General features: G+C 46.9%; 92 protein-coding genes and 1 tRNA gene (2 of these 93 only partly in view). 57 read left to right on the forward strand and 36 right to left on the reverse strand.

Features of this window, described 5'->3' with window-relative positions; genetic code table 11:
* The 3 genes from glgC to pckA form a co-directional block, all read left to right on the forward strand.
* Window positions 1-527: the 3' end of a glucose-1-phosphate adenylyltransferase gene (gene glgC, locus SDE_RS05210; protein ID WP_011467472.1), read on the forward strand. The gene continues 751 nt to the left of window position 1, outside the view; only the last 527 of its 1,278 coding nucleotides appear in the window; its start codon lies off the left edge, out of view; the stop codon is at window positions 525-527.
* Window position 528: 1 nt separating this feature from the next.
* The gene (locus SDE_RS05215) at window positions 529-2,079 is read left to right on the forward strand and encodes a glycogen synthase (protein ID WP_011467473.1); all 1,551 of its coding nucleotides are present in this window, start codon (window positions 529-531) and stop codon (window positions 2,077-2,079) included.
* Between the two features lie 217 nt (window positions 2,080-2,296).
* Window positions 2,297-3,952 carry a phosphoenolpyruvate carboxykinase (ATP) gene (gene pckA / locus SDE_RS05220; RefSeq protein ID WP_011467474.1) on the forward strand — a complete coding sequence of 552 codons (1,656 nt, stop codon included), beginning with the start codon at window positions 2,297-2,299 and terminating at the stop codon, window positions 3,950-3,952.
* Window positions 3,953-4,027: 75 nt separating this feature from the next.
* Here the strand turns inward: pckA and uvrA are convergent, their stop codons facing one another.
* Window positions 4,028-6,868: an excinuclease ABC subunit UvrA gene (gene uvrA / locus SDE_RS05225; RefSeq protein ID WP_011467475.1), complete on the reverse strand. Its 2,841-nt coding sequence runs from the start codon at window positions 6,866-6,868 to the stop codon at window positions 4,028-4,030.
* A gap of 181 nt (window positions 6,869-7,049) precedes the next feature.
* Window positions 7,050-7,715: a LuxR C-terminal-related transcriptional regulator gene (locus SDE_RS05230; protein ID WP_011467476.1), complete on the reverse strand. Its 666-nt coding sequence runs from the start codon at window positions 7,713-7,715 to the stop codon at window positions 7,050-7,052.
* A gap of 440 nt (window positions 7,716-8,155) precedes the next feature.
* Between SDE_RS05230 and SDE_RS05240 the strand changes: the two genes are divergently transcribed.
* The 3 genes from SDE_RS05240 (at window position 8,156) to SDE_RS05250 (ending at window position 11,141) form a co-directional block, all read left to right on the forward strand.
* Window positions 8,156-9,502, forward strand: a complete 1,347-nt coding sequence (locus SDE_RS05240) for an MFS transporter (RefSeq protein WP_041324278.1) — start codon at window positions 8,156-8,158, stop codon at window positions 9,500-9,502.
* A gap of 138 nt (window positions 9,503-9,640) precedes the next feature.
* The gene (ssb, locus tag SDE_RS05245; RefSeq protein WP_011467478.1) at window positions 9,641-10,168 is read left to right on the forward strand and encodes a single-stranded DNA-binding protein; all 528 of its coding nucleotides are present in this window, start codon (window positions 9,641-9,643) and stop codon (window positions 10,166-10,168) included.
* A 73-nt stretch (window positions 10,169-10,241) separates the two neighbouring features.
* Entirely contained in the window at window positions 10,242-11,141 is a 900-nt protein-coding gene (locus SDE_RS05250) for a sugar nucleotide-binding protein (protein WP_011467479.1), read from the forward strand.
* Between the two features lie 95 nt (window positions 11,142-11,236).
* Here SDE_RS05250 and fabB read toward each other — a convergent pair whose 3' ends face one another.
* On the reverse strand, window positions 11,237-12,454 hold the full coding sequence (gene fabB / locus SDE_RS05255; RefSeq protein ID WP_011467480.1) for a beta-ketoacyl-ACP synthase I: 1,218 nt from the start codon (window positions 12,452-12,454) through the stop codon (window positions 11,237-11,239).
* A 116-nt stretch (window positions 12,455-12,570) separates the two neighbouring features.
* Window positions 12,571-13,095 (reverse strand): 3-hydroxyacyl-[acyl-carrier-protein] dehydratase FabA, encoded by a 525-nt coding sequence (gene fabA / locus SDE_RS05260; RefSeq protein ID WP_011467481.1) that lies wholly within the window; start codon window positions 13,093-13,095, stop codon window positions 12,571-12,573.
* Window positions 13,096-13,493: 398 nt separating this feature from the next.
* Between fabA and galU the strand changes: the two genes are divergently transcribed.
* Window positions 13,494-14,318, forward strand: coding sequence for a UTP--glucose-1-phosphate uridylyltransferase GalU (gene galU, locus SDE_RS05265; RefSeq protein WP_011467482.1), 825 nt, complete (start codon window positions 13,494-13,496; stop codon window positions 14,316-14,318).
* 60 nt (window positions 14,319-14,378) lie between these two features.
* A complete protein-coding gene (locus tag SDE_RS05270) occupies window positions 14,379-15,740 on the forward strand; it encodes a phosphomannomutase/phosphoglucomutase (protein ID WP_011467483.1) in 1,362 nt (453 codons plus the stop codon).
* A 48-nt stretch (window positions 15,741-15,788) separates the two neighbouring features.
* Here the strand turns inward: SDE_RS05270 and SDE_RS05275 are convergent, their stop codons facing one another.
* The 6 genes from SDE_RS05275 to SDE_RS05300 form a co-directional block, all read right to left on the reverse strand.
* Window positions 15,789-16,253, reverse strand: a complete 465-nt coding sequence (locus SDE_RS05275; protein WP_011467484.1) for a DoxX family protein — start codon at window positions 16,251-16,253, stop codon at window positions 15,789-15,791.
* A gap of 22 nt (window positions 16,254-16,275) precedes the next feature.
* Window positions 16,276-17,058, reverse strand: a complete 783-nt coding sequence (locus SDE_RS05280) for an HvfC/BufC N-terminal domain-containing protein (RefSeq protein ID WP_011467485.1) — start codon at window positions 17,056-17,058, stop codon at window positions 16,276-16,278.
* Window positions 17,045-17,917 carry an MNIO family bufferin maturase gene (locus SDE_RS05285; RefSeq protein ID WP_011467486.1) on the reverse strand — a complete coding sequence of 291 codons (873 nt, stop codon included), beginning with the start codon at window positions 17,915-17,917 and terminating at the stop codon, window positions 17,045-17,047. The genes SDE_RS05280 and SDE_RS05285 overlap by 14 nt, the downstream gene beginning before the upstream one ends.
* 59 nt (window positions 17,918-17,976) lie before the next feature.
* Window positions 17,977-18,264, reverse strand: a complete 288-nt coding sequence (locus SDE_RS05290) for a BufA1 family periplasmic bufferin-type metallophore (protein ID WP_011467487.1) — start codon at window positions 18,262-18,264, stop codon at window positions 17,977-17,979.
* A 244-nt stretch (window positions 18,265-18,508) separates the two neighbouring features.
* Complete coding sequence (gene pgi, locus SDE_RS05295) at window positions 18,509-20,152, reverse strand: glucose-6-phosphate isomerase (RefSeq protein WP_011467488.1); 1,644 nt, start codon at window positions 20,150-20,152, stop codon at window positions 18,509-18,511.
* Window positions 20,153-20,298: 146 nt separating this feature from the next.
* Window positions 20,299-21,261: a polyprenyl synthetase family protein gene (locus SDE_RS05300; protein ID WP_011467489.1), complete on the reverse strand. Its 963-nt coding sequence runs from the start codon at window positions 21,259-21,261 to the stop codon at window positions 20,299-20,301.
* A 408-nt stretch (window positions 21,262-21,669) separates the two neighbouring features.
* On the opposite strand from SDE_RS05300, the gene rplU reads away from it, so the two are divergent.
* The 5 genes from rplU (at window position 21,670) to SDE_RS05325 (ending at window position 25,892) form a co-directional block, all read left to right on the forward strand.
* Window positions 21,670-21,981, forward strand: a complete 312-nt coding sequence (rplU, locus tag SDE_RS05305) for a 50S ribosomal protein L21 (RefSeq protein WP_011467490.1) — start codon at window positions 21,670-21,672, stop codon at window positions 21,979-21,981.
* Window positions 21,982-22,003: 22 nt separating this feature from the next.
* Window positions 22,004-22,261 (forward strand): 50S ribosomal protein L27, encoded by a 258-nt coding sequence (rpmA, locus tag SDE_RS05310; RefSeq protein WP_011467491.1) that lies wholly within the window; start codon window positions 22,004-22,006, stop codon window positions 22,259-22,261.
* Window positions 22,262-22,457: 196 nt separating this feature from the next.
* Window positions 22,458-23,666 carry an Obg family GTPase CgtA gene (cgtA, locus tag SDE_RS05315; protein ID WP_011467492.1) on the forward strand — a complete coding sequence of 403 codons (1,209 nt, stop codon included), beginning with the start codon at window positions 22,458-22,460 and terminating at the stop codon, window positions 23,664-23,666.
* A 12-nt stretch (window positions 23,667-23,678) separates the two neighbouring features.
* Window positions 23,679-24,800: a glutamate 5-kinase gene (proB, locus tag SDE_RS05320; RefSeq protein WP_011467493.1), complete on the forward strand. Its 1,122-nt coding sequence runs from the start codon at window positions 23,679-23,681 to the stop codon at window positions 24,798-24,800.
* A gap of 21 nt (window positions 24,801-24,821) precedes the next feature.
* Window positions 24,822-25,892 carry a pyridoxal phosphate-dependent aminotransferase gene (locus tag SDE_RS05325; RefSeq protein ID WP_011467494.1) on the forward strand — a complete coding sequence of 357 codons (1,071 nt, stop codon included), beginning with the start codon at window positions 24,822-24,824 and terminating at the stop codon, window positions 25,890-25,892.
* 148 nt (window positions 25,893-26,040) lie between these two features.
* Here SDE_RS05325 and rpsT read toward each other — a convergent pair whose 3' ends face one another.
* Window positions 26,041-26,307, reverse strand: a complete 267-nt coding sequence (gene rpsT / locus SDE_RS05330) for a 30S ribosomal protein S20 (protein WP_011467495.1) — start codon at window positions 26,305-26,307, stop codon at window positions 26,041-26,043.
* A 474-nt stretch (window positions 26,308-26,781) separates the two neighbouring features.
* Between rpsT and SDE_RS05335 the strand changes: the two genes are divergently transcribed.
* Window positions 26,782-28,200: a family 43 glycosylhydrolase gene (locus SDE_RS05335; protein ID WP_011467496.1), complete on the forward strand. Its 1,419-nt coding sequence runs from the start codon at window positions 26,782-26,784 to the stop codon at window positions 28,198-28,200.
* A gap of 72 nt (window positions 28,201-28,272) precedes the next feature.
* Here SDE_RS05335 and pdsS read toward each other — a convergent pair whose 3' ends face one another.
* The 3 genes from pdsS to SDE_RS05350 are packed head-to-tail and all read right to left on the reverse strand — an operon-like array spanning window position 28,273 to window position 32,404.
* Complete coding sequence (gene pdsS / locus SDE_RS05340) at window positions 28,273-30,345, reverse strand: proteobacterial dedicated sortase system histidine kinase (RefSeq protein ID WP_011467497.1); 2,073 nt, start codon at window positions 30,343-30,345, stop codon at window positions 28,273-28,275.
* A gap of 25 nt (window positions 30,346-30,370) precedes the next feature.
* Complete coding sequence (pdsR, locus tag SDE_RS05345) at window positions 30,371-31,063, reverse strand: proteobacterial dedicated sortase system response regulator (RefSeq protein WP_011467498.1); 693 nt, start codon at window positions 31,061-31,063, stop codon at window positions 30,371-30,373.
* 54 nt (window positions 31,064-31,117) lie between these two features.
* Window positions 31,118-32,404, reverse strand: a complete 1,287-nt coding sequence (locus tag SDE_RS05350; protein WP_011467499.1) for a sugar MFS transporter — start codon at window positions 32,402-32,404, stop codon at window positions 31,118-31,120.
* Window positions 32,405-32,714: 310 nt separating this feature from the next.
* Here SDE_RS05350 and glk point away from each other — a divergent pair, with 310 nt between their 5' ends.
* Window positions 32,715-33,674, forward strand: a complete 960-nt coding sequence (glk, locus tag SDE_RS05355; protein ID WP_041324284.1) for a glucokinase — start codon at window positions 32,715-32,717, stop codon at window positions 33,672-33,674.
* A 142-nt stretch (window positions 33,675-33,816) separates the two neighbouring features.
* Here the strand turns inward: glk and SDE_RS05360 are convergent, their stop codons facing one another.
* The 4 genes from SDE_RS05360 to SDE_RS05375 are packed head-to-tail and all read right to left on the reverse strand — an operon-like array spanning window position 33,817 to window position 37,299.
* Window positions 33,817-34,686, reverse strand: a complete 870-nt coding sequence (locus SDE_RS05360) for a 23S rRNA (adenine(2030)-N(6))-methyltransferase RlmJ (protein WP_011467501.1) — start codon at window positions 34,684-34,686, stop codon at window positions 33,817-33,819.
* Window positions 34,687-34,724: 38 nt separating this feature from the next.
* Window positions 34,725-36,494: a monovalent cation:proton antiporter-2 (CPA2) family protein gene (locus SDE_RS05365; RefSeq protein ID WP_011467502.1), complete on the reverse strand. Its 1,770-nt coding sequence runs from the start codon at window positions 36,492-36,494 to the stop codon at window positions 34,725-34,727.
* Window positions 36,495-36,497: 3 nt separating this feature from the next.
* Window positions 36,498-36,935 (reverse strand): hypothetical protein, encoded by a 438-nt coding sequence (locus SDE_RS05370; protein ID WP_011467503.1) that lies wholly within the window; start codon window positions 36,933-36,935, stop codon window positions 36,498-36,500.
* Between the two features lie 31 nt (window positions 36,936-36,966).
* Window positions 36,967-37,299: a TfoX/Sxy family protein gene (locus SDE_RS05375; protein ID WP_011467504.1), complete on the reverse strand. Its 333-nt coding sequence runs from the start codon at window positions 37,297-37,299 to the stop codon at window positions 36,967-36,969.
* 147 nt (window positions 37,300-37,446) lie between these two features.
* Between SDE_RS05375 and SDE_RS05380 the strand changes: the two genes are divergently transcribed.
* Window positions 37,447-38,352: a hypothetical protein gene (locus SDE_RS05380; protein ID WP_011467505.1), complete on the forward strand. Its 906-nt coding sequence runs from the start codon at window positions 37,447-37,449 to the stop codon at window positions 38,350-38,352.
* Here the strand turns inward: SDE_RS05380 and SDE_RS05385 are convergent.
* Window positions 38,328-39,209 (reverse strand): DMT family transporter, encoded by an 882-nt coding sequence (locus tag SDE_RS05385; protein WP_011467506.1) that lies wholly within the window; start codon window positions 39,207-39,209, stop codon window positions 38,328-38,330. The two genes, SDE_RS05380 and SDE_RS05385, sit on opposite strands and share 25 nt — an antisense overlap.
* Window positions 39,210-39,399: 190 nt before the next feature.
* Here SDE_RS05385 and SDE_RS05390 point away from each other — a divergent pair, with 190 nt between their 5' ends.
* The 3 genes from SDE_RS05390 to SDE_RS05400 all read left to right on the forward strand — a co-directional run bounded on the left by SDE_RS05390 (window position 39,400) and on the right by SDE_RS05400 (window position 44,187).
* Complete coding sequence (locus SDE_RS05390; protein ID WP_011467507.1) at window positions 39,400-41,664, forward strand: alpha-glucuronidase family glycosyl hydrolase; 2,265 nt, start codon at window positions 39,400-39,402, stop codon at window positions 41,662-41,664.
* Window positions 41,665-41,964: 300 nt separating this feature from the next.
* Window positions 41,965-43,533 carry an MFS transporter gene (locus SDE_RS05395; protein ID WP_011467508.1) on the forward strand — a complete coding sequence of 523 codons (1,569 nt, stop codon included), beginning with the start codon at window positions 41,965-41,967 and terminating at the stop codon, window positions 43,531-43,533.
* Window positions 43,534-43,803: 270 nt separating this feature from the next.
* On the forward strand, window positions 43,804-44,187 hold the full coding sequence (locus SDE_RS05400) for a hypothetical protein (RefSeq protein ID WP_011467509.1): 384 nt from the start codon (window positions 43,804-43,806) through the stop codon (window positions 44,185-44,187).
* Between the two features lie 74 nt (window positions 44,188-44,261).
* Here the strand turns inward: SDE_RS05400 and SDE_RS05405 are convergent, their stop codons facing one another.
* From SDE_RS05405 to SDE_RS05435, 8 genes are all read right to left on the reverse strand, one after another.
* Window positions 44,262-47,351, reverse strand: a complete 3,090-nt coding sequence (locus tag SDE_RS05405) for an error-prone DNA polymerase (RefSeq protein ID WP_011467510.1) — start codon at window positions 47,349-47,351, stop codon at window positions 44,262-44,264.
* 626 nt (window positions 47,352-47,977) lie between these two features.
* A complete protein-coding gene (locus SDE_RS05410; protein ID WP_011467511.1) occupies window positions 47,978-49,603 on the reverse strand; it encodes a Y-family DNA polymerase in 1,626 nt (541 codons plus the stop codon).
* 3 nt (window positions 49,604-49,606) lie between these two features.
* Window positions 49,607-50,461 carry a diguanylate cyclase gene (locus SDE_RS05415; RefSeq protein WP_143710848.1) on the reverse strand — a complete coding sequence of 285 codons (855 nt, stop codon included), beginning with the start codon at window positions 50,459-50,461 and terminating at the stop codon, window positions 49,607-49,609.
* A 249-nt stretch (window positions 50,462-50,710) separates the two neighbouring features.
* Window positions 50,711-51,514, reverse strand: coding sequence for an MFS transporter (locus SDE_RS23165; protein WP_338056764.1), 804 nt, complete (start codon window positions 51,512-51,514; stop codon window positions 50,711-50,713).
* A 68-nt stretch (window positions 51,515-51,582) separates the two neighbouring features.
* On the reverse strand, window positions 51,583-52,260 hold the full coding sequence (locus tag SDE_RS05420) for an MFS transporter (RefSeq protein WP_011467514.1): 678 nt from the start codon (window positions 52,258-52,260) through the stop codon (window positions 51,583-51,585).
* A 278-nt stretch (window positions 52,261-52,538) separates the two neighbouring features.
* On the reverse strand, window positions 52,539-54,263 hold the full coding sequence (locus tag SDE_RS05425) for a GMC oxidoreductase (RefSeq protein ID WP_011467515.1): 1,725 nt from the start codon (window positions 54,261-54,263) through the stop codon (window positions 52,539-52,541).
* 54 nt (window positions 54,264-54,317) lie between these two features.
* On the reverse strand, window positions 54,318-54,956 hold the full coding sequence (locus tag SDE_RS05430; RefSeq protein WP_011467516.1) for a gluconate 2-dehydrogenase subunit 3 family protein: 639 nt from the start codon (window positions 54,954-54,956) through the stop codon (window positions 54,318-54,320).
* Between the two features lie 200 nt (window positions 54,957-55,156).
* Window positions 55,157-55,753: an outer membrane beta-barrel protein gene (locus tag SDE_RS05435; RefSeq protein ID WP_011467517.1), complete on the reverse strand. Its 597-nt coding sequence runs from the start codon at window positions 55,751-55,753 to the stop codon at window positions 55,157-55,159.
* A 533-nt stretch (window positions 55,754-56,286) separates the two neighbouring features.
* Here SDE_RS05435 and SDE_RS05440 point away from each other — a divergent pair.
* The 17 genes from SDE_RS05440 to pelA all read left to right on the forward strand — a co-directional run bounded on the left by SDE_RS05440 (window position 56,287) and on the right by pelA (window position 81,943).
* Complete coding sequence (locus tag SDE_RS05440) at window positions 56,287-56,856, forward strand: DUF4255 domain-containing protein (protein WP_011467518.1); 570 nt, start codon at window positions 56,287-56,289, stop codon at window positions 56,854-56,856.
* Between the two features lie 87 nt (window positions 56,857-56,943).
* Complete coding sequence (locus SDE_RS05445) at window positions 56,944-57,954, forward strand: hypothetical protein (RefSeq protein WP_011467519.1); 1,011 nt, start codon at window positions 56,944-56,946, stop codon at window positions 57,952-57,954.
* A gap of 12 nt (window positions 57,955-57,966) precedes the next feature.
* Window positions 57,967-59,379, forward strand: a complete 1,413-nt coding sequence (locus SDE_RS05450; RefSeq protein WP_011467520.1) for a phage tail sheath family protein — start codon at window positions 57,967-57,969, stop codon at window positions 59,377-59,379.
* Between the two features lie 47 nt (window positions 59,380-59,426).
* Window positions 59,427-59,861 carry a phage tail protein gene (locus tag SDE_RS05455; RefSeq protein ID WP_011467521.1) on the forward strand — a complete coding sequence of 145 codons (435 nt, stop codon included), beginning with the start codon at window positions 59,427-59,429 and terminating at the stop codon, window positions 59,859-59,861.
* A 67-nt stretch (window positions 59,862-59,928) separates the two neighbouring features.
* Window positions 59,929-60,375, forward strand: a complete 447-nt coding sequence (locus SDE_RS05460) for a phage tail protein (RefSeq protein WP_011467522.1) — start codon at window positions 59,929-59,931, stop codon at window positions 60,373-60,375.
* A 3-nt stretch (window positions 60,376-60,378) separates the two neighbouring features.
* Window positions 60,379-60,540 carry a DUF5908 family protein gene (locus SDE_RS22940; protein ID WP_193339779.1) on the forward strand — a complete coding sequence of 54 codons (162 nt, stop codon included), beginning with the start codon at window positions 60,379-60,381 and terminating at the stop codon, window positions 60,538-60,540.
* 4 nt (window positions 60,541-60,544) lie between these two features.
* Window positions 60,545-61,210, forward strand: a complete 666-nt coding sequence (locus SDE_RS05465) for a CIS tube protein (protein ID WP_011467523.1) — start codon at window positions 60,545-60,547, stop codon at window positions 61,208-61,210.
* Between the two features lie 59 nt (window positions 61,211-61,269).
* Window positions 61,270-62,982: a type VI secretion system tip protein VgrG gene (gene vgrG, locus SDE_RS05470; RefSeq protein WP_226986469.1), complete on the forward strand. Its 1,713-nt coding sequence runs from the start codon at window positions 61,270-61,272 to the stop codon at window positions 62,980-62,982.
* A 31-nt stretch (window positions 62,983-63,013) separates the two neighbouring features.
* Window positions 63,014-63,292 (forward strand): PAAR domain-containing protein, encoded by a 279-nt coding sequence (locus SDE_RS05475; protein WP_011467525.1) that lies wholly within the window; start codon window positions 63,014-63,016, stop codon window positions 63,290-63,292.
* A gap of 4 nt (window positions 63,293-63,296) precedes the next feature.
* The gene (locus SDE_RS05480) at window positions 63,297-63,734 is read left to right on the forward strand and encodes a GPW/gp25 family protein (protein ID WP_011467526.1); all 438 of its coding nucleotides are present in this window, start codon (window positions 63,297-63,299) and stop codon (window positions 63,732-63,734) included.
* A gap of 14 nt (window positions 63,735-63,748) precedes the next feature.
* Window positions 63,749-66,817, forward strand: coding sequence for a baseplate J/gp47 family protein (locus tag SDE_RS05485; protein ID WP_011467527.1), 3,069 nt, complete (start codon window positions 63,749-63,751; stop codon window positions 66,815-66,817).
* Between the two features lie 11 nt (window positions 66,818-66,828).
* Complete coding sequence (locus tag SDE_RS22945) at window positions 66,829-69,516, forward strand: diguanylate cyclase (RefSeq protein WP_011467528.1); 2,688 nt, start codon at window positions 66,829-66,831, stop codon at window positions 69,514-69,516.
* A gap of 77 nt (window positions 69,517-69,593) precedes the next feature.
* Window positions 69,594-72,371, forward strand: coding sequence for a hypothetical protein (locus SDE_RS05495; RefSeq protein ID WP_011467529.1), 2,778 nt, complete (start codon window positions 69,594-69,596; stop codon window positions 72,369-72,371).
* Between the two features lie 2 nt (window positions 72,372-72,373).
* On the forward strand, window positions 72,374-73,912 hold the full coding sequence (locus SDE_RS21170; RefSeq protein ID WP_011467530.1) for a contractile injection system tape measure protein: 1,539 nt from the start codon (window positions 72,374-72,376) through the stop codon (window positions 73,910-73,912).
* Entirely contained in the window at window positions 73,879-75,261 is a 1,383-nt protein-coding gene (locus SDE_RS05505; protein ID WP_226986470.1) for an ATP-binding protein, read from the forward strand. Before SDE_RS21170 ends, SDE_RS05505 begins: the two co-directional genes overlap by 34 nt.
* Window positions 75,262-75,266: 5 nt before the next feature.
* Complete coding sequence (locus SDE_RS21175) at window positions 75,267-79,061, forward strand: eCIS core domain-containing protein (RefSeq protein WP_226986493.1); 3,795 nt, start codon at window positions 75,267-75,269, stop codon at window positions 79,059-79,061.
* 779 nt (window positions 79,062-79,840) lie between these two features.
* On the forward strand, window positions 79,841-81,943 hold the full coding sequence (gene pelA / locus SDE_RS05515; RefSeq protein WP_011467533.1) for a pectate lyase: 2,103 nt from the start codon (window positions 79,841-79,843) through the stop codon (window positions 81,941-81,943).
* 271 nt (window positions 81,944-82,214) lie between these two features.
* Here the strand turns inward: pelA and SDE_RS05520 are convergent, their stop codons facing one another.
* The gene (locus SDE_RS05520) at window positions 82,215-83,216 is read right to left on the reverse strand and encodes a hypothetical protein (protein WP_011467534.1); all 1,002 of its coding nucleotides are present in this window, start codon (window positions 83,214-83,216) and stop codon (window positions 82,215-82,217) included.
* Window positions 83,217-83,942: 726 nt separating this feature from the next.
* A tRNA-Leu gene (locus tag SDE_RS05525) sits at window positions 83,943-84,029 on the reverse strand.
* A 258-nt stretch (window positions 84,030-84,287) separates the two neighbouring features.
* Between SDE_RS05525 and rnr the strand changes: the two genes are divergently transcribed.
* From rnr to panD, 9 genes are all read left to right on the forward strand, one after another.
* Window positions 84,288-87,101, forward strand: a complete 2,814-nt coding sequence (gene rnr / locus SDE_RS05530; protein ID WP_011467536.1) for a ribonuclease R — start codon at window positions 84,288-84,290, stop codon at window positions 87,099-87,101.
* 12 nt (window positions 87,102-87,113) lie between these two features.
* Window positions 87,114-87,860 carry a 23S rRNA (guanosine(2251)-2'-O)-methyltransferase RlmB gene (gene rlmB / locus SDE_RS05535; protein ID WP_011467537.1) on the forward strand — a complete coding sequence of 249 codons (747 nt, stop codon included), beginning with the start codon at window positions 87,114-87,116 and terminating at the stop codon, window positions 87,858-87,860.
* A 116-nt stretch (window positions 87,861-87,976) separates the two neighbouring features.
* The gene (locus tag SDE_RS05540; RefSeq protein ID WP_011467538.1) at window positions 87,977-88,795 is read left to right on the forward strand and encodes a CPBP family intramembrane glutamic endopeptidase; all 819 of its coding nucleotides are present in this window, start codon (window positions 87,977-87,979) and stop codon (window positions 88,793-88,795) included.
* Window positions 88,796-88,936: 141 nt separating this feature from the next.
* Window positions 88,937-89,395, forward strand: a complete 459-nt coding sequence (rpsF, locus tag SDE_RS05545; protein ID WP_011467539.1) for a 30S ribosomal protein S6 — start codon at window positions 88,937-88,939, stop codon at window positions 89,393-89,395.
* 2 nt (window positions 89,396-89,397) lie between these two features.
* Window positions 89,398-89,625 carry a 30S ribosomal protein S18 gene (rpsR, locus tag SDE_RS05550; RefSeq protein WP_011467540.1) on the forward strand — a complete coding sequence of 76 codons (228 nt, stop codon included), beginning with the start codon at window positions 89,398-89,400 and terminating at the stop codon, window positions 89,623-89,625.
* 109 nt (window positions 89,626-89,734) lie between these two features.
* A complete protein-coding gene (gene rplI / locus SDE_RS05555) occupies window positions 89,735-90,193 on the forward strand; it encodes a 50S ribosomal protein L9 (RefSeq protein WP_011467541.1) in 459 nt (152 codons plus the stop codon).
* A 195-nt stretch (window positions 90,194-90,388) separates the two neighbouring features.
* The gene (gene dnaB / locus SDE_RS05560) at window positions 90,389-91,855 is read left to right on the forward strand and encodes a replicative DNA helicase (protein ID WP_011467542.1); all 1,467 of its coding nucleotides are present in this window, start codon (window positions 90,389-90,391) and stop codon (window positions 91,853-91,855) included.
* 38 nt (window positions 91,856-91,893) lie between these two features.
* Window positions 91,894-92,748: a pantoate--beta-alanine ligase gene (gene panC, locus SDE_RS05565; RefSeq protein WP_011467543.1), complete on the forward strand. Its 855-nt coding sequence runs from the start codon at window positions 91,894-91,896 to the stop codon at window positions 92,746-92,748.
* A gap of 93 nt (window positions 92,749-92,841) precedes the next feature.
* Complete coding sequence (panD, locus tag SDE_RS05570) at window positions 92,842-93,222, forward strand: aspartate 1-decarboxylase (protein WP_011467544.1); 381 nt, start codon at window positions 92,842-92,844, stop codon at window positions 93,220-93,222.
* A gap of 39 nt (window positions 93,223-93,261) precedes the next feature.
* Here the strand turns inward: panD and SDE_RS05575 are convergent, their stop codons facing one another.
* Window positions 93,262-94,617 carry a GGDEF domain-containing protein gene (locus SDE_RS05575; protein ID WP_011467545.1) on the reverse strand — a complete coding sequence of 452 codons (1,356 nt, stop codon included), beginning with the start codon at window positions 94,615-94,617 and terminating at the stop codon, window positions 93,262-93,264.
* A 269-nt stretch (window positions 94,618-94,886) separates the two neighbouring features.
* Between SDE_RS05575 and manD the strand changes: the two genes are divergently transcribed.
* Entirely contained in the window at window positions 94,887-96,095 is a 1,209-nt protein-coding gene (gene manD / locus SDE_RS05580) for a D-mannonate dehydratase ManD (protein WP_011467546.1), read from the forward strand.
* Window positions 96,096-96,126: 31 nt separating this feature from the next.
* Here manD and SDE_RS05585 read toward each other — a convergent pair whose 3' ends face one another.
* Window positions 96,127-97,026, reverse strand: a complete 900-nt coding sequence (locus SDE_RS05585; protein WP_011467547.1) for a lipase family protein — start codon at window positions 97,024-97,026, stop codon at window positions 96,127-96,129.
* Window positions 97,027-97,315: 289 nt separating this feature from the next.
* On the opposite strand from SDE_RS05585, the gene SDE_RS05590 reads away from it, so the two are divergent.
* The 7 genes from SDE_RS05590 (at window position 97,316) to SDE_RS21180 (ending at window position 104,173) form a co-directional block, all read left to right on the forward strand.
* The gene (locus tag SDE_RS05590) at window positions 97,316-98,131 is read left to right on the forward strand and encodes a universal stress protein (RefSeq protein ID WP_011467548.1); all 816 of its coding nucleotides are present in this window, start codon (window positions 97,316-97,318) and stop codon (window positions 98,129-98,131) included.
* Window positions 98,132-98,336: 205 nt separating this feature from the next.
* A complete protein-coding gene (gene acs, locus SDE_RS05595) occupies window positions 98,337-100,274 on the forward strand; it encodes an acetate--CoA ligase (RefSeq protein ID WP_011467549.1) in 1,938 nt (645 codons plus the stop codon).
* 154 nt (window positions 100,275-100,428) lie between these two features.
* Window positions 100,429-100,893 carry an FKBP-type peptidyl-prolyl cis-trans isomerase gene (locus SDE_RS05600; protein ID WP_041324300.1) on the forward strand — a complete coding sequence of 155 codons (465 nt, stop codon included), beginning with the start codon at window positions 100,429-100,431 and terminating at the stop codon, window positions 100,891-100,893.
* Between the two features lie 277 nt (window positions 100,894-101,170).
* Window positions 101,171-102,535, forward strand: a complete 1,365-nt coding sequence (ppnN, locus tag SDE_RS05605) for a nucleotide 5'-monophosphate nucleosidase PpnN (protein WP_011467551.1) — start codon at window positions 101,171-101,173, stop codon at window positions 102,533-102,535.
* Between the two features lie 35 nt (window positions 102,536-102,570).
* Window positions 102,571-103,143 carry a DNA endonuclease SmrA gene (smrA, locus tag SDE_RS05610; protein WP_011467552.1) on the forward strand — a complete coding sequence of 191 codons (573 nt, stop codon included), beginning with the start codon at window positions 102,571-102,573 and terminating at the stop codon, window positions 103,141-103,143.
* An 8-nt stretch (window positions 103,144-103,151) separates the two neighbouring features.
* The gene (locus SDE_RS05615; protein WP_041325316.1) at window positions 103,152-103,565 is read left to right on the forward strand and encodes an MAPEG family protein; all 414 of its coding nucleotides are present in this window, start codon (window positions 103,152-103,154) and stop codon (window positions 103,563-103,565) included.
* Window positions 103,562-104,173: a DUF2799 domain-containing protein gene (locus SDE_RS21180; protein WP_011467554.1), complete on the forward strand. Its 612-nt coding sequence runs from the start codon at window positions 103,562-103,564 to the stop codon at window positions 104,171-104,173. Before SDE_RS05615 ends, SDE_RS21180 begins: the two co-directional genes overlap by 4 nt.
* Before the next feature lie 129 nt (window positions 104,174-104,302).
* On the opposite strand, the gene SDE_RS05625 is transcribed toward SDE_RS21180, so the two are convergent.
* Complete coding sequence (locus SDE_RS05625; RefSeq protein WP_011467555.1) at window positions 104,303-106,018, reverse strand: GNAT family N-acyltransferase; 1,716 nt, start codon at window positions 106,016-106,018, stop codon at window positions 104,303-104,305.
* A 237-nt stretch (window positions 106,019-106,255) separates the two neighbouring features.
* Window positions 106,256-107,395, reverse strand: a complete 1,140-nt coding sequence (locus SDE_RS05630) for an acetyl-CoA carboxylase subunit alpha (protein WP_011467556.1) — start codon at window positions 107,393-107,395, stop codon at window positions 106,256-106,258.
* Window positions 107,396-107,558: 163 nt separating this feature from the next.
* Here SDE_RS05630 and serB point away from each other — a divergent pair, with 163 nt between their 5' ends.
* From serB to SDE_RS05650, 4 genes are read left to right on the forward strand one after another with little or no spacing between them, the layout of a single operon-like run.
* Window positions 107,559-108,776: a phosphoserine phosphatase SerB gene (gene serB / locus SDE_RS05635; protein ID WP_011467557.1), complete on the forward strand. Its 1,218-nt coding sequence runs from the start codon at window positions 107,559-107,561 to the stop codon at window positions 108,774-108,776.
* 30 nt (window positions 108,777-108,806) lie between these two features.
* Window positions 108,807-109,214, forward strand: coding sequence for a hypothetical protein (locus tag SDE_RS05640; protein ID WP_011467558.1), 408 nt, complete (start codon window positions 108,807-108,809; stop codon window positions 109,212-109,214).
* Between the two features lie 23 nt (window positions 109,215-109,237).
* Window positions 109,238-110,215 carry a hypothetical protein gene (locus SDE_RS05645; RefSeq protein ID WP_011467559.1) on the forward strand — a complete coding sequence of 326 codons (978 nt, stop codon included), beginning with the start codon at window positions 109,238-109,240 and terminating at the stop codon, window positions 110,213-110,215.
* A complete protein-coding gene (locus SDE_RS05650; protein ID WP_011467560.1) occupies window positions 110,215-110,703 on the forward strand; it encodes a pilin in 489 nt (162 codons plus the stop codon). The genes SDE_RS05645 and SDE_RS05650 overlap by 1 nt, the downstream gene beginning before the upstream one ends.
* Before the next feature lie 89 nt (window positions 110,704-110,792).
* Here SDE_RS05650 and SDE_RS05655 read toward each other — a convergent pair whose 3' ends face one another.
* The 3 genes from SDE_RS05655 to epmB form a co-directional block, all read right to left on the reverse strand.
* Window positions 110,793-112,877: an EAL domain-containing response regulator gene (locus SDE_RS05655; RefSeq protein WP_011467561.1), complete on the reverse strand. Its 2,085-nt coding sequence runs from the start codon at window positions 112,875-112,877 to the stop codon at window positions 110,793-110,795.
* Window positions 112,878-113,097: 220 nt separating this feature from the next.
* The gene (locus tag SDE_RS05660) at window positions 113,098-114,825 is read right to left on the reverse strand and encodes a hypothetical protein (RefSeq protein WP_041325320.1); all 1,728 of its coding nucleotides are present in this window, start codon (window positions 114,823-114,825) and stop codon (window positions 113,098-113,100) included.
* Between the two features lie 106 nt (window positions 114,826-114,931).
* Window positions 114,932-115,343: the 3' end of an EF-P beta-lysylation protein EpmB gene (gene epmB / locus SDE_RS05665; protein ID WP_011467563.1), read on the reverse strand. Its footprint extends 629 nt past the window's final position; 412 of the gene's 1,041 nt are visible here — the last part of the coding sequence; its start codon lies off the right edge, out of view; its stop codon occupies window positions 114,932-114,934.

The raw sequence follows: 115,343 nt of genomic DNA on the forward strand, positions 1-115,343 counted from the left end.
CTGCTTACCGTTTTCGCGATCACGATACCAACGAAACGGCCTACTGGCGCGATGTAGGTACCTTGGATTCCTTCTGGGAAGCCAATATGGAATTGGTTTCGCCTAACCCTTCGCTAAACCTCTACAATCACGACTGGCCAATTTGGACTTATCAAACTCAGTTGCCGCCAGCAAAATTTGTATTCGATGACGATTCGAGAAGAGGCTACGCCGTCGACTCTATGGTGTCGGGTGGCTGTATTGTTTCTGGGGGCAAAGTTAAGAGTTCACTTTTATTTTCTGATGTGCATATTCATTCCTATGCAGAAATAGAAGAATCTGTTTTGTTACCCGAAGTAGAAGTACATCGCAGTGCTAAAATTAAAAAAGCCATTATTGATAGTGCGTGTGTGATTCCCGAGGGCATGATTATTGGGCACGATCACGAGCACGATAAGGCGCGCGGCTTTCGTGTAACGAAAAAAGGCGTTACGTTGGTAACACGAGAAATGCTTGGTCAGCAACCTGCGGGTACGTCAGCGAAATAATATGGTTAGACACAAAGTATTAATGCTCGCGGCAGAAAACGGGCGTTTTGCCGGGGCGAAAGTTGGTGGTGTGGGTGATGTAATTCGAGATCTACCGCCAGTGCTAAACGAGGCTGGGTGCGACGTTATGGTTGCAATGCCTTCCTATGGCTTTTTAGCGCGACTGCCTCAGTTGGAAGCCGTTGCTACGCTCAAGGTTATGTTTGGTGGTATTGTGAAGAGTGTAGAGCTGTTGCGTTTAGTTGACAGCGCTCACCCAGAGCAAGTGTACATTTTTCATCACCCCGATTTTGCGCCACAGGGTGAGCGCGTATATTGCGACGATAGTAACGATCGCCCCTTTGCAACGGATGCTAATAAATTTGCTTTGTTTTGCGCGTCGGTAGCTACGGCATTACTAACAGACGTATTGGCAATGCCAAGTGTTATTCATTGTCACGATTGGCATACTGGCTTTTTGCCAATGCTAACTCGACGTTGTGCGGACTATGCGCGTTTAGCTCCAATCAAAATTGTTTACACCATTCATAATTTAGCCATGCAGGGCGTACGACCGCTTACGAGTGACCCCTCATCGTTACACGCATGGTTTCCTAATTTATCTGGCGAGCTTTCAGATATTTATGACCCCGACTATCGCAATTGTGTGAACCCCATGCGTGCGGCCATTCGTTTAGCTGATGTGGTGCACACTGTGTCGCCTACTTATGCGAGCGAAATTTTACAGCCTAGCGATACCGAGCAAGGCGTGTTTGGCGGCGAGCGTTTACAGGCAGATTTACAAGAAAAAGCCGATAGGAACGCGCTGTTTGGCATTCTTAATGGTTGTAATTACCCTGCTAAAAGCCCGCGAAAACCTTCCAAAAAAACTGTGGTGGCAACAGCGTTAGCTGCCGTAGAAAAGTGGATGGGGGCAAGCGTACAGTTAAGTAGCACACACTACTTGGCAGACAGGCGTTTACTTACTTGGGCCGAAAAAGCGAAGGGTATTACGGTCACCTCTGTTGGGCGAATAACCGAGCAAAAAGTAAGGTTGCTTTTTTCGCCCGCTCCAAACGGCAAAATAGCATTGGCCAATATGTTGGATTCGCTAGGCAAAGACGGCGTATTCATAATGCTTGGCTCTGGGGCTGCGCACTACGAAGCGGCACTCACTAAGCTCGCAGGGCAGTACGCCAACTTTATATTTTTAAATGGTTACGAAGAGACCTTATCTGAATTGCTGTATCACTATGGTGATTTATTCTTAATGCCAAGCTCATTCGAGCCATGCGGAATTAGCCAGTTGTTAGCGATGCGCGCGGGGCAGCCCTGTTTAGTAAGCAGTGTGGGAGGCTTAAAAGATACCGTTACTCATCACGCGAATGGTTTTGTATTCGACGGCGCTAACGATGCCGAGCGAGTGGTGAATATGCAGCGCTGTTTTGATGATGCACTCGCGCTATACCATAAGCAGCCTGAAGCTTATAAAAAAATAAGTGTGCAAGCGAAAAGCACGCGCTTTACTTGGGCCGAGAGCGCAAAAGAATATATAGCTAAACTCTATGGCTAGTTAACGCCTATTTTGTTGTAAATATAACACTTTTGTAAAACGCCCAATTCAGGGCGTTTTTTTATTTTCTAGATTTGGTCAACTACCTGACACCTTGCAGCGCTAAGCTATACTTAAAGTGTAGCTGCAATAACGGTTGCGTTATTGGCGGCTTTTGGAAATATATTGAAAGCTTATTGGAAGGTGACTTGAAGCGATAAAACGCGGGAGAAGGTATATGGCACTAAACGAGCAGCAAACGAATTTTAAAATAGGTGCGCCTTTCGCTTCTGATGTGTCTGTGTTTTTAGCTAATCTGGGTATAAGCGCAAGCGAAATTGTGCGCAACCCTAGTTACGACATGTTGTACAGGAATGAGTTAGATGAAAATTTACAAGGCTGCGAGCGCGGTATTTTAACCAAAACCGGTGCAGTGAATGTAGATACTGGCGTTTTTACTGGTCGGTCGCCGAAGGATAAATATATTGTTAAAGATGAAAAAGCATCGGCGAATGTTTGGTGGCCCAGCGATGCCGCGTCTAACGATAACCATCCTATGGATCAAAGTACGTGGACCAGACTAAAAGCAGTGTGTACCAATCAACTTAATAATAAGCCGCTGTATGTTGTGGATGCATTTTGCGGTGCCAGCGACGATGTGCGCGTAAGTGTACGATTTGTTACAGAGGTGGCGTGGCAGGCGCACTTTGTTACTAATATGTTTATTCGTCCGACCCAGGCGCAGCTTGATGCGTTTACTCCAGACTTTGTTGTGTTGAATGCTTCCAAGGCTGTAAATACGCAATGGCAGCAGCAGGGGTTAAACTCTGAAAATTTTGTAGCCTTTAATTTAACTGAAAACATGCAGCTTATTGGCGGCACCTGGTATGGTGGCGAAATGAAAAAAGGCATGTTCTCGGTAATGAATTATTACTTGCCACTACATGGCCGAGCCTCCATGCACGCCTCTGCCAATGTTGGTAGCGATGGCGATGTGGCCGTTTTCTTTGGCTTGTCTGGCACGGGCAAAACAACACTCTCAGCAGACCCTCAGCGCGCTCTCATTGGCGACGATGAGTTGGGGTGGGATGACGAAGGCGTATTTAATTTAGAGGGCGGCTGCTACGCTAAAACCATTGATTTAAGTGAGCAAAACGAACCCGATATCTTTCGCGCAATTCGGCGAGATGCACTGCTTGAAAATGTTGCAGTGGATGCGAATGGCGAGGTGGATTATAGCGATGTAAGTAAAACGCAAAATACGCGAGTGTCTTACCCTATTTATCACATTCCAAATTGCGTTAAGCCTGTGTCACGTGGTGGTCACGCGCGTAAAATTATCTTTCTTACCGCCGATGCCTTTGGTGTGTTTCCGCCAGTAAGTAAGCTTACCGACGAGCAGGCGCAGTACCACTTTTTATCGGGTTTTACCTCAAAGGTAGCGGGCACCGAGCTGGGGGTAACCGAGCCTAGTCCTACTTTCTCTGCCTGCTTTGGCGAGGCGTTTTTATCTTTACACCCTACGGTTTATGCGCGGGAATTGATCAAGCGTATGCATGCGAATGGCACGCAGGCTTATTTGGTGAATACTGGCTGGAACGGCAAGGGGAAGCGCATTTCATTGCCAGATACTCGTGCCATAATCAACGCCATTATGGATGGCTCTATCGACAGTGCCCCCTGCGCGACATTGCCTTATTTTAATTTGGCATTCCCTACGCAGTTGTCAGGGGTAGATAGCGCTATCTTGGACCCGCAGGTTTCTCATAATGCTGGAGGTTGGGATGTGCAGGCGAAAGCATTGGCAAAACTATTTGCCACTAATTTTAAAAAATATACCAGCGAAGCCTTGGGGCAGCACTTACAAGCGGTAGGGCCGGCGGGGTTTGAATAATGGAGGGAATAAAGTGCAGCAGTTAGACACTGCTGCACATAGCCTATTTTTAATTTACGCCGTTAAGGCGGAATACTATTTAGTTACGCTTTTTGCGTTAAGCATAGGTTTTAAGAAGCGGCCGGTGTGAGAGGCTTTTACTTTAACTATTTGCTCGGGTGTACCTTCTGCCACTATTTGGCCACCGCCGCTGCCGCCTTCTGGGCCTAAATCAATAATCCAGTCCGCTGTTTTTACAACGTCTAGGTTGTGCTCAATCACCACTATGGTATTGCCGTGATCGCGCAGGCGATGCAATACCACCAATAGCTGCTGTATATCGTGGAAGTGTAGGCCTGTAGTGGGTTCATCAAGAATATAAAGGGTTTTGCCTGTGTCGCGTTTAGATAGCTCTTTAGCCAGTTTCACTCGCTGTGCTTCACCGCCAGATAATGTGGTAGCTGCTTGGCCTAGGCGTATATAGCTTAAGCCCACATCCATAAGCGTTTGCAGCTTTTTGGATACCGCAGGAATGGCTTCGAAGAACTCGTTCGCATCTTCAATGGTCATTTCCAGCACTTCGTGAATGCTTTTGCCTTTGTATTTTATTTCGAGGGTCTCGCGGTTGTAGCGTTTGCCTTTACACACATCGCAGGGAACATACACATCGGGTAGAAAGTGCATTTCTACTTTCACAACACCGTCGCCCTGACAGGCTTCGCAGCGACCGCCCTTTACGTTAAAGCTGAATCGGCCTGCTTTATAGCCGCGCGAGCGCGCTTCTTGAGTGCCGGCGAAGAGCTCGCGCACTGGGGTGAAAATGCCGGTATAGGTTGCGGGGTTGGAGCGCGGTGTGCGGCCAATGGGGCTTTGGTCTATATCGACGCACTTATCCATTAACTCTAGGCCATCAATTCCGTCGTGCTCTTGCGCAGTAAGGGTGCTGGCTTTGTTTAATACGGTCGCGGCTACGGGGTAAAGCGTGCCGTTAATTAGAGTAGATTTACCACTGCCCGAAACACCCGTTACACAGGTCATAACACCGATAGGTATGGATACATCGACGCCGCTTAGGTTGTTGCCCTTTGCGCCGCGAATGGTGAGGTAAGTGTCGTCTTTCGCGGGGTGGCGAACCTTGGGTATCGCAATGCTTTTACGGCCGGTAAGATAGTCGGCGGTAAGGGAATTCTTTGCCTTCTTGATTTTATCGTAGGTGCCCTGAGCGATTACTTGGCCGCCGTGCACTCCCGCGCCAGGGCCAATATCAACAATGTAGTCGGCCATACGGATAGCATCTTCATCGTGCTCTACCACAATTACCGTGTTGCCTAAATCGCGCAGGTGGGTAAGGGTTTTTAGCAGCCTGTCGTTGTCGCGCTGATGCAACCCAATGGAGGGTTCGTCGAGAATGTACATCACGCCTACAAGGCCAGCACCTATTTGGCTGGCCAGTCGAATGCGCTGAGCCTCACCGCCGGATAGGGTGTCGGCGCTGCGGTTTAGAGTGAGGTAGTTAAGGCCAACATCCACCAAAAAGCTAAAGCGATCGCGCAGCTCTTTCAGAATTTTGTCGGCAATCTCATGTTTGGCGCCTTTAAATTTTAGCTTGTTGAAATAGTTGAAGGCGTCGCCAACTGGTAGCTCGGTGATAGCGGGCAAGGTGCGATCGTCGATAAAAACATGGCGGGCGTCTTTGCGCAAGCGTGCGCCGTCGCACTCTGGGCATTTGGATGTGGCGAGGTATTTGGCTAGCTCTTCGCGCACAGATGCAGAATCGGTATCGCGGTAGCGGCGATCCATATTGGGGATAACCCCCTCAAAGGTGTGGCTGCGTTTGTAAACGTCGCCGCGGTCATTCACATAGCTAAAGTCGATGACCTCATCTTTTGAGCCGTACAGAATGCATTCGCGGTGTTTCTTGGCGAGCTTGTTCCACGGTTTTTCTACATCAAAGCCGTAGTGCTCTGCGAGTGACGAAAGCATGTGGAAATAGTACAGGTTGCGTCTATCCCAGCTGCGAATGGCACCTTCTGCGAGAGAGGCTTCGGGAAATTGTACTATTCGGTCTTCGGCGAAATACTGTTTTACCCCAAGGCCGTCACAGCTGGGGCAGGCGCCTGCGGGGTTGTTGAATGAGAATAAGCGCGGCTCTAGCTCTGTAAGTGAGTAGTCACATACTGGGCAGGCGTGCTTGGCAGAGAATACTTGGTCGGGGCGATCGCCATCCATATCGGCAATAATGGCAATGCCCTCGGCGAGGTTTACAGCTGTTTCAAAGGATTCCGCCAATCGAATTTGCAGGTCATCGCGCACCTTAAAGCGATCCACAATTACTTCAATTGTGTGCTTTTTCTTTTTGTCTAATTCTGGCGCGTCGTCTAGGTCTACCACTATGCCGTCTATACGGGCGCGAATAAAACCGTCTCGTCGCAAGCCATCTAGTGTATGTAAGTGCTCACCTTTGCGATCTTTTACTACCGGCGCAAGCAGCATAACCTTACTGCCTTCGGGCAGTTTTAGTACGGTATCTACCATTTGCGAAATGGTTTGAGCAGCCAGTGGCTCGCCGTGCTCGGGGCAGCGAGGCTCGCCTACGCGGGCAAACAGTAAGCGCAGGTAGTCGTATATTTCGGTGATGGTACCCACGGTAGAGCGGGGGTTGTGAGAGGTAGATTTTTGCTCAATAGAAATGGCAGGGCTTAAGCCTTCTATGTGATCGACATCGGGCTTTTCCATCATCGATAGAAATTGGCGCGCATAGGTAGAGAGCGATTCTACATAGCGTCTTTGCCCCTCTGCATACAGTGTGTCGAATGCCAGAGACGATTTCCCCGAGCCAGATAGGCCGGTGATAACAATAAGCTTATCGCGGGGGAGGTCGATATCAACATTTTTGAGGTTATGGGTGCGCGCGCCACGTACTACGATTTTATCCACGTCGTGAAATCCCGATTTTGTGTTTGTGTATTTCTGAGTGCTTTGTACTGCTGTTTAGCAAAGCCCAACAGTATAAGCGCTTTTGGCGAGGGTTTCGCCAGTCACTTATACGCAAGATGGAAAAAGACGGACTTCTTTAGGGAATGGTTTGAGTTGGGAGAGCCCTTCTAAAAAGAAAGGGCTAGATAAGATCTGCTTCGCTTAGGTCGCGAACCCAGTTACTGGCCTCTAGACGATTGCGCACGCCTATTTTTTTATACACGTTGTAAAGGTGACTTTTTACTGTGTGTTCACTCACTTTTAATGCGGTGGAGATATCCGCATTGGTGGCGCCGTCTTTAATTAGTTTTAAAATTTGGCGTTCACGGCGAGTGAGTTTTACATCCGGGTGGGCCACTTTACTTGGCGCGCGTCGGTTCTTGTCCAAAAAGTGATGCAGCAATCTGCGTGGTACCCAGTAATCGCCATCTAGCAGGCATTGTAGGCCACGAATAAGCTGTTGTTGGTCTGAGTCGACGTAAAATATGCCCGACATACAGGGCCAGTCTAAGATGCTCTCATGCTCGCTGGCATATTCGGCATTTAAAAGTGCTGCAGTGCCTTCACTGTGTTGTTCGTGATAGGCGTGCGCTATATCGCGCAGCGCGGCGATGTCTTGACCTTGGCAGTCAATGAGCAATACGCGGGGTGCGCTAGGTATATCTTTTAAAGCTTTGTACACGGTGCAGTCTAGCTTCAGCTCGTCAGCAATTAGCTTTGCGAGTAGGCCAGTTTGCAAGCTGCTTTTGGGGGAGCACAGGGCAATGCCATTGTTGTCTAACGCTGCTTGGTTTGCTTCTGTCAACACGAATTTACCTAGGTTGTTTCACACTGCAATAGGGCTGAGGTGTCTCAGCTGCAGATTTTTATTTTAGTACATTTACTTTGGACTGCCAGACCACTACAGATAGACCTGATAATGCTCAATCAGGGTTGACGTCCAATATCAACAGGCACACTTAAAGTGTGTGGGTGCAGCGAAGTGAATGATAATTATATGGTTAAAAAAGGCAAAAAAGCGCCAATATTTCGGCATTGTACCGCATTTCTGTAGGTTGCAATACAAAAAAGACCAACCGATGAACGCTATGATGACCTTAGTGGCGGTATTGTTGGCGTACGTCTCATTTGTTGGGCGCAATAGTTTAATAGAAGTTTTATTTTGAATATGACAACTTGGTGGGTATTCGCAGCAGCCTATTGTCCTCCGGTCTGTTAAAATGCACGCCTTTTTTGGGGGATGATCGTTTGGCAAGTGAAGTTCGGGCTGTAAGCTCGCTAGCATTGTTGTATGCGTTTAGGATGTTGGGCCTATTTATGGTGCTGCCTATTCTCGTGCTTTATGCCGGCGACTACCCAGGTGCAACGCCTTTTACTTTGGGGTTGGCACTTGGTATTTATGGTTTAACTCAAGCTGTCTTTCAAATTCCCCTTGGTTTGCTCTCAGACTTTATTGGCCGCAAACCCGTTATTATTGCAGGCTTGTTGGTGTTTTGTGCCGGCAGTGTGCTTGCAGGTACGGCCGAATCGGTAGAGTGGTTAATTATTGGTAGAGCCCTACAAGGCAGTGGCGCCATTGCAAGTACCATTATGGCCATGGTGGCCGACCTTACCTCTGAGCAAAACCGCACCAAAGCCATGGCCGCTATTGGCGCTTCTATTGGGTTGTCGTTTTCGCTGGCGATGATTTTAGGGCCTACGGTGGGCGCGTTTGGTGGCTTATCGGTGGTGTTTTATTTTTCTGCGGTACTGGCGCTTATTGGTGTGTGCATTGTGATCTTTTTAGTGCCTCGCCCGCCGCAAGTAGGGCACTCTCACCGCGACAGTGGCGCGGTGCCAGAGCTTATTATGCAAACCCTTAAAAACACCGAGCTGCTGCGTTTAAATTTCGGTATTTTTACTTTGCACGCGTTGCTAATGGCCTGTTTCTTGGCAATTCCTGTTGTAGTGGAAAGTAGTTTAGGTATTCCTCGGGGTAAGCATTGGCAGGTTTACTTGCCAATGTTGGCTATCGCGTTGGGCGTAGTGCTGCCGCTCATTATGGTTGCTGAGCGCAATCGCAAGTTAAAGCCCGTTTTCTTGTTTGCCATTGCTGTGCTTGTTGTTTCGCAAGCTAGCTTAGCGGTTGTTCCGTTGGCGGGCTGGCCGTTTTTATTGCTAATGCTGCTGTTTTTCGTGGCGTTTAACCTGCTGGAGGCTTGTTTGCCTTCGTTGGTCAGTAAGCTTGCACCTGTAGGTGCCAAAGGCACGGCGATGGGGGTGTATTCCACTAGCCAGTTTTTAGGGGCGTTTATTGGCGGGTCTGTTGGAGGTTACATTTTTACCCTGTGGGGTATGGATGGCCTGTTCGCTGCTGGCGCGCTTTGCGCTGCCGCTTGGTTCGCAGTAGCTGCATCTATGCGCACTCCGCGCCACTTAAGCAGCATGTGTATGGGCGTTCAGCGTGAAAGCGGCGCACAGTGTGCGATTGATGTACTCACATTGCCGGGCGTAGTAGAGGCTCTGTGGGTCGAGCAGGAAGGTTTGTTGTATTTAAAAGTAGATAATCGAGAGCTGGATAGGTCCCAGTTGGATGATTTGATTGCGGCGCAATAAAGCGCCATCATAGACGGGCTTTTCAGCAATGATCTAGAATAGCCGTTTGACATTCGCATAGCGATATTAAAGATTGGGTGCCTGCCGTCATACGGGGCCTATATCTATCGCGATGGCACTACATAATTTGGAGGAATCATGGCGCAACGAGGTGTAAATAAAGTCATTATTGTTGGTAATCTAGGGCAAGACCCAGAAACCAAATACACTGCCAGTGGCGCAGCAATTACTAACGTAAGTATTGCAACGTCAGAAACATGGAAGGATAAGCAAACCGGTCAAGCGCAAGAGCGCACTGAATGGCACCGAGTAGTGTTTTTTAATCGCTTAGCGGAAATTGCCGGCGAATATTTACGCAAGGGCAGCAAAGTTTATATCGAAGGCGCTCTGCGTACACGCAAGTGGCAAGATCAAGGTGGCCAAGATCGTTACACTACTGAAATTGTCGCGAACGAGATGCAAATGCTCGACTCTCGCGGTGGCAGCGATGACAGTATGGGCGGCGGTTATCAAAATGCCCCTAGTCGCCCAGCGCCTGCTCAAGCCCCTGCCCAGCAAGGTGGTGGTGCGCCAGCATACGGCGGCGGTCGTCCACAGCCTGCTCCAGCCCCAGCTGCGCCTCCTGCGCCAGACATGGACAGCTTTGACGACGATATTCCATTCTAAAAACATAACGTTTTGCAGGTAAGCCCTAAGTTCTTTAGGGCTTTTCTTTTTGCTCGCTTAATGGAGCTACCTTTTGGCTTTTAAAATACTATCTTGGTGTCCTAATCGTGAGCTCGAGGCTGTGCTGTCGGCAACACTCGAAGATTTACCGTACGAAATTGTTGTGCAGGATGATGCCCAAGCTTCTAACCCCGCGGCTAGGGAGCAGTGGCTGGAGTCTGTGCGCCCCAACGCGATAATCAGTTTACTGCCTTCTACTCTTGCAGATATCGATGACGCTTATCTCGAGCAAGTGAGCCAAGTGGTGGCTTACTGTGCAGTGAATAATGTTCCTATTATTCAAGTCTCCTCATACCGTGTTTTTGGTGAAGGCTATTCTGTTACTGCTCTGCAGGAAGATGCAGAGCCCGGTGCGCAGGATGAGCTGGGGGTGAGGCTTAATAAGCTAGAAGCACTGTACGCTAACCTTTCTCAAAAAATTATCGTGCGCACTGGGTGGTTGTTAAATAGCGCCGTCGATAGTGTCTTTGCGCAATTAATTCCGCCGCTGCTTGAGCGCGATAGCAAGTTGGTTGTATCGGATCATCACTTTGGCTGCCCTTTACCGAAAGAGTTTTTGGCCAAGGCCTTGGTTGCCATGTCGCAGCAAATACTTTGTGGGGCTGAAAACTGGGGTGTGTTCCACCTACACAGTGCAGATAGTTGCTCTGAAGCCGAGCTGGGTGACCAGTTGGTGCGTGTATTTAATGCCGATTATCAGCAAGACTTGCAGTTGCCAACTGTTGCCAGTAAAGACGACAGTCGATACCACTTTGTGGGTAGTGCAAATATTCTAGGGCGTCGCTGTACCGATAACTTTGGCATCCAATTGCCCACGTGGCGAAAGGGCTTTAAGAACCTTGTGGCACAATGGTTGAAAGGTAATGCTCAATATAGCCATCTGCTCGATTTAAAAGCATCAGATAAAAAGTAAGTTTGCTGATTGAGCAAATTAGTTTGCCAATAAAAAAGGCCGCTTAAGTAAGCGGCCTTTTTAGTTTTCGCGAATACGCTTGTAGTTAAACGGAGTTAAGCGGAATACTTTTTGAAAACTAATGTGGCGTTGGTGCCGCCGAAGCCAAAGCTGTTGGACATGGCGCTTTCGATGTTGGCATCTTTCGATGCGGTAACAATCGGCATGCCTTCAGCAGCTGGGTCGATGGTTTCAACGTTGGCTGAGCCGGCAATAAAGTTATTGTTCATCATTAGCATGGTGTAGATAGCTTCTTGAACGCCGGTTGCGCCGAGGCTGTGACCAGTTAAAGATTTGGTGGAGCTGATGGCAGGCACGTTTTCGCCAAATACTTCTTTCACGGCTTTCAGCTCTGCTAGGTCGCCAACTGGGGTGCTGGTGCCGTGAGAGTTGATGTAGTCGATTGTGCTAACGCCTGCTTGAGCCATTGCTTGGCGCATGCAGCGAGCGGCACCTTCACCAGATGGTGCAACCATGTCGTAGCCGTCAGAGGTTGCGCCATAGCCTACGAGCTCACCGTAAATTTTTGCGCCGCGAGCGAGTGCGTGATCCAAGGATTCGATCACCATGCAGCCACCGCCGCCCGCAATAACAAAGCCGTCGCGGTCTGCATCGTATGCGCGTGAAGCTTTTTCTGGGGTGTCATTGTACTTAGAGCTTAAGGCGCCCATCGCATCAAACATACCAGTTAAGGTCCAGTGCTCTTCTTCGCCGCCGCCAGCAAATACAACATCTTGCTTGCCTAGCTGAATCAATTCCATCGCGTTACCTATGCAGTGAGCGCTAGTGGCGCAGGCAGAGGAGATGGAATAGTTGATGCCTTTGATTTTGAAAGGCGTAGCCAAGCATGCTGATGCGGTGCTGCCCATAGTTTGGGTTACACGATAAGGACCTGCGCGTTTTACGCCGCGATCGCGAATAGTGTCGGCACACTCTACAACGCTTTTAGTTGAAGCGCCGCCAGAGCCCATAATAATGCCTGTGCGCTCGTTAGATACTTGTTCTTCTGTTAAGCCTGAGTCTTCGATGGCTTGCTTCATGGATACGTACGCATAACCTGCAGCGTCGCCCATAAAACGATACATTTTTCGATCAATATGCTCTGATAAGTCCATATCTACGCTGCCAGAAACATGGCTGCGAAAGCCTTGCTCTTTGTAGCTCTCGTTAAAACGTATTCCTGATTTACCTTCACGCAATGCTGCGAGAACCGTGTCTAGGTCGGTACCTATGCACGAAGCGATACCCATACCTGTAACCACAACGCGTTTCATAGCAAACCTCTATCTTCTTTTATAATGGTGAATAAAGTGCAGCGTAAATGTGTGCTGTACTCTTAAATTGTTTAGTGGGGCGCTGAGTGTAATTAGCGCCCCAACCAAGTGTAACTCTAGAATGAGTCAGTATTGGTGAACAAGCCTACACGTAGGTCTTTTGCAAAGTAGATCTCTTTTCCGTCTACTGCTACACGGCCATCGGCAATGCCCATAACCAGTTTGCGTTCAATAACGCGCTTCAAGTTTATATGGTAGGTTACTTTTGAGGCAGTGGGTAAAATTTGGCCAGTAAATTTAACTTCACCCGCACCTAGTGCGCGGCCGCGGCCTGCGTTGCCTTTCCATGCTAAGAAAAAACCTACCAATTGCCACATGGCGTCTAAGCCTAGGCAACCTGGCATTACTGGGTCACCAGGGAAGTGGCAGTCGAAGAACCACAGGTCTGGTGTGATATCGAGCTCGGCAATGATTTCGCCCTTGCCAAACTCACCGCCAGTCTGGCTTATGTGTGAGATTCTATCCAGCATCAACATGTTAGGGACAGGTAACTGTGCGTTGCCGGGGCCAAACATATTTCCCTGACCACAGGTGATTAGTTCAGCTCTTTCGTAGGATGATTTTTGTTCGAATGCTTGCATTACTGGATAGGCCCACAATTATTTGAATGAAATACCATCAAAATGGGGTTATTTGACGGAGGCGCCATTCTAACCTCTGGGGCGCTGATGTCTAGTCTAGCCGGCCTTAAAGCGCATAAATACATGCGTTGTGGCTGTGTATTGCGCCATTGGGGTGCGAAAAGCGCGAGCGTATCGCTGGTGGCAGAGGCATATTATGTATGCGCCCAGTGGCGTTAGTGCGTGCAGGTGGGCCCGAGTTGATCGAGGCTGTCATATTTGGTGCGCATTGGTGTAATAAAATGATAGTTCAATGTGGTATATTCGCTGCATGGATGAGGTGGGGGCTTACAAGGCCTTTCATCAATACGTAAATTACACAAAACAGTAATTACATTTAATAAATAAGTAGGTGCTTTATGATTAAGAAATGCCTGTTTCCGGTTGCGGGATATGGAACTCGATTTTTACCGGCTACAAAGTCTATGCCCAAAGAAATGTTGCCAGTCGTTAATAAGCCATTGGTGCAGTATGGTGTGGAAGAGGCGTTGGATGCAGGTTTGCATGAAATTGGCTTCGTAACCGGTCGCGGTAAACGCGCCATTGCTGACCATTTTGATGTGAGCTATGAGCTAGAGCACCAAATTGCAGGGACAGATAAGGAAAAATATTTAGAATCTATTCGCGCAGTAATTTCAAAGGGGTCGTTTTCTTATACCCGTCAGTCTGAAATGCGCGGTTTAGGCGATGCCATTTTAAGCGGTCGTCGTTTGATTGGTGATGAAGCCTTTGGTGTGGTTTTATCGGATGACCTATGTGTTGCTGCCGATGAAGGTGTGTTGGCGCAAATGGTGCGTTTGTACAAGCAGTTTCGTTGCAGCATTGTGGCAGTACAAGAAGTGCCCGAGGATCAAATTAGCAAATTTGGTGTTATTGCTGGCGACCCCATCAAAGACGGTATTTACCAAGTAACCAACATGGTTGAAAAACCAGAGCCTAAAGATGCGCCGAGTAACTTGGCGATTATTGGCCGTTACATCCTTACACCAGATATTTTCGAAATTATCGAAAACACGCCTCCCGGTAAAAACAACGAAGTACAGCTAACCGATGCTTTGATGACGCAAGCGCAAAACGGCTGCGTGTTAGCATACAAATTCAAAGGTACTCGTTTTGATTGCGGCAGTGTTGCCGGGTTTGTAGAAGCTACCAATTTTGTTTACGAGAATATTTACAATAAATAATTTATAACAACAAAGTTATTTAAGGCCTGACTTACTAAAAAATAACTGAGAAATAAATTAATGAAAATAGATATAACTTGCTTTAAAGCCTACGACATTCGCGGGCGAGTGCCAGAGGAGCTAAACGAAGATGTGGCCTACCGTGTGGGCCGCGCTTATGTTGAGTTTCTTGGGGCTAGCAAAGTTGTGGTGGGGCATGATGTGCGCTTAACCAGCGCCGACCTAACAGATGCGCTGGCACGCGGCATGACCGATGCCGGTGCCGATGTTGTGCATATAGGCCAGTGCGGTACCGAAGAGGTTTACTTTGCGACGTTCCACTTGGGTGTTGATGGCGGTATTTGTGTTACTGCAAGCCACAACCCTATGGACTATAACGGCATGAAGTTAGTGGCTGCTGGGTCTAAACCTATTTCGGGTGACTCGGGCCTTAACGACATTCGCGCAATGGCTGAAGTGGGCGAGTTCCGCGAACCTGTACGCAAGGGTGAGATAGAGCATATCGATAACCGCCCTGCGTACATTCAGCACTTAATGACCTATGTGGATGTGTCTGCCTTAAAGCCGCTTAAAGTTGTGGTGAATGCTGGTAACGGTGGTGCCGGTGCGGTAATTGATGCTTTAGAGCCTCTGTTACCTATCCAGTTTATAAAAGTGCATCACGAGCCAGATGGTTCTTTCCCTAATGGTATTCCCAACCCTCTGCTTGAAGATCGTCGGCAGGCAACTATCGATGCGGTTAAAGAAAGTAACGCAGATTTCGGTATTGCATGGGATGGCGATTTTGACCGCTGCTTCTTTTTTGACGAGAGCGGCGAGTTTATCGAAGGCTACTATGTAGTAGGCATGTTGGCGGAAGCATTTTTGCTTAAAAACCCTGGCGCTAAAATTGTTCACGACCCTCGCTTAACTTGGAATACGGTTGATATTGTCGAGAAGGCGGGCGGTATTGCGATTGAAAGTAAAACGGGCCATGCATTTATCAAAGAGCGTATGCGTGCAGAAGATGCCGTTTACGGTGGTGAGATGAGTGCCCATCACTACTTTAAAGATTTTGCCTATTGCGACAATGGCAATATTCCATGGTTATTGGTGGCCGAGCTGTTGTGTCGCCGCGATGTTAAGTTGTCTTCATTGATGGCTGATCGGCAAGCTAAATTTCCATGTAGTGGCGAGCGCAACAATACTGTGGGTAACCCACAGGCAATTGCGGCGGCAATAGAAAAGCACTATGCGGCTGATGCGCTATTAATCGAAAAGGTTGATGGTTTATCTATGTCGTTTGAGAGCTGGCGCTTTAATGTTCGTATGTCTAGCACCGAACCTGTTTTGCGTTTAAATGTCGAGTCTCGCGATGATGTCGCGTTGATGGAAGCAAAAACAGCTGAGTTATTGCAGCTAGTGGAAAAGTTTGATGTATAACTTTTGTTGATAAGCAAACTAAAAACGGCGCCAATTGGCGCCGTTTCTTTATCTGTGTAGTAGTCGGTCAATAGAGACTAGGCCGCCACCATCCTTAAGTAAGTAAATTAAAGCGCCTGCCCAAAGTAAATGTACGCTCCACGACCCAGGGTATACAAAAACCTGAATGACGAGTGTCATTATAAGTAAGCCAAATGCAGAGAGTCGCGTAAAAAAGCCAAATAAAATACCTAACCCTAAAAAGAACTCACCAAGAGTCGCCATGTATGCGGCTATTTCTGCGGGTATTATAGGTAGCGCGTATTCGTATTCGAACAGCATTTTAGTGCTTTCTGTTACTCGCCAAAACTCGAGCTTTTGGCCAAAATAACTTCCGCCGCCAAGTTTTGTTTGCACGGAATTCCAAAATACAAAAAAGATACCTGCGCGCAGGGTTAGGTTTGTGGCCCAAGCAGGAATAATGTCTGCAAGCTTTTTGGCAAACCTATCTACGGATATCACAATATTCTTCATGTTGGTTCCCTAATTGTTATTTTTAAATCTGGTCTAGGTTCGTTGCTAGCCCGCTAGCAATTAGCAATTGCACTGCCTCTGCGGGGTTAAATTCTACTTGCTTGCTTTCGGCCAAGGTTATGGCTTCGTTGAGTGCTTGTCCAATGGTTTTGTTTTGCATTAATTGTTGCAAAAAACGGTGTTGCGGCAAGCTAAGTAAGTAGCTGTTTATACTGTACTGCGGGCGAACAATTAATACGCTTTCGGCAACCTGTTGGTCGAGTTGCTCTGGTGGGGTGGGGTGTTCCAGTGCGTGTTGCCAGAGGCTGTAAATAGCGTAGGGGGCATCTATTAGTGCGGCGCTTGGGTGTGGGGTTATTACGCTATTGCTCAGGGCGTCTATGTCTAGCCCTGCGAAAAAGGCGGGTGCGAGCGATTCTACGTCTTTTGCGTAGTAGGCTTGGTGGTGCGCAAACTCAAGTTCTGCTAAGTGTGATAAATAAGGTAGCTGCTGTGTGGGTGGGTAGTTTGCAATATGGTTATCAAAGCCCGCGCCGTAAGTTAGCATAATTGCATTTTGCGGCGGGTGGCTTTCTATAAATTGTTTGGCTGTATGCTTGAAGAGCGTAGCGCCAATAATGTTTTTTGTTGCTGGGTAAGTGTTTGCCAGCACTTCTATCAGGCTGCTAAATATATTATTGCGGTAGATGCTAAGTCTCGCTGCTTGCTCGCGCGGGGTGTATTTTTTTAAATTGGGTGGCGAGCTTGATAGTTTTCCTTTGAGTACTCGCTCGCAAAATTCAAATTGGAATTTATTTAGCGTCATAGGTTGCCTCGCTGCTACTTTGTTGTAGCGCGTACTGCATGGCTTTGTTGGCCTTTTTACTTTCTTTTACTAATATCTCTAAGCTCGGAATGTTGGTGTCCCACTCTACAAGCGTCGGAAACGCGCGGTTATTGATGCGAATAAAGTGTTGGTATAAAGCCCATACCTGTGGGCTTACTTCGCTGCTGTGATCATCTATGCGTATTTCTTTAAATTCCGTTAGCGGTACAACGCTGTGGCCGGCTAGGTGAACTTCTCCCACAGGGTCGGCAGGCAGATTATTTAAATATTCATACGGGTCGAAAGTGTTGTTGCTAGCAGATACAAAAATATTGTTTATATCTAGCAGTAAGCCGCAGCTGGTTTGCTTCACTATTGCGCTTAAAAATTCTGGCTCTGAAAAGTCTTGGTGTTCAAAGTCTATGTAGGTTGAAGGGTTTTCTACGAGTATTGTGCGGTTTAGTGTGGCTTGCACTTTATCAATATTCTCGCAGATTACCGACAGTGCTTCGTTAGTGTAAGGCAGTGGAAGCAGGTCGTTAAGGTGTGTCGACTGGTGCTCGCTCCAAGCGATATGCTCAGAAACTTGAATTGGCTGGTAGGTGTCTACCAGTTTTTTTAAATTTTGCAGGTGAGAGTTGCTAACGCCGTTTACGCTACCTAATGACATGCCTACGCCATGCATCGATATGGGGTAGTGCTGGCTAATTTCGCGCAGATATTTATGATCGAGGCCGCCACTGCTCATGTAGTTTTCTGGGTGGATTTCCAGCCAGCCGACATCGGGCAGTGTGGTTAGAATACCTTGGTAGTGTTGCGCCTTTAAGCTGATGCCATTTTTAAGTGGAAGGTTGGGCATAGGAGTTATTCGCTTGGGGCGGTACGCCTACAGTGGCTGTACCGCTCTTGTCTTTACTTTTATTTCGCTTCTGCTTTTTTCTCTTGAGGCTTGAGGTTGCCGCCAGCAATTTTTTCGCAGCTGCCTTGGGGTAGGTAAATCCATGCGTCGTGAATATTGTCTTGCTTGGCAGAGCCTGCACAGCTGGTGCCTTGGCTCTTAATGGCGCAATCGTTTTTACCTGCTTTAACAATGCCGTAGCACTTTTCCATGGCGGGTTTAGCGGCAAGTGCTGAGTTGGATGTGGCCATAAGTACGCCCGCAGCAAGTGCGCTGGAAATAGCAATTGATTTTGACATTTTGTTCATAATTGTAATCCTGCCTGAGTAATAGTTAGCTTTTTGATGCAGTGATTTACCACTGTCGTAAGCTCGGACTAAATGCTGTTTGCATAGTTCCCAGCGCATTGTATGTGTTTGTGGGGAAAGGTGCTAATAGGAAGGGTAACTTTTTGATTTTAAAGGGGTTTGCTTTGCAGTCCGAATAAGCTGCTGCACCGTACATGCGGGGGTGAAAGCGGTGCGAGCGCTATTGGCTCGCACCGTTATGATGTTAAAGGTTTTTATTTGCTTCGGTAAATTTTTTCACTAGGGTCTGTGTGGATGAGTCCCAGTCGCTAGGAATATCTGTGGTATCTATAGCGGTAGCTACGTGAGTGCCAAGTAATTTGCCTAGCTCCACGCCCCATTGGTCAAAGGAGTTGATGTTCCACAGTACGCCTAAGGTGTATACCTTGTGCTCGTAAGCGGCGATTAATGCGCCCAATGTTTCCGGTGTGAGCTTGTCCATAAGAATAGTGTTGCTTGGGCGGTTACCTGGGTGAACCTTGTGCGGTGCCAGCTCTGCGATTTGCTCATCGCTCATGCCCTGCGCGCGCATTTCTGCTTCACTGGTAGCTTGATCGCGGCCAGTCATAAGGGCTTGGCTTTGCGCAACGCAGTTGGCAAATAAAAACTTATGCTGGTGGTCTAGTGGGTGGTGCGCTTGCAAGGTAGCAATAAAATCAATTGGCACCATGGTTGTACCTTGGTGCAGTAACTGGTGGAAGGAGTGCTGACCGTTAGTGCCCTCGGTGCCCCATACAATAGAGCCTGTTTGGTAGTCTACGCGCTCGCCGCTTTTGGTTACGCTTTTGCCGTTGCTTTCCATTTCTAGCTGTTGAAGGTACGCAGGCAGTAGTTGCAGGTGGTACGCATAGGGCAAAATAGCTTGGGTGTCGGTGCCTAAACAGCTGCTATACCAGAACATAAGCAAGCCCATTAGCGCGGGGATATTGCGCTCGAGCGGGGCTTCGGCAAAATGATCGTCCATTGCGGCAGCGCCAGCGCGCAACTTGTTGAAGTTGTCCATGCCGATAGCAAACGCAATGGGCATACCTATTGCGGACCAAAGTGAATAGCGTCCGCCCACCCAGTCCCAAATGGGGTACACGTTTTCTGCGGCAATACCAAACTCAACGGCTTTTTCAACTTTGGACGAAATGGCAACAAAGTGTTTGGCTAGTTGGTCTTGTGCGCAGCCGTTATCTAGCATCCACTTACGCGCGGTAAGGGAGTTCTCTAGTGTTTCAAGGGTGCTGAACGATTTGGAGGCCACAAGAAATAGCGTGGTAGACGGGTTCAAGCCACGAGTTAGGTCGTGAATTTCTGCACCGTCGATGTTGGCCACAAAATGCACCTTTACGTCACCTGTGTGAAAGGGGGTGAGAGCCTTGGTGATCATGCGCGGGCCTAGGTCAGACCCACCAATGCCAATGTTTACAACATCTGTTATTTTTTCGCCTTTATAGCCTTTCCACTCGCCACTGTGCACGCTTTTAATAAGTTTGGCCATTTTGTCTAAAGTGGCTTTTACTTCTTGGTGTTCTGCTGTTTGCGGTTTGCCCTGAAAGCGCAATGCGGAGTGCAGTGCTGGGCGATCTTCGGTGTTGTTTACGTGGTCGCCGCGCAAAAGCTTTTTTATGGCTGCTTTAAGGTTGGCTTGGTCGGCAACGCCCATTAAAAGTTGTAGGGTTTCGTCGTCGATATGGTTTTTTGAAAAGTCTAGCTCTAAGCCGGCGGCGCCAACCGAGTAGCGCGCAGCGCGATTACGGTCTGCGTCGAATGCGTCCTTTAGTGTACGCTTTTGCCACGCCTGTGCGTGGGCCTGTACTTTATCCCAGTCGCTATATAGGTCTGCTAATGTTTTTGCTTGCATGTGAGTCTCACTTTAAATTCGGAGCGGTGCATGTACGTAATGGGAGTTCAGCGTCGCATGGGTTGGGGTATGCGAGTAACTCATGTATGGGGGTGGGTTCCCCTGAGAAGGGCGCACGCTTGTGGCGGCACCCTTATATGGCTGCGCTAATGGTTGCGTTTTATGGCGAAATCCGCCAAATCTTCCATTGCGGAGCGGAATTCCGTTTCTGGTAGCAGCGCTATGGCCTGCTTTGCCCTGTTTATATGGTCTTGCGCGCATTGCTGGGTGTATTCCAGTCCGCCGCGACGCTGCACGATATCAACGATTTGTTGCAGTTTGTCTAAGCTGCTGTTGATAATCGCTTGTTTCACTAATTCGGCTTCTTCTGCGGAGCCGTTATTAATGGTGTAAATCAAAGGAAGGGTCGGTTTACCTTCGGCGAGATCATCGCCAACGTTTTTACCTAGTTCCTCTGCGTCACCCTGATAGTCTAATACATCGTCTACTAGCTGGAAGGCCACGCCTAGGTGGTAGCCATAGCTGCGCACGGCTTTACATGTGGCGGCGTCTGCGCCGGCTAGGATTGCTGCTGTTTCACAGGCGGCTTCAAACAGTGCCGCCGTCTTTTTGTGAATAACCGTCATGTAATTTTGTTCAGTTACTTCGGGGTTGCGCGCGTTAACAAGCTGCTGCACTTCACCTTCAGATATAACATTTGTGGTATTGGCGAGTTCTTTCATTATGCCCATTTCGCCAATTTCAACCATCATTTGGAAGGCGCGCGAGTAGAGGAAGTCGCCCACTAACACGCTGGGCGCATTGCCCCAGTTGGCGTTGGCTGTGGGTCTTCCGCGGCGCAGGGCCGACACGTCCACCACGTCGTCGTGAAGTAGGGTGGCCGTGTGAATAAATTCAATTATGGCTGAAAGCGAGAGGTGCTGGTTGCCGTTATAGCCCAGTGCCCGTGCGGTAAGTAGCACGAGTAGGGGGCGCAGGCGTTTACCGCCGGCATCCACAATATAGTGGCCAATATTTTCTACGAGTCCAACGTCGGAGTGCAGTTGGTTAACGATTAGAGTGTTAACCTCGGCGAAATCCTCTTGAACCACCTTATAAAAAGACTGCATATCTCGAGCCTGTGAGCAGGTTAGTGGCCAGTTTTATTGCTTTTAAGGGCCAGATTCTACTGTAAATCGGGCGCATTTGGCTTGCTGGCTTTAACAGGAGGTGTGGATGCTAGGCAGCTGCGCCCAGACTGTCAAGTGCAAAGCCTACAATATGAACGCAGGCTGCGCCGTGCATGGGGTGCGTTTGTTTGCGTTTGGCTGGTTTTTATCGTAGAATGCGCGCCCCCGAGAATAGCTCCGTTATTCCGGTTTGTATAAACGACGCAAGCTCTGCGATAGTTGCCATAGGGGTAGCTATTTGAAAGCAAGCATTAAGCGCTTTGGCGGTGTGTGTTGCTGCTTCGTGTCGTCCAATTTAGCTTAACTGTTATTAGCAGAATAAGCCCAAATAGCTGTTGGAGCATTTATATGTACGCAGTTTTTATTGCCGGTGGTAAACAGCACCGTGTAGAAGAAGGCGAAGTTTTACGTCTTGAAAAAATTGAAGTGGCGACCGGTGAGTCTGTCGATTTCGATCAAGTGCTATTAGTAACTAAAGGCGACGACGTTAAAATCGGCGCTCCTTATGTTGAAGGCGCTAAAGTGACTGCAGAAGTGGTTAGTCATGGCCGTGCAGACAAGGTTCGTATTATCAAGTTCCGTCGTCGTAAGCACTCTATGACCCGTCAAGGTCACCGTCAGTGGTATACCGAAGTTAAAATCACCGGTATCGCTGGTTAATAGTTAACGAGGAGAATAGATCATGGCTCACAAGAAGGCAGGTGGTAGTACTCGTAACGGTCGCGATTCCGAAAGTAAACGCTTAGGTGTTAAGCGTTTCGGTGGCGAAACTGTGACCGCGGGTAGCATTATTGTTCGTCAGCGTGGCACACGCGTTCACCCAGGTGAAAATGTTGGTTTAGGCAAAGATCACACTTTGTTTGCCAAGGTTGAGGGTGCCGTTAAGTTTGAAGTTAAAGGACCAAACAATCGTAAATATGTAAGCATTGTTGCTGCATAATTTTTAGATTGCTTTAGTTTCAAGAAAGCCCTGTTGCCTCGGTAGCAGGGCTTTTCTTTTATGGGAAAATGCAAGGTGGTTGTTAGGCCCTTTGAATACTATTTGTAGCAGATGGTATTCACAGGTCCTAAGGCGCTGGATTAGGTAAAATAGAGGGAGTAGAGTTCGCTAAGAACTTGCTGCCTAGGTAAATAAAATGAAGTTTGTAGACGAAGCTCCAATATTTGTACATGCGGGCAAGGGCGGAAACGGCTGTATGAGTTTTCGCCGCGAGAAATTCATCGAAAAGGGTGGCCCAGATGGCGGCGACGGCGGTGATGGCGGCAGTGTGTACCTAGAAGCGGATGAAAATTTAAATACGTTGGTGGATTATCGCTATCAGCGCAGCTTTCGCGCGCAGTCGGGCGAGGGTGGTCGCGGTCGCAATTGTACTGGTGCCAAGGGCGAGGATTTGATTTTGCCGGTGCCTGTAGGTACATCAGTTATCGATATGGAAACCGAAGAAGTCATTGGCGATTTAACCAAAGCTGGCGATCGGTTGCTTGTGGCTCAGGGCGGTTTTCATGGTTTGGGTAACGCGCGCTTTAAGTCCAGCGTTAACCGCGCGCCGCGTCAAACCAAGCCTGGCAGCGAGGGTGAAGATCGACAAATTAAGCTAGAGCTTAAGGTGCTGGCTGATGTAGGTATGTTGGGTTTGCCAAACGCTGGCAAGTCGACGTTTATCCGTTCTGTTTCGTCAGCCGAGCCCAAAGTGGCTGATTACCCCTTTACCACGCTTGTGCCAAGTTTGGGTGTGGTAAAAGTGCAAACCCATCGCAGCTTTGTGGTTGCCGATATTCCAGGGTTGATTGAAGGGGCATCCGACGGTGCAGGCCTTGGAATACGCTTTTTGAAGCATTTGACCCGCTGCAGAATTTTGATTCACTTGGTCGATGTAAACCCTATTGACGAATCTAGCCCGGTTGAAAGTGCGCGTGCGATTGTTGATGAGATTAATAAGTTCAGCCCCACTCTTGCGCAGCGCGAGCGTTGGTTGGTGTTGAATAAGTGCGACACTCTATCGGAAGATGAGGTGGCGGAAGTGGAAAGGCAGATTCGCGAAGCGTTAAATTGGGTGGGCCCAATTTATAAAATTGCTGCCATTTCTAATACCGGTACCGCGCAGTTGTGTGAAAAGTTGTTGGGGCACCTTGAGGTGTTGTGGCAAAAAGAGCGCGATAACGAAGAATTGGCCGAGCAGGAGCACGAAGTGCAGTTGCAAATGCAGCAAGAGGCGCGCGAGCGTATCGCGTTGTTGCAGCAGCGTCATCGTGCGGCAAAAGCTGCCGCCAAGGGCCGGGCGTTGGATAATGACGACGATGATGAAGATGATGATCACGAAATGGAAATCCATTACGTTCCCTAATTAGAGTGGCCCATGAGCAAAAGACAGTTAGTTAAGCAGAGTCGTCGTTGGGTAATAAAAATAGGTAGTGCGCTATTAACCAATAACGGACGTGGTTTAGATCGCGAAGAAATGGCTGTGTGGGTAAAGCAGATGGCTGCTTTATCCAAGCGAGGCTATGAGGTGGTGTTGGTGTCTTCCGGTGCGGTTGCGGCGGGTATGACGCGCTTGGGGTGGGCCGAGCGGCCAAAGGCGCTGCACGAGCTTCAGGCTGCCGCTGCGGTGGGGCAGTCCAGTTTAATTCAGGCCTACGAGCAAGAGTTTCAAAAATACAGCATTAAAACTGCGCAAATCCTGTTGGATCACGATGATTTATCTAATCGTCAGCGCTACCTTAATGCGCGCTCCACGCTGCGCACACTCACTAAGTTGGGCGTGATTCCTATTGTTAACGAAAACGATACGGTGGTAACCGACGAAATTCGCTTTGGGGATAACGATACCTTGGGTGCGTTGGTGGCCAATCTTATCGAGGCTGACACTCTGTGCATTCTCACCGATCAAAAAGCGATGTTCGATAGCGACCCCAGGCAAAATGCGCTGGCTAAAATGCTTATTGAGCGTTCGGCGTTCGACCCAGGGTTGGATGCGATGGCGGGTGATGGCGGTGCGCTTGGTCGCGGCGGCATGATCAGCAAGGTGCGCGCGGCGCGTTTGGCTGCTCGTTCTGGGGCGAATACTATTGTTGTGGGCGGTAAGGTTTTTGATGTTATTCCGCGGGTGGCGAGCGGCGAAATTTTAGGAACGTTACTGTATTCCGAGTCGCAGCCTATTGCTGCGCGCAAGCGCTGGCTGGCGGGTAATATGCAGCCCCGAGGGCGTTTAACCCTAGACGACGGTGCGGTGAAAGTGTTGCGCGAGCAGGGTAAGAGTTTATTGCCTGTTGGTGTGCGCGCCGTAGAAGGGTATTTTACTCGCGGCGAGCTAGTTTTGTGTGAAGATACTGCTGGCCGCGAAATTGCGCGTGGCTTAGTGAATTACAGTAGCGATGAAACAAATAAAATTAAAGGTGCTTCCAGCTCGCGTATAGATTCGCTGCTTGGCTACAAAGATTACGACGAGCTTATCCATCGCGATAACCTGGTATTGGTTTAACCTTCCGTTTGAGCAAATTCTATGTCTGTTATTAAAGCGCATATTCGAGCTATGTCGGCTTACAAGCCGCCGTTGGATGGTCGTAATCCCGACACCAATGTGTTGTTAGATTTTAATGAGCGCACTTTGCCTGTAAGTGAAAAAGTGCAGCGTGCGCTTATTGATTACATACAGAGTGGCCGTCTGCAAATGTACCCTGCCTACGGTAATATTGTTGAGTTGATAGCGAATTACGCTGGCGTAGGTGTCGATCAGTTGATGATTACCAATGGTTCCGATCAGGGAATAGAGTTGGTGTTTCGTTCGGTGTGCGGTGCGGGCGATAAGGTTGTTATTCCTGGGCCTAGTTTCGCCATGTACAGTCAGTGCGCAAAAATAGAAAATTGCTCAATTGTTTCGCCTCAATATACGCGCGAGCACGGTTTTCCGCTGCAGGAAGTGTTGGATGCAATAGAGCCTGATGTAAAGGTGGTGGTGGTGTCTAACCCCAACAACCCTTGTGGTACCTTGTTGGCGCGCGACGGTGTAGAGGCCATTCTGAAGGCCGCATCTACTCATGGTAATAACGCTGCTGTGTTGGTGGATGAGTGTTACTTTGAATATACGCAGGCGACCGTTGCCGATTTGGTGGCGGCCTATCCAAATTTAATTATTACCCGTACTTTTTCTAAAACGTGGGGCATTCCTTCGCTGCGCTTTGGCTACATTATTTCCTGTGCCGAGAATATTAATGCGCTTTTGAATGTGCGTGGACCTTACGATATTAACCAGCTTGCTGTGGTGGCTGTGCGTGCCGCGTTGGAAAATTTTTCGGATGTTTCCAGCTATATCGACGAGGTTATGCTGCGCTCTAAGCCGGTATTGGAGGCGTTTTTGGATGAGCAGGGGATAGAGTATTGGCCTAGCTCCACTAACTATATTTGGACTTTTCCTGTTGGGCCTGAGGCGGTTGAGCTGGCGCTGCGGGCTGCGGGCATTCTGGTGCGGCCTAAGGCGGATGCTGATGGGCGTTTGGGTTTACGCATTACCTTGGGTACGCTCGAGCAAACCAAGAAAGCTATTGAGGTATTGCGGGTGGCTACAGCTTCGTAGGGTGAGGTTTTGCTGTTAGCTTAATTGGCCTGAGCTGTTAAGTGAAAAAAGCGATCAGACACAAAAAAGCCGACTTTCGTCGGCTTTTTTGTGTCTGATCGCTTTGCTTCTACAGTGTGTAGGGCAAGTAATCTAGCTGCTTGCGTTATTAAGCGCTAAGAGCTTTGATTTTTGCGTTCAAACGGCTCTTATGGCGAGCTGCTTTGTTCTTGTGGATGATGCCTTTGTCGGCAACACGATCAAGAACAGGTATAGCTACGGCGTATGCCGCTTTAGCTGTTTCTGCGTCGCCTGCTTCAATCGCCGCAACCACTTTTTTAAGATAAGTGCGAACCATGGAGCGCAGGCTAGCATTGTGAGCGCGTGCCTTATCGTTTTGACGGGCGCGTTTTTTTGCTTGAGGTGAGTTTGCCACCGCGTTGCTCCTATAAATAATAGAATTCTGTTTAATGTGTCGGCTAGATAGCCGGATTCAAGGACGCGGTATTATCCTTGTTTGAGTTTTAAAGTCAATAGAGTGTTGCTAAATAAGCCAATTAAGCAGCTTTAAGTGTTTGCAGAGGGGATTTCTAGCTAAATAACCGAACAAAAAGGTGAACTTGATCGGTTTTTCGCCATGTTGGCGCGTTATTCTTCTTGATGGTGGCCAATATAAATATAATAATACAAATATGGTGTGTTTAAGTGGACCAGCCCAATAAGCAAAATAAAGGGCGCTGCTATATGCACCTGTAAAAGCTAACCGTTGGTTAAGCTTTAGTTTCACTTAGTCAAATACTTGAAGTGTGTACTCCAAAGCGATTGCTAGCGGGTTGCGCTGCTTGTCTCATGTATTTTTATAAAAATAACACTTCGCCGAGTAAGCCAAGGTTTGCTCAGGAGACGATATATGAACCTTTGTCGAAAACTCTATCAACTAGCTACAACAGTAGTACTTCTATGTATGTGCGCATTTGCCAATGCCCAGTTATCTAATGGCGTGTACTCCATTACTTCTAAGTTAAGTGGTAAGCCTATAGAAATAACGGGGGCGTCTACGGCGGCTGGCGCAAATGTAATTCAGTGGGCGAATAATGGCGGTGATCATCAAAAATGGATTGTCACTCACGAAGGCAATGGCGACTACTCCATAATTAACTTGTTAAGTGGTATGGCGCTGGAGGTGTTTGATTTTTCCACGGCAGATGGCGGCAATGTTGTGCAGTATGATTTTTGGCATGGCGACCCGCAGTTGTGGACTTTAAGCAGCCAGGGCAATGGCTATTATGCCGTGCTAAATAAACACAGCGGCAAAGCGTTAGATTTGTATGGTTTTGATACGTCTAACGGCGCGAATATTGCGCAATGGGCCTTTTGGGGCGGGGACCCGCAGCAGTGGCAATTTACCAAAATCGCCAATGTAGGTGCGCCGCCAGTAGATACATCTACCACCAACGGTGCAACCAACCACTGGTCCTTAACCGGTAATCTAGTGACTCACGACCCCACAATGGCCTACGAAAACGGCTCATGGTGGTTGTATCAAACCGGCGAGGGAATTTACGGTAAGTATTCAGCCAATGGTTTGGCGTGGGATGGCTTACCTTCTGTGTTTCCCAATGGTTTAAGTTGGTGGAAGACCTATGTACCCGGCCAGTCGAACAACGATGTATGGGCGCCTGATGTACGCACTTATAATGGGCGGGTTTATTTGTACTATTCCATCTCTACTTTTGGCTCGCGTGTATCTGCCATTGGTTTGGCGTCGGCATCGAGTTTGGCTGCGAGTGATTGGCAGGACCACGGCTTAGTAATTAATACCACCTCATCTAGCGATTGGAATGCGATCGACCCAGATTTAGTGGTCGATGAGCATGGCAACCCTTGGTTAACAATGGGAAGTTGGAACAGCGGTATTAAAGTGATGCGCTTGAACCCCATTACCATGAAGCCAATTGGCACACTTTATTCTATTGCGCAAAAGGGCGGCGGTATTGAAGCGCCTTCTATTGTGTATCGCCGTGGGTATTACTATTTATTTGTTTCTATCGGCAAATGCTGTGCGGGCGTAGATAGCACCTATCAAATTGCTTACGGGCGCTCTACAAGTATTACCGGCCCTTATTTGGATAAGAACGGCAACGATATGATGAGTGGTGGTGGCAGTATTTTAGATGCGGGCAACAACGTGTGGGTTGGCCCTGGTGGGCAAGATATTATTAACACCGATGTCATTGTGCGCCACGCGTACGATGCCACAGATGCAGGCACACCTAAGATGATTATTAGTACCTTGAATTGGGATGCTAATGGATGGCCGAAATACTAGCTAACAGCTAACAGCTAACAGCTAACAGCTAACAGCTAACAGCTAACAGCTAACAGCGTTCAGCCTACGCTGTTAGCTGCCTTTTACGGGTAATTTTATTTCAAAAATAACACCGCTATTGTCTGGAATGTTGTAACCCTGCACTTCGCCGCGGTGAAAATCTACAATAAGACGCACAATGTACAAGCCTAATCCTAGGTGGTGCTGGCGCTCATCTGTTTTATCTCTTACCGATACCATCGAATCAAAAAGCTGACCGTGCATATGGCTAGGCAGGGGTGGGCCATCGTTGCGCACAGTGATCATTATGTGATTATTGTTGCGGTACAGGCCCAGTTCTATTAGCCCTTGCTGCGGGCAGAAGTCGGCCGCGTTATCTACCAGTTTATCGAGCATTTGCACCAGTAATTCACCAGAGCCACGCAAGGTAAAATCTTGGCCATCGTCGCGAATATTTAATTTAAAGTCGACGTGTTTATACACATCTTCGTAGGCGGCTTTTAGGCTGCTAAGCAATTCATTGGCGGGAATATCTTCTATGTCTGCGCCGCTTATTGCTTGCTCTACACGGCTGGCGGCACTCATGGAATTTAAAATGCTAGATAACCGCAGCGTACCTTCGCGCGCGCGCTCGGCGTATACCTTGGCTTCTTTCGAAAGTTTCACATGTTCAAGGTTGTCGAGCGATGAGCGCACAATAGCTAAGGGCGTGCGCAGCTCGTGGGAAAGTTTGCTAGAAAGGGTGCGCAAGTAATGGGTGTATTCACGCAGTCGAGCAAGTAGCTGGCCAAAGCTGCGAGATAAATCGCCCACTTCATCTTTGCTATTTAAAATGGGGAAGTCGTCCGATATTTTTCCGGTTTCGCTCACCGCGTTTACTGCCGCTTGGCTTAAGCGGCCAATACGCATGGATATCCAGCTTGCGTAAATAATTAACGCGAATGCGGCTATAAAGACTGTGCCTAAAGAGTACATAATTAGGCGGTTAAAAGCGCTGTTGGTCATAGTGGCCAGCGAGTCGGCGTTTTGATCGGCAATGACAACGCCCAATGGTTGGGCGTTTTTATCACCGTTGGCCAAAATAGGTACGGCAACGCGCAAAAGGCGTTTGGCGCCTTTTTGATATACGCCTTGTGCAGATGTATTTTGCAGCGCCAAGCTCACTTCGGGCGTTTCAAATTGTCCGCTTGTTTGCACGTTATCTAGCTCTGGTAATTTGTCGTTACCCAAAGCAAGGGTATATAGCCAACTGATTAAACCGTGTTGTTCTTTTAATTTTTTACTGGCCGGTGCATTGAGGTTGCCGGTGCTCGCAAGGCGTTTTACGCCGGAAGACGCAACATGAAGTTGCACGCCGGTGCGGCTAAATATCGCTAGCTCGTTGGCCAAAATCTCAGACGGTGTGATGAGCGGTGCTATTAACGCGGTTTGATTGTTTTGACGGTTGCTCAATAATGCTTGTTTGCTGGCGTCGCTTGCTAGTGCTTGGGTTAAGTAAACTTCTATTCCTCCTTTGGCCCACGTAAGTGGTAGCTCTAGTTCAATGTGATAGCCATCTTGCCACTCCAGCCAGTGGCAAATTACTTTGTGCTCGGCCACGGTGCGGTTGTTTTCTATAAGTCGGTCGACAGATGCGCGGCCGGGTACGCTGGTGTATACCAGCAGTGTTTGCTCTTGGCCTAGTTCATTGCGCAGTTTTATACGTAGGTGATCACTTTCAATGGGCGAGCGCTGTGAAGGTGAATAGTATTGTTTGGGGTTGTTGTAGCTGCGCAGAAATAAATACAGTGAGCGCTGGTAGCTACCGGCCACTATTTGGGCTTTTTCGCCACTGGGGGCGGCGAGCCCTTGTCTTGCTAGGCCAGCAGTTACCCATTCATCGTCGTAGCCGTCGGGTACTACGGCAGTGGCCATAGGGTGGGCGTACAGCGGCGTTAAGCCAGCGGGGGTGCCTAACTGTTGCAATTGCATTACAGCGGCTGGGTCGCTACTTAGGCGGGCTGCTGCGGCCATAGCAGTGGCAGTAAGGGCCTCGCTTTGCCCTGTGCGCAGAGTTTGTTCCATTTCTTTTACGTACTGGCAGCCAGCCCAAGGTAGGGTAAGGGTAATTAGGCTTACAAAAAACAGTTGTTTGCGCAGGCGCACGGCTATTACTCGTTGGCTAAAACTATTATTGGTTTAGCCATCTGTAGCCCATGCCGTATGCGGTTTGGATGGCATCAAAATTATCGTCTATCGCTTTAAACTTTTTGCGTACTCGCTTTACGTGGGAGGTGATTGTGTTGTCATCAAGCACTACGTTGGCGGCATCCATTAGCTGCTGACGGTTTTTTACATGGCCGGGGTGCAGGGCAAGCGCGTGCACAATCCACAATTCGGTAATGGTTAAATCTACCGCAATGTCATTCCAGTGGGCGGTCATTCTGTCCATGTTCATGGTGAGTGAGCCGCGTTGAATGTTTGTCTCTTTGGCCAGTGGTTTTTGCAGCGCGTCTATGCGGCGAAATAGCGTAGTAATACGTGCAAGCATGTGCACTTGGCTTATGTCTTTGGTGAGGTAATCATCGGCGCCAAGACGCAAACCAGACACTACATCGAATTCGCTGTCGCGGGCGGTGAGAAAAATTATAGGGAGTTCCGGTGCGCGGCTGCGCAAGTCGCGGCATAGGTCAAAGCCGCCTTCGATTTCTTCGCCTAAGCCAACGTCAATAATGGCTAGGTCGGGCAGGCGGGCCGCAAAGGCTTCGGTTGCCTCGGGGCGCGTGCGGTAATGGGTAACTTTATAGCCCTGACGTCGCAGTGCGTCGCAGTAGTTTTGGGCAATGGCTTCTTCGTCTTCAACAATAACAATATGACGGGGCATAGCTCTACTCGGTAACTAAGCCCCTGTCGCAAGCAACAGGGGCACACGGAAAGATTAATCCGCTTTGTAACCTTTAAAGCCATAGAATGCAATGTAGGCATAGCAAACAATTGGCAATAGGTAAGACAACTGAATGCCAACGCTATCGGCTAATACGCCTTGTGCTAGAGGTATAAATGCGCCGCCCACAATGGCCACACACAAAATGCCCGAACCTTCACTTGTCGCCGCGCCTAAACGGTTAAGAGCAAGACTAAAGATAGTTGGGAACATAATGGAGTTAAACAAGCCTATTGCGATAACCGAGTACATCGCAACTTTGCCAGATGTGAATGACGTACTGAACAGCAAAGCCACAACGACTATTGCGCAGATGGTAAGCAGTTTTTGCGGTGCTACGGATGTCATTAAAAATGCACCAACAAAGCGGCCAACCATTGCGCCACCCCAGAAATACATTAGCAGTGCGGATGCGTGTTCTTCATCAAGCCCAGCAACATTTGGGTCGGCCAATAGGTTGATTAACCAGCTGCCGATAGACACTTCGCCACCCACATACATGAAAATACCAACAGCGCCCAAAATAAGGTGTTTGTATTCCCATGCTTTTTTGTATTGCCCGCCTGGAGCTAGCTCAGCATCCACAATTTTTGGCAATTTCATAAAACGGAAGAATACAGCAAGGCCGACTAAGCTTAGGCCCATAAACACATAAGGCATTTTCACTGCATCAGCTTTGGACTTGTAATAGGCCGTTACCGCTTCTGCATCCATGGTGGCAAGTTCTGTTGCGCCGTAAGTTACGCCGCCCAAAATTAACAAACCACCTACTTTAGGGCCAATGGTAGTACCCAAAGAGTTAAACGCTTGGGTGAGTGTTAATCGTTGCGATGCGCCAGAGGGTGAGCCTAAACGGGTAACGTATGGGTTGGCTGAAACTTGCAAAATGGTGATACCACTTGCGAGTACAAACAGTGCACCTAAGAAAATAGCGTAAACGCTTAATTCTGCAGCGGGGAAAAACATAAAGCAGCCAAGGCCAGCAATAATTAAACCCAGCACGGCGCCGTTTTGATAACCGATGCGTTTCACAATCATGCTGGCGGGAATGGACATAATGCCGTAGGCGCCAAAAAAGCAAAATTGGATCAAACTTGCTTGGGTATAACTTAAATCAAAATAATTTTTAAGGTGCGGGATAAGAACATCGTTCATTACCGTTAAAAAGCCCCACATAAAAAATAATGACGTAAGGATGATTAACGGTACTGTATGATTTTCTTGTGTTGACTCTGCCATAGGCGTTGTCGGTGCTTCTGATGTGCCTGGAATACTGGCCATGGTGTCCTCTCAGATAATGGTCGTAGCTAAGGTGATTTTTTTATGTAATGTGCTCGCCATTATGGTTTGGCGATGCTTTCCTCGTTTTTTATTGTGTGCCCAAATTTTAAACAATATAAAGCTTGGGGGGCCACATTCTTGCTAGCGCAGCCGGTTTTGTCTAGCACTGATGTACTTTCTTGACGAGATTCTCTGGTTTCTCTAGAGTGGCGCCACAAATTTTCATTGTTTTGTGCTTACGTTCGTTAAATTAATAACGAGAAATAAAGCTTGGAACATGTATTTATCTTATTAATGGAGCGTAATGTTCATGTATCCCTATATCGTTGCAGACATTGGCGGCACTAACGCGCGTTTTGCTTTAGTAACAGGCAAAAAAGGTAATGCGTTTAATTTAGAGCAGATTCAAATATTAAACGGCAGTGAATTCCCGCGTTTGCAGGATGCAATGCAGCATTACATTGATACCCTTGGTGGTGAAAAACCAAAGGCTGCTTGTGTGGCTATTGCCGGCCCCATTGATGGCGATAATGCGCGCATGACCAATTTAAATTGGGAGTTTAGCCAAGCGGCGGTGAAGGCAGAGTTTGGGTTTGATAAATACGATACCCTTAACGACTTTGGCGCATTGGCTGTGGCAACCAGCAGCTTGCAAGCCGATAACTTAATAGAAATTAAAGCCGGCACAATGGACCCAAAAGGCAACAAGGCCATTTTGGGCCCTGGCACTGGTTTAGGAGTGGCAGGTTTGGCGTGTGCAGGCGATAGTTGGTTGCCTATTCCTAGTGAAGGTGGCCACGTAAATGTTGCGCCAGCAACGCAGTTAGAGTGCGAAGTTATTCGCGCAGCTATGGCCGAACACGGGCATGTATCTGCAGAAACGTTTATATCCGGCCCAGGCCTTGTGCGTTTGTATCGTGCATTGGCTACCGTTCGCGGTGAAACGCCAAAAAACTACGAGCCAAAAGATATTACCGCAGGTGCGCTAGATGGCACTGACGACTTGTGCAAAGAAACGTTGGATTTATTTTGCAGCTTTATCGGTTCGCTATCAGGTAATTTGGCACTAACTTACGGCGCAAAAGGCGGGGTGTATTTAGCGGGTGGTGTGTTGCCGCGCTTCATTGATTATTTTAAATCTAGTGATTTTGTTAAGCGCTTTTCTGAAAAGGGTGTAATGAGCCACTATGTGGAAAATATTCCCGTTAATTTAATTAGCTACGAGTACACCGCATTTGTTGGTGCGGCTGCCTGGTTGGATCAACTTTAATTTTTTTATAGTTAAAAATTCGCGTGTTAATAATTTGTTTTTGTGCACTTAATGTTATTAACACGCAACCCTTTTTATACGCTTTCTCCAACTAAACTACTTCAATAGTTGGTTACTTTTATAAAGTTTTGCCTAGCATTTGCTAGGCTTTTTCTTTTAGCCATTCCACCTTATATTTAACTTTGCTGCTTTGTGCTAGTAGTGTTTCTAGCTCGGGTAATAGAGATTCCAGTTCGGCATCTAATTGCCATGGGGCGTTTATAATCGCCATGCCTGACCCTATCATTCCGTCGTTTTCTTCCTTCGTATAAATATGTAATTCGCTGTTTAGTACACTTGCTACATCTAGCTGTGCGAGTTTGCGCTTGATGAAATCGGCGTGATTTTTTTCGCCGGCTAAAATAGGGTACCAAACGGCAAACACACCTGTGCGCCAGCGCGCGGTAGCGGTTTGTAAACTGGTAATGAGTTGGTGGTAGTCACTAGTGAGTTCGTACGACGGGTCGATAAGCGCTAAGCCTCGGGCTGTGCTTGGTGGTGTGAGTGCCGCCAGCCCTTCGAAGCCGTCGCGATGATGAATGCTGAGGCGTGTGTCGCGTTTAAAATGTTGCTTCAGCTTGCCCACTTCGTTGTTGTGCAACTCCATAAGAATGCCGAAATCTTGCTCGCGCAATAAAGCTTGTGCAATGGCTGGCGAGCCTGGGTAGGCTTGTTCGCCTAAGGTATGTTGCTTGCTTAATCTCACGCTTGCCAGCAAGTGCAAATATTCTTTAATCGCGCTGTGAGTAATGCCGGTTTTACTCGCCAATAGCGCATCCACACCCTGTTGGCTCTCTCTAGTTTTTTCCGCTTTTTCGTCATCTAAGGCATACAGCCCTGCGCCTGCGTGTGTGTCTATATAGGTGATGGGAGTGTTCTTAGCGTGCAGTTTTTTTAACAGCAGCATGAGCGTGCAATGTTTATGTACGTCGGCAAAATTACCCGCGTGGTAACCGTGTAGGTATGACAACAATGTAGTGGTGCTCCAATATCTTGAATGAGGTAATAAGTTTAATTGTGCTTATCTTGTTCGAATAGCCGCTCTAATTCTTTACGGCCTTCCTGTGCAATTTTTAGTAATTCTGGCATGTCATCTCTGTGTTTGGCCGCGCGTTGAATAAGCTCTTCGTCGTGCATGCGAAATAGTTCTACTTTGAACATTGCTTGGCCGTCATTAACACCTAGGGCCACAAGCGTGCTGCGCGCGGCGTGTAAGCTGCTTTCGAATGTTTCGCGAATTATTTCATTACAGCCTGCAGCAACGAGTTGATAGTTGTGCATACGGTTGTGAGCTCGCGCAATAATTTTTAGTTTGGGAAATTCGTGGCGCACCTGTTGTGCTATACGTGTGGCATCTTCCATATCGTCTACGGCAATAATAAGTACTCGTGCGTGATCAATACCCGCTGCGCGCAGTAGATCCATGCGTGCAGCATCGCCAAAAAATATTTTATTACCGAATTGTTTAACAAAATCAACGTGGGTTGGGTCTTTGTCTAGTGCGGTAAAGTGTATGTTGTTGGCTACCAGTATGCGCCCCACTATTTGGCCGAAACGACCAAACCCTGCAATCACAACTTCTGGTTCTTCACCGGTGGCGGCATCGTAATTGGTGTTGGCAGGTATTGGTTTGTGAATAAAACGCTTAAATAGCATAACCAGTGGGGCGGTGAGTGCCATTGAAATGCCCACCACCATAACCACGTAGTTTGCAAGGCTTTGATCTATAACGTTAAGGCCAACGGCTTTGGTCATTACAACGAATGCGAATTCACCGCCCTGCGACAGCATTAAGCCAAGTAAAAAGCCTTCTTTCCATGTGCAGGCGCGCAGCTGGGTTAGCAGCATAATAACGGTGGCTTTGGCCAACATAAGTGCTAGGGCTAAACCTAAAATAACGAGTGGTTCTTTTAGTAAAAGTTGCAGGTCTAGGCTCATGCCTACAGCAATAAAAAACAAGCCTAGTAGCAAGCCTTTAAACGGTTCTATATCTGCCTCTAGCTGATGGCGAAAACTAGAGTTAGCTAAAATAATGCCCGCTAAGAAGGCGCCCATTCCCATAGATAAATTCACATACTGCATAAGTACCGCGGTGCCCAATACGATTAGCAGCGAACCTGCGGTAAGCACCTCTTTACTGCCGTAACGGGCTACTAACGTAAGAATGGGGCCGAGGGCGAAGCGGCCAATAAGCAACACGGCAATAACGGCACATAACCCCGACCACCAAGGTAGGGCGTGGCCGCTGGTTGACTCAATGCTAGTTGGTGCCCATGCGCTTACGAGTAATAACAGTGGAATAACTGCCATATCTTGCAGCAATAATATAGAAAAGCCCTTGCGGCCCAAGGCGGTACCCATAATCCCTTGTTCATCCATAAGCTGTACGGCAAAAGCGGTGGAAGACAAGCCAAGCGTTAAACCGGTAATAATGGCAAGGTGCCAGCCCCACTGCATACCCACTACTAGGCTAACCGCTATTATTAACGCGCTAATTAATAATTGACCGCCACCTAGCAAGCCAATTTGCACACGCATGTTCCATAGTTTTTCGGGGTTTAGCTCTAAGCCAATAAGAAATAGCAGCATGACGACGCCAAACTCGGCGAAATGTAATGCCGACTCGGGGTGGTCGATAAACTGAAAACCCTGCGGGCCTATAACGGCGCCGGCAAACAGGTAGCCAAGAATAGCCCCTAGGCCCAGTTTGCGGAAAAGAGGTACGGCAACCACTGCCGCGCCCAAATACGCGAGAACGTTAAATATTGTACTGTGGTCCATGAATTAACCTTTGATGGCGCAACGGATGAACAGAGCGTAACACAGCGCCTTGTCCAATGCGTTTTTACTATTTACTAGGCACAAGTCTAAATCGGATTTGCATTGAAAAGTTGTTGATTGATAAGCGTCGGGCGCGGAAGCAGATGTTGCTGTTGCAGACTTGATTGCTTTTTTTGACTTCGCCGCCGGTGCGGCAGCGGGCGCATCGCTCATTTGTTTGAGCATTTTTGAGTCGGCTATACGGCGCAGCTTATAAGCCAGCATGGGGGCGCTTACATTGTCTATATCTGCCTGCAAGTCTTCTAAGCGCTGCTCTATTTTACGCGCAGCAGCGGGGCTAACGTCTTTACCTTGTTCGGCAAGTCGTTGTAACTTTTGAGCGCTTTGTTGTAGAGATGTGTTAATGGCTTGTGCCGTTTGTTGCTCACGCTCAATGGTCATAAATGTTTACTAAAATATGGCAGGTTTGTCTTTAGTGCTTGGGCGGCAGCGTAAAAACAAATCCTTCACATTTGCTCACCCAATCGGCTAAGTCATTGTCTGTGCTTATGCCTTCGGGCGCAACATATACAAACCCATTTAATGGTTTACCTGTGTAATCAAATGGCGAGGCGTACATACTGGCGAGCGACTCTTTATGTTGGTCTGGGCCAATGCGCGCAACTAAGGCGTCGTTAAGTACGCCTACGCACATGTGCCCGCCCAGCATAAAGGCCATTCCACCAAACATGCGTTTTTCTATAATATCGTCGCGACCATCAAAATGGGTGCGTAACCTATTTACTAGTGCTGTATCAAAAGCCATAACAGTTCCCTTATTAATTGGTGCTCTATTTAGCTTGCATGGTCATAAAGCGTTGTTGTTGTAAGATTGATCATTAGGCTATAGTTAATTGCATGATTAAACGCTTTCTTATTAATTTTAGCTCAAAGTTTCAGGTTGCAGCGGTTTATGCGCGTTTGGCGTAAGTTGCATCTGTTATTGAGGGTGTCTGCTTGGCTGCTTGTGCTTGCTGCAAGCGGGGTGCAAGGCAGTGCGATCCAAGAAGTCGATGTGATGCAAATTCGCTATTGGAACGGCACTGCCGCGCGCGACCCCTACGAATTGGCACTTTTGCTATTGGCTCTAGATAAAACCGCCGCCGACTACCCTCCGTTTAATATTACGCGCTTAGAGGCCGATTTAGGCTCCGATAGGGCTCGTCACGAGTTGGCGCGTGGCGAACTAATAAATATATATGCAGCGCCATATCGCGCTAGAGTGGGCGAGGTAGAAACTAAAATTGTGCAGGTGCCCATTCCTTTGCTTAAGGGGTTGCTGGGGTATCGCAACCTTGTTATTCGAGAGAAAGACCTAGCGCGGTTTGAGCAAATCTCCAATAAAGAGGAGCTTAAGCCAATATTAATTGGTCAAGGGCGCAGCTGGCCCGATGTTGCAATTTACCGTCACAACGGGCTTCAGGTGATGGATGAAGGGCTGTTTTCTAACCTGTTTGCAATGCTTTCGCTGGGGCGTTTTGACTGCTTGCCATTAGGCGTAGTGGAGGCAAAAGCCACATTGGCAGCATTTGATGGCGATAAGCTCGACTTAACTATCGCGCCGGACTTAATGCTTTACTACCCGTGGCCTGTATTGTTTCAAATAAGTGGTAAGCACTCACTGCTAGCAGAGCGCGTAACCAAGGGGCTGGCGTTGGCGGCGAAAGATGGCTCATTCGATGCGTTATTTGATCATTATTACGGCGAGCTAGTGGAGCAGTTGCGCGAACAAGAGTCGAAAATGATTGTATTGGAAAACCCCACTCTTAAAGAGCAAATGGGGCTTCAAGAGCCTCAGCTAACCGCTCTAGGCCTATAGGATTGTTTGTAAGATTCCCATGCGGCCACCGCAAGAATTAGTGCGCCGCCGCCAAGCACCTGCGGTGCAATGGTTTCTTTTAGCACAAACCAAGCAAGTAGCGCCCCAAGCACGGGCTGTAAGCAACTAATTTGCGCTACAGATTTAGCTGGTAAGCGTTTTAAGCTTAGCGCCAGCAGAGTGTGCGCCATAGAGCTACACAGCACACCTAGGGCGACAATGAGTGCCCACTTATCTAATTCTAGGCTGGCCACAGAACCAAAATCTACGAAGGGTATAAGTATTACCGCGGTGGCCACCACCTGATGAAACATTAAGGTGCCACTGGGCACATCTGGGTAGGTATATTTTTGCAGTATATTGCGAACAGAAAATATCAAAGCGCTAAAAATGCCCCATGCAGCGCCCGTTAGCGCAGCACCACCTAAGCCGGTAGAGTCATCCATAGTTAGAATAACCACACCCGTAAAAGACAATGCACCGGCTATTAGATCGGCGCGGGCGGGCAGTTTTTTCTGAAATAATGGTTCAAGCAGTACGGTGATAACCGGGTAGCTAAACAGCGACAACATACCAATAGCCACAGTTGAAACCTGCATGGCGTGAAAGTAGGTTACCCAGTGGATGGCCATAAAAATGCCCAGCCCATATATACCAGCAGCTTCTTTAAACGACTTTAAACGAAGCGATGAGCCGCGCAGCATGCAGTAAATAAATAAGGCGACTATAGCTACGGTGCTGCGAAGTTGGGTGATAGATGTGGCGTCAAGCGGAATCGATTTGGCGAATAAGCCGGTAAGGCTCATCAAAAAAATACCAAAATATAAACTCAAAAGCCCCGTTTTCTGCGGGTTCATAGTCAAATCTCTAAATACAGCCACATATGAGTGGCCATTATAGCGGCAAATCAGTGCTTAGCGCGCCCTAACAGTGACTAATTATCATAATAATTGGCGGCAATGCGCCTTTTCAAACAAATAGTCATATCGAATATTTTACACAAAGTTTGGTAAGCTAGCGCTTGTATACAAGCTAAAGGGTTTTACAGTGATAAATCAACGTCTATTTCAGCGTCAGTTTCAATGTTGTAGATTAATGGCTACTTTGGGGGTAAATGCCGCTAAGTTTGCCATGTTTGCAGCTATTTGCTTGCAGTTTAGTGTCGCCGAAGCGGCTAAAAGCCGCGATGGATATGGGCTGTGGTTAGATTACCAGCCAATTACCAATACCCGCGAACGCGAGGGCTATATAAAAGCATTAAGCCCATGGCAGGTAGAAGGCGAAGCTGCAACTGCCGATTTTATTCGGCAAGAGCTTACTGCAGCGTTGGGCGCTATGCTTGGCGTTGAGGCTGGTCCAGTGGGTGATTACACCCATAACTCCCTCGCTCACCCTGTGGCGCGGCTATTGGTTGCAACTCCAGAAGAAAGCGCTGTTATTCGCTCTTTGGCTTTAGGCGATGCTTTAACTCGAGTAGGGCAAGAGGGGTACCTTATTAAAACCACGCGTTACCGTGACAAGCCTATCACCATTGTTACCGCGAACACGCATGCAGGCCTGCTGTATGGCACATTCAAACTACTGCAGCTGCTGCAAACAGGGCAGGCCGTTTCTAATTTAGCTATTGAGTCCGCCCCAGCAACCAAACTGCGTGTGCTTAACCACTGGGATAACCTCGATCGCTATGTGGAGCGCGGCTATGCCGGTGAGTCTATTTGGAACTGGCACAAGCTGCCGCACTACAAATCGCAGCGCTACTACGATTACGCTCGCGCTAACGCGTCCATTGGTATTAACGGTGTGGTACTAAACAATGTTAACGCCGACCCCTTAATTCTTACCCCGCAGTACCTTGTAAAAGTAAAAGCACTGGCAGATATTTTTAGGCCCTACGGCATTAAAGTTTATCTTTCGGTGAAGTTTAGCTCGCCGAATCTTATTGGCGGGCTGCCAACATCCGACCCGTTAGATAAAAATGTGCAAGCTTGGTGGCAAGCGAAAGCGAATGAAATTTACTCGCTCATTCCCGACTTTGGTGGCTTTTTAGTAAAAGCGAATTCGGAAGGGCAGCCCGGCCCAGGGGACTTTGGCCGCAGCCATGCACAAGGGGCAAATATGTTGGCCGATGCACTGGCACCCCATGGCGGCAATGTAATGTGGCGCGCGTTTGTATATAACGTAGAAGCCAATGTGGAGCGATCCAAGCAGGCATACAACGAATTTAAGCCATTAGACGGTACCTTTAGGCAAAACGTATTGGTGCAAGTAAAAAATGGGCCAATTGATTTTCAGCCACGTGAACCGTTTAGCCCGCTGTTTGGTGCTATGCCCAAAACGCCGTTAATGATGGAGTTTCAAATTACTCAGGAGTACTTGGGGTTTAGTACTCACCTTGTTTACTTGGGGCCGCTGTACGAAGAAGTACTTAAGGCCGATACCTATGCGAAGGGGGCAGGGTCTACTGTTGCGAAGGTGGTCGATGGCTCGCTCTACGGGCACGGTATAACGGGTATGGCTGGGGTAGCTAATATTGGCAGCGATCGCAATTGGACCGGCCATATTTTCGGCCAAGCCAACTGGTATGTATTTGGCCAATTGGCGTGGAACCCCGAGGTAAGCACTAAGCAAATAGCCGATGATTGGATTCGCATGACACTCACCCGCGACGATAAAGCGGTAAACACCATTCGCGCAATGATGATGGCCAGCCGCGAAACGGCGGTTAACTACATGACGCCCCTGGGGCTGCATCACATTATGGGGTGGGGGCACCACTACGGCCCAGCGCCGTGGATAGGCGAGCAAAAACCCGATTGGATGCGTGAAGATTGGACATCTGTTTACTATCATAGCGCAAACGCCACAGGGCTAGGCAAAGATAGAACAGCTTCTGGCAGCAATGTCATAGCGCAATACCACGCCCCTTTACGGCAGGCCTATAGCGACCCGAAAACCACGCCCACCGAGTTGCTATTGTGGTTTCATCATTTGCCTTGGCATTATGAATTAGCGAATGGCAATAGCCTGTGGCATGAACTGGTAGCGCGTTACTATTTAGGCGCGCAGGCTGTGGCAGAAATGGCCAAAACGTGGGATGGCCTAGAAGCTAATATCCCCCCGCAGCTATTCAAACAAGTACAAATGGCGCTGGCTATTCAAACCCAAGAAGCCGCGTGGTGGCGCGATGCCTGCGTGCTGTATTTTCAAAGCTATTCTAAGCAGTCGCTACCCGAGGGCTTTGCAAAACCTAAGCACTCGCTCGAATACTATAAAGGGTTAAGCTTCCCGCATGCGCCGGGTGACGGGCGTTAAATTCATCTTTTTGCCGCTGTTGTGTAGCACCTTATTTGTTATGGGTGCTATACAACACACGGTAAGCGATTCTTCTGTAAAATAGTCTTTCCCCTGCGTTCACTTTACCTTCACTATGATGTACGCATCTGCCTTGCGCTGCGTGCGCTATATCCTTTATTAGTTTTGGGCTTGGTGATAATGTGAGCCGCAACCCAATAGCCCATTAAGGGAATGAATAGGGAATTAAGTGCTGGCAGCACAAGGCACTAAAAACTGGGGCTAACCCCTACAATAATTACAAAATAATCGAGGTTAACAATGGCTACTGCATCAATGCAAAAGCTTTCCGTTATGGAGAAATCTGGCTACGCCATGGGGGATATGGCGGCTAACTTGGTGTGGCGTGGCGCACTGGCTTATTTGGCGGTGTTCTATACCGATACCTTGGGTATTTCTGCCGCTGCTGCTGCTTTTCTTTTATTATCTGTACGTATTACCGATGGGATTACCGATATTGGTATGGGTATGATTGCCGACCGCACCAATACTAAACATGGTAAATTTCGCCCTTGGATTATTTGGTCTGCACCTGTTTTAGCTTTGTTTATGGTGTTGGCATTTACCGCCCCCGATTTTAGCCCCGCTATGAAATTGGTTTGGGCTTACTTTACTTACATAGGCTTAACCCTCGCTTACACCGTCAACAATGTGCCTTACTCTGCACTTATGGGGGTGATGACATCCAGCCATACAGAGCGCAGTGTGCTTTCTGGTTACCGGTTTGCTGGGGCATTTCTTGGCGGCATGTTGGTAATGGGCTTTACCCCAAGTTTGGTGGATTATTTTGGCAATGGTGATGAAGCTACCGGCTACCAATACACCATGTACGTGTTTGCCGTTTTATTGGTGGTGTTGTGTGGTATTACCTTTGCCACTACCAAAGAGCGTATTGTGCCGCCCCCTAGCGACTCGAGCGAAGGTGGTGCAGATACCATTAAAACTCTAATGGTATTTGTAAGTGGCTTAGTTGGTTTTGTGCTTTTTTGCGTGTATCAAAATGCGTGGAGTTTGCTAACGTTTGTTGTTACTACCGTGGCTGCCGTTATTTATTTTAAACGTTTAATTGCAAAACCTGCTGCCGAGCGCAGTGCGGCATCTAACGATTTAGTCGACCTTATATCTAACGTGCCCTGGTTGTTGGTACTGGCCCTTGGCTTCTTAACCATGATGTTTAACGGTATTAAGTATGGCGTTATTGCTTACTACTTTAAGCATTATGTGGGCAACGAAAATGCGCTTAGCCACTGGCTTGAGGCGCGTGAAATTGGTATGAGCTTAACCGGCTTTTACTTTATTTTGTTACTTGTGGTTTCTATGGTGGCGGCATTTGTTGCTGGTTATTTAACGCGCTTACTCGGTAAGAAAACGCTGTTTAATATATCGCTAATTGTCAGTGGTATTTTAACTGGTTGTATGTTCTTTTTAGAGGCAGATCAAGTTACTGCGATGTTTGTATTGGGTTGCTCTGCGGAATTCTTTGCAGCGTTTATGCCGGTGCTTGTGTTCAGTATGCTTGGTGATACTTCCGATTTCTCTGAGTGGAAAAACGGTCGTCGTGCGACGGGTTTAGCCTATTCTGCCGGTTCGTTTATCCAAAAAACAGGCGGTGGTTTTGCCGGTGCTATTGTCTTGCTAGTACTTGCCCGCTATGGCTATGTGGGTACCGATGAGAGCACAATTGCTCAGGCTACCGATGGCATGCGTCTGCTTATTAGCTGGATTCCCGCTGTGTTTTCTTTCCTTGGTGTGTTTGTACTTATTTTCTACCCTCTAAACACCGCCAAAATGGCAGAAATTGAAGCAGACCTTATTGCGCGACGCGGGTAATACGTCACTTATAGCGTATCGCTTAAATAAAAAGCCGCCGTTTAGGCGGTTTTTTTATGGCTGTTGGTTTAACCTTTCGCAGTTTGAATTGTCGCTTCAAAACGGTGAAGGAGGTGGGCGACGCAATATTCAAAAAAGTGCATTATTGTTTTCACGAATATCATCTAAGCTTTTAATATAGTGTGTTAACGAATCTTATGGTTGCCGTGTCGCCCTTTTGGCGCGTATAAGCTAGTTAAATGGACCATAGTGTATTGAGGTTTATTAGTTATGCCGTTTATTCATATTCAATCTCTGCCGGTTAGTGAATCTCATTTTTCACTTAATCGAATTTTACCGGCAGTAAGCCACGATTTTTCTACTGCGCTAGAAATGTCACAAGATTTTATTACGGTTACCTGGCAGTTTTACCCTCCCAATAGCTACTGTGTGGGGGGTAGGGTGTCTCCGTCGCAACCCAAGCACACTCACCCTGTATTAATTGAAGTATTTGCCCCCGATTTTAATTCCCCCGAAAAAATAGAAACAATGCTAACCGTGGTTGCCAATAGCGTGGCTGCGCACGCGAGTATTGATGTTAAAAATATTTTTGCATCTTTTCGGCCCGCCCGAGCAGGGCAGGTTTTTTCTAACGGCGTAGTTGAGTATTGGTAATCGCAAGTACTCGTTGTTAGAGACTAGAGACTAGAGACTAGAGACTAGAGACTAGAGACTAGAGATTGTGAACTTTAATGAAAGTCGCGCGACTTAATATCAAATTCACTTAGCATGTGCGAGTAATCAAACATTTGCCCTGCAATAATATGGGTGACGTTGTCTTTCGTTTCTAAGCGGCCTTTAACCAATAATAGCTTGGCGGTAAGTAAGGCTTGGCGGCAGCGCTCTTGGGTGCTGGTCCACACTACAATATTTATATTGCCGGTTTCGTCTTCTAGGGTTAAAAACAATGTGCCTTTGGCTGTGCCTGGGCGCTGCCTGCCGGTTACTAGCCCGGCAACTTGGGCAAAGCCACCGTTGTGTATACTTGCCAATTCGCTTTGTTTTTTACAGCGGTTAAAGGGCTGCTGGGCGCGCAGCAAAGCCATAGGGTGTAGCCGCAAAGAAAGCCCCGTGCTGTTAAAATCAGTTTGAATATTTTTTTCTATACTGGGCGCAGGAGTATTAAGTGCGTCTTCTTCTAGTTCGGCGCCGTCTAGCAGTGGGCTGTGCGGCATAAGGGCGGCAGCCTGCCAACGACTGTTGTGTCTGTTGCCGGTAAGTTTGTGCAATGCATCGGCGGATGCCAGCAGTTGTAAATCGGCGCTGCTAAGTTGTGCGCGTAGGCTTAACTCTTTTAATGTAGTAAACGGCTTATCGCCTTTAGCAAGCACAATGCGCTCTGCGGTGAGTATGCTTAAGCCCTTAATCATATGCAAACCAAGCTGAATAATATTGGGGGGCGCCGATGTATTGTGGTTGGTTAATACTACGTGGCTTTCGTAACCGCTAGCATTAACTTCTACCGGTAATACAACGACTTTATGGCGACGAGCATCTTGAATAAGTTGCGAGGCAGAGTAAAACCCCATTGGTTGGCTATTAAGTAGTGCGCAATAAAATGCCGCTGGGTGGTGGCATTTTAGCCACGATGAGGCGTAGCACAATAAAGCAAAACTGGCCGAGTGTGATTCAGGAAACCCATAACCGCCAAAGCCTTTTATTTGCTCGAATAAACGGTGAGCAAAATCAAGTGGGTAGCCGTTGTTTAGCATACCTTGAATAAATTTATCTTCGAATTTTAGTAGGCTACCATTCTTGCCCCAGCTTGCCATGGCCCGCCGCAATTGGTCTGCTTCGCCGCCGCTAAAATCTGCAGCTACCATGGCCAAGCGAATAGCTTGCTCCTGAAAAATAGGAATGCCGAGGGTGGGCTCCAATACGCTTTTTATTTTATCGTTCTGGTAGTGCACCTCTTCAATGCCGTCGCGCCGGCGTAAATAAGGGTGAACCATGTCGCCTTGAATAGGCCCTGGCCTTACAATGGCAATTTCAATAACCAAATCGTAAAAGCACTTAGGTCGTAAGCGCGGCAGCATAGACATTTGCGCGCGCGATTCCACTTGAAACACACCAATGCTATCGCCTTTACTTAGCATGGCGTAAGTGGCTGGATCTTCACGTGGAATAGTGGCGAGGGAGTAAACTGCTGCGTCGTACTGGCTAACGGTTTCTAATGATTTACGCAAAGCGGTAAGCATACCCAACGCTAACACATCCACTTTTAGTAAGCCCATGGCTTCTATGTCGTATTTATCCCACTGAATAATAGTGCGGTCGGGCATGCTGGCATTTTCTAGCGGCACAAGATCGCTGACCTTATCCTGCGTAATAATAAAACCACCCACGTGCTGCGATAAGTGGCGAGGAAAGCCAAGTATCTGTTGCACTAAGGCAAAAAAATGCTGCATGGTTTTTTGTGTTTCTGGGTTAAGGCCAAAAGACTCCATGCGTTTAATTAAATCGCCAGTTCTATCCCACCAAGCTAGCGATTTTGCTAATTGCCCCACAAGGCCTGCCTCTAGGCCCATAGCTTTACCTACATCGCGAATGGCGCTGCGGCTGCGGTAGGTTATAACTGTTGCGGCTAAAGCTGCGCGCTCACGACCATATTTTTGATAAATATACTGAATTACTTCTTCGCGGCGCTGGTGTTCAAAGTCTACATCAATATCTGGCGGTTCATTGCGCTCTTTAGAGATAAACCGCTCAAATAAAACGTTAATTTGCCCGGGGGCAATCTCGGTAATAAACAAGCAGTAGCACACCACCGAATTGGCGGCCGAGCCTCGCCCTTGGCATAAAATATTTTTACTGCGAGCAAAGTGCACTATGTCGTGTACGGTTAAAAAATAATATTCGTATTGCATCTCCTCAATTAAGCCTAGCTCCATAGCAATAATTTTTTGCGCGTGTTCGGGGGTGCCTTGTGGCCAGCGCTTGGCTTCCCCTTCTTTAACCAGTTTTTTTAAGTGGGCTATTGGCGTTGTATTGCTGGGCACAAGTTCTTTTGGGTATTGGTAACGCAACTCATCTAAAGAGAAATTACAAAGTTGTGCAATAACCTGCGTTTGCTGGATTAACGCTTCGGGGTAAAGTTGATTAAGTTCATGCAGCGGTTTTAAGTTCACTTCTGCATTGCTGTGTAAGCGTGTTCCCAATTGTTGGATAGGTGTGTTCTCTCTAATGGCGGTTAATATATCTAGCAAGGGTTTACAATTTTTATTGTGCATATAGGTAAGCCCGCTTGCCACTAGGGGCACATGTAGTGCGTTCGCTAATTTATTTAAGTGGCTGAATAATCGTTGTTCTGCGGCGATAAGTGTATGGCTAACGCCTATCCACAGCCGTTGCTTAAATGCGGTTGCGAGGGTGGTTACATCTACATCGCTAATATGGTTGTTAAAATACGGCAGCCAAATAATTAAACACTGTTGTAAACGAAACCGTAAATCGGATAAATGCGCCTCATACTCGCCTTTACTTGCACGTCGTCGCGCTAAAGAAATAAAACCCGATAATTCTGCGTAGGCTTGTCGGTTGGGGGCGATGGCGATTATTTTAAAGCCGTTGGTTAATTCAAAATAACTACCTACTAGTAGCTTTAGGTTGAGTTCTTTTGCTGCGACATGCGCTTTTACAATACCCGCCAGCGAGCACTCGTCGGTAATGGCGAGGGCGTGGTAGCCGAGTATTTTGGCTTCTTCTACAAGTTCCTGCGGGTGTGATGCGCTTTTTAGGAAGCTGTAGTTGGTTAGGGTTTGTAGTTGGGTGTATTGCATTTTCGTTTTTTCGGTTAGTGGTTATTGGTTTTCTTTTTTAGGTTGGGGTTTCGCCTGCTGGCGAGTTACTTTTCTTTGGGTGGCCAAAGAAAAGTAACCAAAAGAAAGGCCACCCCTAACTCGGGTTTTGCTGCGCAAAATTCCCTCCCTCCAGCGCCATTTTTAGGGTCGGGCAAACGGGGCGTCCTTGCCCCGTCAGCCCTTAAGCGCACATACCCCTAAAAATAGCGCTTTCACTCGGCCCTCAGAAGGGGGAAGAGGGCTGGTCTTCGTAGTTGGTCAAATTTGTGTTTTTAAATGCACGTTTTGTGTTTTTCTTGTCAGTTCTATTTTTTAATTCTCTTTTCTGCAATTTCTTTCTACGGAGGGTATTCCCCTTCACCTTGCTGAGTGGAGGTGCGCAGTTCGGGGTTAAACGCACAGGACGTGCGTTTAAGGGCTGACGGGGCAAGGACGCCCCGTTTGCCCGACCCCGAAATGCGTGCCGGAGCGAGGGGAGCCGCAGGCCAAGGTGTTGGGGTGCACTTTCTTTTGGTTACTTTTCTTTGTGCACGCAAAGAAAAGTGACTCGCCAACAGGCGAAACCCCAACCTAAAAAAGAAAACCCCACCCCTCCAAAAAGCAAATCAAAACACCCCCTGCACAAACCACTCCTTCAAAAACAAATCATAAAAAACCCAAAGCCTCACAAAATCCTCCCTCTGCGCCACAAAATAATCCCGCGCTGTTGGGGTATCCCACCAGTGCCCCTCAATGCGTTCTGGCCCCTGTAATAACTGCAATTGCCCATACCAATACAGCGTATTTTTATGCATGCGAATAGCAATAGGCTCGTGTAATAGCCAGCTTGGCCGCCATGCATTGTGTTGGGCGGGGGTAAGTTGGGTGTTGGCGTTGGCTGTTGCGGGAATTTTTACGTTTGTGTGTTCTGGTATATGGCTATCGTGGGCGCTTACTTTGTAAATAGCGTGTTCGCCTAAACGCGATTGCAGGCGTGCGAGGGTGAGTTCGAATGCGTTGCTGCCTTGGTTGTTGTGCTTGCCGTCAAAGGCGAGTGCTTGGCTTGTGTGTTGTGCTTGCTGTAGGTGTTGGCACTCTAGTTCTAGTATGTCTACCTCAAAGGCTAGGCTTTTGTTTTCTAATTGAATAATGGAAAGCTCTAACAATTGTTGCCAAGTGTGGTGTTGGCCGCTTAACCCGTTGCCGTTTACTACAAGGGTATCTTTGTTTTGATAAATATCGAATAGATGCCAATACAAGCGTTGTATTTGTTGTTGGCGGTTGCGCAAAAAGTCGTCCAGTTGCTGTAGCAGTGTTTGCATAGGTTGGCGTAGTTGTTCGCTGTTGGCTATGGGGTAGTCGAATTGAATATGCTGGCAAAAGATCTCTTGCGGTTGATAAGTGCGAGCAGGCGGTTTAAAGAGGCTGGTTTGTTTTGTGCCTTGGTCTATGTCGTAAAGCTCGGCTAGGTATTCGGTAAAGTCGGTACCTAGGCGTTTGCTTAAGCTTGCTAAGCCGTTTGTTTCTATATGGTTATAAATATCTTTTAAGGTTTGAAAGCCTGTTTTATCTAAGCTTTCAATTGCTTTGGGGTGGTCGTGTAATAAATGTATAGCGTTTCTATTTAATTGTTCAATGAAAAATGCGCGGCAGCGCTCTGCGGTGTTTACTGTGCTGTGCTTGCTGTTGTATAGCGTGTTTAGGGTATCTAATATTTTTTGCGAATAATCCGCTTGTTGCGATTGAGCAAAGGTTTGTAACCAAGCGGCGTGTTTGGTATGCCCAAAGGCAAGTTTATATTCAAAGGGCGTGCGGTTAAGCGCTTGAGTGAGCTGGTTGTATAAACTGTCTACGCCATCGAATAACAATAAGCAGCGGGATATTTCTAATAACAAACCGGTATGGCCGTTGCTGTGTTGTGTTTCTATGTAAGGTGTAAAGCGATAGCAGATATCCTGCAATATATTAATGGCTTGCTGCTGTTTTTGCGGTGTGCTTTCGAGTTGGGTGATATTGCCTAAAGCTTGCGCTGTGGCTATGGGCATGTTGGTTGTAATGCCTAGCTTTGCTGCGCCTTGTGTTAGGTGTGTAACGCGAAACTTCTCCACTACCACAATGGCTTGGTTGCAGTGGCTATGTATTGGCTGCTCGTTTTGCCTGCAACAATTTAAAGGCAATTGATGAAGTTGTAGTGCTAGCCATAGTTGTGGTTTTTTTCGCGGCTTATTGTATTTTGTTGTATTACTACTCATACCTTAGCGCCTTTTTTTAGTGGTGAAGTTAGCGAGAGGCACTAGGTTGTTGGGTGCTAGCGGTGCACCAGAAAGCACGCCGAAATAATAGTTGGCGGCGGTTTTAAAATTAGCGTTTTGATGTTGCTGTGATTGCGAGCTGGGTAATAAATACTTATAAGGTGCAAGGCTTTGCCAGTCTGCCGGTAGGGCAAGCTCTGCGGTGGCTTGTTTAAAATCGCCACGCTGTTTAATAACCTGCACATTTAAGGTGTGTTGTTGCAGGTTTAGCGCCAGCCTAAGTGGCGCAGGGCTACTTTGCAGTAGATTAGTTCTAAATAAAATATTGAGTGCTTGGCCGTTATCGCAGGCTAATTGGCATTTGCGTAACTCGGTATAGCTTAAGGCCTGTTTGGGTTGCCAGGCGATTACGGCATGGCAGTAAGTTGCTTGGCTAAGCTCGGTAAACGCGGCGACGAAATCCTGTTTATTTTCGGTGTTTACAATTAACAGGCGGTTTAGTGGTATGCCCTGTTGTATTAGCCCTTGGGCAAAAGGTATAGCCGGTGGATTAAGCAGCAGCACGTAGCCATCGCTTTTAGTAAGTTGTGCTCGCAGACTGGGGCCAAGTAAAAACCAGCATGCAGCGGGCACTAGGCTGCTGTTTGGGGCTTTTTTACCCAGTGGAAGTGCAGCTTCTATAAGGCTTTTAAGTGGCCAGCCATTGCCTAGTAGCAGCGGGTCTAGTGCGCTGTGCCCCGTGGCGAGCGTGCTTTTGTGATTAAACGCAGCCGAATGCCCGCGCCATACATCGCCGCGCCGCAGTAGCTGGTCTAGCACTGCGTTATTGCGGGGGGAGGGTGCTGTTTCGTTAGGCAAGGGGGCACAGTTCCCGCCAAGGTCAGAAGGCGAGGTATATTTTGGCATGAGTATAGGTATGTAGGTTGCTGTATGTCTATACAGTATATTTTAGGGTGGGTAATTGTCAATTACTAATCGAGAAGTGTGTTGAAAGGCTGTATGGGACGAAGTATAAGAGCGCGCTCAAGTGCATGAGCGCTAATAGGTATGTACGGTTGTGCCACTAGTGTGTTTAGGGGAGGTGTGTATTGAATGGTAAAAATGATGCTATTTAATAAATGTTGCCTCTAGCTCCTCTAACGATTTACCTTTTGTTTCTGGCAAGTAGCGAGCAACTAAAATACAGCCCAGTAGTGCGAAGGCGCCGTAGATAAAAAATGTAAGTGCGGCGCCCAGCTGACTTAGCTCCCACGGGAATACAAGCTGTACGCTAAAGCTTACTGCGCTATTGACTAAGCCGGTAAGTGCCATGCCTACACCGCGCAGGTGGTTGGGGAATATTTCTGGAAGTAATACCCACATTACTGGGCCAAGGGATACGGCAAACGATGCTACAAATAATAAAATACCAAACAAAAATAATTTGGCATTAAACTGAATCGCATTGCTAATAAGTTTTGCTTCGTAATCTTTTGCTGCTAGGTCTCCTAGCTCTATGCGGAGCGCTTGTTTAAATTCGGTATCGCTGTTAAATGTTACGCCAACTAAGTTCATTGGGGCTGGTATGTTGAGCTCTTCAAAAATGGCGGCGTTTTCTATTTTATAGTGAGCTTGTTTAAATTCCCATGCGCATAAGCTCATACTTATGGCTACACCAGTAAGGCCTATTAATAGCAATGGCTTGCGGCCAACTTTATCAATTAAACCCATGGCTACAATGGTAAATAATACGTTTATTAAGCCAATGAGTGCCGCTTGGGCAAAGGCGGCGTTGGTGCCTACACCGCTTTGTTCGAATATTGTGGGTGCATAAAAATAAATGGCGTTAATGCCGGTAATTTGTTGTGCGCAGGCAAGTAGCAAACCAAGTAGTAGTGCAAAGCGTACTCGTTTGCTTAGTAGTAAACCTATGCGCTTGCTAAGTGGCGGTAGGTCGTGGGTCTGTTTTAATTCTGCTTCCGAAAGTAGCGCATCTGCATTTACATTATTGCCTGCGAGCTTTTTTTTACTACATCGGTTGCTCTAGCTGAATAATTATTTAGCATTAGCCAGCGCGGGCTTTCTGGTATTTTAAATAGCAGGGCAATGTAGGCTAGCGCAGGCAATAGCTCTAACCCCAGCATCCAGCGCCACGGTGCGCTTACCATACTTTGGGGGGGCGCCCAGCTGTAAGCGTTGGATACCGCTTGTACAATAAAGTAGTTTACAAAGTAGGCGATAGAAAACCCTACCACAATGTTTAATTGATTAAATGAAACCAAGCGGCCACGCTGATGTGGTGGCGCTATTTCTGAAATATAAATAGGCGCAAGTACCAGCGAGCCAAAGCCGAGCCCACCTATAAAGCGCGCAATAACAAGGGATTCAAAATTAGGAGCTAAGGCAGAGTAGGCGGCAGAAATAGCGTATATAGCGGCTATGCTTATAAGGATTGGTTTGCGGCCGAAACGGTCGGCGAGGGTGGAAACCCCCATAGCAGAAAAAACAGCACCAAGTGTGGGGGCACTAACCACCGCGCCTATTTGCCAGTCGCTAAGGCCAAATAGTTTAGATATAAAAGGTACAACCCCAGAAATAACCGATGCGTCAAACCCAAAAATAAATCCACCTAGTGCTACACACAATGCAACACGGGTAGATACAGAAATTGTTGCCACACAAAACCCCTTTATTGTTATTAGAAACCCTACTTAACGCTATGTGTTCTGCCGATGTTAACCGGCTTTATTAATGGTGTTTTTTGGGCATAAAGCCAAGTATTACCTAGAACGCGCAGAGGGTAGTTATTGTTGGCCGTCTTAATACAGCATAAATACAAATAGTGCGTTAAGTGTAGTGCAAGCACTAGTATGTTTTTATCTGTTAGTAATAGCTAGGGCGCGTCACTTTACGCTAGGTTTGGTAAAGTGACGCGGCAGAATATTAGGCGGGAATGTTAGAGCGCTTTATTTTTGTATTGCTCTGCAGCAAAGGCAGCTGCGCGCGCGGTAATTGCCATATAGGTAAGTGATGGGTTTTGGTGAGCAGTAGAGGCCATACATGCACCGTCTGTTACAAATAGGTTGGGTACATCGTGGCATTGGTTGTTGCCATTTAATACCGAGGTTTTGGGGTCGCGGCCCATGCGTGCGGTGCCCATTTCGTGAATGGCTAAGCCGGGGGGCGCATCGCTAATATCTTTAGTGACATGCTTGCAGCCAATTGTTGTGAGAATTTCTGCAGCAGTATCGGCCATGTCTTCCATCATCAGCTTGTCGTTTTCGGTGAATTTACAATCGAAAACTAATAGTGGAATGCCCCACTTGTCGGTTTTGGTTGGGTGTAAGCTAACCATGTTTTCGTACTTGGGTGTCATTTCGCCTGAGCCGCCGAAATGAAGAATCCAAGGCCCTGGTTTTTGTAGCTTGTTTTTTAATTCCACGCCAAAGGTTTTGTCATCGGGGGAGCTATAGGTAACTGGCCGAACCGCGCCGCCGCGTAAAAAATAACCGCGATTAAACTTCTCGCTATTTTTCTTTAAGTTTTTAAACCGAGGAATAATAGGGCCTGTTGGGCGCTGCCCTTTGTAGTAGTCATCTTCAAAGCCTTCTAACACACCGTAAGCGCTAGAATTATAAATGTGATCCATCAAGTAGTGACCGAGCACGCCCGAAGAGTTGGCAATACCATTTGGAAAAGCTTTGGATTTAGAATTAAGCATTATTTGGGTGGTGCCAAGTGTTGAGGCGCACAGAAAAATCATGCCGCCGTAATATTCGCGAGTTTCTAATGTTTCTTCGTCTATTACATTTACACCGGTTGCTTTGCCGCTTTTCTCATCGTAAATAACACTGTGTACAACACTGTTGCAGGCAATGCTTAAGTTGTTTGTTTTGATCGCCGCAGGCAACGTGGAGCTAAGGGTAGAAAAGTATGCACCAAAAGAGCAGCCGCGCTGGCACTGATTGCGGGCCATACATTTACCGCGGCCTTGATCTAGAAAAAATTGGGTGGGCTCAGATAAGTGCGCACAGCGACCCTGTATGAATTTCATATGAGGGTATTTTTTTTCGATAGCTTTTTTTGCATATTTTTCGGCAGCGTTCATCTCAAACGGTGGCAAAAATTCGCTATCGGGCAAGGTGGGTATGTTTTCTACGCTACCTGAAATACCCGCGAATTTTTCTACATGGGAGTACCACGGTTCTAAGTCTTTATAGCGAATTGGCCAGTCGCAACCGTTGCCGTCGCGCAGGTTTTCTTCAAAGTCTATTTCTCCCCAGCGGAAGGATTGACGGTGCCATAGCAATGAGCGGCCACCGAGTTGATTGCCTCGTATCCAATCAAAGCCTGTGCCCTCTTTGGTTATGTAGGGGTAGTCGCGGTCGTTGCCAAAAAAGTGTTTGGTCGCATCATTAAAGGCGTAGCACTTGCGTTGCACGTGATGCTGGTCTTGTACTAACTTGTAATCCACTTGGTTCCTGTGTGGCAGGTCCCACGGTGCTTTAAATTCGCCTTCGTAATCTTTCTGGTGGCGCACTGCGCGGCCGCGCTCTACCAGCAAAACTTTTAAGCCGCGCTCACACAGTTCTTTGGCAGCCCATCCACCAGAAATGCCAGAGCCGACAACAATAGCGTCAAATTTTTTGGTGGTTTTTTTAATTAAAAAAGGATCAATCATGTGCGTGCCTTTGCCAAAACAAATAATGGTTCAATAAGCTTAAAGGTGGTGAGGTTAGATTTGGTGCGGCATAAATGCCTTACCACCGTTTTCAGAGAGTTTAAAATCGCCGTCGTAGCCGCCAGCAATGGGCAGGTACACTAATTCTTTGCTACCGCCCTCTTGAGACGTGTAATAACCAAAAAGAGTGAGGCTTTTTAGTTTTGTAAAAAAGTCGCTGCCTACTTTTTCAAATGGAGCTTGGTTTGTAGCCAGTAGCTGCATTGCAGCATTTTGATCATTGGTTGCTAGGCTAGGGTAGGCTTTACCCCATTGCTTGAGTATTAGGTTACGGCAGAGTTCTAGTTGTGCCACAAAGACTTTGGCTTCCTTGGGGTTGGTACAGTTAGCCAGTTGATCGTCTATAAAGCCGTGAGTATCTACGCTGCCTGCGCCTAAGGTGTCTGTTTGCGGAATTATAACTTCTACCAAGGCAGCTAATACCGCTAATTGTTCGGCGTTAAGTAGCTTGCCTTTACCTTTGCTGCCGCCAGCTTTGCGGTTGTAAGCAAAGCCGCCAGCCAAAGCGCTTGGTGCCAGCAAGCCGGCGCAACTAGCGCTTAGCGTGGCGAGTAGCTGTCTGCGAGAGAGACTAGTATCAACCGCAGAGGTATCGGGGGAGGATAAGCCTCCTTTAATAGTAGAGTCAGCCAATGCTGTGTCCTCAATTTGTATAACTAATATATAGGAGCTGTGAGTGTAACGCGGGCTAGGTGAACAAAAGTTCTAAGGAGAGAAGTGCCCATAGCTTTAATTTAGTCTACAAATGAAGATGTTGCGCAGTTTAAGAGGGGCTTAGGAGATGGCGGGCATAAAACCCGCGACTAGAGGGATGGTTAATTGGCAAGTGGTGACTAGTAGCCTACACCTACAGTTAAAGAAAGGCCGCTATTTACGTCGCCACCTTGATAGAGGTTGTAAGATGCGCCCATAAACCAGTTGTTTTCGAAGGTATAGGTAATGCGTGGCTGAATATAAAAGCCGCTAGAAACGTCTATATCTTCTTCGTAGCAATTGGTGCAATTGCCAATGCCGCGCGTAGATGAAAGCACAAGCTCAATACCGGCTAAAAGCGCTACGTCTACATTCTGGTTTAACGGGTGTACATAGCCGCCTTCGAAGTAAAAGTTAAAAGCGGTTGCACTTGAATCTGCTGTGCTATCACTGCCCCAGCTGTTCTCTACGTCTTGAGAAAAGCTGTTGTTATCTGAATATAAAAAGCCAGAGATGCCACCACCAAAAAGCCAATTATTCGTTTGGCGCTCGCCGCCAAATCGCCAAGAAGTAGCAGAGGTGTCGATGCCTTCTTGCTGCACTGCGTCATCCAAGCTGATTCTGCCTAAGCTGCCGTACCAGCGGGTAGTGGTTTCGTTAGTTGGAGTTGACTCGTCCGCTTGAGCTGTGCCCGCGATACAAAATAAAGCGCAAATTAATGAGGTCTTAATATTCATATAAATTACTCAGTTTTATTATTAGGGCGGATGATTTTAGCGACAAGCTGAAGGATTTCAAGTTTTATTGAAGCCACCCCAGTATGCCCAGTACTAAACGATGTGAAATGAAAATGGAAAGTAATGGGTAAATGGGCTTAGTTGCGGATAAGGAAACTCAGTACTTTTGTTTGAGGGGGGATGAAAGTTAATTTGCAATAGTTATATGGTTAAGAGTGTTAATGTTAAAAAATGCTATGGCTTATTGTTGTGTTGCATTGTTATATTTTAATGAATAACATGTTTTTTAATTAAATTTTTATTGTTAGTAGTGACGTCATTTTCATTATGTTAAGTTAAAACTTAAATTGTGAAAATGCTTGATCAAAATGACGTGTGCGTCACGTATTATTGATCTGAAAAAGTATGTATTACTGGCAATTTGATTTAAGGTATATAGAGAAAAAATAATAAATAAAATGCTCGTAAGCTAAAACACAACAGCGAAGTTGGCTAAGTGTAAACAGCAAACAAAACCAAAACAGGATGCGGTTATGTTGGATGTTGCATTAAAGTTTCTTGCCGGTGAGGTAAATGCATACCTTAAGTCTCGTACAGGCTTAACCGATGATATTGTCGAGCTAAACCCCGTTGTAGATGAGGCAGGAAAATACCTTATCAGTGATGGCGGTGTTTCCATTGTGCTTATTAATATGGAAGAAGAAACCGCGACACGAGAACAAACCTACGAATATCAATACCATGCTGGTCAGCATATTAAATTACAGCCAGAGCTAAAGTTAAACCTCTATCTGATGTTTGCGGCAAATTTTAAGCTGTATGATCAGGCGCTTAAATACTTGTCTCACGTATTAACCTTTTTTCAATCCCATAAATTATTTACCCCGCAATCGCATCCAGCCTTAGATAGCAGTATTCAGCGTTTAGCGTTGGATATGCAATCTTTAAGTTTCGACCAGCTCAATCAAGTGTGGGCCTATATTGGGGGTAAACACTTGCCCTCTGTTGTGTATAAAGCGCGATTGATTGCTATACAGGATCAATCTCAAGATGGCGTTCAGCCGCCTATTAGTATTGTTAATATGTCTGCGGGTGGTATGTAAAAGCAGTAGGGATATTAGTGCGAGGTTAAAGCGTAAAGTTGTTATGGCCTCGTTACTCTAAAGCGCAATGGTAAAGGAAGTCTATTGGTGTCTACGCGGTTTCATACATTATTTTCTATAGCGGTTAACCACAGTTATTACTCAAATAACTGTAAAGATATTCAATATGTATTGAGTGACGACGCTAAGAAAATATTGCGCAATGGTAAGTTGCTTCATCGAATTATAGATGGACAGTTACATGTGCTATACGAGGCCGACAGTGGCGGTACGCCGCTGCGAGATGTCAGTGGGGGGCGCATTCTAATAGGCCTTCAGTTGGCGAACCCGCTTTTCTCGCAATTTACTCAGTTTTCCATTCCAAAGAATGCTTGGTTAATATACAAAAATCAAAACAGTGTTACAGCACTGGATGCCCCCCTAGAAACCCTTACCTGCAGCACTGTACTTCGCCATACGTTAGTAGAGCCTACACGTCCAGTAACCGTAGGGTTAAATAACGATGCGGGGCAATTGGTGGCGCAAAGCACGGTAGCGGCTTTAAATGGCAAAGAGGATGTCGATTTTTTAATGGAATCGCACCCGCCCGGTGTGTACCAAGTACTAGAAAATTACCCTTTAGCGAGCTATAGCGAGAAGTACGCGTATTACCCAGAGCTAAAGCGCAGTGGGGTGTGGGGTGTGTGTGATATACAAATAGATGCAGGCTTTTACACTACACCCGCTCAGTTTGAAATTGCCTTTTTACCTGTAGAAAACACGCTTAAATACTATGTGGTTGCCAAAAACTATTCCGACGCCGATTACAGTAATCTCGCGGTAACTGATGCGGGGTTTTCTGAGCAAGGGCGTGCACAAATTGTATTTGATCGAATAGAACCAGCATCGTTTAGCGGTGATGAAATAGCCCCCAGCTTAATTAAAAATAATAGCGACAAGCTTGTGCTATTTAAATCGCAAACTGCGGTGGCGCGGTTAGAGCAGGTGCACAAAAAAATACAGTTAAATTTAAACGGCGATGTACTTATTCCCAACTTGCCAGCTCCGGGCGCGAGTAAAGCTCAAGCTGACTTTATTATTCATGTGGCAAAACCCTAGGAGAACTTGAGCATGGCGACGTATAAAACCCCAAACGTCTATATCGAGGAGGTGTCGGTTTTCCCTCCTTCTGTGGCTGAGGTAGAAACTGCAATACCTGCATTTATTGGTTATACCGCTAAGGCTAAAAAAAGCACCGATAACGATTTAATTCTTAAGCCTACTAAAATCTACTCGCTAAAAGAGTTTGAGCAATACTACGGTAGCTGCGCTTTCGACGATATTTCTGTTGATGTGGTAGATGACGGGGCCGGCGGCTTTACCACTACAAGTTTTGTACCTCCTACAGTGGAATATATCTTGTGGTACAGCATGAAAATGTTTTTCGATAATGGCGGTGGTCAATGCTATATCACGTCTGTAGGTATACATCAGTCTACACCCGTTATCGATTTAGAAGGGGATAACAGCGCCGATCCCACGACTATGTATGGCTTGCAAGACGGCTTAAATGCGGTAAGAAACGAAGATGAGCCTACTCTCATTGTTATTCCCGAGGCTGTGCAGTTGGATGCCGCCGAGTACCAAACATTAGCTCAAGCGGTATTGCTGCAATGTGGTGAACTACAAGACAGATTCGCAGTATTTGATGTGTTTGATGGCGGCAGTAAATTAGACCCAACCCAGCTAAGCACCAACAGAGGTTATTACGGTAGTAATAATCTTAAGTACGGTGCGGTGTACTACCCCTTTATAAAAACCACGCTTAACCATCAAATAACCGCCGCCGAAGATAATGTAAATGTAGATTACAACTCTACCGGGGATGTGACATTGGCATCGCTTAAGTCGTCCAATACGGCACTGTATAACTACGTTAAAACTAAAATTAAAGAAGCCTACGTGGTACTGCCGCCGTCATCTGCGGTGGTGGGTGTGTATGCCGCAGTTGATTCTAGCCGTGGCGTGTGGAAGGCGCCAGCAAATGTAAGCTTGGCAAATGTCATAGAGCCCGTTGTTAAAATTGATAACACCATACAAGACGGCTTAAACGTAGATGTAACATCGGGTAAATCTATAAATGCTATTCGCGCATTTATGGGCAAGGGCACGTTAGTGTGGGGTGCTCGCACGCTTGCGGGTAACGATAACGAGTGGCGCTACGTACCGGTAAGGCGCTTTTTTAATATGGTTGAAGAGTCCATTAAAAAGTCTACCTACTGGGCAGTGTTCGAGCCTAACGATGCAAATACATGGGTAAAAGTGCGCGGCATGATTGAATCCTATTTATTGCAGAAGTGGCGCGATGGAGCCTTAGCTGGCGCCAAGCCAAGTGATGCATATTTTGTGCGCTGCGGGTTAGGTATCACCATGGATGCACAGGATATTCTTGAAGGTCGCATGAATGTGGAAATAGGAATGGCAGTAGTAAGGCCTGCGGAATTTATTATTCTTAAATTCTCACATAAATTACAAACATCATAGTGGTGTTGCTACCTATTTCTAAACCAAATTCATAGAGGAGTTACCCCATGCCAGATTTATATCCCTTACCAGTATTTCACTTTGCCGTAGAGTGGGGCGGAACCCGCATAGGCTTTTCTGAGGTTTCGGGTCTAACACAAGAAGCGCAAGCGATTGAATATCGCGACGGCGTATCGCCAGAATATTCCACCATAAAAATGCCGGGCTTGCGCAAATACAGCAATGTCACCTTAAAGCGAGGCATTGTTGCCGCCGATAACGAATTCTTTTCTTGGTTAAATACCATAAAAATGAATAAAGTCGAGCGCCGCGATATTGTTGTATCGCTATTAAACGAAGAACACATTCCCGTAATGATTTGGAAAATACACAATGCTTTTCCTGTAAAAGTAGAGGGGCCAGGGCTAAAGGCCTCGGGAAATGAAGTGGCCGTAGAATCTATAGAGTTAGCGCACGAAGGGTTAGAACTGCAAAACGAGTAAATCCGTTTTGCAGTAATTAATAACCTAAACGTCGCAACGGTATACACATTTTATTACAGGCTTTTCTATGGCTAGTTATTACCCTCCATTGGGGTTTCATTTTAAGGTTGAAGTATTAGGTATAACACCTAACGACCAGGATACCCGATTTACCGACGTGGGTGGGTTAGGTATAGAAATGAGCACCGAGGATGTGGCTGAAGGTGGCCAAAATCGATTTATGCAAAAGTATCCCGTGCGCGCTAAGCATACCGATTTAACCTTAAAGCGCGGCTTATTAAAAAACTCTGAAATTATTAAGTGGGTCCAAGATTGCATAGAGCTGTTTGATATTGAGCCGAAAAATATAGATGTAAAACTGTTGAACGAAGAGCACGAACCGTTAATGACATGGCATTTAGTAAATGCCTACCCTACAAAGTGGTCCGTTAGTGATTTTTCTGCAACCAATAACAGTGTGGTAGTAGAGAGCATGCAACTGTTTTATCAGTACTTTACGGTAGATAAGGAGTAAGTGGTGCCAGTCATTATTGATGAAGTTGTTATCTCTGTTGAAGTCAGTAACCAAGCTTCCGGTGGTGCAAGCCAAAGGCCGTCGTCTACCGACGAGAAACAAATAATAGTGGCCGAGTGTGTAGAGCGCGTGCTGGATATTCTCAAGCAGCGGCAGGAGCGTTAACTACATGGAAAATGGCGAGCTAGAAAAGCTACTCATAAAAGCTTATACCCAAGCCGATTACTCAGGTGATGTGTTTGGCGAGTTTGAGGCGTATGTTAACCCTAACGAAATAACACTTGCTTACGAAATGGAGTACGACAGTAGTCAAGCATCAGGCACCACTAACAGCCGCATGGAGTTTAAAAAGGTAAAGCCAGGCGATATGTCGTTGTCTTTTTTTATTGATGGTACTGGCGCTAACGGAGTAAAAATAGATGTGCAGCAACGAGTAGAGGCCTTTCAAACAATTACTGGCTATAACGGCGATATACATCGGCCAAATTATTTGATTGTAGCGTGGGGTACATTGCAGGTTAAACGTTGCATCCTTAAGTCGGCATCAATTGCCTATAAATTGTTTAAGCCTAGCGGCGAACCCTTGCGCGCTGTGATATCGGCCACCTTTACCGATAATTCCGACGATGAAACACGCGTTGCACTGGCGCAAGATGAATCCCCAGACCTAACCCACGCCCGTATTTTTGCCGCAGGCGATAACCTGCCAATGATGTGTTATCAAATATACGGCAGCCCGCATTACTACTTAGATGTGGCAGAAGCGAATGGTTTAGATAACTTCCGGAATATAGCGCCGGGTACCCGTATTTTATTTCCACCGCTGGAGAAATAATTATTACTACTGCACGCACCTTACCTATAGCGCAAGCGCATCGCGAGTTTTTCATTAAAGTGAATGGCGAACTGGTGCCGCGCAGTCAGCAATTACTGGCTGCTAACGTATCGAGCTCGGCAAATAAAATTTCCAGTGCGCGCCTGGTTTATTTAGATGGCGCGGCTGCAGTAGGTGCGTTTCCATTGTCGGATGCCGATATGTTTGTGCCGGGCAGCGAAATAGAAATTTTGGGTGGCAGTGCAGATGAAAGTGAAACCTTATTTAAGGGTATTGTTGTAAAGCACAGTTTGAAAATGCGAGAGCATACAGCGCCGCAACTTATTTTAGAGTGCAAGCATGCCGCAACAACGTTAAGCGTAGGAAGAAAAAACGCGTATTTTTTTGATCAAACAGATTCAGATGTCATAGCGCAGAAATTTGAAGACGCAGGCATAAGTGTAGATGTAGAAGCAGGCAGTGTTACCCATAAACAGCAAATTCAATATGACGCCACGGATTGGGACTACTGTTTGCTGCGGGCTGAAGCAAACGGCATGGTAATAGTAACCTACAGCAATCAAGTGAAAGTATTTACGCCAAGTCTTTCTGCTAACCCTGTTTGTACATTGCAATTTGGCTCCACCATTTTAGAGGGCGACCTAGAAATGGATGGACGCAACCAGTTTAGCGCGGTAAAGGCTTACACATGGGATGCCGCCAATCAAGACAGAGTAGAGAGCGACGCGGTAGATTCGGGTATCAATCAGCCAGGGAATATCAATAGCGAAAGCTTGGCCAGTACTCATGGGCAAGAAAGTTTCGATTATTTTCACCCAGCAATAACCGGCGATGAAGCACAAAAATGGGCGGATGCGCGCAGGCTGTATTCACAAATAAACCGCATAAGCGGCAGTGTAAAAACTGAGGGTATGACAGCTGTACAAGTTGGCGATGTAGTCGCACTAGACGGAATGGGCGCGCGCTTTAATGGCAATGCCATTGTTACAGGGGTGCGCCACGATTTTGATTTAGTTAAAGGCTGGAAAACACAACTGCAGTTTGGCGGCGTTGGAATGCTAAACGATACGCTGCAAAGTAATGGCGCCAACAATGTCGCGAACAATGTAAACGTCACTCCCGCTGCGGGTTTATTGCCTGCTGTTGCCGGTTTACAAGTTGGCGTAGTAGTAAGCAATGAAGACCCAGATGGAGAGTTTAGGGTTAGAGTAAAAATGCCAATGGTAAACCCTGCCGACGAAGGCGCATGGGCGCGAATGGCCTGTATGGATGCCGGAGAAGATAGGGGGTTTATATTTAGGCCAGAAGTGGGTGATGAGGTGGTAGTGGGCTTTTTTGCAGACGACCCTCGCGCAGCGGTTGTGTTAGGTATGTTGCATTCCAGTGCAAAGCCCACCCCCGAAGAACCCAGCGATGACAACCACATTAAGTTATTTAAAAGCCGCAGTGGCATGAAAGTAAGTTTTGATGATGATGCGGTAAGCATGACCTTGGAAACCCCCGAAGGTAACGCCCTAATTCTTAGTGACGAAGACGGCGGCGTAACAATTAAAGATCAGAACGGAAATCAAATTGTGATGAGCAGCGATGGCATTGCAGTAGAAAGCGCCGGCGAAGTGACAATAAACGCATCGTCTGACGTGAACTGTGAGGCGGGCGGTGCACTACAAATAAAAGCTGCAAGCGAAGTAAAAGTAGAGGGTTCGGCAGGGGTGGAAGTATCTAGCTCCGCTGTTACTAAAGTAAAAGGTTCGGTATTACAGCTTAATTAACACCAACACAAAATGAACTAACGGAGATGCTATGCCTGCTGCAGCCAGAGTTGGCGACACAACCACCCACGGTGGAACCATTGTAGGCCCAGGTAATGCTACGGTACTAATTGGTGGCATGCCCGCTGCTGTGGTGGGCGATACCCATGTATGTAGCCTGCCGCCCAATGGACACCAACCCACTGCCAGCCCTATTCCTGCTGGTAGCGGTACCGTACTTATTGGTGGCGTGCCCGCAGTGCGAGTGGGCGACACATGTATATGCGGCGCTGGTGCAGCAGTTGGCGACCCTACGGTAATAATAGGCTAACGCTATGGCAGAAAATTCCGACCTAAATAATAAATCGTTTCTTGGCACTGGCTGGAGCTTTCCGCCGAGCTTTTCGCAAGCCAATGGCGAAGTAGAAATGACCAGTGACGAAGCCGATATAGAAGCGAGTTTAAAAATATTACTGGGCACAACGGCGGGTGAGCGTTTAATGGTGCCCAAGTACGGGTTAAACCTTAAAGAGCAATTATTTAGCTCTTTAAATACTACAGCGCAAACAATACTGCGCGACCGTATCAAAACCGTATTACTTGTACATGAACCGCGTATAAACGTATTAATGGTAGCAATAGATACAACAAGTTTGCTCGAGGGCCAGCTTATTATAAATATCGATTACGAAATACGCGCAACCAATTCGCGTTTTAACTTGGTCTACCCATATTATCTATTCGATGGTAGCGAAGTAAGGCCAACCGCTTAAGGGCAAATATCACTATGGCAGGACAAGATATAGTGCAAAACATGATAGCTGCCCTAGGGCAAAGCCAGAGTCAGCGGCTGCCCAGCGCGCTGGCCGAGCACTATGTGGATATAGACGATAGTACAAGCGAAGACGTATACGTCTTTATCAAAAAGTTTTCTAGCCATGTCAATTTTTACCAAAATAACCCAGACGCGCCGAGCGGAGATTGGCAAAACTTTTTTACCTACTCCGAAGGCGAGGCAAAAAAATGGCTAGACGCACAAGGGCAAGCGGTGCCACCGCATATCGGTTTGCTCGATACCTTTATTGAATTACTGCGTGAGCCAAAAGACCTGCTTAATCATTTTACCGCGCGGCATTTGCAATTTTACTATCGCGATATTTTGCGTTTTAATCCCTTGCCACCGGTAGTAGATAAGGCACATGTTATTGTGCAATTAAAAAAGAATACGCCTGCAGTAGCGCTTACTCCGCAGCATCAATTTAGCGCGGGTAAAGATGCAACGGGGAAAGAGCGGATTTATGCGCCTACAGACACAACTATTATTAATCATTCTGAAGTTAGCGATTTATCTTCTATATATTCAAACGCGTATAGCCTAGGGAAAATACACTTAGCGCCCATCGCCAACTCTGCCGATGGCGTGGGTGGCGACCTCGACAAAGAGAGCCCAAAATGGTCTGCATTCGGTAATAGCGATATGCCGCTGGCCGAAATAGGTTTTGCCATTGCTTCGCCATTGCTTTATTTGCAAGAAGGCGTGCGTACCATTACTGCCGATTTAACGCTCAGCCAAATATCTGCAAATAATATAGCTAATGCCAATTTAAGCGGGGCATTTAACGTATATCTCACGGCACCTAAACAGTGGCTTGGCCCCATTAGCGTAACGCCTTCGTTGTTGGGCAGCGTGTTGCGCTTGCAGTTTAGTTTGAGTGCAGAGCAAGAAGCCGTTGTTAACTACAGTGCAGCTATACACGGCCACAGTTTTCACGCCAGCGCGCCGGTTATGCAAGTTTTGCTAAACAACGATAAACAAAATATAGGCCCTGCTACTTTTAATAATTTAATTATCGAAGCGGCAAAAATTAGTGTAGATGTTAGCGGCGTTACGACATTAAAATTAGAAAACGATACCGGCTCACTTAACCCCAAAAAAGCGTTTCAGCCATTTTCTGCCCAGCCAGAACGCGGAAGCCGATTTATTATTGGCAGTGATGAGGTTTTTTCGAAGCGCCTGCAAGAGGTAAAAATAAACCTTCTGTGGCAAGTGCCGGCAACCAACTTAGCAGCATACTACGCCACCTATAAGCAACCCATAGCCAACAATAGTTATTTTACCGCAGGCGCAGCCCTGCAAGACGGTGAAGGGCGAGTATTAAGCGGCAGTGCGCTCAACTTGTTTAACGCAACTAGTGCCGCTAGCGAGCAGTCTATTACGCTTTCCGTGTCGGGCAGCGCTGCATCTTCTACTTCCACTAATAGTAAGCAGGCGCAGGCGTTATTCCGTTATCGTTCACGCTGGTCGCAAAAAATATTCAGAAAGTGGCTAATGCGTAAGCCTGTATTACATCCTGTGGTTAGCACAATTCCTGCAGCAGCTTCGCAGCAACTAGTAATGCACTTAGATAAGAGCTTTTTGCATAGAGATTACCGCAAAGAAACAATCGCCAATACTATGGCCTTTGCCAAGGGTAAGGTAGATACATTAACCCAGCTAAACGAACCCTATACCCCTACCGTGCAACGTATTTCGCTAGATTACAAAGCCTATAGTGCTAATGTTGGTGTGTCGGCCATTAGCTTGAATGAGTTTGCTAGCGATGAAGTACAATATTTTCATATAGGGCCTTTTGGTCAGATGCGCGAACACGCCTATCAGCGCAGCCAGTTCGATTTTGTAAAAAACAATGCCATACCATTAATGCCGCAGTTTGATGATGAGGGCGCGCTCCACATAGGCTTAACTAATTTAAACCCCGGTGAAAGCTGCAGTTTATTGTTTCAAGTGGCCGAGGGAAGTGGCGACCCAGATTTACCCCAACAGGTCATTCGCTGGAGTGTATTGTGCGATAACTACTGGAAAGACTTATCCAGTGAAGAGTTAATTGCCGATACGACTAACCACCTACTTACTAGCGGCATAATTAAATTTGTTATTCCTTCGCAGGCAACAACGCTAAATTCGCTATTGCCCACAGGTAAAATATGGCTGCGCGCCTCAGTGCAACAAAATGTAGAGGCCGTGTGTAAGCTTGTAAGTGTCAATGCCAATGCAATACAAGTAAGCTTTATAAATAACGATAACGCCCCCAGCCACTTGGTCGAGCCCCTAGCAAGTGGAAGCATTGCAAAGCTTAAAACCCCTGTTGCAGAAATTAAAAAGATTGAGCAGCCCTATGCGTCTTTTGGCGCTAAACCAGCAGAAACAACACAAGCATTTAATACGCGAGTGGCCGAGCGCTTACGCCACAAAAACCGAGCGGTCACAAGCTGGGATATAGAACGCATAGTGCTTGCGAGTAACCCGAGTGTACATAAAGTAAAAGCCATTCCCCACTCGCGCCCCAACAACTGGAAAGCCCCTGGTAATGTGTTGGTCGTGGTTGTCCCTAAGCTCAACAACCAAAATGCGGTGAACCCCTTACAACCTAAGGTAAGCGGCAATACGCTTAGCAAAATAAAGCAACACTTGCAGGCACTTGGGCCAATGCAAGTGCAACACCATGTAGTAAACCCAACCTATCAACAAGTACAGATGAGTTTGCAGGTTAAATTTAAAGTAGGGTTTGAGTTTAATTTTTACAGTAAGGCGTTGAAGCAAGCATTAATACGCTATTTGTCGCCATGGGCTTACGGCGAAGGTGATGATATTGAGTTTGGTGGCAAACTATATAAATCGGCGCTGCTCGATTTTATTGAAGAGCTAGATTATGTCGATTACCTAACAGACGTAAAGTTATATACCTTTATCGATAGCAGCGAGACGAAGCAAGATGTGCAAGTTGTTACCGTTCAGTCGCCAGATAGTATTTTAGTATCTGCTGCAGATCACACTGTGCTGGAATACCAGCCGTAGGCGAGGGATATATGCAAACCGATATGACCATCGCTAAAAAAAGCAACCGCCCCAAAGGGTTAGATTACAAACAACTCTACGATTTGGGTATGGCTCGCATACGCAGCTTATGTAGCGAAAAGTGGACAGATTACAACACCCACGACCCAGGTATTACCCTATTAGAAACACTGTGTTACGCCATTACCGATATGAGTTATCGGGCGCAGATGCCGGTAAAAGATTTATTGGCAAGCGAGCATAACAATATAGAAAGTATGCGACAGCAGTTTTTTACTGCGCGACAAATTCTGCCAGCCAAAGCGCTTACAAGTCTAGATTATAGAAAACTGCTTATCGACTTGCCCGGCGTTCAAAATGCGTGGCTGCAAAAAGCAGAGCAACTCTACTTTTTAAATAAACCTCTGAAAAAATTAGAGACGGAGCACCCCGGTACACCAGGGGTAGAAGAAGTGTCTCTCTCTGGCTTATACAACATACTTATCGATTATGTGCCTGGCAAAACACAGCCGCAGAAGCAAGCCATACTCAAGGCGGTGGATGAGCGGCTGCAAGCTAACCGCAACCTGTGTGAAGACTTTGTATCCATCGATGAAGTAGATACACAGCCATTTATTTTGTGTGGCGAAATAGATTTAAGGTCGGATGCAGATATTAACGAAGTGTACGCACAAGTTTTATACCAAGTTCAACAATATCTGGCTCCAGTAGTTAAAAACTATACGCTCGAAGAGATGCTGGCTAAACAAGATGCCAATGGCAATGCATATTCCGTAGACGATATCTTTGACGGGCCGCTACTCGATTGCGGCTTTATAGATACGCAAGAGCTAGCGCAAGCCGAGTTGCGCACAGATATTCGCCTGTCGGATATTATTAATATTATTGTCGATATTCCAGGCGTAGTGGCCGTAAGGGATTTAATAATAAACCCAGTTGGTACAGAGCAAGTGCTTGCAAATAAATGGTTGCAAAGTGTGGCTTTGGGTAAAAAACCAGTATTAGATAACGAAAAAACAAGGCTTATATTCTACAAGCGTGGTATGCCCATAAGCGCAAGTAAAACAGCGGCAATCGCGCAGGCGCAATTGTTGGTAGATGCGCAACTTAGCAAGCTAGAAACCCCTGTGGAATATGACTTTGATATACCCATTGGCCGCTATCGCGCCGGTGGTGCCTATCATTCATTACAACACCACTTACCAGAAGTTTACGGGTTAAGTGATGTAGGGTTACCGCCCAATGCAACCGCGCAACGCAAGGCTCAGGCATTACAGCTGAAAGGCTATTTGCTCTTTTTTGAGCAATTACTTGCTAACTACTTGGCACAACTAAGCCATGTGCGCGATATTTTTTCTAGTGATGCGAGTAAGAGTCGTACTAACTTTTATCAAGCAGTTACCGACTTTGCAGATTGGCAAAAAGTCTATGCCCATGCAGACCCAGAGCAGGCAATGCTCGCCACCATAGATGACAGCGCACGGGGCGTGACCAGAAAAAACATGTTCCTCGATAACCTTATTGCGCGCTTTGCCGAAGAATTTAGTGAGTTTGCCAACGTAATGTACGGGGCCTTTGGGGCGTCGCCTATGGCGTTAATTCACTATAAGTGTGACTTTATCAATGCTTACCCTTCTATTAGTGCCGCGCGCGGCCTGGGTTACAACCAGAGCCTCACCCAGCTTACAGACATATGGAATAGCAATAATATTTCTGGCATGGAGCAGCGTTTGTGCAAATTGCTGGGCATAGCAAATGCAACTCGCAGAAACTTAAGCGATGTGGCTTACGACATTTATGCCGAACTTGACGCAACACCAGATGACGAGTTTCGTTTTCGTATTCGCGATAAAGTGAGTGGACATATTCTGCTAAGCAGCAGCACCAAATATGTAACGCAGGCCGATGCGCAGGCAGAAATGCGCCGAGCCATAATGTTTGGCAAGCTACATGCTAGCTACCAAATTAAGCAGGCAAGTAATGGTAAGTATTATTTTAATATTGTGGATGATACCGAGGAAGTCATCGCCAGACGCATAGAGTACTTTACTAGCCAAAGTGAACTCGAAGCCGCCATAGCCGAAGTGGTTGCCTATTTAAATAGTGCGTATAGCGATGAAGGCATGTACCTCATAGAAAATATGCTATTGCGCCCACTGCAAGAAGATGATCCCTTCTTACCCGTATGTGTTGATGTTAACTGCGAAGAGTGCGCCGATCACGACCCTTATTCGTATCGCATTCATATTATATTGCCGGCTTTTGGCAGCCGTTTTAGCAATATGGATTTTAGGCGCTACGCCGAAAGCCTAATTCGCAGTGAGGTACCTGCGCATATACTGCCCAAAATATGCTGGGTAAACAAAGACGACATGGCCACCTTAGAAAAACTTTATCAAGACTGGCTAAAACTGAAGCATGGCCGCACCAGCGCGCAGCGCACCAAAAAGCTTACAGATTTTATACGCGCACTATATGCGGCAAAAAATGTATATCCAGGAGAGCGATTACACGATTGTGATGCCGACGAAGAAAAAAATAGATTCGTATTAGGGCGCACAGTAATTGGTTCCGTTGCAAACAACGCACAAGCTAGTGAACCAGAACCAGAACCAGAACCAGAACCAGAACCAGAACCAGAACCAGAACCAGAACCAGAACCAGAACCAGAACCAGAACCAGAACCGCCTTTAAATTAAAACCATGAACCGCCTTTAGATTAAACCAAGAATCAACTATTGATTGTTAAAGCGCACCGCCCAAGAGGTGAAGGAATATGACCAGCCTACATACCAGTCTCGCGGAAATTTCAAGCGAGTATACAATATTTGAAAAAGACCAAATACTTACAGAAGATCAACTCAACAGTGTTACCCAGTATTTGGATGATCAAGATAGGCTAAGCAGAATCCATTTAACTGGCGTAGGACTAGTGTGCGGGCTTAATGTGCGACGCAGTGGCAATACAATTTCTCTTACCCAAGGGTTGGGAATTACAACCGATGGCGATTTAGTGCAACTGGCCAGTAATAAATCTTTTAATCGCTTTAAAGCTTATAGCTCAGAGGCACCCAAGTACCCCCCATTTTTTGACGAAAATGACAATCGTGTTGCGCTATTTGAACTTGTAGAAACCGGCGTAACCGATGTGTTAGCGCAACCGCTGGCGAACTTTCAAACTACATCGGGTATTAACTTTAATAATGCAACAGCGTTACTTCTTGTAGAAAGTTACGTAAAAGATCACGATTTATGCAGCGGTACAGATTGTGATAATCACAGCCAGCAGTATGTTAGCCAATTAAAATTACTGCTTTTATCCTCTACAGATGCCGAATCTTTAGCTACAGTTCTACCAACAGCGCAAAGTGCGGCCAAGGCGTTACAGCTGCTATGGGCAGATAGAGTAAAAATAACCCCCTCGTTAAATACTCGTAGCGAGTGGAACGAAGCATTTGCAACGGCTATTAAACAAACCCAAGCGCGTATACAAAAAGAATTGCCTACCCTTTGGTCGAATTGCGGCTTTTTATTCGATAAATATTTTGATAACGACCCAACAACAGCATGGAGCGCCAACTTAAGCGATTTGGCTGCACGCTTTGTAAATACCAATACGCACCTGCAGTACTACAATGCATTCTTAACGGATATTATTCATTGCTGGAACGAGTTGATCGAGCTTTTAATTACTCAAACTAGCTGGTGTGTACCGCAAGTGTCGGGGTTTCCAAAGCATTTGTTGCTTGGTGATGTCGTTGCTGCAAATGGCAGCTCGGATAACAACACTAATAGCAATGAAAACGACTCTGCGGCAAATAACCTAAGCCGGCGAACCGCGTTTTACCCTGCAGTAGCCAATGGTTTATCCAATACCCTAGACGAAGCTGCATTTTTAATTCATAAAATATCTGCACTTATAGAAAGTTTTGCACCAGCCACTGCCAATACGCTACGGGTTACCCCTAGTTATGCGGCAGGCGGCTTACAAGAAAAAGCCATTCCTTGTTATTACAATGCCACTACTGGTGGCAGCTTGCCAAAATATTGGAACTATAAACTCTATCAATTAGGTAAATCAGCATATAGCTATGGTTATAAAGCGAACAGCTACGGTGCGCAGGGCCCAGCTTCGTCGCCACTTAACGCAGAATTTAATCAATACGACTTTTTTCGAGTAGAGGGCCACTTTGGCCAGCCCTTTGAAACCGTTTATGCCAGTGTAGAAAAGCTTATAGCCGATAATAATTTACCCTTTAGTATTTACGGAGTACTGCTTGACGGCGATAAAACAAAATTGCGGGGTAAGCGTGGCAAAGGTTTTACCGATTTAGATCGGCTGCATCGGTTAGCGCGAGCAGATCTTACCTATCGAATAGAAGATGTAAAGCAAGTAGGCAATAACTTCAAATCAAATATATTTCAATCGGTAGACGCGGGTCTTATTCGCAATGATGCCGCCGGTAGCGATGCCCCTGCAGTTAAAGAAATTGCCTCAGCTAAAAACACAGCGCTTACGGGTAAAACCAATGCGGCATTAAGTAAGCTTAATAAAAGCTATATTGAATTTAAAAAAGATAAAAGCTGGCTAGATGATGTAGAAGAAATTAAAAGTATTGCCGGGCAGTTTAAAGCCGATTTATCGAAAGTAACGGCCACCCCCCATGCCACTGCGTTCGATGGCATGATAGTAGGCACCGCGCCAGATTGGATTAACTGGCTTGATATTTTAATAGACGATAAAAATGATAAAGCCGACGACGCACGGGTTATAACCAATTTTGTAAAAGTACACCCCGGACTGCAACCTGCTTGTGGTGTTGTAAGAGGGGGCACCTTGGTGCTGGTATACGATAGTAACGGCAATGTGGTTGGCGATTTAATGTTGAGCCACCATGTGGAAGATGCTCAAGATGAGCCCAGTGAGCCACCGCTAGTGCGTCCGCGTCCCCCCATTACTACCGATATTATTCCTGGCATTAAAATTATCCCATCCTTCGATCATTTACTTATCGATAAGCTCAATATATTTAAAGCTGATTTTGATAAAGAAATTCAATTTAAATTCGACGCTACGACGTTTTATGGCGAGGCGATGAAAGAGTCGCTCACCATTGTAAAAGATATGTATCGCATGGATGCCAATGCTGCGGTAGGTAAAGAGGCAGCTCTAGCCGATGGTTATTTGGATGCAAAAAAAGGAATAATTGAAAGTAAAGGTAAGTACATCTCTTACTTGGATCGAGAGTTAGAAAAAACAACTCTTCCACCGCAAGAGCGCGATGAGCTGGTGAAGATTAAAGAGTCGGTACAAGAAGACTTAGCAAATGAAATAACAGAAACCGCCAAATACATAGAAAATACCAATAAACCTGTTACCCAAGGATCTGATAGCGCCAAGGTTCTAGTAACCATGGAAACTACTTCGCTTGCAATTGCGGGTAATACTAAAGCCGAGGGTGTGCTAAAAACGGGGCTGGCCGGTGTGGGTACAAGTACTAACGTCCCACCAGAATTTGCTGGTGCTATAGGGCGCATTACTGGCAGGTTTTAATTATGGCGCAATCGCACACGTTAAAGCCGAACCATAGAATAGGGCGGTTAGCTGTTCGGCTAAACACCAATAACACGCAGCAAGCACTTGGTGCTCGCTTACTTTTGCGTGAGCGTATTAACGAACTCGCCGACGAATTAACCGAGCAGCTAGACGCTATTGCAGGCGAGCATGATTGGGTGCACATACCTGCGCTGGCTATATCGATAAAGCAATCGGAGTTAAATGTTGAAAATATATTCGATCAAATAAAAACTCAGTTATTACTGGCTGTTAAAGAGGTAGTTGAAAACAAGCAAGTGGTCGATGCCCAACATAATCAGGCAGGCCCATTCACAATCGATGACGTAGAGCTGAACGCAAACCAGTCAAGTGCGCCTTACCTGACGGGGCTTTCGCAAAACAAGCGATTAGCGCTTTACTTGCAACACTATTTGGTAACCGGTTCGCTGCCTTGGCACGTCGATTCTTTGTCGAGTGTAGAGCACCAGTGGCAGCAACTATTTGAATCACCAGAATATAACAATCTGGCAAGCGTGTTTAAACCGGTTAACTTTACCCAATGGTTACGTTTCGCCGTGTTATTGAATACCCAGCAGCTTACCAACTATTTAAATGAGTGGCAGTCGGGTTCGGGTGTTTCACTGCAGCAAGCTAAATTGGTGCAAAGTTTAATTAATTTGTTGCCGGTAGCCCGCGCCAGTTTAGTAATGCCTGAGCATGTTTTAGTGGCATTGCTCGGTATTATTACTACCCCCAATATTGCTGAGCACGAGCTTAATCTTACACCTTGGTTAGCGTCTTTTATCAAGCATTCTATGCGCTCTTTTTTAATAGATGAGGGGCGAGCGCCTACTGCAATTGTTGAACTGTTAGAAGAACGTCTAAGCGAAAAGCTACCTAAGCATTGGTTTGTAGCGCCCGAGAGTAGTTCGTCGGTAAAACAAATTGATACTGCTCGTGAATTAGAGAGCAATGTAATCCCTATTTCGCAGGCTAAAACGCAAGCTGTTAACGTAAACGACACGCAACAAGAAAAGCCAGCAACGCGCACACAATGGGCTGGTTTAGTATTACTTTTTCCTTATCTGCCAAGGTTATTTAATGCCTGCAATATAGTGTTGGATGAAAAGCGTATTGCAGTTAACCAGTTGCCGCAGGCTGCTCGTTTATTGGCGTACCTTGCCCAGGGCAATAATTTTTGCCACGAATACCAGTTAGGTACCATCAAGCTTTTACTTGGCTTACCGCTAGATGCAGCCCTGCCGCTAGAAAACATCCCTTTAACTACGGCAGAAATAGAGCAGTGTGAAAGTTTGTTAGCTAGCTTTATTAACCATTGGGCTGCGATTAAAAATACCTCGATAGATGGCGTTCGCAGTGCGTTTTTACAGCGCGAAGGGTATGCAAAGTTAACCGATCAAGGTTGGTCTATTTATATAGAACGCAATGGCTATGATGCATTGTTAGATCAACTTCCTTTTAGTCTTTCAGTGGTGAAACTACCGTGGATGAAACATGCACTTCAGATAGAGTGGTAGATGCAGCAGAGCAAAATGCAGCGGTTATAGAAGCTGAGCTAAGCTGGTTTATGGCGTTGTTAGATGCGCGTCTGCAAGCCTATTTTCATCAAGGAGAAGAGCTACTGCATTTTCGCTTTGATGCCTTTCCTCCGCCCGCGCTGGCCCAACCCAATACGCGGTATGCGCAACTCGTGCTAGAGCATGGGTTGGTTGCCGAAGAAAGGCTATTGTTAGTGCTGGCACTTATTCCAAGTATTTGCCCGCAGTTACTCGATGTACTGTTTAGTAAAAACCCCAATACAGATCGAGGTTACTCAGAGTTTGGCGGTTTGCAAGGGCAAGTGCACAGTGGGTTTATTCCAACCGTTGAAACTGCGCTGTTTATTATTGCTGGCGATAACATTTCCCAACGTTTTAAAACTATGCGATTTATAGAAACCGGCTCGGCCCTATTGGCGAGCGGCATAGTGCAATGTATTAACCACAACCCACACGAACCTTGGACAACTAACGGGCTTTTTATTGCCAAAGATGTGGTCGACTCGCTAACTTCAGGCCAAGAATACAAACCCGGTTACAGCCAAGAGTTTCCCGCAAGACGCATAACCACAAACCTAGATTGGCACCACTTGGTTTTGCCTGCAACCGTCATGGAACAGCTAGAAGAGATAAAACACTGGGTAAAGCATGGCGAAGCGCTTATGCAAGATTGGGGTATGGCTGGCAAGCTAAGCCCTGGGTTTACCACTTTGTTTTATGGCCCGCCAGGCACAGGTAAGACTTTGTCTTCATGTTTGCTTGGCAATTATTGTCAACGTGATGTGTATAAAATTGATTTGAGTTTAATGGTATCTAAGTACATAGGCGAAACCGAAAAAAACCTAGCGCGCATATTTGATACAGCACAGAGTAGAAACTGGATTTTGTTTTTTGATGAGGCCGATGCGCTATTTGGTAAGCGCACAAAAGTGGATGACTCGCATGACCGTTACGCCAACCAAGAAGTGAGTTACCTGCTACAGCGCATAGAAGACTTTGATGGTGTAGTTATTCTGGCTACCAATTTTAAAAGTAATATCGACGACGCGTTTATTCGTCGCTTTCAGTCTGTTATTCAATTTCCACTACCATCAGTTGCCGAGCGGATAAAAATTTGGCAAAAGGCGTTTTCGAACAAAGTAGAGTTAGCAGAAGACGTGAACTTAATTGCCATTGCAGAGAAGTACGATATATCTGGTGGCACTATTATGAATGTGGTGCGCTTTAGCAGCCTGCGCGCGCTTAGTCGAGATTCCAAAACCATTATTAAAGACGATATAGAAGAGGGGGTTCGCAGGGAATTTATTAAAGAGGGTAAACGCATTTGAGCAAGGTGCAGAAGTCTAAGTCGGCAACGCGCAGCACAGAATCCTCAGTGCAAACGGCGATGCGATCTGCAGCCACCAGCGCTGGCGCGCCCTTGCGCCTACAGGCCGCCGGAGCAAAGGTATCCTCGCCTCACGACCCAGAGGAAAAAGAAGCGGATAACACTGCCGATAAAGTAATGCGCATGGCCGTGCCAGACAGCCAAATTGCCAAGGTGCCAACTAACACAGGTGGTGTATTTAGAAAGCTTTTTAGGCGCCCTGCTAAACCCAACAATGAAGAAAAAATAAGCCGTAAAGCACCTAACGAAGAACCGCAGCTTAAAGAAGATAAAGAGCTTCAGCGCAAAGAAGATAGAGAGCTTCAGCGGACGGAGGATAAAGAGCTTCAGCGAAAAGGAGATAGAGAGCTTCAGCGTGCGGAGGATAAAGAGCTTCAGCGCAAAGAAAATGAAGAGCTTCAGCGTAAGGAAGATAAAGAGCTTCAACGAAAAGAAGATGAAAATCTTCAGCGTAAGGAAGATAAAGAACTCCAGCGCAAAGAAGAGGACATACAACGCGCCTCTCAGCCCGACAAAGAATTAGCGCGCAAACCAGAGCAGGAACAAGAACCCAAAATAGCGCGCAAACCGCAGGTTGAAGAACAACAATTACAGCGCAAAGCACACGAGCAACAAGAAGAGATTCAGCGCAAGGCAGAGGGAAGCCCCGATGCAGGAAGTAACGTAACCGCCGAAATACGCAGCGCAATGGCTGGTGGTGACCCATTGCCGCTTTCCGTAAGGCGGTTTATGGAACCCAGATTTAATGCCGACTTTAGCAATGTAAAAGTGCACAGCAATACCCAGTCTGCCAATTTAAATAAAAAGGTGAGCGCTAAAGCGTTTGCGGTTAAAAATCATATTTTCTTTGGTAAAGATCAATACCAACCCGAGTCCGACGAGGGCAAACATTTACTCGCTCACGAGCTAACACATACTATTCAACAGGGCGCCGCAAGCCAAGGGGATGGCGCTAATCAGGGCGGCGGTGCAAACGTGCAACGCACCGTCGAAGACGAAGTGCAGCGTAAAGTTGCGGTAAATCAACGCACCGCCCCCAAGGTGCAACGCCTAGGCGTGCGCGATGCGCTCGATTATTTTGCCGATCATGCCAACCACATTCCCGGCTTTCGCATGTTTACTATTGTACTGGGTGTAAACCCGATTAATATGCGCAGTGTAGATAGAACCCCAGCGAATATTCTGCGTGCAGTGGTAGAGTTTATGCCTGGCGGTGCTTTCATTACCCGCGCGTTAGATAATCACGGCGTATTCGAGCGAGTGGGCAATTGGGTGTCGCAGCAATTGCGCAGTTTGGCCATAACTGGCTCGCTTATTAGGTCTTCAATTAATCGGTTTTTAGATTCCCTAAGCTGGCGCGATATATTTAATTTAAGCGGCGTTTGGCAGCGCGCAAAACGCATATTTACTGAGCCTATAGATCGCATAAAAAGTTTTGTGCGCGGTTTAGTCAATGGCATTATTCAGTTTGTAAAAGATGCGATTCTTATGCCCCTAGCGCGGCTAGCATCGCGCACCCGAGGTTGGGATTTACTGTGCGCCGTACTACAGCGCAACCCCATTACCGGTGAACCCGTAGCGCGTAATGCCGAAAACTTAATTGGCGGCTTTATGACGTTAATTGGCCAGCAAGAAGTGTGGCAAAACATAAAGCGGGCAAATGCTATTGGGCGCGCGTGGGTGTGGTTCCAAGGTGCGCTCGCGGGGTTGCTCGGTTTTGTTCGCTCTATTCCTAGTTTATTTGTAAATGCATTTCGCGCCTTAGGTATTCGCGATTTACTCGATGTGCCCGGCGCGTTTATGCGTGTGGCACGCGTATTTGGCAGCTTTATAGGTCGCTTTTTTAGTTGGGCTGGCGGCACGGTAATGAACTTGCTGCAAATTATTTTTGAGGTGGTTGCCCCTGGGGCTATGCCGTATTTGCGCCGCGCTGGTGGCGCATTCCGCTCTATTATCCGCAACCCTATAGGTTTTATTCGCAACCTTGTTAATGCCGGCAAAATGGGCTTTAGGCGTTTTGCTACTAACTTTTTAACCCACTTGCGTACCTCTTTGGTTAACTGGCTTACAGGCACGCTAGGCGGCACGGGTGTGTATATCCCGCAGGCGTTTACCCCGCGTGAGCTAATAAAATTTGTATTAAGTGTACTGGGCTTAACCTGGCAAAACGTGCGTACCAAGCTTGTGCGGGCGGTTGGTGAGCGGGCGGTTACGGCCATGGAAACAGGGTTTGAATTGGTGCGCACCCTTATTACCGAAGGCCCCGCTGCTGCGTGGCAAAAAATATCAGAGGGGCTTACCAATCTGCGTGAAATGGTTATAGAGCAAATAATGAGTTTTGTGCGCAGCAGAATTATTCAAGCCGCCGTAACGCGTTTGCTTTCTATGTTGTCACCAGCGGGAGCGTTTATTCAGGCGATTATTGGTATTTACAATACCGTTATGTTTTTTGTCGAGCGTTTGCGCACCATTATTCAAGTGGGTATGTCGTTTGTTAACTCTATAATGGCAATAGCCGCCGGCAGAATTACCGCCGCTGCCGTGCGAGTAGAGCGCACAATGGCAGGCATGCTTACCTTAATGATTAGCTTTCTTGCGCGCATTGCCGGATTAGGGCGCGTGGCGACAGTGGTTACTCAACTTATTAACCGCGTGCGGGCACCGGTGGATAGAGCGTTAGATAGAGTGGTTGCTTGGATAGTGGCGCAAGCGCGCAGGTTAGGGCGATTTATTCTGCAAGCGGGTGTGCCGCAAGACCCGCAACAGCGTGCAGTGCAAGGTATGAACGCCGCCGTTGCCGTTGTAAACCGCTTGCCGGGTAATCGAATTGGCGAAGCGGTTATCCACCCTGCACTGCGAGCAATAAAGGCGCGCTATGGGTTTAGTTTATTGCAGCCAGAATTGCGAGGGGGGCGCTGGTGGGTTATAGGTGAAATGAGCCCCAGACGCGCACAACAAACACAAAAAACATCTACTTCTGCACCCGCTGCCGCTGCGGCCTCAGCCCTGCCAGACCAAGTGGATATACTTAACGCCAGCAATGCTATTTTAATTCGCAATTATTCGCGCTCTGCGCGCACCGGTACATTTCAAGCGGCGATATTTTCTAGTGCTGCAAATTTAAGTAAGTTACGCCACGCCCCTCAAGCGGGGCAAACAGGCCCACAAACGGTACCGGCGCCAGCGCCTACAAATGTAGATTACACAATAAGAGCAGCGAATAGCCTATACGGCCCGCCCTCCGCCTTCCAAGCCGTGGACCGCAGCGACCCAGACGAAGCGGCCAGTTATTCTCGTACGCGAGAAGCGTTTCCAGAAGTGATGCGCGAATGGTGGAAAACTGAGCCGGCAGCCGATGCCGCTAGAATTACCCAGTTAAGAAGCCTAGGGCTAGTGGACATAGACCCAAGTGGCGGCTTAATGCGCGGGGCAAGTAAGTGGAATTATATATACTCGCAATTAACCAATGCTGAAAAAAACAGATTGGCTGGGCCTGTTAATAAAGACAATATGGGTGCGCTATTGGATAGCTTCCCAGCTAGCAGACGTGACACACTTCAAACCGCTTGGAAGCAGCGCTGGGCACAAGGCACACAAATTCATCACATAAAACCGGTTAATTTCGGCGGCGATAATTCTAACTTTATTCCATTAAGTGCAGAAAAACACGTGGGCAGTACCGGCGTTCACCCGCGGTTTTGGACACCGCTTAAGCGCTTTTTAATGGGGTTACGGGGGTAAGCTGTAAGGTATACGTTCACTTCTTTTGCGCTTATCAAGTTTAGTTCTCGCGCTATTTATATTTAGTTTGTTCTGCAAGGCCCTTTCTTCATCCTATATTGTTAGCTCTTTGGTTGCTGTTGGTTACGAGCCTGCCGCACCTATGTACTCATAGGTTAGCTTGCCTATTTTGTGGCTATTGGCAGTCCCTTCGAGTCTTTGATAGCGCTTTTACTCGTGGCTAACTGCCTTTTTTGTTTTATTGACTATAAGTTGTGAAACTTTCCCTTTTTATAATAGTTGTTTAGACCATAATGCATGTGCTGTTGGGCTGTACTGTTCTATTGGGGGCGGCTTGTTAAAAAGAGTAGGCGCAATCGGGGTTTATCGAATTGCAGCTAACTTAAATAGCAAGCCGCTGGCCGCTAGAACGTGCGAAGTGAGGTGTGCGTTTAGATGTTCTTTGTTTAAAGCACGCTGCTGTCTCTCTTTTCTCATAAAAAATTATCCTCCTAAGTGTACAGAGAAGCCTAAGGCGCACGCAGGCATATGGTTGTGAAACCAATTCTGGATATGCGTTGTACTAAAAATAAAACGTCATAATCCACCTTAGCTTTTGTTTCCATATGGCTACTACTGCGTAAAAACATAACGACGAACTAAGTACAAAATTCACATTAATAGATGAATCCATATGCCTCACGTATGGGGCTTAGCTTTGCGTTATTAATCATGAATGCGAATGTAACCTCTAACCAAGGTTGCAGACACTCGCACTACTTACATATCTGAGGATAAAAATGAAAAACGTATTTAATACACAAAAAACCAAGCGGCATTGCAACTATGCCTATAACGCGAAAGCTGCCAAACCCTTCAGCCAAAAAGCACTGGTACAAAAGTGTGCGGCTGCGGCATTGTCTGTTGGCTTACTGGGGGCCGTGGGTAATGCGTATGCAATATCCTGTTCGGCAACTGCTGATACCTGGGGTGGTGGCTATGTGCTAAATGTGACCGTTACTAACGACACAAATAATGCAATTAGCAATTGGGCGCTAGCTTTAAATTACGATCAAGCTGCAGCCATAACTAATTCGTGGAACGCGAGTGTGTCTGCAAATGGCAATGTGGTTAATGCTACCAACATTGGTTGGAATGGCAATTTAGCGGCTGGCCAAAGTACAAGTTTTGGTTTGCAAGGCACCTATACCGGCAACTTTAGTTTACCTGTCTGTGTTGGCCAGGGCCAAAGCTCTTCCTCTAGTAGCAGTACTAGTAGTAGTTCGTCCAGCTCTTCGAGTTCATCCAGCAGTTCATCTTCCAGCTCTTCAAGTAGTTCTTCAAGCAGCTCTAGTAGTTCTTCATCTTCTAGCTCATCGTCTTCGTCCACCAGTTCAACTGGTGGAAGTAGTGAGTTAACCATTCAAGAAGATAATAGCGGCTTTTGCGGGGTTGATGGTTCAATCGATTCCAATAATTCAGGCTTTACCGGAAGCGGCTTCGCCAATACCGATAACGCGACAGGCAAAAGCGTAGATTGGAGTGTGAGCGTTCCTTATAGTGGCAACTATTTGCTTGAATGGCGTTACGCAAATGGTTCCGGTAATAACCGTGCTGGCGCGATTGAAGTAAATGGTAACGCTCGTGGTAATCAAAGCTTTCCTACTACAGGGGCCTGGACTAGCTGGACAACGGCAAGTGCTAACGTAAGTTTGGATGCAGGTACAAACTTAATTAGCTTGGTTGCATCTACGGGCGAAGGCTTAGGGAATATTGATTCACTTACTGTCATTGGTAACGATATTCAGACCGGCGCTTGTGATTCTACAGGGTCTAGCTCTTCCAGTAGCTCTAGTTCCTCCAGTACTTCTAGCTCAAGTTCCAGCTCCAGTTCAAGTACCAGTAGTTCTAGCAGCGGTGCGCCCATGTTACCTCAAGCTGGGAACCCCATTAATGGCAAGTTTGGCAAATATAAATCTTGGCAAAAAGGAAGCTTGTCTGCCGATAAGCAATTTGCAGACATCCTTCTATCGCACCAATATACCAATGGCGGATTTCCCAAAAACCAAGCCTACGACAGTATGGGTAGCGGTGGTAACAGTGCGGGCACAATCGACAACGATGCCACAACAACAGAGTTGTTATTCTTAGCTGATGTGTACCAGCGTACTGGTGAAACCAAATACCGAGACGGTGCGCGTAAAGCGTTAGATTTCCTTTTGGATATGCAGTATTCATCGGGCGGCTGGCCGCAATACTACCCTGTGCGCAGTGGCTACTACGAGCATGTAACATTTAACGACGATGCAATGGCGCGAGTGCTAATTGTTTTAGATAAAGCGAAACAAGGTGTGGCGCCGCTAAATGGCGATCTATTAACATCTAACCAGCGTGCGCGTTTAAGCAGTGCGGTTAATAAGGGCGTGGATTACATTCTTAAATCGCAGTGGCGTCAAAACGGAACCTTAACTGTTTGGTGTGCGCAACATGGTAAAGATGATTATCTACCTAAAAAGGCGCGTGCTTACGAGCTGGAATCGTTGAGTGGTAGCGAATCGGTATTGGTAGTTGCATTCCTTATGTCTCAACCTCAAACCCCTGAAATTAAAACGGCGGTTAAGGCTGCTATCAATTGGTTTAGAAGCCCCAATACTTACTTAGCTGGTTACACTTACGATTCATCTAGAAAAGGCGACGGCAACAGCCCCATCGTCGCGAAAAGCGGTAGTAAAATGTGGTATCGCTTCTACGACCTAAATACTAACCGTGGCTTCTTCAGTGATAGAGATAGCAGAAAAGTTTACGATATTTTAGATATTTCTACAGAGCGTAAAGATGGCTATCGTTGGGGCGGTGATTATGGCTCCGGCATCATTAGTTACGCGGAAAGCGTTGGTTACTAATCGCCAATCTTTTTAGCAGCGTTCACTAAGGCACCTCCGGGTGCCTTTTTTATATATGTAGAGCGCGAGCGAAGAGAGTCTTTTGGAGGATACAGGTGAGGGAAGTCGTTCCTGAAAAACGAGCACCACGTCACTCGGGAAGTAGAAGCTAGATTTTGAAGCCTAAGTAAAGTGCTTCAATGAAAGAAAATGAGTATACGTTTTAGTGAAATAACTTATTAATAAAATCAATAGATAATAATCGGTGTTTTTCGTTTTTATAGGCGTTTTATCAAGGTAGGGCTTTATGGATGGTAAGGCTTTTGGATTGCAGGTAGTGAGCGTAAAAGTAAGATTCTATTCTGCTCGCATCCGACTGTGTAAGCAGATGGTTATTTAGTAAAAAAATATGTGCATTTGCGGGTAGCGTATAGTGTACTGCTTGGGCAAAGTTATCGTAAAAAATAGTCTCGGCCTTTCCTGTTTCAAACAAACGGCTTACGCCATAAATTACCCTGTAGCTAATGTGCTTAGGTTGCTTCGTTATGTTTATAAAAACGGGGTTGGGGTAAAAAATATAGAGGTTTGGCACAATGGCTAAGTCTTGATTATTGGCCTTGGCTTGCTCGAGTATTTGGTCAATTTCCAGCACGCTTAAAGGTAGGCACTGAAATCGTTTTTTTTCTAGCATAAGCAATAAGCGGTCTACCGAGCTAGCTGTGATAAGCGATAAACCCGCGGCAGGGTAAATTTGCGCTTCTGCCCAGCCTACACCTTGGCCAAAACGTATTTTATTAAAACGCTCAATTGAGGAAACATTACTTAATAGAGGTATATTGCTTTTATGGGTTAAACATTGCCTTAAGCCGTGCAGCGACCTCAAAAACGGTAATAACAGCCGTTCTATATCTGCATCTAGCGTTTCTAGCTCAACCGATATACCTGCACTAAAACCTGTACTGATTTTACCGTTGGAAATTTGCCAAATGGTTCTGCTAGAAGAGAGGCCTGTATTGGATAGTTGTAAATCGTAATCGCCATAAAGTGTACGGCTTTCTTCTAAAGCAGCTTTAAGCAATGCAACTTGGTACTTGACTTGGTTGTCGCTCCAGCCATCGGTTGAGTGAGTGATTGTATCTATTGCTTTATTATTGCTTGCGGCGAACACACCTGCGCAAGCTAAATGGCTTAGTAGCAGGGGCAGAAAAAATTGTTTTATACAGCTATAAAAGCCCATCGAGGTTAGCCGCTTATAAATAAAAGTATCATCTTGTAATTCTAGCGTATAAATCATTATTAATATTGAGCTTCAGCGGCATGTAGCGCTGAGTATTAGACCGAAACCTTATATCAAATAAACGTTTTGATGCTGAAGCGAATATCTTTAATAGAAAGGCGCAAAGCTCTCGCGGTGTGATGTGCGAAAGTGGTGGAGGTGTAGTGCTTTATGGGTGGAAACAAAAAAGGCAGAGCTTTTTTGGCTCTGCCTTCATTAATTGGTGCCCAGGACGATGTGCAGGAAGCACAAGTACCGCGAAGCGCATGGATGCGCGAGAGCGGTTAGGACGTAGTACTCGTATGGGCGGAAACGAAAAAAGGCAGAGCTTTTTTGGCTCTGCCTTCATTAATTGGTGCCCAGGACGATGTGCAGGAAGCACAAGTACCGCGAAGCGCATGGATGCGCGAGAGCGGTTAGGGCGTAGTGCTCGTATGGGCGGAAATAAAAAAAGGCAGAGCTGTTTGGCTCTGTCTTCATTAATTGGTGCCCAGGACGATGTGCAGGAAGCGCAAGTACCGCGAAGCGTATGGATGCGCGAGAGCGGTTAGGACGTAGTGCTCGTATGGGCGGAAATAAAAAAGGCAGAGCTGTTTGGCTCTGCCTTCATTAATTGGTGCCCAGGACGATGTGCAGGAAGCGCAAGTACCGCGAAGCGTATGGATGCGCGAGAGCGGTTAGGACGTAGTGCTCGTATGGGCGGAAATAAAAAAGGCAGAGCTGTTTGGCTCTGCCTTCATTAATTGGTGCCCAGGAGAGGACTTGAACCTCCACGGGGTTGCCCCCACCAGCACCTGAAGCTGGCGTGTCTACCAATTTCACCACCTGGGCGTGAGCGTGTTTTGCCGCTTATCAATGATTCTGATCGTGCAGTAGCTCAAGGCCGCGCACTATAGGGCCGGCGCTTTTTATTGTCAATATGGGGTTTTGGGTCTTTTTAGGGGGCTATTTGGCCACATTTGTTGCGCTGCAGCGCCTGTTCACTCTTTAGTGTGAGTATTTTCTGTTATAGTGAGTACTACTGCACTTTAAGCGCACAGCGCAAACAGGTGCGTTTTTGATTCTTTTCTTATATAAGTAGGACACTACGTGAGTAACAAGGCTGTCCCGACAGACCCCCACGCACGCCGAGAGGCGGAAAAATACGAAAACCCCATTGCTAGCCGCGAGCTAATTCTGGAATACCTAGAACAGGCCGATGGCCCAATGAGTCATCGCGCGTTGTGCCGCGCATTAAAGCTTACAGACGAAGACCATATTGAAGCATTGCGTCGCCGCTTAATCGCCATGGAGCGCGATGGTCAGCTGGTGTCTAATCGCAAGGGCGCCTACGGCAGCGTAAACAAAATGGACTTGATCCGCGGTAAGGTGCAAGGGCATCGCGACGGGTTTGGGTTTGTTATACCTACCGATGGCAGCGACGACATTTATGTATCTAACCGTGAAATGCGCAAAGTATTTAGCGGCGATGAAGTGTTGGTGCGCGCCGATGGCTACGACATAAAAGGTCGCCGCGAAGGTGCCATTGTTGAGGTGTTAGTACACAACACTCAAACAGTAGTGGGTAAATATTTTAATGAAGGCGGCATACATTTTGTGCGGCCTGATAACCCCCGTATAGGGCACGACATTATGTTGCCCGCAGACCAAACTAACGGCGCAAAACCAGGGCAAATTGTTGAAGCCGAGGTAGTGCGTCAGCCCGAAAGGCGCAGGCCGCCTTCTGGTTCAATTAAAGCCGTGTTGGGCGACCATATGGCGCCGGGTATGGAAATCGACGTTGCAATTCGCTCTTACGACTTGCCCCACGAATGGCCAAAGGCGCTCGAGGCCGAAATAGCCGCATATGGCCGTGAAGTTGAAGAGGCCGACAAACTAAACCGTCACGACCTGCGCAAGTTGCCGTTTGTAACCATTGACGGTGAAGATGCACGAGATTTTGACGATGCTGTTTATTGCGAGCCTCTTAAATCTGGAGGTTGGCGTTTATTTGTGGCCATTGCGGATGTATCTCACTATGTTGCGGTAGGTAGCGAGCTAGATAAAGAAGCAACTTCGCGCGGCAATTCGGTCTACTTCCCCGATTATGTATTGCCAATGTTGCCAGAGGTTCTTTCCAATGGTTTGTGCTCGCTTAACCCCGATGTAGATCGGTTGTGTATGGTCTGCGAAATGACCATAAGCGCAAAAGGTAAAGTTAGTAGCTATGCATTTTTTGAAGCTGTTATGCATTCCCATGCGCGCTTAACTTATACTCAAGTTGGTAAAGTTTTGGCGGAGCGCGGCAATAAAAATAGCGGCGCACGCAAACAGTACGCGAAGTTGTTGCCACAGCTTGACGCACTGCACGACCTTTACACAATATTCCGAGAACAGCGAGATTTGCGCGGCGCGATTGATTTTGAAACAAAAGAAACGCGCATATTGTTTGACGAAAATCGAAAAATTAAAGACATTGTTCCCGTTGAACGCAATGATGCACACAAACTTATTGAAGAGTGCATGCTTGCCGCAAACGTTAGTGCTGCTAAGTTTTTATCTTCTTTAGAAGTGCCTGCACTTTACCGTGTGCACGAAGGCCCAAAAGCAGAAAAAATTGCATTACTGCATGAATATTTGGGTGAGCTAGGCCTAAGTATGCGCGGTAGTGATGAAGTAACTCCGCAAGATTATCAATATGTGCTGGAGCAAATAGAGGGCCGCCCAGACGCGCATATTATCCAAATGGTTATGCTGCGCAGTATGAATCAAGCGGTATATCAAGCGGATAATAAGGGCCACTTTGGCTTGGCCTATTCCGAATACGCGCACTTTACTTCGCCTATTCGCCGCTACCCCGATCTACTTGTGCATCGTGCAATTCGCAGTGTTATCCGGTCTAACTTAGATACCAATAAAGTTAAACGCGTAGAGCAAACCCCTGTTGTAGCGAAAGAAACGTTTTACCCCTATACGCCTGGTGATTTAGCGAGCTTAGGTGAGCAGTGCTCCACCACAGAGCGCCGTGCCGATGAAGCAACGCGCGACGTGATGAGCTGGCTAAAATGCGAATATCTACAAGATAAAGTCGGCGATGAGTTTGAAGGTGTTGTAAGCGCGGTAACTGGCTTTGGTTTATTTGTAGAGCTAAGTGATGTGTATGTGGAAGGCTTGGTGCACATTACCGCACTGCCGCAAGATTACTATCACTTTGAACCCGCTCGACACCGCTTAGTAGGGGAGCGCACACGCACCACCTTTAAGCTGGGCGACTCGCTAACTGTGCGAGTTGTTCGTGTGGATTTAGACGAGCGCAAAATCGATTTTGAATTAATAGGTGCAAAAACTGGCAGAAAAGCAAAGCCTAAAGCCAGTAGCAAGGCCAAGGCAATGGCCAAAGATTACGAAGCCGCGCAGGCGCGCAAGCCGCGTAAGCGCAAACCAAAAGCGAACTCGCCCGAGCCTGCAGCACCTGTTAAAAAAGCGAGTGCCGCTAGCCGTATAATAGCCGGTGTAAAAAATGCTGCTGCAAACTTGCTTGGCCGCGGCAAAGCTAAAAAAGCCGAAGAGGGCGCGCCAATAAAAAAAGCTAAGCCCTCTGATACCAAGGCGACGCAAGAGCGAAAATCGACATCGGTTGAGAGCGCGAATACGGGCGAAAAAGCAAAACCCAAGTCGCGTGCGGGTAGAAGTAGGCCCAAAGCTCGATCGAAAGCGCAGCCCAAAAAAGGGGCTAAAGGCGAAGCATCCTCAGCGCCAAAGACTCGCGGGGCTTCCGCTAAAAAAACAGCTAAACCAACGTCTAATCCTAAGCCAGGTGCGAAAGCTGCGGCAAAACCTAAGGCAAAAACAAAGCCTGCTGCTAAGGCTCGCACCACCAAAAAACCGGCTGCTAAACGTGCAGCTCCTAGAAAATCAGAGTAAGTAAAAACGTACATGGTTAAACAAGAAATAATTTTTGGCTTGCACGCGGTGCAGTCGCTACTTAAAGCAAGCCCGCAGCGCATACAAGAAATTTGGATAGTACGCGGTAGGCAAGATGCCAGGGTGCAAAAAGTATTATCAGCTGCGCAGGCGGCAGGTATAAAAGTATTGCCGCAAGATAAAAAAAGCATGGATTCAGTTTCCGCAGATGGCAATCATCAAGGTGTATTGGCCTATGCGAAAGAAGGGCAGAGCTACACAGAAAATGATTTGTACCCGCTTATCGAAGCCATTGAGGGTGACCCGCTAATTGTTGTGTTGGATGGCGTTACCGACCCGCATAATTTGGGGGCATGTTTGCGCTCTGCCGATGCCGCTGGAGCACACGCGTTAATAGTGCCAAAAGATAACTCCGTAGGCTTAACAGAAGTTGCGCGCAAAGTGGCTTGTGGGGCCGCGGATAATGTTCCGCTAATTGTGGTTACAAACTTGGCGCGTTGCCTTAAAAAAATGCAAGAGCAAGGCCTGTGGGTTGCAGGTACAACCGGTGATACAGATAAAAGTATTTACGATGTGGATTTAACCGGCCCGCGCGTAATAGTGATGGGCGCAGAAGGCACCGGTATGCGCAGGCTTACCACGGAAACCTGTGACGATTTGGTAAAAATCCCCATGTTAGGCAGTGTTACAAGCTTGAACGTGTCGGTAGCGACAGGTGTGGTGTTGTTCGAGGTAGTGCGTCAGCGACAAGCAAAATAGGCGCTTGTTATATTAAAGGAGGGGGCGGGCATATTTAGGCCACCCCATTTACTACAAACACGGTATTTGCTTAAGTGGGGTCTACATTCTTTAGGTCGCTGCTTGTTATTAATCTCATGACCCAATCTAGTTGGCCTTCCTTTTTTTCTTACCCAGTTATCGCTACTGTAGCGTTATGTTGTGTGGCGTTGCTGGGGTTGTTGCTTGGCTGGCTACCTCTAAGCGTTGTTGGGTTACTTGTTCTGTTTATTGCGGCCTTGGCTGCGTTTCATTTTGCTCGCAATCGGGCAGCATGGGTGAAGGTGCTGCTGTGGTTACCGCTGTTGCCCTTAGGGCTAGCCATTGCGTTAATGCGGCCTGAGGGCTTTAGTTACCCCTTAGTTTTTAGCATGAATGAACTCTACCCTGGTGGTAAATCGTTTGACCTGCATATTAATATGGCAAAAGCATTGGCGGGCTATGCAGTAGTTATTTGGCTATTAGGCAGTGTGCCTAAGCAAATGCTTGTTACAGGTTGGCAGGTTTTCGTTTGGCCTATTTTATTGGCTGGGGTTGTGCTGGGCGTTGCCATACCTTTGCTGGGCTTAGAGTGGCAGCCTAAATGGGGTTTGCACGCAATTTGGTTTTTGCTTGTTAATTTACTGGTCACTTGCGTTGCAGAAGAAAGCTTTATGCGGCTACTGGTGCAAGGGCCATTGCAGCGTGCTTTACAGCGATTTGGTGCTGCCCCTGCTGCGTTTATCGCACTGACTGTAACAGCCGTACTTTTTGCTGCAGCCCATAGCCCGCAGGGCGCGCATGCGTGGGCTATTTACTTGGTGGCCGGTTGCGCATATGGGGCTGCCTATACCCTCACTGGTCGTTTAAGTGTGGCCATTGCCATCCACTTTTTAGTGAATGCTGTGCATTATTTGCTGCTTTCCTATCCCCTATAGCTTGGCTCGATATAAGTGGTTGCATTTTGAACTATTAGCCCGTAGAATTCGCCGCCCTTAAACCCGTCGTGTATTACACGGCGATACTCCTTGTTTCACAGCAGATTTGTGCTGGAAACTCCTAATCCGTAAGGAGCTACAATGCGTCATTACGAAATCGTGTTCTTGGTCCACCCTGACCAAAGCGAACAGGTACCAGGTATGGTTGAACGCTATACCGCAGCTGTTAAAGACAGCGGTGGTGCTGTTCACCGTCTAGAAGACTGGGGTCGCCGTCAAATGGCTTACTCCATCAACAAAATCCACAAAGCGCACTACATTCTTATGAATGTTGAGTGTGGCGAAGAAGTATTGGAAGAGTTAACGACTAACTTCCGTTACAACGACGCTGTATTGCGTAACATGATTATCCGTTGTGATGAAGCCGTGACTGAAGAGTCGCCAATCATGAAAGCGGAAAACGAGAGCCGCGAGCGCCGCAACCGCGCCGAGCGTCGTGCTCAAGAAGCCGAATCAGCTGCTGAAGAAGTTGAAGACGAAGAGTCTTTAGACGAAGAAGCCGATGATGAATCATCTGAAGACGAAAGCGAGGAGGCATAATCATGGCACGTTTTTTCCGACGTCGTAAGTTCTGTCGTTTCACTGCCGAAGGCGTGAAAAGCATCGACTATAAAGATTTAGATACTCTGAAAGCATACGTTTCTGAGACTGGTAAAATTGTACCTAGCCGTATCACTGGTACAAAAGCTAAGTATCAGCGTCAATTGGCGACCGCTATTAAGCGCGCTCGTTTTATTGCGTTGCTACCTTACACCGATTCTCACGAGTAAGTTTTTAGTCGTGAGCTAGGCAGCTATGTGGTTGCCAATTAAATGCTCGCGAAAAAGAATTAATTTAGTGCTGCGGTGAGCCACGGCATAAAACTAGAGGATATGCGAGATGGAAGTTATTCTACTCGAGAAAGTTGGTAAGTTAGGCACAGTGGGTGACGTTGTAGACGTTAAAGCTGGTTTTGGCCGCAACTACCTTTTGCCATCAGGCAAAGCAATTACTGCTACTAAAGCAAGTATTGCAGATTTCGAAACACGTCGTGCAGAGCTTGAAGCTGCCGCAGCTGAGAAGAAAACCTCTGCTGAAGGTCGTGCTAAGTTGATCGACAATTTAGGCGCAATCACTATCGGTGCAAACGCTGGTGATGAAGGTAAATTGTTCGGTTCTGTTGGTGCGCGCGATATTGCAAACGCTATTACTGCTGCAGGTGTTAACGTAACTAAAGCTGAAGTGAAGCTGCCAGAAGGTACTTTGCGTGAAGTTGGCGAATACGAAATTGACCTACAGTTGCACGTAGACGTTACCCACGTTGTTAAAGTGGTTATCGTTGCGGACGCGAATGCTTAATTAAGTTTCTGCAACAGTAACCCTGTTGTGGGCACTAATTAGCCGTTAGAATTGGGCGCTTGATTGGAGTTGAATAACTCTAGCAAGTGCCCATTTTGCGTTTAGGGGCCGGCAATATTGTTAGTATTGCTCGGCGGTAAATGAAGGCTTCTTTGCGCAATAAACCCTGTAATACAAAGCGATATAACTGATTCTATGAGTGAATTTGAGCCTACCGATTATGCGGGTTACGACGATATCCCCGCAGATATGGAGCACCACTTAGATGTGCCGGATACCGGTGTTGAAAGTGAATCGGCTTCATCTCACTCAATTCTGCCCCATTCTGTAGAGGCAGAGCAGTCTGTATTAGGCGGCTTGCTGCAAGAAGCCTCTAATTTTGATTCGGTAAGTGAAATACTTTCCGAGAAAGACTTTTTTAAAGCCCCGCATAGAAAAATATTCCGCGCTATGGCGCAATTGATGGAGCGCGAACAGCCCATCGATGTTATTACCGTATCTGAATTTTTAAGCGCCGAAGATGAATTGGTTGGTGCCGGTGGCTTAGATTACCTCTCCGACTTAGCAACAGAAGTGCCGAGCAGTGCAAACGTTGTGGCCTACGCCAAAATCGTGCGCGAGCGCGCCACCCTCAGGCAGTTGATTTCCGCCGCTACTGAAATAAGTAAAGCGAGCTATAACCCCGGTGGTTTAGCGTCAGATGAGCTACTGCAGCTAGCGGAAAAGCGCGTATTAGAAATATCCGAAGAGCGTCCAAAAGAGGGCGGCTTTGTTGATGTTAACGCGCTGCTAAAGCAAACCATCGAGAAGATCGACTTCTTATTTAATTCCGAAGACGATCTCACCGGTATTCCTACCGGTATTCAAGAATTAGACGAAAAAACCTCTGGCTGGCAGTCGGGTGAGCTTGTTATTTTGGCGGCCCGTCCATCTATGGGTAAAACAGCCTTGGCGCTTAATTTTGTTGAGGCGGCGGTGTTCTCCCGCGAGCAACAGCCATGCCTAGTATTCAGCCTAGAGATGCCCGCGGATGCGCTGGTTATGCGGATGCTATCTTCCGTAGGGCGCATCGATCAAGGGCGCTTGCGCAACGGCTCGCTAATCGAAGAAGATTGGCCCAAGCTTGAAATGGCGGCGCGCAAGCTAAAAGATAAAAAGTTATTTATCGACGATACCGCGGGCCTGTCGCCAAACGAAGTGCGCGCACGGGTGAAGCGTATTGTGCGCGAGCACGGCAACCCCTCTATGATCATGGTGGATTACCTTCAGCTTATGCAGGTGCCTGGGTCCACCGAAGGGCGAACGCAAGAAATTTCCGAAATATCGCGCTCTATGAAGGCGCTGGCGAAAGAATACGAATGCCCTGTGGTGTGCTTATCCCAGCTTAACCGTGGTGTGGAGCAGCGCCCCAATAAGCGCCCAATGAACTCCGACTTGCGGGAATCCGGTGCGATCGAGCAGGATGCGGACGTTATTCTGTTTATATATCGCGATGAGTACTACAACGAAGACAGTCAAGAAAAAGGCGTAGCCGAGCTGATTATCGGCAAGCAGCGTAATGGTGAGATTGGTACCTGTCGAGCGGCGTTTGTGGGTAAATTCACACGCTTTGACAACCTAGCTCCAGATTATTATCCGCCTGGCGGCGGTGGTGGCGACTAGCTGAGAGACCCGTTGAGAGGTCTGTTGAGAGAGTAACGATGGAATTATTTCACCATATTAAAAGCGTACGCGATGCCCTAGGCAAAGCGCGTGCAGCCGGTAAAACCGTGGGGTTTGTGCCCACAATGGGCAATTTGCACAATGCGCACTTGGCGCTAGTGCAGCAGGCCAAGCAACACTGTGATGTGGTTATAGTGAGTATTTTCGTAAACAGGTTGCAATTTGGCCTGAACGAAGATTGGGATAAATACCCCCGCACATTGCAAGACGACGCCGCTAAACTGCGTGAGATTGGCTGTGACTACCTTTTTTGCCCTGAAGAGGGCGAAGTGTACCCCAACGGAATGGACGCTCAAACACGGGTTATAGTGCCCAGCATGGCTAATGTGCTTTGTGGTGCCAGCCGCCCAGGGCATTTTGAAGGGGTTACCACCGTTGTAACAAAATTGTTTAATATTGTGCAGCCAGATATTGCTGTGTTTGGTATCAAGGATTACCAACAATTGGCTATAATACGGCGTATGGTTGAAGACCTGTGTATTCCCGTAGAAATTATGGCGGGTGACATAGTCCGCGAAGCCGATGGCCTGGCCATGAGTTCGCGCAATGGCTTTATTACCGCGCAAGAGCGCCCTAGGGCGAATCAGCTTAACCAATCGCTAAACTGGGTTAAGCAGGCCATTTTGGATGGAAGGCGAGATTTCGATGTGTTGGAGTCTGAAGCCAAAAAGCAGATTGAAACGGCGGGTTTTCGCCCCGATTATCTGTCTATAAGTAACAGTAAAACATTAGAGCCTGCCGCGAATGACGATACCGACATTACCGTGTTGGGGGCTATGTATACCGAGGCAGCACGCCTTATAGATAACGTGTCTTTATCGGTCGTTAATTAGTTTAAGTAATTAACGATAATATTCACCATAGTATTAACGATTAAGTGCGCGCAATATTCACAACCCATTGAAGTGATAGTAGAGGTAAACAACATGCAAATTACGCTATTAAAGGGTAAGTTGCACATGGCGAAGGTGACTCAAGCCGAGCTGTGGTACGACGGGTCCTGCGCCATTGATGAAGAGTTTGTTAAGCTGGCAGGGTTGCGAGAGTTTGAGCAAATTGAAATTTATAATGTCGATAACGGCGAGCGTTTCTCTACCTACGTTATTTTGGCTGAAGCGGGTAGTCGCACCATTTCTATGAACGGTGCTGCTGCGCGGAAAGTGCAAGTTGGCGACCGTGTAATTATTGCCGCATACAGTCAAATGAGCGAAGCCGAAGCCGATTCATTCAAGCCTCGCTTGGTGTATTTGGATAAAGACAACGCCGTAGAACGCACTACTAACACCATTCCGGTTCAGGCCGCTTAGTTATTCCTAATAAGCAGTGTGTGCTTTAAAAGGGTCGCTTTACTGCGGCCCTTTTTGTTTAGCGCTATGTTCTGCTTCTTTTATTTCTACTTTCACACAATTTCTGCCGGTATGTTTAGCTTTGTAAAGGGCAACATCTGCGCGCTTAAATACATCCTCGAATCTGTCGCCAATTTCAGACATGGTTAAGCCCATACTAATGGTTAGCTGCCTATCATCTGGGAATTCAAAATTGTGCACGGCGATACATTTGCGCAATTTATTGGCTACATGCAATGCGGTTTTTAGGTCGGTAACCCGCGTAATAAGCACAAACTCCTCGCCGCCCCAACGGCCTAGAATGTCTTCGCTGCGCATATTCGTTTGAATAATATTCACCACTTTTTGCAATGTGGTGTCACCTACGTCGTGACCAAAGGTGTCATTTATGCTTTTGAAAAAATCGATGTCTATTACAAATACGGCTACCTGTGGTGCGGGTGATTCACTATTGAATATTGTTTCTACTTTTTGCGATAAGCCGCTGCGATTGAGCGCTTGAGTGAGTGTGTCGCGGTTGGAAAGGTTTTCAATTTCTCGCTTTTCACTTTCTAGCTGTTGGTAGTTGTTAAGTAATTCGGAAAGTCGGCGTTCCTCTTTTTTAGCTTTCTGTTGCAGCCAATAAATACGGCTAAGCCCTTCCCAAATTAATATAGTCATCCATATCAAAATAAGGGTGAGGTACATGCTTTCTGCGCTCACCCATTCACCCACTAACTCTATTTTTTCAACGTTAATAATGTGGTCGCCAGGTTCTACAAGGTCAAAACCCGTGGTAACAATATTGTCGAACTCTATCAGCGCTTGCTCTCGCGGTATGTCATAGGCCGTTATCCACCAGTCGATAACAGACAGGTCTTCCAGCGGGATGGATATTTCCCTATATAGATCCTGAACGCGCAGCAAAGTCGACATAAACTTTGCCGAGTTGCCGTCGTTGGGGTGAGAGTAAGCGGGGTTGTAGTTGCGCATAAACACGCGAATTCGAGTGGCGTCTCCCTTATAAGCAAGCTTTACTTTAAGCGTTGTATATTTTGATAGGTTTAACCCCTCGTAGGGCTCGCCCCCCCAAGAAAGGGAATACCCGCAGGAGTAGATATCGTTGTGCGGAGGTTTGTGGCAATGCCAAATACTGTTTTCTTCGTCTATCCATGTGGCAATACTGCCTGCTCCGCCGTCTCTATAATCGAATATTGCGGGGTAGACTGTCTCTGCAGGGTAAAGCGATAGGCGTTTTTCTGGAATATAGAAGCGCAGCAATACCGCCGCAAGGGTAAGTAGGCAGGCAGCAATACGAACAACCGAATACACCTGAGTTCGCAGGGCGGAAGAATGTGCGTATGCCTGATTATTCATTTGCAGGTGATTGTCTCATATGAAGTGTATTGCGCCGTAACATTAACCAAAATAAGGGGCCCTTGTGCTTGAGTCTATGATTCACCTGCAGCCCCTCTGTATAAGCTTAGCAGCTGACTGGGCGGCTATTGCTTTTTCTTGGAGTTGTGGTCACAGAGAGGTGAAATCAGGTGTGGCTAAAGGGGTGTCGACGAAGGTGGCTCCGCCTTGTATACTAGTGTTCTTTGTTGTTTGTCAGTGCGATTGTGCTGCGCGTGGAGTTTAAGTAAGTGAAGATAATCGATGCAAAGGTGATTGTTTGCTCGCCTGGTAGAAATTTTGTTACCTTAAAAATTACTACTGCTGAAGGCGTATATGGCATTGGCGACGCCACACTTAATGGCCGCGAATTGGCTGTTGTGTCCTACTTAGAAGATTATGTGATTCCTGCCTTAATTGGGCGGGATGCGCAGCGAATAGAAGATATTTGGCAATATTTGTACCGCGGTGCCTATTGGCGCAGGGGGCCGATAGGGTTAACGGCTATTGCGGCGGTGGATGTTGCACTGTGGGATATAAAAGCCAAACAGGCAAATATGCCCCTATACCAGCTGTTAGGTGGTCGCAGTCGAGATCGCATAATGGTTTATACGCACGCCAATGGCAAAGATATAGACACCACGCTTGAGGCCGTGGCCAGCGCGCAAGCAAAGGGGTACAGGGCAATTCGCGTGCAAAGCGGTATTCCTGGTATTGCTAAAACCTACGGCGTGGCGAAGCAGGGGGATGCCTACGAGCCTGCCGACGCGGATCTACCTTCCGAAGAAAGCTGGAGCAGTGAGAAATACTTAAATTTTGTGCCAGAGCTATTTAAGCGTGTGCGGCAGGAGTTTGGCGATGAGTTGCACCTACTGCATGACGTGCACCACAGGTTATCGCCTATTGAGGCTGCGCGGCTTGGTAAAGCGCTGGAGCCATGCCATTTGTTTTGGTTAGAAGATGCCACACCAGCAGAAAACCAAGACGCCTTTAAACTTATTCGCCAGCATACAACCACCCCGCTTGCCGTAGGCGAGGTGTTTAACACTATTCACGATTGCCGAGAATTAATGCAGCAGCAATTGATCGATTATATTCGCACGTCCGTTGTTCATGCCGGTGGTATTACCGCCATGCGTCGAATTGCAGATTTGGGCAGTTTGTTTAACGTTAAAATGGGTAGTCACGGTGCAACAGATTTATCGCCAGTTTGCATGGGGGCTGCACTGCATTTTGATTATTGGGTGCCTAATTTTGGTATTCAGGAGCATATGGCCCACAGCCCGCTCATGGAGTCTGTATTTACCCGCAGTTACCACTTTGAGGATGGCTTTTTTACCCCAGGGGAGAAAGCGGGCCACGGGGTAGATATAAACGAAGCTGAAGCTGCTAAATACCCTTACAAGCGCGCCATGCTTCCTGTTGCTCGACTGGAAGATGGCACGCTTTGGCATTGGTAGTTCGGCATAACTGTTTCGCAAGTGGTGTTAGTTAGGCTGTGGCAGGCGTAGCTTGTTTAATGTATTTCTCGCGCTCTTTAAACGGTACTTGAATGGCGCCCGCCAATTTGCTCTCTATATGCGCGCAATAGTTAGCTATGCGGTGGTCGTTTAGGCTTAGGTCATCGAGATTGTCGATAAACGATTGGGTGATAACGTGTTGCACCCCGTGGCGATCCAAATATACGAAGTATTCGCCGTCTAGCAAAATAACTTCTTCACCAAAGTGCTCATAGTCCCCGTGAATGCTTGCAAGCACTGTGTTCACGGGCACTAGCGGGACTATATCGTTTTTATCTACAACGCGCAGAAGCGGCAGAAAATTATAGGCATCTGCCCCCGCTTTGTTAGTCACTTTAGGTTGGCCAAAATTTACCGAGGGCGCCAAGCTATAGCCGTCTTTTTCTAGGTACATCATAAGCAACGTACTTATTGCTGCCCCTAGCGAATGACCGGTAAGTTTTAGGGTAAAACCACTAATTAGGTGCGGTGTAAGGGCGGCGTAAACTGCATTGGTTGAATGTAAAAAGCCCGAATGTACATAAATACCAAGGCGTGTATCCGAGGCCTGCACGTACTCGGCGTCTTCAATTGCGTTAAGCTTGTTAGCGGTGCCCCGCACCGTGATAACTTGTTGTTTTTGTTCAGGAAACGTCTCAACAAAAAACTGAATATCTTGCTCAGGCAACAGCTTCACCATGGTGGTATTTGGGAAGGCAGCTCGTATATCCGCTTCAGATTGGTAGGCTGCCTGCGCGCGTTTTGCGTACCAGTCTAAATTGCTAAAGGCGATTGCTTTGCTTACGTCCTCTGGCTGGCCCAGCAGGTGTAAATTGTTTTTAATGGTAGTAAAAGCGTCTTGTAGCTTTTTTATAATTGAATGCTCGCTCATGGTGATGCCCTTAAATGTTTTTTTTGGGAGTGTATCCCAGAAACCTTTAAAAGTTAGCTGGCGCGAGATATTTGAGTGGTTTATGCTTCTATCTGCCTGATTTTTAAGCATTTGGCGTCAACATTTTTTATTTTATCTGTTGGTTGTGCTTAAATAGGCGAGTTGTCCGTTGGCCTAGGGCCAAAGAGGAGAAAGGATTAGCCAAGCAGCGCACAGCGCTACTAGGCATAATAATTTGGGTGCAAAGCCGCCCGTACTGGCAAATATACACGCAAGGTAAGCTAGAGTTATGTCGAATTCCGAAAAATTGTTTGTTGTGGTAGACCCTTCAGATACTAAACATGTGGCACTAGAGCGTGTATTGCGCACTGGCCAGCTTCGTGGCGAGCCACCAGTAATCAAAGTGTTTGTTGCCGTTGATGGCGACGCGGTGGACACTCGAGTAGTAAACGATAACTTGTTCCGCGACCAATCTTGGTTCGAAACAGAAATTCGCAAACCAATGCTAGATGCTGGCTTAGAGTGCCATATCGAAGTTTCGTGGTGTCAAGAATGGCAGAAGTCTATTGTGCAGTCGGCAAAAAGCTTTGGCGCAGACCGCATTTATTTGCCTGTACACGAGCGTACTAACTCTACTCGCTTTACATTCAGTGAATCTAAATGGGCGCTATTAAAAACAGCTGAATGCCCTGTAGTGTTAATTCAGCCTGGCGCCAAACCAGAGCGCACCGTTGTAGCGGCGGCTGTTAACTTCCAAACTACCAAAGAAGAGCAAAAAGAACTAAACAAGAGTATTTTGCGCTGGGGCCGTGAAGTGGCAGCCATGTACGGTGCTGAGTTCCATGTAATCAACGCTTTCTTGGATCAAATGAACTACCCAGATCGCGGTAACTTGGCGCGCCAAACTGGTTTGCCCGCAGATAAAATTCACGTTAAACCAGGCTACACCGACGAAGTTGTTTCTACAATTGCCGGTGAAATTAAAGCCGATTTAGTGGTTATGGGTACCTTGGGCCAAAACGGTTTGGTTACTTCTCGTCGCGGTAACACTGCCGAGCGTGTAATCGCAGCCCTTACTCAAGACGTAATGGTTGTAAACCACTAAATACTATTATAAAAATACTCATGTTATACACAGGCGGCCAAAGAGCCGCCTTTTAGTGTAAATAAAAAAGATAATTCAACTATCTGCATAGCTGTCAACATAGATGGCGTGCGCCCTATCAGAGTGTAAACCTATTTACTTGCTGCAGGCCAAGCGCTGTGCGGTGTGTACAATAAATATAATTGTCGTACGAGGAACTCTGCTCATGTCTACGCCCCATCTATACCCAGTGCCCGAGGCATTGGCTGCTAACGCACACATCAACAACGAGAAATACCATACCGATTACGCTCGCTCTATTAACGAGCCCGATGTTTTTTGGGCAGAAAAAGCCCGCGAATTTTTAACCTGGGATAAACCTTGGCAATCTGTACGCAGCTTCGACTTCCACAAAGGTGAAGCAACGTGGTTTGAAGGTGGCAAGCTAAACGTAACGGTAAACTGTATTGATCGCCATTTACCTACAAAAGCAAACGACGTTGCTATTATTTGGGAAGGGGACGACCCTTCGGTAGATGCGAGTATTACTTATCAGCAATTGCACGATGCAGTATGTAAATTTGCAAATGTATTAAAAGCGCGCGGCGTAGCTAAAGGCGATAGAGTTTGTATCTATATGCCGATGATTCCCGAGGCGGCCTACGCCATGTTGGCCTGTGCCCGTATTGGTGCAGTGCACTCTATTGTATTTGGTGGCTTTTCTCCCGAGGCGCTCAAAGATCGTATTGTTGACTCCGACTGTAAAGTACTTATCACCGCCGATGAAGGCTTGCGAGGCGGCCGTGCGGTTGCGTTAAAAGCCAATGCCGACAAAGCTGTCGCCCACTGCCCACAGGTTCATTCGGTTATTGTGGTTAAGCGCACAGGCGCAGATGTAGCGTGGAACACCGAGCGCGATATTTGGTTGCACGAAGCCCAGCAGTCTGTGGATACGGTTTGCGAGCCAGAGTCTATGGACTCTGAAGACCCGCTGTTTATTTTGTATACCTCGGGCTCTACGGGTAAGCCTAAGGGTGTATTGCACACAACCGGTGGTTACCTCTTACAAGCTGCCATGACCCACAAATACGTGTTCGATTACCAGCCTGGCGAAGTGTATTGGTGTACCGCAGACGTAGGTTGGGTAACCGGGCACACCTATATTGTGTACGGCCCATTAACCAATGGTGCCACCACCCTTATGTTCGAAGGGGTACCCACCTACCCAACGGCTGCGCGCTGCTGGGAGGTGTGCGATAAACACAATGTAAATATCTTTTACACCGCCCCCACGGCCATTCGCGCGCTTATGGGCCAAGGTGATGAGTTTGTAGCGTCAACCCAGCGCAAGAGTTTACGAATATTGGGTACGGTAGGCGAGCCCATTAACCCTGAGGCGTGGGAGTGGTACTACAACGTTGTAGGTGACCGACGCTGCCCAATTATGGATACCTGGTGGCAAACAGAGACGGGCGGCCACATGCTTACGCCGTTGCCGGGTGCAATTGACTTAAAACCAGGCTCGGCCACTTTGCCATTTTTTGGTGTAGAGCCAGTACTGCTTGATGGTGAAGGCAATATCATTGAGGGCGAAGGTGAAGGCAGCTTGGCCATTAAATCCAGCTGGCCTGGGCAAATTCGCACAGTGTACGGCGATCACGACCGATTGATTCAAACCTACTTCAGTACCTACCCTGGTTATTACTTTACTGGTGATGGCGCGCGCAGAGACGCCGACGGCTATTACTGGATTACCGGCCGCGTAGACGACGTGCTGAACGTATCTGGCCATCGCATGGGGACAGCAGAGGTGGAAAGCGCCTTGGTATTACACCCCAAAGTTGCAGAGGCGGCAGTGGTAGGTTACCCGCACGATGTAAAAGGGCAGGGCATATATGCCTACGTAACACTTATGACCGGGGTTGAGCCTGACGACGGTTTACGCAAAGAGCTGGTTGCAATGTGCACCCAAGAAATAGGGCCAATTGCTAAGCCAGACCTTATTCAATGGGCGCCAGGGCTGCCTAAAACGCGCTCAGGTAAGATAATGCGCCGTATTTTGCGTAAAGTTGCCGCTAACGAGTTGGATACGCTCGGTGATACGTCTACACTAGCAGACCCAAGCGTAGTAGACGATTTAATAGAAAATCGTATGAATCGCTAACTTAGAGAACGGCAAGGGTGCACGGCTAAATATGGCTAGCAGCTTTGCCGTGCAATGCCCCAGCTATCTTAAACGTTGGGGCGATTTTCACACCTGTACCGCAAGTGTTTAGTTCAGGTTAAAAAGCTCAATGTTACTGAGCCTGGAGAGTAAATTGAAAATTCAAGAAAACAGTGTTGTTTCCATCCATTACACCTTAAAAGGTGAAGACGGTGCCGTATTAGATACATCAGACGGCGGCGAGCCATTAAATTATTTGCAAGGTGCAGGTAATATTATTCCTGGCTTGGAAGATGCGCTGTTGGATAAAGCCATTGGTGAAGAAGTGAATGTAACTGTTCAACCAAAAGAAGGTTACGGTGAAATTATTCCTGAGCTCATCCAAAAAATGCCTACCGATGCTTTTAGCGGTATTGACAAAATTGAAGTGGGTATGGAGTTCCAAGCGCAAACCGAAAGCGGTGGTGTGCAGTATGTTGTTGTAACCGCAGTTGAAGACGACGGTATCACCATTGATGGCAACCACGCGTTGGCTGGTAAAGTACTTAACTTCGAAGTAAAAATCGAAGCAGTACGTGAAGCATCAGAAGAAGAGATTGCTCACGGCCACGTGCACTAATATTTTTAGCATTAGACGAAAAAGCTAAGCCTTTTTCGTCTAATCGTTCTACGTTTTACTTAGTGGTTGGTTGCTTTTTGCACACTCAGGCGCGCTCCTTCCTACGTTATAGCCCCTCCTAACATCGTGTTCGCTGTGTATTATCGCGAATGTGTTTATATTTATATTCTCAGCTTTCCGCTACACTTAAATAAACACTCTGTGCATTGCGTACAGATAATAATCAGCAAAATAATGTGTTTACCGTATTATTGCTGTTGTGCAGTTGGAGGTAATAATGATTCATTCTGAGCCTGTAAAGCTAACCCCAGATCACACCATGAACGTGCTTTCACAAATTGAAGTTGCACGTTTAATAGATAAAGCAGACACCCATGTTTACGAAACCTTTCGTCGCTGTGCGCTGGCGGTGTTAAATACGGGGGCCGACACCGATAACGTAGCCGAGGTGCTAGAGGAATTTGCCGAATTTGCGGTAAACGTTATTCAGCAAGAAAGAGGTATTAAGCTCGAGCTAATAAATGCACCAGAAACGGCATTTGTAGATGGCGAGATGATAGCCGGTATTAAGCAGCATGTGTTTTCCGCTTTGCGCGATATTATTTACATTAGTAACGAGCTTACCGAAAACCGCGATATAGACTTATCTCGTTCTGCCGGTATTACCAACGCTGTATTTCACATAGTGCGCAATGCGGGCTTGCTGCGCGGCAATGCCGACTCTCACATGATAGTGTGTTGGGGGGGGCACTCTATTAACGAAGTAGAATACAAATACACCAAAAAAGTAGGCTACGAAATGGGCCTGCGAGGCTTAGATATTTGCACCGGCTGCGGCCCAGGTGCCATGAAAGGCCCTATGAAAGGCGCAACTATAGGCCATGCTAAGCAGCGCTTAACTGGGCGTTATATTGGCATTACCGAACCCAGCATTATTGCCGCGGAATCGCCTAACCCTATTGTGAACCAACTAGTAATACTGCCCGATATTGAAAAGCGCTTGGAAGCGTTTGTGCGCACAGGTCACGGCATTATTGTGTTTCCTGGCGGCGTGGGCACTGCCGAAGAAATTTTATATATATTGGGTATATTGTTGCACCCCAAAAACAAAGATATCCCATTTCCATTAATTTTTACTGGGCCAAAAGAGTCGGCCGCCTATTTCGATAAAATTAATGAATTTATTGGTGTAACACTTGGTAAAGAGGCGCAAGGCAAGTATCAAATTATTGTAGATAACCCCGCTGAAGTTGCGCGCGCAATGAGCCGCAGTATGGAAACTGTGCGCGCGTTCAGGCGCAGTACACAAGACGCGTATTATTTTAACTGGGTACTGCATATCGATTTAGATTTTCAGCTGCCGTTCCAGCCGAATCATACCAATATGGCACAGCTCGATTTACACAAAAATCAGCCAGTAGATAAACTCGCGGCTAACCTGCGTAAAGCCTTTAGTGGCATTGTAGATGGCAATGTAAAAGAGCACGGTATTAAAGCGGTGGCAGAAAAAGGCCCTTACAAAATTAAAGGTGACCAAGAAATTATGGAGCCTTTAGACGCATTATTGCGCGATTTTGTAAGCCAGCACCGTATGAAAATTCCAACGCAGGAATATATACCCTGCTACGAAGTTGTAAGTTAGCCCGCGAAGGGCTAATGCTTTAAAAGAGATGTAACATGAACGACGATGATGCCTTCTCAAACTTGTTGGGTGACGATGTAACACCCCTTAAGGTTGAGCCGAGGGTAGAGCTAAAACGCAACGATAATGTTGATAAACAACCCCGCAGGCAAGCGGCGCAAGAGCAAGTGGAAAGTGCAGCAGACCCGCTTGCTTCAGAGCCGGTTGAAATGGTGGACCCGTTAGACGTATTAAGCTTTATGCGGCCGGGTGTGCAGCATGGGGTGTTCCGCAATTTGCGGCTGGGTAAATACGCATCTGATGCGCGGTTGGATTTACATCGCATGACAGTCGATGAGGCTCGCCGTGCGGTGTATCAGTTTATTAGAGATTGTTTGGCAAATGATGTGCGTGCGGCGCTTATTACCCATGGTAAAGGTGAGGGGCGAGCACAGCCTGCGCTGCTTAAAAGCTGCATTGCTTATTGGTTGCCACAGTTAGATGAAGTATTGGCTTTTCATACGGCACTCAAGCAGCACGGTGGTTACGGTGCAACCTACGTGTTAATTCGAAAAAGTGAATTAAAAAAGCAAAAAACCAGAGAGCAACACACTAAAAAACTTTATTAGGAATGTTTATGTTATACGCCATGTTTGGGTTGGTTGTATTTACCTACGTGTTTTTACTCGTTAACTTTATTTGGCGTTTAAAGGCCGTTAAAAGTCGGGCGGTGCATATAAAGTTTTTTAGGCGATTGGATACGCAAGACGCACCAGAGCATATTTTGCTTGGCACACGCCACTTAGCTAATTTGTTCGAATTGCCGGTACTTTTTTACGTAGTGGGGGTGTTGGCTGTTTGTTTGCAGTTAGAGTCACCGTTAATGATAGCATTTGCTTGGCTGTACGTGGGGTGCCGGGTTGTGCACGCAATTATTCACACTACATACAACAATGTGGTGCACCGCATGCTAATTTTTCAGCTGGGTAGCTTTATTTTATTAATCATTTGGCTGCTGCTAGTAGCAGCTTATAGTAAGGGCGTGGCATGAATATTATAAAAAAACTCACTCCACTCGTTGTAAGCGCGTTAGTGCTTAGTGGTTGTGCGAGCTTAAGTGAAGAAGAATGTTTAGTGGCCGATTGGCATCAAATAGGCGTTGAAGATGGCAGCGCAGGCCGCGATGTAAATTACCTAGCCAATCACCGCAAAGCCTGCGCAAAAGTTGGCGTTACTCCCTCGCTTGCACAATACGAAAAAGGCCATGCTTTGGGGGCAGAGCGTTATTGTGTGTACGCAAACGGTTTGGCGCTAGGTGAGCGCGGCGGGGCCTACAATAATGTGTGCTCTGGCGAATTAGAAAGCGAATTTGGCGATGGGTATCACTTAGGGCGTGCGCGTTTCGATCAGCGAAAAATAGTCAGCATGCTAGAAGAAACCTTAGTAGGTTATCAGGATGAATTAGAAAAAGTATACGAAGATATTGCCCTTACCGAAGAGATTATAGTTAGCGATGCTTCCACCCCAGAAGAGCGCAGAGAGGCGTTAATCGAAATAGAGCTAATGCGAGACTCTATTCCGTTACTGGAGAGCGAGATAGATATTACCTACAAAGAGCTCGATGAGAACAAGCGCCGCTTAGAGCGTTTGCTGAAGTAATGTCGTAAATGTGGCTGCGCGAACTCGTCTTCCGCTGCCACATTTTTCTTAATTCTCAATGGTTTGCAACAGCTAACTGCAATTAACGTGTAATTTTAACGAGAGTTTAGCGGCTAGCAATTAGAGAGATTATTTCCCCCCAATATAACGCTTATATTTACTGGCTTTAAGCTTAGTAATGTCGCACATGCATAAACCGTCTAGGCAGTCGCCAAAGTCTGGGTCTACGCTAAATACTACCGACTGAAAACCACCTTCTTCAAAGAGTGCTGTGTATTGTTTAAATAGCATAGGAAGTTTGTGGCCGACTGCCATAAAATTTGCCTGCATAAAATCGAAGGCTTCATCGCGCTCTTTATTTTCAAACAGAGCTTCAAACTTTGCGTTTTGCTCGGCCGTTAAAGTATAGGGGTGATTCGCTACCGCTAAATTTTCGGGGCATGCATAGTAACGGCGGTAAAAATAAACCAGTTGGTCCATAAGCTCGCGCGGGTAATCTGCGCTCATACTTACTGGCCCAATTAAATAGCGTACTTCGGGGTTGTTAGCTAAAAATGTTCCCAGCCCTTGCCACAAATAATCAAGGCTCGCTTTACCCCAGTATTCAGGGTTTACAAAGCTGCGGCCTAACTCTACACCTTGCTCTAAATATTTTTTAAATTCTGGTTTAAAGTCATATAGCGTGCTGGTGTAAAAGCCGCTTTCACCAAGTGTATCGTAGATGTGTTTGCCCTCGCCTAGGCGATAAGAGCCTGCAATTTTTAGGTTTTCTCTATCCCACAATACTAAATGCTTATAGTGGCTATCGAACGCATCTAAATCGCGCTTTTTACCTGTACCTTCACCTACTTTTCTAAAGGCGAGTTCGCGCAAGCGGCCAATCTCGCGAATAACTGCGGAATCTTGTTTGTAACTTACTAAGTAGATGCGGTTGTTGTCTCGGGTCTCGCCCAGTAGCTTTGCATCGCGCAATTCCTCTTGTAAACGCTGACGATCTTCTGGGTGGGCTATGGTGCGTTCACTTTGAAATATAGGGCGTTTTTGCGAGCCAACTTTATATAAATGCTTTTTGAGACGTTTTACTAGTGTGCGATCGTGTAACTGGTCTGATTCTAAAGCCGCTGGCGGAATCATACCGCCGACACGAAAGTTAATGGTGCGCGATTGCTTGTTAAACATTTCTCTTGCCAGTAGTGCAGTGCCAAGTGGCTTAAACAGCATGCTGGCGCCGTAAAAGAGTAATGAGTTTTTTGCTTTGATATGCACCGGCAGCAACGGCGCCTTGCCGCGGCGAGCAAAATGTAAAAAGCCGGGCAGCCAGCGAGAATCGCGCACACCATTAGCACTGGCGCGGGATACCTCACCCGCAGGGAATACAATAATCGCCTGCTCTTTTTCTAGTGCCTGCATTACGCGCTTGTAGCTGCGGCGGGCACTGCTGCCGGTCATGTTATCCAGTGGAATAATCAGGTTATCTAGGGCAGAGAAATGGCTGAGCATATCGTTAGCGATAATTTTTACATCTTGGCGCACTTCGCCAATAAGCCGCAAAATAGCTAAGCCATCGAGAGAGCCAATGGGGTGGTTGGCGAAAATAACTACGCGACCAGCAGCGGGAATATTGCTTTTATCTCTAGCGCTTACGCGATAGCTAAAGTCGAAATATTCCAGTACGCGGTCGATAAACTCAAAGCCAATGGCATCTTGGTTGTCGCGCAAAAAGGCATTAATTTCAGTTTCGTGGGTAAGTCGGCGCAGGAGGGAGAGTGTAGGTTTGCGGATAATAGCCGGTTGGCTAGCAAACTTAGGAAACTTGTTAGTAACAGCTTGTTCGATGTTTATCATACCAGATCCTTTTCCCACCAAATGTTAGGCATGTTCTCTAGGCTTTATCGCCCAAGTCAGGCTAAATCTGATATGTGAATTTCTGGTTACATATTCGTGATACTTTTTTGTTTTTATTAGGGGGCTTTTACATTACCACTTAGTTTTTTAAAGCTGCATAAGCGCTTAGCCTAGGCACGGCAAGGCTCTCAAGGTAGTTATGAGGAAATATTGATTGTTAAACGGCAAAGAAACTAGCTAGTGTAGTTTGACTAATTGGTTAAGCTGGTTTGCCAGAAGGGATTGATAGGGTTGCAAAAATTGCTCTACCCCATGGAAAGGCGCTAGTTCATCCATGAGTGAATGTTTTAAGCGCTGCGCGAGCACCGTATTTTTAGCCGCTGTGCTGTTTAACAGCAATTCGCCGGCAGGAATGTGGCTTAGGCTGTATTCGTCGTCTTCGGCATTAATGCAGGCCCCAATTTGCAAAGGGATTTTGTCTATGGTTTTGGCCATTTCTATTACCAAATGTGCGCTACACGCCGCCCTAAACAATGGTTCGTGTGGATCGGTGCTAGGGGCTTCGAATATTAAGCTGTAGCCGTCTTCTTCGCGCTCTAAACCGCTGCCGCCATACAGTGCCAGCACATCGCCTAGCATGGTCTCAAGCTTGGCTAGGGTATTGTTTAATGTGCTGGCGTTAAGCTGCTGGGTTAAGCGTTGCAAGTTAGCTACTTGAATAAACGCATAGGCTTGTACCATTTCTTCTGGAGCGGCATCTAACGCTGCGTCTCGCTCATCAGGTACTTGCTCATCCTGCTCTGTAACCTGTTCGTTGTTTTCGCTAACGCTCTGCTTAGGTTTAGTTGGACGATTGGCGTGTTTTTGCGGGGGGCTTGAAACCCACTCAATTGCTCTAGATTCGTACAACGACCAAGCGGCTACCGCCGTGAGTGCTGCAATAAACAGACTTAAAAACATCAATACCGAACGTGTAGCATCTTGGTATTTTTTAAGTGTGACCGTCAGGTAGCCGGCAATACTATCGTGTAGCACGATTGGAGCCGTATAAGTTAAGCCATTCTCACCGGCTTGATGGTGGTTGCCGGCCTGAACGAGTAAGTTGTTTTCTACGTCGTGAATAGTTGCGAGCAGGGTGTTGGGGTTTTCCATTACATCGCGCAATATTACCTGCAACTGCACCAAATCGTGGTTAAACGATGCATCTACGGCTTGATGGGCAGCCATAGTGGCAAGGGCATTACCATAGTGACTTAGGTTGGCTTCCCCTGAGGTAATTAGCCTAGGTACCAACATAAGTGTAACTAGCAGAGCCCCCAGAATGGCACCCATAGAGAATATGCTTAAAGGGGGAAACGTTTTTAGCCTAATGGACATGCTGCTCTCGATCGTTCTTCAGTTTTCAGCTGCTTGGAGATCGCCCTGTAGGCACATAACAAGTAACTGGCATTATCGTTGTGACTTTATTCCATCCTGCCCTTATTAGTGGGCTAAGTAACAGTTATAATGGCGCATCTTTTAATTAAATAGAAGTAGAGACGTGCGCGAACTTATATTGATTAACATTTCTGGCCACGATAAGCCGGCGGTGACCTCTGCAGTAACTCGAATTTTGGCTCAAAACGGCGCTAATGTATTGGATATTGGCCAAGCGGTAATTCACGACCAATTGTCGCTAGGTATGCTGGTGGAATTTAACAGCGGCAGTAATGCCGAGCCAGTGTTGGCCGCAATAGAAGCTAAAATGGCCGAGCTGGAAATGCGCGTGCGTTTTAATCCAATTGATCAGGGCTCCTATCAGGGCTGGGTGCAACAGCAGGGTAAGCCTAGGCACATTGTTACTCTACTAGCGCGGCATATAACTGCCGAGCAAATTGCAGAGCTAACCCATGTGGTGGCAGCGCATGGTCTTAATATTGACAATATCAGCCGCTTGTCTGGTCGCGTATCGCTGGAGCACGACAACGATAAAACTAAAGCTTGTGTTGAATTTAGTGCACGGGGTACGCCTGCAGATATCAGTAAACTGCGAGCCGATTTCGCCGACTTAGCCTCTAAGCTCGACGTGGATATAGCCTTCCAGCAAGACAATATGTTCCGTCGCACTCGTCGCTTGGTATGTTTCGATATGGATTCAACCCTTATCGAAGCAGAAGTGATTGATGAGCTGGCTAAAGCGGCCGGTGTGGGCGATGAGGTAATAGCAATTACAGAAGCCGCAATGCGCGGTGAGCTGGACTTTAAAGAAAGCTTCACTCGCAGAATGGCTTTGCTAAAAGGCTTAGATGTATCTGTTTTAGAGAGTATTGCTGCAACACTGCCAATCACCGAAGGCGCAGAGCATTTAATTTCTTCGCTGCGTAAATTAGGTTACAAAACGGCGATATTATCCGGTGGCTTTAACTATTTCGGCCAATATTTACAAAGTAAGTTAGGTATCGACTACGTATTTGCCAATGCGCTTGAAGTTGTTGATGGCAAGGTTACTGGGCGTGTAACGGGGCAAATTGTAGATGGCGCGCGCAAAGCTGAGTTACTTCGCGAGTTGGCGGCAAAAGAACAAATTAGCCTAGAGCAAGTTGTCGCAGTCGGCGACGGCGCCAACGACCTGCCCATGTTGAGTATTGCTGGTTTAGGTATAGCCTTTAGGGCCAAGCCGCTAGTAAAGGCCGAAGCGAAGCAGGCCATATCTACCTTGGGGCTGGATGCCATCTTATATTTGATGGGCTTTCGCGATAGGGAAATTAACGAGGCATAAACACTTTCAATTACCAAAAGGAGGTTGGTTGTGGCTATAAAAGGGTACCGCTTTGGCGACAGTATTACAGAGTTGACTTTAAGCTTATTGCTTATAGCGATTGCGGTATCGTCTATTGTTGTGGCCTCGCGTCCGCTTTTAGAAAAGTTCCAGCGGCGAGAGGCGCTAGTGATAGCCGCAGGGGCTGCTGCAGATGTGGCCGAGCACCTAGCTTACTATGGCCATTTAGAAGGCCTTCATTTTCGGCAAAATACACCGTACTTTTCTATTGTTGGCGAAGATAGGGTATTTAACGCCTTTTATCGTGACGAATCCAGTCCGTCTATGCGCTTTCAATTCATTCCCAAAACTATCGATGGCATTCCTCGTAGGGTGGTTATTCGTTGCTCGGCGGATGTACCCTATATGTTGCCTCAAATATGTATGCATCCTCTTTAAGGAAGAGCTAGAAGGAAATAAACATGGCTAAAATCGCTACAATGCTAAGCGATCTATCTTACCTATTGCGGCAATATCGTCATCTTCGTCGCCAAGGCATAGCCCATTCGGACGCCATTGCCCAGCTGGACCCAGTAGTACAAACCATGCCTGCATCAAGAATGAGCGCTTGGCAGAAAATAGCTCAGCCCGAGTTAGGGCGCGAGAGCGATAACGCAAGTAAGGACGAATCGGTATTTGGTTTTGCAGCCGCGCAACACATTGCCGATGAAGATGTGCCTCAAGTGCTCGAAGCTTGGCGAAGAATGTTAACTTCTGTTGATCAGAATTTAACACTTTCTTTTGGTGCTCTATACACAAGAGTGGCCTATCTCAGTTATCTAATGTTTATACTGGTTGTGGTTGTATTTATTTACAGCACAAAAGTACTGCCGAGCTTTTTGCGCACGTTTGAAAATTTGTCTGCATCACTGCCAAACTTTACTGAGTTTTTTATCGGGCTAGTGACAGGGCCGGGAATTTTAATTGTCTTTGCTATTTTAGTGCTGATGAGTAGCCCGTTATTTGCGTTGATGTATTTAAATTCTCGCGTAAGCGATTTAAGGCCTGCACCAAAATGGTTAAGCCACGTGCCCATAGCCGAGCGCGTCGCGGAAAAATACCATGAGCTGTTGTTATTATTAACAGTGTGTATTCGTCATTCGGCAAAAACCGAACAAGGCTTACAGCAAAGTTTGGATGAAAGTGCCGGTCACTTTGGTTTTAAAAATATTGTTTTAGGTAAAGCGCGAAAACACACATTGCAGCATAGCGAGCAGCTTGGCACATTAGCAGAAGAGGCTGACTACCAGTTTGATAGTGGCGTACAAGAATTTTTGGTCCATTGTGAAAAAGCGCAAATGGCAAGCGGGTTACTGGTGCAGATGACCATATTTGTATTGGTCGGATTGTTAGTTGTTGCTATGTATTTACCAATATTTGCTTTAGGAGAGGTGGTGTAATGGAAGCTAAAATTAAAGGGTTTACTCTTATAGAATTAATGATTGTTGTAGCCATTATTGGCATTCTTGCTGCAGTGGCGTTACCTGCTTATAGCCAGTATGTGACGCGTGCAAAAATTGTAGATGGGTTGGCGCTCGTGCAAGAGTTAAAAGGCGATGTAAAAGAGTATCATCGCTACCACAATGTTTTCCCCGCGACTAATGCGCAAGCGGGTATACCCGCCGCCAATAAGCTGCTTTCCAATTTCGTAACAGGGGTGGAGCTTGAAGGCGGTGCTTTTCATGTCACCTTTGGGTTTAAAGCTGGTGCGAGTTTGGATGGCAAAGTGTTAACGCTACGTCCAGCCGTTGTGATGGGTAGCCCGCAAAGCCCTTATACCTGGGTGTGTGGTTACGACGAGCCGGTAATGGGCATGGTTGCCGTTGGTGAAAATAAAACCGATATAGATAAATCGCTGCTACCGAGTTCATGTCGCGGCGTAATGTAACGCTTCACGTTTGGTTTTTAGGTGTTTAATGTCTGTAACCAAAAAGGGCTGTATAACGCAGCCCTTTTTATGTTTTTTAATTAATTATCTTAGCTTTCCATATCAAAGTCGTAATTCATCTGCTCGGATGGCCCTTGCAGGTAGAAGCCTTGAATGTAGTGCACACCGGACTGCCAAAGTTTAGAAAGAATACTCGCGTTCTCTACAAATGGAACAATGGTAATCATATCCAGTTGGTGTAGCTGACTTACAAGCTCGTTAAGTGTTTGGGTATCTTCGCCGTTTTGTTGCAGCTCTTGCGTGAACGAGCCGTCAATTTTAATGTATTGTACTTTGATTGTTTCTAGCGCCTTAAATGGGTTTAGGGCGCAGCCAAAGCGATTAATACTTAATTGCGAGCCTAGGGCGGCCACTTTCTTGGTGAAGTCTGCTGCAACGTTTAGATGATCGTTTACATCAATTTCATTTAGTTGAAATATCACAGAATCTTTAGGTAGGTTCGCGGCTTTAAATGCAACGCCTAACCAAGGTGGTAGGGTGGCATCTAGCATGGACTCTCGGCTTAAGTTGATAAGCAGTTGAGTGTTGTTACCGTTCGATCTGTGTTCGGATAAAATCTTAATAGATTCTAAAATCACCCAGCGATCAATTTTGGTTGTGGCGCCAATTTCGGCTGCGCTAGATAAAAACTCTGTCGGCGATACTTCTTCATCGTCGTCTGGGCCAACCATGCGCAGCAATACCTCGTAGTGCTCTTTCTCCGAGCCGCGCAAGCTAAGTATTGGTTGGAACAGTAACTTGAATTTACCTTGATCCAGCGCCTGCTGGACTTTGATAGCAATATTTTTCTTGGTGTCTTTTTTATTTTCTGGCTCGTAAATTTTAACGGAAGCGTCGTCGGATTTACGTGCAAGCTCAAGCGCTTTGTGCGCGTGATCAATAGGGATGTCGGCCTTGGTAGAAATCTCGTTAATTAGAGATATACCAATATTGTAGGTGAATTGCATTGTGGAGCCATCTACATCCACAATATAGTCACGTAATTGTTGGCAAATCTTTTCTGCTCGTTGGGCTGCTGTCTGAGGGTCGATTTTGGGTATCAACACCATGAAAGAGTCTTCGCTATAGCGGCAAAGTGTATCGCCCTTCTTCATGAGTTCTGCTGCATATTGTGCAATTTGGGCAACCACTAAGTCGGCGGATGCGATACCCACTTTGCTTTGCACTGTTTCTGAAAATGCATCGATACCTATATGGAATAGGGCGCTGTTGTAAACGCCATTTACGGCATTGTTTACTTCTTTGTCGAGAATATCTATAAGGTAAGTTTTGTTGTATAGGCCGGTGGCGATATCTTGGTTTTTAATTTGTGCGAGTTGCGCTTCTAGCTCTTCGTTGTCTGTCACATTGGCGCGCACAACAAATTGTATACAGCTTTCTTCGTCGTAGGTTGCTTTACGCACGTCTACTTTTAATTTTCTGGTGCTGTCGTCTGCAAGTAGTGCTGAAAACTCTAGAGCAGTAGTATCGACATCACTGCCTTTTAAGGTGAATTCTTTTAAGAATTTTTTAACAGCGGCTTGATCTGCTTCGGCAATAACATCAATTACCGGCATACATTCAATGTCGTCGCGGGACTCGTGATCTAGCAGTTCTGCAAAGGAATCATTAGCGTATAAAAACATGCCGTCTTGAACGAAGGCTATTGCATCTCGCGAGCTGTCTAATAGTTGTTGATTGCGGCGTTCAACCTCTTTGTGGCGGCGTTCGGCAAAGCGTCTGTGCTCTCGCTGCTCGAGGGCGTTTAGTTCGCGTTCTATTACCAATAGCAGATGTTGGTCTTCATCTAAACGCACAACATCTGCAGCGCCCATTTTCATCCCCTCTACAACGGGATGGGAGCCTTCTTTATCAGTAAGTAATATGGTAGGAATATCTTTATTTAGCCGACGGATAACTCTAATTGCATCCTGCGGAACAAGATTGGTGGTCTCATCGTGAGCAATTAATAGGTCCCAGCCTTTCTCTTGCAATAACTTGTTAAGTGCTTCGTCGGATTCTACGTATTGGGCTCGTGCTGGTCTGCCGGCATTGTGGAGCATGCTTGTTAGCCGCTCAGCTTCGGCACGGGAGTCATTTAGAATTAACAGTCTAATTGTTCTGGTTTGACTCATAGTGTTTATTTGATCCGGTAATGACTGCTTATTGGTCTAACAGGCTAGGGGAGGTGATTGTGGTGGCGACGGTGTTGTGCAGCTAGATAGCCAACAATTTTATCGCTTGTCCCCAATGCTGTTAGTGCAAAATTGTTTCTCAAGTTTAACGCTGTTACTCGTCGCAAGTCCAGAAACCACGCCGTATAGGCGGCGATAACAGGATGTTTATCACAACCTGTTAATCGTCATCCCAAGAAGAATCGAAAGATTGCTTGCTAGGTGGTGTGACGGGCCTTGAACGTGGTTCTTCATCTTGCATTTGTTCTAACTGTGTAAAAGCAAACTGTTTGATATTGCTGGTGGAAAACAAGCATTTGCCCAGTTTAATAGAGAGTGTTTGCTCTCCATTCAATAATTTTGCTTTCCCACCCTCACCAAACGGCGCTGTTGCGGTAATAAGTGTGGGCTGCGTGCGGCCATCTGCTTTTTGGCTCACGTGAATGGCGCGCATGTAATCTGAATGGCCACCCATATCGTAAACCTGCGCAATTGCACTCGCCTTTGGGTGCTGACTAATAATCTTAATACCCAGTTGCGATGCTTGTTTTAATTGCTTCACCCAGCGAATAACAGCAACGCTCCAGTGCAGGCGACCAAGCTCTTTGATTGCGATTATTTCGCCCGCCTGAATATTGGAAGGCATTTTGTCCTTCCAAAGTAAACAGTAGCCCCCTGGGCTGGCATTCACTATGCTTACTTTGTTGGCGGGCATTGCAGCTGCTTTGCTGCGCTCGCCATTGGGTGTTACCGAGCTGTGAAAATCGCCGTACTCGCGATCATTTAACGGGTTAGACAGATTGATAGATCCAGTAAAGTCATTAAACGACATGCCGCCGGCAATAGCTTGATGGCAATCGGTGAGGCCTGCACATATTTCTGCTGTCGCTTGAACCGGGCGACGCTCCTGCCCCCGCTGCGCCACATGCCCCCAAGCATCTAAAGCGTGCTGCAGAAGCGCTGCTGGGAAGTCGGCAGCAACACGTATGCCGCTCGACTGAGGTGTACTTTCGCCGGTGGATATCTTGGCAAGCATGCCCAGCAGGGCGCCCATATCTATTTCAAGTAATAAATCGCTTTGTTTGCCGTCGAATCTATTTTTGTAAGTGGGTGGGGTGCCAGCAGATAAATTCACTATAAACAGATTGTTTTTGTTGCTGGTAATGCCTTTGTTTAGCTTTACTAATTCGCTCCACGTTTCGAGTGCAGCGTTTAAATGTGTAACGTCGTGCTGGTTTAGCTGATTAGGCCGGCTGGCAGCTAGCAGCAGTGTGCGAATATAGGCTGCGCTAATTGTCGTTGTGCGTGAGGTTTCTAGTAAGGCATCAACCACCGACTTCTCATTTAATTCGTAGTACTCACTAATTTGGTATAGCGCGTGTAGTGATTTCCATAGGCCCTGTGGCGGTTGGGTATACAGTTGAAAACCGCGATAGAAAATAAGGCTAATTGCCGTGATAGCGCGGTGTAATATTTGCGACAGGTCAGTGTAGGTTTGCTGCTTGAGCCTGCCGCTTTTAATACAGTCAGCTAGGCATACTAAGTAGCCGTCGAGCATTTGTTTCTGTAGTGCCTGAGCGACAATGGCTGTTTTTTGTGCCGTTTCAGGCAGTACTACCGGTTGATTCAAAAACTCTCTAGTTAGCCCCGTGATGCAATGCTGCACCCGCGGCCGCAAAAGCTCTAGCATTTCCATGCGAACACTGTAGTTGCATTTTAATTTGCTTAGCTCGGGTAGGGCTTTGTACAGAACAACACTGGTATGGGATATTTGCGTGGCTTTTAGGTCGCTTGCCCATTCGGCAAGCTTAGCGGGCTTATTGCTATTACAAAAAGTTAGGCGAGACAGATCCTGCACTGGCAATGCCATTTGTGCGAGTAGCTCAATTGGATTCTGTTCTTCCGCCATGAATTCGAAACGCTTCATCAATGAATGTAATAGCTCGTGCTCCTATCGCACGGCTTGTTCGGCCCTATGTCGTAACGTAAAAGGTAGTGTATATCGCAATGTACACCTAATTATTAGTATAGCCTAGGTTATGCTCGGCACCGTATACCGCCGTTTTTGATGCAGCATTGGGTACTTCTCTTACTAACTTGGGTACTAGGTAGCCAGGTAGAGTAGCCAGCAAGTGGTTGTGCAACGCTATAGCGGAAGCTTCATCAACATCAAAGTGCGCGGCGCCCGTTACTTTATCTAATAGATGCAAATAGTAAGGCAGTATGCCACAACTGAACAACCGTTTGCTGAGTGAAACTAGGCAAGACGCTGAATCATTCACACCTTTTAGTAAAACTGACTGATTTAGCAGGGTAATATTTGCTTTTTTTAGTATTTTCAGGCGGTTATGTACGTGCTCATCAATTTCTGCTGCATGATTAATATGCACCACAATTACACATTGCAACCGTGTTTTGACAAGCGTA

This window comes from Saccharophagus degradans 2-40, assembly GCF_000013665.1.
Lineage (GTDB): Bacteria > Pseudomonadota > Gammaproteobacteria > Pseudomonadales > Cellvibrionaceae > Saccharophagus > Saccharophagus degradans.

Excerpts from the sequence above, each read along its gene's own strand:
- SDE_RS05440 (WP_011467518.1), top strand. The coding sequence starts at position 56,287 with ATGTTGGATGTTGCATTAAAGTTTCTTGCCGGTGAGGTAAATGCATAC.
- SDE_RS05410 (WP_011467511.1), bottom strand. The coding sequence starts at position 49,603 with ATGAGTAGTAATACAACAAAATACAATAAGCCGCGAAAAAAACCACAA.
- SDE_RS05365 (WP_011467502.1), bottom strand. The coding sequence starts at position 36,494 with ATGGACCACAGTACAATATTTAACGTTCTCGCGTATTTGGGCGCGGCA.
- panD (WP_011467544.1), top strand. The coding sequence starts at position 92,842 with ATGCAAATTACGCTATTAAAGGGTAAGTTGCACATGGCGAAGGTGACT.
- SDE_RS05385 (WP_011467506.1), bottom strand. The coding sequence starts at position 39,209 with ATGAACCCGCAGAAAACGGGGCTTTTGAGTTTATATTTTGGTATTTTT.
- fabA (WP_011467481.1), bottom strand. The coding sequence starts at position 13,095 with ATGCAAGCATTCGAACAAAAATCATCCTACGAAAGAGCTGAACTAATC.
- SDE_RS05575 (WP_011467545.1), bottom strand. The coding sequence starts at position 94,617 with ATGAATAATCAGGCATACGCACATTCTTCCGCCCTGCGAACTCAGGTG.
- SDE_RS05270 (WP_011467483.1), top strand. The coding sequence starts at position 14,379 with ATGAAAATAGATATAACTTGCTTTAAAGCCTACGACATTCGCGGGCGA.
- SDE_RS05290 (WP_011467487.1), bottom strand. The coding sequence starts at position 18,264 with ATGAACAAAATGTCAAAATCAATTGCTATTTCCAGCGCACTTGCTGCG.
- ppnN (WP_011467551.1), top strand. The coding sequence starts at position 101,171 with ATGATTCATTCTGAGCCTGTAAAGCTAACCCCAGATCACACCATGAAC.
- SDE_RS05520 (WP_011467534.1), bottom strand. The coding sequence starts at position 83,216 with ATGATTTATACGCTAGAATTACAAGATGATACTTTTATTTATAAGCGG.
- panC (WP_011467543.1), top strand. The coding sequence starts at position 91,894 with ATGGAATTATTTCACCATATTAAAAGCGTACGCGATGCCCTAGGCAAA.
- galU (WP_011467482.1), top strand. The coding sequence starts at position 13,494 with ATGATTAAGAAATGCCTGTTTCCGGTTGCGGGATATGGAACTCGATTT.
- SDE_RS05350 (WP_011467499.1), bottom strand. The coding sequence starts at position 32,404 with ATGGCCAGTATTCCAGGCACATCAGAAGCACCGACAACGCCTATGGCA.
- SDE_RS21170 (WP_011467530.1), top strand. The coding sequence starts at position 72,374 with ATGGCGCAATCGCACACGTTAAAGCCGAACCATAGAATAGGGCGGTTA.
- SDE_RS05495 (WP_011467529.1), top strand. The coding sequence starts at position 69,594 with ATGACCAGCCTACATACCAGTCTCGCGGAAATTTCAAGCGAGTATACA.
- dnaB (WP_011467542.1), top strand. The coding sequence starts at position 90,389 with ATGAGTGAATTTGAGCCTACCGATTATGCGGGTTACGACGATATCCCC.
- SDE_RS05450 (WP_011467520.1), top strand. The coding sequence starts at position 57,967 with ATGGCGACGTATAAAACCCCAAACGTCTATATCGAGGAGGTGTCGGTT.
- SDE_RS05335 (WP_011467496.1), top strand. The coding sequence starts at position 26,782 with ATGAACCTTTGTCGAAAACTCTATCAACTAGCTACAACAGTAGTACTT.
- SDE_RS05425 (WP_011467515.1), bottom strand. The coding sequence starts at position 54,263 with ATGATTGATCCTTTTTTAATTAAAAAAACCACCAAAAAATTTGACGCT.
- SDE_RS05475 (WP_011467525.1), top strand. The coding sequence starts at position 63,014 with ATGCCTGCTGCAGCCAGAGTTGGCGACACAACCACCCACGGTGGAACC.
- SDE_RS05650 (WP_011467560.1), top strand. The coding sequence starts at position 110,215 with ATGGAAGCTAAAATTAAAGGGTTTACTCTTATAGAATTAATGATTGTT.
- proB (WP_011467493.1), top strand. The coding sequence starts at position 23,679 with ATGAGCAAAAGACAGTTAGTTAAGCAGAGTCGTCGTTGGGTAATAAAA.
- ssb (WP_011467478.1), top strand. The coding sequence starts at position 9,641 with ATGGCGCAACGAGGTGTAAATAAAGTCATTATTGTTGGTAATCTAGGG.
- SDE_RS05380 (WP_011467505.1), top strand. The coding sequence starts at position 37,447 with ATGCGCGTTTGGCGTAAGTTGCATCTGTTATTGAGGGTGTCTGCTTGG.
- SDE_RS05455 (WP_011467521.1), top strand. The coding sequence starts at position 59,427 with ATGCCAGATTTATATCCCTTACCAGTATTTCACTTTGCCGTAGAGTGG.
- SDE_RS05630 (WP_011467556.1), bottom strand. The coding sequence starts at position 107,395 with ATGTCCATTAGGCTAAAAACGTTTCCCCCTTTAAGCATATTCTCTATG.
- SDE_RS05285 (WP_011467486.1), bottom strand. The coding sequence starts at position 17,917 with ATGCCCAACCTTCCACTTAAAAATGGCATCAGCTTAAAGGCGCAACAC.
- cgtA (WP_011467492.1), top strand. The coding sequence starts at position 22,458 with ATGAAGTTTGTAGACGAAGCTCCAATATTTGTACATGCGGGCAAGGGC.
- SDE_RS05370 (WP_011467503.1), bottom strand. The coding sequence starts at position 36,935 with ATGACCATTGAGCGTGAGCAACAAACGGCACAAGCCATTAACACATCT.
- SDE_RS05585 (WP_011467547.1), bottom strand. The coding sequence starts at position 97,026 with ATGAGCGAGCATTCAATTATAAAAAAGCTACAAGACGCTTTTACTACC.
- SDE_RS05460 (WP_011467522.1), top strand. The coding sequence starts at position 59,929 with ATGGCTAGTTATTACCCTCCATTGGGGTTTCATTTTAAGGTTGAAGTA.
- SDE_RS05215 (WP_011467473.1), top strand. The coding sequence starts at position 529 with ATGGTTAGACACAAAGTATTAATGCTCGCGGCAGAAAACGGGCGTTTT.
- SDE_RS05435 (WP_011467517.1), bottom strand. The coding sequence starts at position 55,753 with ATGAATATTAAGACCTCATTAATTTGCGCTTTATTTTGTATCGCGGGC.
- SDE_RS05465 (WP_011467523.1), top strand. The coding sequence starts at position 60,545 with ATGGAAAATGGCGAGCTAGAAAAGCTACTCATAAAAGCTTATACCCAA.
- rplU (WP_011467490.1), top strand. The coding sequence starts at position 21,670 with ATGTACGCAGTTTTTATTGCCGGTGGTAAACAGCACCGTGTAGAAGAA.
- pelA (WP_011467533.1), top strand. The coding sequence starts at position 79,841 with ATGAAAAACGTATTTAATACACAAAAAACCAAGCGGCATTGCAACTAT.
- SDE_RS05625 (WP_011467555.1), bottom strand. The coding sequence starts at position 106,018 with ATGATAAACATCGAACAAGCTGTTACTAACAAGTTTCCTAAGTTTGCT.
- SDE_RS05300 (WP_011467489.1), bottom strand. The coding sequence starts at position 21,261 with ATGCAGTCTTTTTATAAGGTGGTTCAAGAGGATTTCGCCGAGGTTAAC.
- SDE_RS05400 (WP_011467509.1), top strand. The coding sequence starts at position 43,804 with ATGCCGTTTATTCATATTCAATCTCTGCCGGTTAGTGAATCTCATTTT.
- acs (WP_011467549.1), top strand. The coding sequence starts at position 98,337 with ATGTCTACGCCCCATCTATACCCAGTGCCCGAGGCATTGGCTGCTAAC.
- rplI (WP_011467541.1), top strand. The coding sequence starts at position 89,735 with ATGGAAGTTATTCTACTCGAGAAAGTTGGTAAGTTAGGCACAGTGGGT.
- SDE_RS05655 (WP_011467561.1), bottom strand. The coding sequence starts at position 112,877 with ATGAGTCAAACCAGAACAATTAGACTGTTAATTCTAAATGACTCCCGT.
- SDE_RS05405 (WP_011467510.1), bottom strand. The coding sequence starts at position 47,351 with ATGCAATACACCCAACTACAAACCCTAACCAACTACAGCTTCCTAAAA.
- pdsR (WP_011467498.1), bottom strand. The coding sequence starts at position 31,063 with ATGCCCCGTCATATTGTTATTGTTGAAGACGAAGAAGCCATTGCCCAA.
- SDE_RS05395 (WP_011467508.1), top strand. The coding sequence starts at position 41,965 with ATGGCTACTGCATCAATGCAAAAGCTTTCCGTTATGGAGAAATCTGGC.
- SDE_RS05375 (WP_011467504.1), bottom strand. The coding sequence starts at position 37,299 with ATGGCTTTTGATACAGCACTAGTAAATAGGTTACGCACCCATTTTGAT.
- rpsR (WP_011467540.1), top strand. The coding sequence starts at position 89,398 with ATGGCACGTTTTTTCCGACGTCGTAAGTTCTGTCGTTTCACTGCCGAA.
- SDE_RS05645 (WP_011467559.1), top strand. The coding sequence starts at position 109,238 with ATGGCTAAAATCGCTACAATGCTAAGCGATCTATCTTACCTATTGCGG.
- SDE_RS05485 (WP_011467527.1), top strand. The coding sequence starts at position 63,749 with ATGGCAGGACAAGATATAGTGCAAAACATGATAGCTGCCCTAGGGCAA.
- pckA (WP_011467474.1), top strand. The coding sequence starts at position 2,297 with ATGGCACTAAACGAGCAGCAAACGAATTTTAAAATAGGTGCGCCTTTC.
- SDE_RS21180 (WP_011467554.1), top strand. The coding sequence starts at position 103,562 with ATGAATATTATAAAAAAACTCACTCCACTCGTTGTAAGCGCGTTAGTG.
- rpmA (WP_011467491.1), top strand. The coding sequence starts at position 22,004 with ATGGCTCACAAGAAGGCAGGTGGTAGTACTCGTAACGGTCGCGATTCC.
- SDE_RS05615 (WP_041325316.1), top strand. The coding sequence starts at position 103,152 with ATGTTATACGCCATGTTTGGGTTGGTTGTATTTACCTACGTGTTTTTA.
- SDE_RS05275 (WP_011467484.1), bottom strand. The coding sequence starts at position 16,253 with ATGAAGAATATTGTGATATCCGTAGATAGGTTTGCCAAAAAGCTTGCA.
- SDE_RS22945 (WP_011467528.1), top strand. The coding sequence starts at position 66,829 with ATGCAAACCGATATGACCATCGCTAAAAAAAGCAACCGCCCCAAAGGG.
- rlmB (WP_011467537.1), top strand. The coding sequence starts at position 87,114 with ATGGTTAAACAAGAAATAATTTTTGGCTTGCACGCGGTGCAGTCGCTA.
- SDE_RS05660 (WP_041325320.1), bottom strand. The coding sequence starts at position 114,825 with ATGGCGGAAGAACAGAATCCAATTGAGCTACTCGCACAAATGGCATTG.
- glk (WP_041324284.1), top strand. The coding sequence starts at position 32,715 with ATGTATCCCTATATCGTTGCAGACATTGGCGGCACTAACGCGCGTTTT.
- SDE_RS05480 (WP_011467526.1), top strand. The coding sequence starts at position 63,297 with ATGGCAGAAAATTCCGACCTAAATAATAAATCGTTTCTTGGCACTGGC.
- SDE_RS05590 (WP_011467548.1), top strand. The coding sequence starts at position 97,316 with ATGTCGAATTCCGAAAAATTGTTTGTTGTGGTAGACCCTTCAGATACT.
- SDE_RS05280 (WP_011467485.1), bottom strand. The coding sequence starts at position 17,058 with ATGACGCTAAATAAATTCCAATTTGAATTTTGCGAGCGAGTACTCAAA.
- fabB (WP_011467480.1), bottom strand. The coding sequence starts at position 12,454 with ATGAAACGCGTTGTGGTTACAGGTATGGGTATCGCTTCGTGCATAGGT.
- smrA (WP_011467552.1), top strand. The coding sequence starts at position 102,571 with ATGAACGACGATGATGCCTTCTCAAACTTGTTGGGTGACGATGTAACA.
- SDE_RS05325 (WP_011467494.1), top strand. The coding sequence starts at position 24,822 with ATGTCTGTTATTAAAGCGCATATTCGAGCTATGTCGGCTTACAAGCCG.
- SDE_RS05540 (WP_011467538.1), top strand. The coding sequence starts at position 87,977 with ATGACCCAATCTAGTTGGCCTTCCTTTTTTTCTTACCCAGTTATCGCT.
- pgi (WP_011467488.1), bottom strand. The coding sequence starts at position 20,152 with ATGCAAGCAAAAACATTAGCAGACCTATATAGCGACTGGGATAAAGTA.
- rpsF (WP_011467539.1), top strand. The coding sequence starts at position 88,937 with ATGCGTCATTACGAAATCGTGTTCTTGGTCCACCCTGACCAAAGCGAA.